86 protein-coding genes, 3 tRNA genes and 1 other RNA gene (1 of these 90 cut by a window edge) are annotated in these 92,355 nt (G+C 68.9%); 55 read left to right on the forward strand and 35 right to left on the reverse strand.

The features are described from left to right. From recO to FHR84_RS15195, 4 genes are all read left to right on the forward strand, one after another. A protein-coding gene (gene recO, locus FHR84_RS15180) for a DNA repair protein RecO (protein WP_179536159.1) crosses the window boundary here: on the forward strand, positions 1-787 show its 3' portion. It extends 107 nt beyond the left edge of the window; 787 of the gene's 894 nt are visible here — the last part of the coding sequence; its start codon lies beyond the left edge, outside the window; it ends in the stop codon at positions 785-787. Further along, positions 784-1,410, forward strand: a complete 627-nt coding sequence (locus tag FHR84_RS15185; RefSeq protein ID WP_179536160.1) for a GNAT family N-acetyltransferase — start codon at positions 784-786, stop codon at positions 1,408-1,410. Before recO ends, FHR84_RS15185 begins: the two co-directional genes overlap by 4 nt. A gap of 70 nt (positions 1,411-1,480) precedes the next feature. After that, positions 1,481-2,326 carry an isoprenyl transferase gene (locus FHR84_RS15190; protein ID WP_179536161.1) on the forward strand — a complete coding sequence of 282 codons (846 nt, stop codon included), beginning with the start codon at positions 1,481-1,483 and terminating at the stop codon, positions 2,324-2,326. Beyond that, complete coding sequence (locus FHR84_RS15195) at positions 2,326-2,787, forward strand: hypothetical protein (protein WP_179536162.1); 462 nt, start codon at positions 2,326-2,328, stop codon at positions 2,785-2,787. Before FHR84_RS15190 ends, FHR84_RS15195 begins: the two co-directional genes overlap by 1 nt. Before the next feature lie 180 nt (positions 2,788-2,967). Here the strand turns inward: FHR84_RS15195 and FHR84_RS15200 are convergent, their stop codons facing one another. Beyond that, positions 2,968-3,387, reverse strand: a complete 420-nt coding sequence (locus tag FHR84_RS15200; protein WP_179536163.1) for a transcriptional repressor — start codon at positions 3,385-3,387, stop codon at positions 2,968-2,970. Further along, complete coding sequence (locus tag FHR84_RS15205; protein WP_246300584.1) at positions 3,384-3,821, reverse strand: ArsR/SmtB family transcription factor; 438 nt, start codon at positions 3,819-3,821, stop codon at positions 3,384-3,386. Before FHR84_RS15205 ends, FHR84_RS15200 begins: the two co-directional genes overlap by 4 nt. 346 nt (positions 3,822-4,167) lie before the next feature. Between FHR84_RS15205 and FHR84_RS15210 the strand changes: the two genes are divergently transcribed. The 5 genes from FHR84_RS15210 (at position 4,168) to FHR84_RS15230 (ending at position 9,236) form a co-directional block, all read left to right on the forward strand. Further along, positions 4,168-5,553 carry a glycine--tRNA ligase gene (locus FHR84_RS15210; protein ID WP_179536164.1) on the forward strand — a complete coding sequence of 462 codons (1,386 nt, stop codon included), beginning with the start codon at positions 4,168-4,170 and terminating at the stop codon, positions 5,551-5,553. 45 nt (positions 5,554-5,598) lie between these two features. Next, positions 5,599-6,255, forward strand: coding sequence for a YdcF family protein (locus tag FHR84_RS15215; RefSeq protein WP_343075295.1), 657 nt, complete (start codon positions 5,599-5,601; stop codon positions 6,253-6,255). A 90-nt stretch (positions 6,256-6,345) separates the two neighbouring features. Further along, positions 6,346-7,638: a deoxyguanosinetriphosphate triphosphohydrolase gene (locus FHR84_RS15220; protein WP_179536165.1), complete on the forward strand. Its 1,293-nt coding sequence runs from the start codon at positions 6,346-6,348 to the stop codon at positions 7,636-7,638. A 129-nt stretch (positions 7,639-7,767) separates the two neighbouring features. Next, on the forward strand, positions 7,768-7,974 hold the full coding sequence (locus tag FHR84_RS15225; protein WP_179536166.1) for a hypothetical protein: 207 nt from the start codon (positions 7,768-7,770) through the stop codon (positions 7,972-7,974). Positions 7,975-8,132: 158 nt separating this feature from the next. Next, positions 8,133-9,236, forward strand: a complete 1,104-nt coding sequence (locus FHR84_RS15230) for a serpin family protein (RefSeq protein WP_179536167.1) — start codon at positions 8,133-8,135, stop codon at positions 9,234-9,236. Positions 9,237-9,413: 177 nt separating this feature from the next. Here the strand turns inward: FHR84_RS15230 and sigJ are convergent, their stop codons facing one another. Then, positions 9,414-10,343, reverse strand: coding sequence for an RNA polymerase sigma factor SigJ (gene sigJ, locus FHR84_RS15235; RefSeq protein ID WP_343075296.1), 930 nt, complete (start codon positions 10,341-10,343; stop codon positions 9,414-9,416). A gap of 205 nt (positions 10,344-10,548) precedes the next feature. On the opposite strand from sigJ, the gene dnaG reads away from it, so the two are divergent. From dnaG to FHR84_RS15255, 4 genes are all read left to right on the forward strand, one after another. After that, entirely contained in the window at positions 10,549-12,453 is a 1,905-nt protein-coding gene (gene dnaG, locus FHR84_RS22505) for a DNA primase (RefSeq protein WP_179536169.1), read from the forward strand. Further along, positions 12,450-12,995, forward strand: a complete 546-nt coding sequence (locus FHR84_RS15245; RefSeq protein WP_179536170.1) for a hypothetical protein — start codon at positions 12,450-12,452, stop codon at positions 12,993-12,995. Before dnaG ends, FHR84_RS15245 begins: the two co-directional genes overlap by 4 nt. Positions 12,996-13,085: 90 nt before the next feature. Then, positions 13,086-13,847 carry a trans-aconitate 2-methyltransferase gene (locus FHR84_RS15250; protein ID WP_179536171.1) on the forward strand — a complete coding sequence of 254 codons (762 nt, stop codon included), beginning with the start codon at positions 13,086-13,088 and terminating at the stop codon, positions 13,845-13,847. 205 nt (positions 13,848-14,052) lie between these two features. Further along, a tRNA-Asn gene (locus FHR84_RS15255) sits at positions 14,053-14,124 on the forward strand. 72 nt (positions 14,125-14,196) lie between these two features. On the opposite strand, the gene FHR84_RS15260 is transcribed toward FHR84_RS15255, so the two are convergent. Both FHR84_RS15260 and FHR84_RS15265 read right to left on the reverse strand, forming a co-directional pair. Then, entirely contained in the window at positions 14,197-14,691 is a 495-nt protein-coding gene (locus tag FHR84_RS15260; RefSeq protein WP_179536172.1) for a tyrosine-type recombinase/integrase, read from the reverse strand. After that, positions 14,688-15,035, reverse strand: a complete 348-nt coding sequence (locus FHR84_RS15265; RefSeq protein ID WP_179536173.1) for a hypothetical protein — start codon at positions 15,033-15,035, stop codon at positions 14,688-14,690. Before FHR84_RS15265 ends, FHR84_RS15260 begins: the two co-directional genes overlap by 4 nt. On the opposite strand from FHR84_RS15265, the gene FHR84_RS15270 reads away from it, so the two are divergent. The 3 genes from FHR84_RS15270 (at position 15,034) to FHR84_RS15280 (ending at position 18,139) form a co-directional block, all read left to right on the forward strand. Next, on the forward strand, positions 15,034-15,378 hold the full coding sequence (locus FHR84_RS15270; RefSeq protein ID WP_179536174.1) for a hypothetical protein: 345 nt from the start codon (positions 15,034-15,036) through the stop codon (positions 15,376-15,378). The two genes, FHR84_RS15265 and FHR84_RS15270, sit on opposite strands and share 2 nt — an antisense overlap. A gap of 308 nt (positions 15,379-15,686) precedes the next feature. After that, positions 15,687-15,917 (forward strand): hypothetical protein, encoded by a 231-nt coding sequence (locus FHR84_RS15275; RefSeq protein WP_179536175.1) that lies wholly within the window; start codon positions 15,687-15,689, stop codon positions 15,915-15,917. Between the two features lie 1,442 nt (positions 15,918-17,359). Then, positions 17,360-18,139 carry a hypothetical protein gene (locus tag FHR84_RS15280; protein ID WP_218862915.1) on the forward strand — a complete coding sequence of 260 codons (780 nt, stop codon included), beginning with the start codon at positions 17,360-17,362 and terminating at the stop codon, positions 18,137-18,139. A 316-nt stretch (positions 18,140-18,455) separates the two neighbouring features. Here the strand turns inward: FHR84_RS15280 and FHR84_RS15285 are convergent, their stop codons facing one another. The 4 genes from FHR84_RS15285 to FHR84_RS15300 all read right to left on the reverse strand — a co-directional run bounded on the left by FHR84_RS15285 (position 18,456) and on the right by FHR84_RS15300 (position 19,641). Next, positions 18,456-18,695 carry a type II toxin-antitoxin system RelE family toxin gene (locus FHR84_RS15285; RefSeq protein ID WP_179536177.1) on the reverse strand — a complete coding sequence of 80 codons (240 nt, stop codon included), beginning with the start codon at positions 18,693-18,695 and terminating at the stop codon, positions 18,456-18,458. Then, on the reverse strand, positions 18,695-19,096 hold the full coding sequence (locus FHR84_RS15290; RefSeq protein ID WP_179536178.1) for a DUF6247 family protein: 402 nt from the start codon (positions 19,094-19,096) through the stop codon (positions 18,695-18,697). The genes FHR84_RS15285 and FHR84_RS15290 overlap by 1 nt, the downstream gene beginning before the upstream one ends. A gap of 63 nt (positions 19,097-19,159) precedes the next feature. Next, the gene (locus FHR84_RS15295) at positions 19,160-19,384 is read right to left on the reverse strand and encodes a hypothetical protein (protein ID WP_179536179.1); all 225 of its coding nucleotides are present in this window, start codon (positions 19,382-19,384) and stop codon (positions 19,160-19,162) included. A 5-nt stretch (positions 19,385-19,389) separates the two neighbouring features. After that, on the reverse strand, positions 19,390-19,641 hold the full coding sequence (locus tag FHR84_RS15300) for a hypothetical protein (protein ID WP_246300586.1): 252 nt from the start codon (positions 19,639-19,641) through the stop codon (positions 19,390-19,392). 186 nt (positions 19,642-19,827) lie between these two features. Here FHR84_RS15300 and FHR84_RS15305 point away from each other — a divergent pair, with 186 nt between their 5' ends. Together FHR84_RS15305 and FHR84_RS15310 are read left to right on the forward strand one after the other, a co-directional pair. Continuing rightward, positions 19,828-20,676 (forward strand): helix-turn-helix domain-containing protein, encoded by an 849-nt coding sequence (locus tag FHR84_RS15305; protein WP_179536180.1) that lies wholly within the window; start codon positions 19,828-19,830, stop codon positions 20,674-20,676. Positions 20,677-20,761: 85 nt separating this feature from the next. Further along, on the forward strand, positions 20,762-20,956 hold the full coding sequence (locus tag FHR84_RS15310; RefSeq protein WP_179536181.1) for a DUF397 domain-containing protein: 195 nt from the start codon (positions 20,762-20,764) through the stop codon (positions 20,954-20,956). A gap of 109 nt (positions 20,957-21,065) precedes the next feature. Here the strand turns inward: FHR84_RS15310 and FHR84_RS15315 are convergent, their stop codons facing one another. Continuing rightward, positions 21,066-21,428, reverse strand: a complete 363-nt coding sequence (locus tag FHR84_RS15315) for a hypothetical protein (protein WP_179536182.1) — start codon at positions 21,426-21,428, stop codon at positions 21,066-21,068. A 33-nt stretch (positions 21,429-21,461) separates the two neighbouring features. Beyond that, positions 21,462-21,671 carry a hypothetical protein gene (locus FHR84_RS15320; RefSeq protein ID WP_179536183.1) on the reverse strand — a complete coding sequence of 70 codons (210 nt, stop codon included), beginning with the start codon at positions 21,669-21,671 and terminating at the stop codon, positions 21,462-21,464. Between the two features lie 799 nt (positions 21,672-22,470). Between FHR84_RS15320 and FHR84_RS15325 the strand changes: the two genes are divergently transcribed. The 3 genes from FHR84_RS15325 to FHR84_RS15335 all read left to right on the forward strand — a co-directional run bounded on the left by FHR84_RS15325 (position 22,471) and on the right by FHR84_RS15335 (position 23,919). Then, complete coding sequence (locus FHR84_RS15325) at positions 22,471-22,683, forward strand: hypothetical protein (RefSeq protein ID WP_179536184.1); 213 nt, start codon at positions 22,471-22,473, stop codon at positions 22,681-22,683. Positions 22,684-22,816: 133 nt separating this feature from the next. Continuing rightward, positions 22,817-22,891 (forward strand) — tRNA-Ile (locus FHR84_RS15330). 632 nt (positions 22,892-23,523) lie between these two features. Then, the gene (locus FHR84_RS15335; protein ID WP_246300587.1) at positions 23,524-23,919 is read left to right on the forward strand and encodes a hypothetical protein; all 396 of its coding nucleotides are present in this window, start codon (positions 23,524-23,526) and stop codon (positions 23,917-23,919) included. Between the two features lie 427 nt (positions 23,920-24,346). On the opposite strand, the gene pobA is transcribed toward FHR84_RS15335, so the two are convergent. Further along, positions 24,347-25,522: a 4-hydroxybenzoate 3-monooxygenase gene (gene pobA / locus FHR84_RS15340; RefSeq protein ID WP_179536186.1), complete on the reverse strand. Its 1,176-nt coding sequence runs from the start codon at positions 25,520-25,522 to the stop codon at positions 24,347-24,349. A gap of 453 nt (positions 25,523-25,975) precedes the next feature. Further along, positions 25,976-26,800, reverse strand: coding sequence for an LLM class F420-dependent oxidoreductase (locus tag FHR84_RS15345; protein WP_179536187.1), 825 nt, complete (start codon positions 26,798-26,800; stop codon positions 25,976-25,978). A 451-nt stretch (positions 26,801-27,251) separates the two neighbouring features. On the opposite strand from FHR84_RS15345, the gene FHR84_RS15350 reads away from it, so the two are divergent. From FHR84_RS15350 to FHR84_RS15370, 5 genes are all read left to right on the forward strand, one after another. Next, positions 27,252-27,743 (forward strand): SigE family RNA polymerase sigma factor, encoded by a 492-nt coding sequence (locus FHR84_RS15350; RefSeq protein ID WP_179536188.1) that lies wholly within the window; start codon positions 27,252-27,254, stop codon positions 27,741-27,743. After that, on the forward strand, positions 27,740-28,783 hold the full coding sequence (locus FHR84_RS15355; RefSeq protein ID WP_179536189.1) for an NHL repeat-containing protein: 1,044 nt from the start codon (positions 27,740-27,742) through the stop codon (positions 28,781-28,783). Before FHR84_RS15350 ends, FHR84_RS15355 begins: the two co-directional genes overlap by 4 nt. A 182-nt stretch (positions 28,784-28,965) precedes the next feature. Further along, positions 28,966-29,610 carry a hypothetical protein gene (locus FHR84_RS15360; RefSeq protein ID WP_218862916.1) on the forward strand — a complete coding sequence of 215 codons (645 nt, stop codon included), beginning with the start codon at positions 28,966-28,968 and terminating at the stop codon, positions 29,608-29,610. A 433-nt stretch (positions 29,611-30,043) separates the two neighbouring features. After that, positions 30,044-30,547: a DUF3145 family protein gene (locus FHR84_RS15365; RefSeq protein WP_179536191.1), complete on the forward strand. Its 504-nt coding sequence runs from the start codon at positions 30,044-30,046 to the stop codon at positions 30,545-30,547. A 190-nt stretch (positions 30,548-30,737) separates the two neighbouring features. Then, positions 30,738-31,148, forward strand: coding sequence for a VOC family protein (locus FHR84_RS15370; protein ID WP_179536192.1), 411 nt, complete (start codon positions 30,738-30,740; stop codon positions 31,146-31,148). Between the two features lie 74 nt (positions 31,149-31,222). On the opposite strand, the gene FHR84_RS15375 is transcribed toward FHR84_RS15370, so the two are convergent. Then, positions 31,223-31,924: an ABC transporter ATP-binding protein gene (locus tag FHR84_RS15375; RefSeq protein ID WP_179536193.1), complete on the reverse strand. Its 702-nt coding sequence runs from the start codon at positions 31,922-31,924 to the stop codon at positions 31,223-31,225. Further along, a complete protein-coding gene (locus FHR84_RS15380) occupies positions 31,921-33,009 on the reverse strand; it encodes an FtsX-like permease family protein (RefSeq protein ID WP_179536194.1) in 1,089 nt (362 codons plus the stop codon). Before FHR84_RS15380 ends, FHR84_RS15375 begins: the two co-directional genes overlap by 4 nt. A gap of 240 nt (positions 33,010-33,249) precedes the next feature. Between FHR84_RS15380 and FHR84_RS15385 the strand changes: the two genes are divergently transcribed. From FHR84_RS15385 to FHR84_RS15395, 3 genes are all read left to right on the forward strand, one after another. Continuing rightward, positions 33,250-34,455 (forward strand): sensor histidine kinase, encoded by a 1,206-nt coding sequence (locus tag FHR84_RS15385; protein ID WP_179536195.1) that lies wholly within the window; start codon positions 33,250-33,252, stop codon positions 34,453-34,455. Further along, positions 34,452-35,087 (forward strand): response regulator, encoded by a 636-nt coding sequence (locus FHR84_RS15390; protein WP_179536196.1) that lies wholly within the window; start codon positions 34,452-34,454, stop codon positions 35,085-35,087. The genes FHR84_RS15385 and FHR84_RS15390 overlap by 4 nt, the downstream gene beginning before the upstream one ends. Before the next feature lie 144 nt (positions 35,088-35,231). Further along, positions 35,232-35,831, forward strand: a complete 600-nt coding sequence (locus tag FHR84_RS15395; protein ID WP_179536197.1) for a hypothetical protein — start codon at positions 35,232-35,234, stop codon at positions 35,829-35,831. An 86-nt stretch (positions 35,832-35,917) separates the two neighbouring features. On the opposite strand, the gene FHR84_RS15400 is transcribed toward FHR84_RS15395, so the two are convergent. The 8 genes from FHR84_RS15400 to aceE all read right to left on the reverse strand — a co-directional run bounded on the left by FHR84_RS15400 (position 35,918) and on the right by aceE (position 46,150). Further along, a complete protein-coding gene (locus tag FHR84_RS15400) occupies positions 35,918-37,354 on the reverse strand; it encodes a carboxyl transferase domain-containing protein (RefSeq protein ID WP_179536198.1) in 1,437 nt (478 codons plus the stop codon). A 118-nt stretch (positions 37,355-37,472) separates the two neighbouring features. Beyond that, on the reverse strand, positions 37,473-38,720 hold the full coding sequence (locus FHR84_RS15405; RefSeq protein ID WP_179536199.1) for a beta-ketoacyl-[acyl-carrier-protein] synthase family protein: 1,248 nt from the start codon (positions 38,718-38,720) through the stop codon (positions 37,473-37,475). Continuing rightward, positions 38,717-38,956: an acyl carrier protein gene (locus FHR84_RS15410; protein WP_017973905.1), complete on the reverse strand. Its 240-nt coding sequence runs from the start codon at positions 38,954-38,956 to the stop codon at positions 38,717-38,719. The genes FHR84_RS15405 and FHR84_RS15410 overlap by 4 nt, the downstream gene beginning before the upstream one ends. Before the next feature lie 65 nt (positions 38,957-39,021). Continuing rightward, on the reverse strand, positions 39,022-40,005 hold the full coding sequence (locus tag FHR84_RS15415; RefSeq protein WP_179536200.1) for a beta-ketoacyl-ACP synthase 3: 984 nt from the start codon (positions 40,003-40,005) through the stop codon (positions 39,022-39,024). Next, a complete protein-coding gene (locus FHR84_RS15420) occupies positions 40,002-40,949 on the reverse strand; it encodes an acyltransferase domain-containing protein (protein ID WP_179536201.1) in 948 nt (315 codons plus the stop codon). The genes FHR84_RS15415 and FHR84_RS15420 overlap by 4 nt, the downstream gene beginning before the upstream one ends. 252 nt (positions 40,950-41,201) lie before the next feature. After that, on the reverse strand, positions 41,202-42,419 hold the full coding sequence (locus tag FHR84_RS15425; RefSeq protein ID WP_179536274.1) for a PucR family transcriptional regulator: 1,218 nt from the start codon (positions 42,417-42,419) through the stop codon (positions 41,202-41,204). A gap of 74 nt (positions 42,420-42,493) precedes the next feature. Continuing rightward, positions 42,494-42,766 (reverse strand): DUF3263 domain-containing protein, encoded by a 273-nt coding sequence (locus FHR84_RS23325; protein ID WP_179536202.1) that lies wholly within the window; start codon positions 42,764-42,766, stop codon positions 42,494-42,496. A 606-nt stretch (positions 42,767-43,372) separates the two neighbouring features. Continuing rightward, positions 43,373-46,150 (reverse strand): pyruvate dehydrogenase (acetyl-transferring), homodimeric type, encoded by a 2,778-nt coding sequence (gene aceE, locus FHR84_RS15435; protein ID WP_179536203.1) that lies wholly within the window; start codon positions 46,148-46,150, stop codon positions 43,373-43,375. A gap of 456 nt (positions 46,151-46,606) precedes the next feature. Between aceE and FHR84_RS22955 the strand changes: the two genes are divergently transcribed. The 3 genes from FHR84_RS22955 (at position 46,607) to FHR84_RS15450 (ending at position 47,735) form a co-directional block, all read left to right on the forward strand. Further along, positions 46,607-47,044, forward strand: a complete 438-nt coding sequence (locus tag FHR84_RS22955) for a DUF3052 domain-containing protein (protein ID WP_017973912.1) — start codon at positions 46,607-46,609, stop codon at positions 47,042-47,044. A 105-nt stretch (positions 47,045-47,149) separates the two neighbouring features. Continuing rightward, a complete protein-coding gene (locus FHR84_RS15445; protein ID WP_142075751.1) occupies positions 47,150-47,614 on the forward strand; it encodes a peroxiredoxin in 465 nt (154 codons plus the stop codon). A gap of 46 nt (positions 47,615-47,660) precedes the next feature. Then, positions 47,661-47,735 (forward strand) — tRNA-Val (locus FHR84_RS15450). 242 nt (positions 47,736-47,977) lie between these two features. Here FHR84_RS15450 and FHR84_RS15455 read toward each other — a convergent pair. Together FHR84_RS15455 and FHR84_RS15460 are read right to left on the reverse strand one after the other, a co-directional pair. Next, positions 47,978-48,589 (reverse strand): hypothetical protein, encoded by a 612-nt coding sequence (locus FHR84_RS15455; protein WP_179536204.1) that lies wholly within the window; start codon positions 48,587-48,589, stop codon positions 47,978-47,980. Between the two features lie 308 nt (positions 48,590-48,897). Continuing rightward, the gene (locus tag FHR84_RS15460) at positions 48,898-49,359 is read right to left on the reverse strand and encodes an MmpS family transport accessory protein (protein ID WP_246300589.1); all 462 of its coding nucleotides are present in this window, start codon (positions 49,357-49,359) and stop codon (positions 48,898-48,900) included. Positions 49,360-49,740: 381 nt separating this feature from the next. On the opposite strand from FHR84_RS15460, the gene FHR84_RS15465 reads away from it, so the two are divergent. The 4 genes from FHR84_RS15465 (at position 49,741) to FHR84_RS15480 (ending at position 53,146) form a co-directional block, all read left to right on the forward strand. After that, on the forward strand, positions 49,741-50,199 hold the full coding sequence (locus FHR84_RS15465; protein WP_179536205.1) for a nuclear transport factor 2 family protein: 459 nt from the start codon (positions 49,741-49,743) through the stop codon (positions 50,197-50,199). Between the two features lie 378 nt (positions 50,200-50,577). Further along, the gene (locus FHR84_RS15470; protein WP_179536206.1) at positions 50,578-51,156 is read left to right on the forward strand and encodes a TMEM165/GDT1 family protein; all 579 of its coding nucleotides are present in this window, start codon (positions 50,578-50,580) and stop codon (positions 51,154-51,156) included. A gap of 1 nt (position 51,157) precedes the next feature. Beyond that, positions 51,158-52,315: a saccharopine dehydrogenase family protein gene (locus FHR84_RS15475; RefSeq protein ID WP_246300590.1), complete on the forward strand. Its 1,158-nt coding sequence runs from the start codon at positions 51,158-51,160 to the stop codon at positions 52,313-52,315. 429 nt (positions 52,316-52,744) lie between these two features. Then, complete coding sequence (locus FHR84_RS15480; protein WP_179536207.1) at positions 52,745-53,146, forward strand: hypothetical protein; 402 nt, start codon at positions 52,745-52,747, stop codon at positions 53,144-53,146. A 138-nt stretch (positions 53,147-53,284) separates the two neighbouring features. On the opposite strand, the gene FHR84_RS15485 is transcribed toward FHR84_RS15480, so the two are convergent. The 4 genes from FHR84_RS15485 to FHR84_RS15500 are packed head-to-tail and all read right to left on the reverse strand — an operon-like array spanning position 53,285 to position 61,753. Then, positions 53,285-54,550: a TIGR02679 family protein gene (locus FHR84_RS15485; protein ID WP_179536208.1), complete on the reverse strand. Its 1,266-nt coding sequence runs from the start codon at positions 54,548-54,550 to the stop codon at positions 53,285-53,287. Beyond that, on the reverse strand, positions 54,547-58,755 hold the full coding sequence (locus tag FHR84_RS15490) for a TIGR02680 family protein (RefSeq protein WP_179536209.1): 4,209 nt from the start codon (positions 58,753-58,755) through the stop codon (positions 54,547-54,549). Before FHR84_RS15490 ends, FHR84_RS15485 begins: the two co-directional genes overlap by 4 nt. Then, positions 58,752-60,005: a TIGR02678 family protein gene (locus FHR84_RS15495; protein ID WP_179536210.1), complete on the reverse strand. Its 1,254-nt coding sequence runs from the start codon at positions 60,003-60,005 to the stop codon at positions 58,752-58,754. The genes FHR84_RS15490 and FHR84_RS15495 overlap by 4 nt, the downstream gene beginning before the upstream one ends. Further along, the gene (locus tag FHR84_RS15500) at positions 60,002-61,753 is read right to left on the reverse strand and encodes a DUF2397 family protein (RefSeq protein WP_179536211.1); all 1,752 of its coding nucleotides are present in this window, start codon (positions 61,751-61,753) and stop codon (positions 60,002-60,004) included. The genes FHR84_RS15495 and FHR84_RS15500 overlap by 4 nt, the downstream gene beginning before the upstream one ends. Before the next feature lie 137 nt (positions 61,754-61,890). Here FHR84_RS15500 and FHR84_RS15505 point away from each other — a divergent pair, with 137 nt between their 5' ends. Then, entirely contained in the window at positions 61,891-62,847 is a 957-nt protein-coding gene (locus FHR84_RS15505) for a cobalamin biosynthesis protein (protein WP_179536212.1), read from the forward strand. A 277-nt stretch (positions 62,848-63,124) separates the two neighbouring features. Here the strand turns inward: FHR84_RS15505 and FHR84_RS15510 are convergent, their stop codons facing one another. From FHR84_RS15510 to FHR84_RS15520, 3 genes are all read right to left on the reverse strand, one after another. Further along, entirely contained in the window at positions 63,125-63,964 is an 840-nt protein-coding gene (locus tag FHR84_RS15510; protein ID WP_179536213.1) for an SURF1 family cytochrome oxidase biogenesis protein, read from the reverse strand. A 127-nt stretch (positions 63,965-64,091) separates the two neighbouring features. Continuing rightward, positions 64,092-64,994, reverse strand: coding sequence for a fructosamine kinase family protein (locus tag FHR84_RS15515; protein WP_179536214.1), 903 nt, complete (start codon positions 64,992-64,994; stop codon positions 64,092-64,094). Positions 64,995-65,142: 148 nt separating this feature from the next. After that, entirely contained in the window at positions 65,143-65,667 is a 525-nt protein-coding gene (locus tag FHR84_RS15520; RefSeq protein WP_179536215.1) for an arsenate reductase/protein-tyrosine-phosphatase family protein, read from the reverse strand. 119 nt (positions 65,668-65,786) lie between these two features. On the opposite strand from FHR84_RS15520, the gene cobC reads away from it, so the two are divergent. The 15 genes from cobC (at position 65,787) to npdG (ending at position 81,661) form a co-directional block, all read left to right on the forward strand. After that, a complete protein-coding gene (cobC, locus tag FHR84_RS15525) occupies positions 65,787-66,881 on the forward strand; it encodes an Rv2231c family histidinol phosphate aminotransferase CobC (RefSeq protein WP_179536216.1) in 1,095 nt (364 codons plus the stop codon). After that, complete coding sequence (locus FHR84_RS15530; protein ID WP_179536217.1) at positions 66,878-67,741, forward strand: Nif3-like dinuclear metal center hexameric protein; 864 nt, start codon at positions 66,878-66,880, stop codon at positions 67,739-67,741. Before cobC ends, FHR84_RS15530 begins: the two co-directional genes overlap by 4 nt. After that, positions 67,738-68,472, forward strand: coding sequence for a CT398-like coiled coil hairpin domain-containing protein (locus FHR84_RS15535; protein ID WP_179536218.1), 735 nt, complete (start codon positions 67,738-67,740; stop codon positions 68,470-68,472). The genes FHR84_RS15530 and FHR84_RS15535 overlap by 4 nt, the downstream gene beginning before the upstream one ends. Beyond that, positions 68,469-69,623 carry a bifunctional RNase H/acid phosphatase gene (locus FHR84_RS15540; RefSeq protein WP_179536219.1) on the forward strand — a complete coding sequence of 385 codons (1,155 nt, stop codon included), beginning with the start codon at positions 68,469-68,471 and terminating at the stop codon, positions 69,621-69,623. Before FHR84_RS15535 ends, FHR84_RS15540 begins: the two co-directional genes overlap by 4 nt. Positions 69,624-69,770: 147 nt before the next feature. Then, an RNA gene (gene rnpB / locus FHR84_RS15545) (RNase P RNA component class A) lies at positions 69,771-70,167 on the forward strand. A gap of 786 nt (positions 70,168-70,953) precedes the next feature. Further along, the gene (locus FHR84_RS15550) at positions 70,954-71,274 is read left to right on the forward strand and encodes a hypothetical protein (protein WP_179536220.1); all 321 of its coding nucleotides are present in this window, start codon (positions 70,954-70,956) and stop codon (positions 71,272-71,274) included. 36 nt (positions 71,275-71,310) lie between these two features. After that, positions 71,311-71,952, forward strand: a complete 642-nt coding sequence (locus FHR84_RS23520) for a hypothetical protein (RefSeq protein ID WP_179536221.1) — start codon at positions 71,311-71,313, stop codon at positions 71,950-71,952. Beyond that, positions 71,927-74,857, forward strand: a complete 2,931-nt coding sequence (locus tag FHR84_RS23335; protein ID WP_179536222.1) for an ATP-binding protein — start codon at positions 71,927-71,929, stop codon at positions 74,855-74,857. Before FHR84_RS23520 ends, FHR84_RS23335 begins: the two co-directional genes overlap by 26 nt. 2 nt (positions 74,858-74,859) lie before the next feature. Next, on the forward strand, positions 74,860-76,848 hold the full coding sequence (locus FHR84_RS15565) for a hypothetical protein (protein ID WP_179536223.1): 1,989 nt from the start codon (positions 74,860-74,862) through the stop codon (positions 76,846-76,848). 27 nt (positions 76,849-76,875) lie between these two features. Further along, positions 76,876-77,499: a hypothetical protein gene (locus FHR84_RS15570; protein ID WP_179536224.1), complete on the forward strand. Its 624-nt coding sequence runs from the start codon at positions 76,876-76,878 to the stop codon at positions 77,497-77,499. Between the two features lies 1 nt (position 77,500). Then, positions 77,501-78,484, forward strand: coding sequence for a C40 family peptidase (locus tag FHR84_RS15575; protein WP_179536225.1), 984 nt, complete (start codon positions 77,501-77,503; stop codon positions 78,482-78,484). 122 nt (positions 78,485-78,606) lie between these two features. Further along, positions 78,607-79,062, forward strand: coding sequence for a hypothetical protein (locus FHR84_RS15580; protein ID WP_179536226.1), 456 nt, complete (start codon positions 78,607-78,609; stop codon positions 79,060-79,062). Positions 79,063-79,199: 137 nt separating this feature from the next. Further along, a complete protein-coding gene (locus FHR84_RS15585) occupies positions 79,200-79,403 on the forward strand; it encodes a hypothetical protein (RefSeq protein ID WP_179536227.1) in 204 nt (67 codons plus the stop codon). Positions 79,404-79,410: 7 nt separating this feature from the next. Further along, the gene (locus FHR84_RS15590) at positions 79,411-80,940 is read left to right on the forward strand and encodes an RNB domain-containing ribonuclease (RefSeq protein ID WP_179536228.1); all 1,530 of its coding nucleotides are present in this window, start codon (positions 79,411-79,413) and stop codon (positions 80,938-80,940) included. Between the two features lie 55 nt (positions 80,941-80,995). Continuing rightward, positions 80,996-81,661, forward strand: coding sequence for an NADPH-dependent F420 reductase (npdG, locus tag FHR84_RS15595; protein WP_179536229.1), 666 nt, complete (start codon positions 80,996-80,998; stop codon positions 81,659-81,661). Positions 81,662-81,866: 205 nt separating this feature from the next. Here npdG and panB read toward each other — a convergent pair whose 3' ends face one another. Beyond that, positions 81,867-82,751, reverse strand: coding sequence for a 3-methyl-2-oxobutanoate hydroxymethyltransferase (gene panB, locus FHR84_RS15600; RefSeq protein ID WP_179536276.1), 885 nt, complete (start codon positions 82,749-82,751; stop codon positions 81,867-81,869). Between the two features lie 192 nt (positions 82,752-82,943). Here panB and FHR84_RS15605 point away from each other — a divergent pair, with 192 nt between their 5' ends. After that, a complete protein-coding gene (locus FHR84_RS15605) occupies positions 82,944-83,777 on the forward strand; it encodes an arylamine N-acetyltransferase family protein (protein ID WP_179536230.1) in 834 nt (277 codons plus the stop codon). A gap of 98 nt (positions 83,778-83,875) precedes the next feature. Here FHR84_RS15605 and FHR84_RS15610 read toward each other — a convergent pair whose 3' ends face one another. Both FHR84_RS15610 and FHR84_RS15615 read right to left on the reverse strand, forming a co-directional pair. Beyond that, a complete protein-coding gene (locus FHR84_RS15610; protein WP_179536231.1) occupies positions 83,876-84,496 on the reverse strand; it encodes a hypothetical protein in 621 nt (206 codons plus the stop codon). A 111-nt stretch (positions 84,497-84,607) separates the two neighbouring features. Continuing rightward, a complete protein-coding gene (locus FHR84_RS15615; protein WP_179536232.1) occupies positions 84,608-86,383 on the reverse strand; it encodes an NAD+ synthase in 1,776 nt (591 codons plus the stop codon). A 297-nt stretch (positions 86,384-86,680) separates the two neighbouring features. Between FHR84_RS15615 and glnA the strand changes: the two genes are divergently transcribed. Together glnA and FHR84_RS15625 are read left to right on the forward strand one after the other, a co-directional pair. After that, positions 86,681-88,024, forward strand: a complete 1,344-nt coding sequence (gene glnA / locus FHR84_RS15620; RefSeq protein ID WP_179536233.1) for a type I glutamate--ammonia ligase — start codon at positions 86,681-86,683, stop codon at positions 88,022-88,024. A 50-nt stretch (positions 88,025-88,074) separates the two neighbouring features. Beyond that, the gene (locus tag FHR84_RS15625) at positions 88,075-91,896 is read left to right on the forward strand and encodes an FkbM family methyltransferase (RefSeq protein ID WP_179536234.1); all 3,822 of its coding nucleotides are present in this window, start codon (positions 88,075-88,077) and stop codon (positions 91,894-91,896) included. Positions 91,897-92,355: the final 459 nt, after the last annotated feature.

Below are 92,355 nucleotides of genomic sequence, written 5' to 3' on the forward strand. Positions count from 1 at the left end.
GGCGAAGGGGGTCCGCCGCACGAGTTCCAGGTTCGGAGCCCGGCTCGAGCCGTTCGCGCACGTGGACGTGCAACTGCACACCGGAAGAACCCTCGACGTGATCACCCAGGTTCAGACCCTGGACGCCTTCGGTGCGGGCATCGTCGGTGACTACCGGCGCTACACGACCGCGTGCGCCGTGCTGGAGACGGTGGACCGGATCGCGGCCGAGGAGGGGGAGCCGGTGCTGCGCATGTACCTGCTCGTCGTCGGGGCCCTGAGAGCGCTGGCCGGTGGTCGCAGAGATGCCTCCCTGGTGCTGGACGCCTTCGTGCTGCGGGCGATGGCCTTCGCGGGATGGTCTCCCGCCCTCGGGGAGTGCGCCCGTTGCGGCCTCGCAGGCCCCCACGTCGCTTTCAGCGTCCACATCGGCGGGACGGTGTGCCCCGAGTGCCGCCCCGCGGGGGCCGCCAGGCCGGCCGCGGCCACGCTCGCCCTGCTGCGGGCGTTGCTCGACGGTGACTGGGACGTGGCCGAGACCTCCGAGGAGACGGTGCGCCGGGAAGGCAGTGGTCTGGTCGCGGCGCACCTGCAGTGGCACCTGGAACGCCAGCTGCGCTCGCTGCCGCTGGTGGAGCGCGATTCGGCCGAGCGGGGCGGGGACGAACGAGTGCCCGCGGCGGAGGCGCAGGCGGAGGAATCCTCCGTCCCTCCGGAGAAGCGGGTCCCCGAGCTGATCCGTGAACGGGCGAGCGGCGTGGGGGCGACCGCGGGACCGGGTCCGAGCGGCCCGCCGGAACGACCGTGATCGTCCGAGGGTGCCGTCCCGGGGACGAGGTGGACGTGCGGCGGATCTGCGTGGCCACCGGGGACGCCGGTGAGCACTCGCGCAACATCCTGCGGGAGCCGGAGCTGATGGCGCACGTGTTCGCCTCGCCGTATCTGGCCCTGCACCCGGAACTGTGCTTCGTCGCGGAGAGCTCCGGGCAAACGCTCGGCTACGTGGTCGCCGCGCTGGACTCCGTGGAGTTCTACCGTCGCTGGGAGCAGGAGTTCTCGCCCCGCTTCGCGCGCAGCCACCCAGCCCCTCCTGCCGGTGGCGGTCGGGGTGAATCCGAGCGGGTGGAGGACGCGGACGGGCAGCTGCGCGTGCTGCTGCACCGTCCCCGGACGATGTTGCTGCCCGACACCGACGTCTACCCCTCGCACCTGCACATCAACGTGCTGTCCGGAGCCCGTCGCATGGGGGTGGGGAAAGCTCTGCTGCGGGTGCTCTTCGAGACCCTGGCCGCGGCGGGGTCGCCCGGGGTGCAGCTCGGGGTGCGCGCGACGAACGCCTCGGCGCACGCCTTCTACCGCGCCGTGGGGATGACCAGGTTGCCGTTGGACGAGGGGCCCGCGATCCGTTTCGGACGCCCGCTGGGCCGGTGAGTGGTGGGCGTCCGCGAGAATGGGAACCGGCCCGGAATCGAATCGGCTGTTGATCGCGAAGGGGAGCTCAATGCTGCGACGCCGTGGGCGGGGTAGGGACGCTTCGGACGTACGAGCGCCGGACCCCCATCCTTCCGGTGCGGAACCACCCGCGTTGCCTCCGGAACTGGTGCCCAACCACGTCGCCGTCGTCATGGACGGAAACGGCAGGTGGGCCAACGAACGTGGTCTCCCCCGCATCGAGGGGCACAAGCAGGGGGAGGCCGTTGTACTCGAACTGGCCCGCGGCGCCATCGAACTGGGTGTGCAGTGGCTCTCGCTGTACGCGTTCTCCACGGAGAACTGGAAGCGCAGCCCCGAGGAGGTCAAGTTCCTCATGGGGTTCAACCGCGACGTGATCCGTCGCCGGGTGGACGAGCTCGACGAACTGGGCGTGCGGGTTCGGTGGGCCGGACGCAGGCCCAAGTTGTGGCGCAGCGTGGTCGACGAGCTGCGGTCGGCCGAGGAGCGAACCGCGAACAACAAGGTCATGAACCTGACGATGTGCGTCAACTACGGAGGGCGTGCCGAGGTGGGCGACTCCGCGCGTGAGATCGCCAGGCTGGCCGCTGCGGGGAAGATAAACCCGGAGAAGGTGGACCAGCGCACGGTCGCCCGGCACCTGTACCAACCCCAGATGCCCGATGTGGACCTGTTCATCCGCCCGTCCGGGGAGCGGCGCACCTCCAACTTCATGCTCTGGCAGTCCGCCTACGCGGAGATGGTCTTCCAGGACACGTTGTTCCCCGACGTGGACCGCAGACACCTGTGGGACGCCTGCGCGTCCTACGCGCGCCGCGACCGCCGGTTCGGGGGCGCCGTCGACAGGGCGGAACGGGATTCGGACGCGGACGATTCCGGGCAGGGGGGCGAGTGATGACCGGGGAAGCGGCGAGCACGGCCGACCTGCTGACGGCGGCGAAACGTGCGCTGGAGACCTACTACGAGGTGCGGGTCGATGACGACGGCGCGCTGACCTTCCTGCACTCCGAGGTGCCCTGCGCCGTGCAGGCGATGCGGCTGGCGGACGGGTTGACGGTGCTGAGCCTGACCTGCGTCGTGGCGTGGGACCTCCCGGTGGACGGGAGCATCTCCCGGTGGGCGGCCGAACGTGCCGGTGAGGGGATGTTCGGAACTCTCGGGGTGGTGCGCACCGCCAGGGGGATGGATCTGACGCTGCGCTACGCCTTCCCGGCCGACGGGCTCACGGGGACTCCGCTGACCACCCTGTTGATGTTGATCGTTTCCACCGCTTCGCAGCTGCGCGGCGAGTTCGGCCAGGAAGTCGATCGGGGATCCGGGGACCGGACCGCGGGAGGCTCCGCCGAGGAGTCCTGATGATCCGGGCGACCCGTCCGCCGGAGCCGCGCGGCGCCGGCGGACGGGTCGCCCGGATGGGCCCCACCCGGGAGGTCCGGGCACCCGCGGCCTCGAGTGCCCGCACTCCTCGATCGGCCGGCGGTTCTCGGTGAACCCGAGGCGCGCGCCGAACCGGGGGGACCGCTTCCGGACGACGCTTCAGCCGCCGCGACAGTCCGCGCACGTCCCGATGATCTCCACGGTGTGGTGCACCTCGGAGAAGCCGTGCTCGTTCGCGATGCGTTCGGTCCAGTCCTCCACCGGGGGGTCGGCCACCTCGACGGTCCTGCCGCAGTGCCTGCAGACCAGATGATGGTGATGGTGGTCGGAGCACTTGCGGTAGACCGACTCCCCGGAGTCGCTGCGGAGGACGTCGACCTCCCCGGCCTCGGCGAGCGACTGCAGGGTCCGGTAAACGGTGGTCAGGCCGATGCCCTCGCCCCGGTGCCGCAGCTGCTCGTACAGCTCCTGCGCGGAGCGGAAGTCGTCGATCTCGTTGAGCAGCCGCGATACCGCCGCTCGCTGTTTGGTGGCCCGCAGGCCCGGAATCGCGGCCGCGGGACGCTCGCTGGAGGTCACGCTGTCTCCGTCTCCTGTCGGTTTCTTCGGGGGGTGTGTGCCGTGCCGTCGACAGCCCCGGGATCGCGCGAGTCCTCTTCCGCGTGCGCCACGGCGTCCACGACGATGTGCGCCAGGTGGTCGTCCACCAGCCGGTAGACCACCTCGCGCCCGTTCCGGCTGCCGTAGACGACCCCCGCCGCCTTCAGCACCCGAAGGTGCTGGCTGATCAACGGCTGCGTCACGCCGAGGACGTCCACCAGGTCGTGGACGCAACGTTCCGCGACACGCAGCTGCAGCACGATCGCGATCCGCACCGGGGCGGCCAGGGCCCTCAGCAGGTCTCCGGCTTCGGAGAGGGTGGCCGGATCGGCGGGGGGTGCCGGTGCGGGGGAGGTTCGTTCGCTGGAGTGCCCGTCGTCGCTGTTCATGAGGGGATCCGGGGGCGTGGCCATGCGGTGATCATCCACTTGGTCCCGACGGCGCACAAAATCCGCCGTCGGACGAGACCGGACATCCTTTCGGCGCTTCGTCGCGGTTTCGGTGTCGACGGTCACCATTCTACGGGCGGGGGAACCGGGCCGGATCGCACGTGGAATCGTCCCTCCGGAACGGCCGCACCACGGGTGACGACCCGGTGTCCGGTACGAACCGGGTGGGGCGCGCTGAGTCGTGGGCCAGCTGGGTACGCTGGGAAACTCACCTGCGAGAATCCGTATCAGCTCGGTCGGAACGCCGTCCTCGGTTTCCCGGGAAGCGCCGACCTGAGCCCGAGTAACCAGCGACAAGCGTGGAGTGAAGGTGCCCACCGACCAGATCGAAACGATCGTGAACCTGTGCAAGCGCCGTGGCTTCGTCTACCCGAGCGGCGAGATTTACGGCGGTACCCGGTCGGCATGGGACTACGGGCCGCTCGGGGTGGAGCTCAAGGACAACATCAAGCGTCAGTGGTGGCGCAATATTGTCCAGGGGCGTGACGACGTCGTCGGCCTGGACTCCTCGGTGATCCTGCCGAGGCAGGTCTGGGAGGCCTCCGGCCACGTCCAGGAGTTCGTCGACCCGTTGGTCGAGTGCACGGCCTGCCACCACAGGCACCGCTCCGACCAGCTCGCCGAGGACTACGCGGCACGCACCGGAAAGGACGTCGACGAGAACGACCTCTCCGACGTCCCCTGCCCGAACTGCGGCAACCGTGGTCAGTTCACCGAGCCGAGGATGTTCAACGGGCTGCTCAAGACCTTCCTCGGACCGGTGGACTCGGAGGAGGGGCTGCACTACCTGCGTCCGGAGACGGCCCAGGGGATCTTCGTCAACTTCCTGAACGTGATGACCACCGCGCGGAAGAAGCCCCCGTTCGGTATCGGCCAGGTGGGCAAGTCCTTCCGCAACGAGGTGACGCCGGGCAACTTCATCTTCCGCACCCGCGAGTTCGAGCAGATGGAGATGGAGTTCTTCGTGGAGCCGGGCGAGGACGAGTCCTGGCACGAGTACTGGATCTCCAAGCGGAGCGAGTGGTACACCGACCTCGGGATCAATCCGGACAACCTGCGGCACTACGAGCACCCGAGGGAGAAGCTCTCGCACTACTCGAAGCGGACCGTGGACATCGAGTACCGATTCGGCTTCAGCGGCAGTGAGTGGGGCGAACTGGAGGGGGTCGCCAACAGGACCGACTTCGACCTCACCACGCACTCCAACCACTCCGGCGTGGACCTCTCGTACTTCGACCAGACGAGCAACTCCCGCTATCGTCCGTACGTGATCGAGCCCGCAGCCGGGCTGGGGCGTCCGCTGATGGCGTTTCTGATCGACGCCTACCGGGAGGACGAGGCGCCGAACGCCAAGGGCGGAGTGGACAAGCGCGTCGTGCTCAAGTTGGACCGCAGGCTGGCCCCGGTAAAGGTCGCGGTGCTTCCGCTGTCCCGCAACTCCGATCTGTCGCCGAAGGCGCGCGACGTGGCCGCCACGTTGCGGCGCAACTGGAACATCGACTTCGACGACGCGGGAGCGATCGGACGTCGGTACCGCAGGCACGACGAGATCGGCACCCCGTTCTGCGTGACCGTGGACTTCGACTCGCTGTCCGATCACGCCGTGACCGTCCGCGAGCGGGACACGATGGAGCAGGAGCGCGTGTCCATCGACAAGCTGGAGAGCTACCTGGCGGCCCGGCTGGTCGGCTGCTGAACGGGTGCCCGCCGGGCGGCTCGGTGGATCTGCAACGATGCGGGTGTGACCGATCACCCCGATTCCACGCGGATTTCGGGCCGCCGGTGGGTGGCCTCCTGGGTATGTAGGGCCTTTTTCGGTGCGCTGCTGGTCGCCCTGCTGGTGTTCGGCGGGACGGCGCTCCGGGTCTGGCAGGTCGCCCAGGTCGACCAGCGGGGCGAGGCCGACATGATCGTGGTGCTGGGGGCAGCGCAGTACAACGGGGATCCCTCCCCCGTGCTGCGCGCGCGGCTCGAGCACGCGCTGGACCTCTACCAGCAGGGGCGCGCGGACCACGTCGTCACCGTGGGCGGTGGCCAGGCCGGGGACAACTACACGGAGGCCGCGGCCAGCCGTATGTGGCTGGTCGAGCAGGGAGTCCCGGCCGAGGCAATGACGGAGCTCGAGGTGGGCAACGACACGCTGCGCAGCATCCGTGCGGTCTCCGGGGTGGCGGAACGGCGTTCGTGGGACTCGGCCATCATCGTCAGCGACCCGTGGCACTCCTGGCGCTCGCGTTCCATGGCCGAGGCACAGGGGATCCGGACGATGGTTTCGCCCACACGCAGCGGACCCACCGGTGAGGTGCGCACCCACTACATCCTGCGTGAGGCGGCCGCGGTGCTTTACTACCGCCTGACCCACGCCTCGGCCGAGATCGCCGGCCACGGTCTGGGGTGACGCCTCCCGGCACCGGAACAGCTCGCTCCGCGCTGGCCGAGCGCTCCAGCCGGGGCGAACCACGGTGGAAGAACCCCTAAGCTGGGGGCGATGTCCCTGGGTGACACTCCCGGCTACACCGAGCACGACCGGCAGCGACCGATCGACGAGCCTCCGAAGGCGGCCGAGCCGACCGGTGGGGCCGCGTCCTCCCGGTCGCCTTTCGCGCGCGACCGGGCCAGAGTGCTGCACTCGGCGGCACTGCGTCGTCTCGCGGGGAAAACGCAGGTTCTCGGCCCGGAGGAGGGGGACGTCCCCCGGACGAGGCTGACTCATTCCCTGGAGGTCGCCCAGATCGGACGCGGCATCGCGGTCGAGCTCGGCGCCGACCCCGATGTGGTCGACACGGCCGGACTCGCGCACGACATCGGTCATCCTCCGTTCGGGCACAACGGGGAGCAGGCTCTCGCCGCGCTGGCGACCGACTGCGGTGGTTTCGAGGGCAACGCCCAGACGCTGCGGATACTCACCCGGCTCGAGCCCAAGTCGGTCGGCCCCGACGGCGTGGGACGCGGTCTGAATCTGACCAGGGCCTGCCTGGACGCGGCGACGAAGTATCCGTGGTCGCTGCCGCGGGAGGGGGACGGGAAGTTCGGTGTCTACGAGTCGGATCTGAGCGTTTTCCGGTGGCTGCGCAGCGGGGCTCCGGGCGAGCGGCGGTGTCTGGAGGCGCAGGTCATGGACTGGGCCGATGACGTCGCCTACTCGGTGCACGATCTGGAGGACGGGGTGCACGGAGGGCGGATATCACCGCGGGCCCTGCTGGACCCCGAGGAGCGCGGTGAGATCGTGCGGATCGCGTCCAAGCGTTTCCGGCAGCGGCCACCGCTGGACACGGGGTTGTTGGAGTCCTCGGTCGTCGAACTGCTCACCATGCCCGCCCTGAGGGACGTCCTCGGCTACGACGGTTCGGCACGTGCTCAGGTCGCGCTCAAGCGGCTGACCAGTGAACTCGTGGGGCGGTTCGCCAGCGCCGCCGTGCGGGAAACGCGACTTGCCTTCGGCGGGGGGCCTTTGACCAGGTACGGAGCGGACCTGGTTGTTCCCGACGAGGTGACGGCCGAGGTGGCCGTGCTCAAGGCGATGGCCCTGCGCTACGTGATGAGCGATTCGGAGCGGCTGCGTCTTCAGCAGCGACAGCGTCGGATGCTGACCGGTTTGGTGCGTGCTCTGGCGGACGCGGCCCCCGAGTCGCTGGACCCGACGGCGCGGGCCGCGTGGGCGTCCGCCGCGGACGACGCCGCGCGGTTGCGTGCCGTGCTGGACCAGGTCGCCTCGTTCACGGACGCGCAGGCCGTGTCTTGGCATGAGCATTGGGTAACCAAAGACGACGATTTCTTGTGACCTATGTCAGACGGGGCAGCGTTTTTCGGTTTTTGTGCGGCAGTCTGACACGTAGCGTGATTTTCGCTGGTCATGATTCACCTTTTCGTGTTAGCAGAGCGGCTTCCCGAAGGCCGCGAGGAGACCCCGATGTTCGACGAAGCCAATCGGCACCACATTCAGAAGGTCGTCGTCGACGGAGAGCCCTACATCAACTCCGACGACCTCGCCGACTGGGTGAAGGATCTGCGGTGGCAGGACCCGGCCGCCGAGCGCGCGGCGGGCTACATCGCCCAGGAACTGCGCCTGATGGGGCTGGCCGACATCGACGAGGAATCGCTGTCCGAGAACTCGTGACCGAATCCCGCCCGGCTCGGGCCCCCGGTCCGCCCGGGAACCGGTAGGGCACCGCGGACACCGGCTCGTCGATCATCGCCTCGGGAGCGCGAACCTGGCACACTCGCGCGGGACCGGAGTGAAGCGGTTCCCGTGGTGGATCGGAGCGTTGCGACATCGTGGACGCACAACTCGAATTCCCGTTGCGCCTGCACCGGCGGCTCGCGCCGAACACGGGGGAGAACTTCTGCTGGTCCCCCTTCTCCGTGATGAGCACCCTCGGGTTGCTCGCGTCCGCCGCACGCGGGAACACCCGCGAGGAGATGGCGCACGCCCTGCGGGCCGAGCCGGGCGAGGACTTCGCCGAACGGCTGGGGGAACTGGCCGGGCGGACCGTCACTCCCACGGACGAGGTCGATTTCGCGGTGGCCAACCGGCTGTGGGCGGACGAACGGCTTCCGCTGCGGGAGGCGTACCGGCGTCGGATCGCCGAACTGCCGGGCAGCGAGGTGCGCACCACCGCGTTTCGCGAGGCCCCCGAACGGGCGCGGCAGGAGATCAACGCCGATGTCGCGGAGGTCACGCGGGGGTTGATCCCCGAACTGGTCGAGGAAGGCACGATCGACTCGGACACGGTCGCGGCCCTGGTCAACGCGCTTTACCTGAAAACCCCCTGGAACAGGGCGTTCGAGGAACGCGACACCGCTCCGAAACCGTTCCACGGCCCCGCGGGGACCGGGCCGGTCCCCACCATGCGCGTGAACGGTCTGCTGGGGTACGCCCGTCCGGACGGTTGGCAGGTGGTGCGGCTGCAGGCGCGGGGTGCGGTGGAGGCGCTCGTGCTGCTGCCCGACGAGGAGCTGAGCAGGGCCGAACCCGCGCTCGATCACGCGCGGCTGCGCCGCCTGGTCGATTCCCCCGAGCCGAACCAGGTGGAGCTGCTGCTGCCGAAGTTCGAGGTGACGGGCTCGGCCGAGCTCAACGACCCGCTCGCCGCCCTCGGAGTGCGCGAGGCGTTCACCCCGGCGGCCGACTTCACCGAGCTGACGGACGAACCCCTCCGGATCTCCACCGCGTTGCACGAGGCCGTGCTGCGGGTGGACGAGCACGGCCTGGAGGGGGCGGCGGCCACGGCGGCGATGATGCGGCTGACGGCTCTGACGGAGGAGCCGGAACCGATCCGGGTGGAGGTGGATCGCCCGTTCTGGTTCCTGGTCCGGCACGCCGACAGCGGGGCAGTCTATTTCCTGACCAGGGTGGTCGAGCCGCACGCACGGGAGTGAGCGGGTCGGCGGCTCGGTTCGCGTGGCGGAACCCCTCGGGGCTCTCGATCAGGGGAGGCCCGGCGCCGAGCAGCCGCCCACGCCGCGTCGGTGCCGGTTGCGCAGGTGGAGGAAAGCGGCTGCGCCGCTTGCGGGCCGAGCGGGCCCCCGCCGGGAACGGGCTTCCGTCGGAAGTTCTCAGAGCGGTACGCGCCGGAGCTTGTCGGGATTGACGATGTCGTGAATCTCGGCAGCACGTCCGTCCCGTACCGCGAAGCCCACCACGCGCCGCGCCACGGCGCGTTCGGAAGGAGTGCCCTCCGGGGAGCCCGGCAGCAGCAGCCCCGGGTCGCCGTTGACGAGAACCGGGCGCGTGTTCGTCAGGGTGGAGGGCGCGTACTTGCGCATCAGGCCGAGCAGGAAGCGCGCCACTCGCTCCCTGCCGCTGACCGGGCGCAGCGCGGTACGTGCCTTGCCGTCGCTGTCGCCGTACACGCCGGCGCGCGGGTGCAGTGCGCGGGCGACGGCCCACTGGTCCTCGGCCGAGAGCGCCGCGATCAGCGCCTGGATCACCTCGTGCTGCTGTGGAGCGGGTACCCGCCTGGGAGGGTCGGCCTGTTGGACGGTGCGTCTGGCGCGGGCCGCGTTGCGCCGCGCCGCGTCCGCGGAGCAGCCGAGTATTCCGGCGATCTCGTCGAAGTCGGTCCCGAACACGTCGTGCAGCACCAGCGCCGTTCGGCGTTCCGGGCCGAGCTGCTGGACCAGTCGAAGCGCGGCCATGCGCACGTCCTCGGCGCGTGCCACGACCTCGAAGGGGTCGGCGCCGTCCCGGCAGCCGTGCTCGAGCACGATGGGTTCGGGAAGCCAGGGGCCGACGTAGTGCTTCCTGCGGACGGAGGCGGTGCGGGCCCGTTCGACGGCCAGTGCTCCCGCGGTCCTGTTCAACCAGGATCCGAGGTCGTCGATCCCGGCACGTTCGGCCCGGTCGAGTCCGGACAGCCGCAGCCAGGTCTCCCGCACCACGTCCTCGGAGTCCGCGATGCTTCCGGTGAGTCGGTAGGCCAACCCGGTCAGCCGCGTACGCCGGCCGTCGAATTCCGTAGCGAGAACCTCTTCCGCGGATCGCACACCGCGATTGTGCCCGAATAACCCCATTGTGCCCGGTTGAGTGCCTCGGTCGGGTGGTTTTCGCGTCCGCTCGTCCGCAGGAGCCCTCCCCGGAGAGGGGACGTCGGCACGGCCGTCGCCTCACCGGAAGGTTCTCGGGGAGCGAGTGGGAAATCACCGGGACCGTGTGCTCGGTCGGCGGGGGCGGGCCATCTAGACTGGCCGCGTGGCGGGACGAATCCGGGAAAGCGACATCGCCGAAGTCCGCGAACGCAACCGGATCGACGACGTGGTCGGTGAGTACGTCGCGTTGCGTCGCGCCGGTGGCGGGGCTCTGAAGGGACTGTGCCCCTTCCACGACGAGAAGACCCCTTCGTTGAACGTGCGCCCCAACCACGGGACTTTCCACTGCTTCGGCTGCGGCGAGGGCGGGGACGTCATCGCCTTCCTGATGAAGACCGAGCACCTCGGCTTCGTCGAGTCCGTGGAGCGGCTGGCGGATCAGAGCGGTGTGCGGCTGCGCTACGAGGGCGGGGAGCCCACGAACAGCCGTGAGCCGGGAACCAGGAGCAGGTTGGTCGAGGCGAACCGGCTCGCGGCCGAGTTCTACGCCGAACAGCTGCGCTCCAACGAGGCACGGCAGGCGAGGGAGTTCCTGACGGCGCGTGGTTTCGACGAGTCGGCCGCGACGAAGTTCGGATGCGGTTTCGCGCCCAGCGGATGGGATCGGCTGACCAAGCATCTGCTCAACAAGGGATTCGAGCTGGAGGAGCTCTACAAGGCGGGGCTGTCGCGGGAAGGCAGGCGCGGCCCGATCGACCGGTTCCACCGGCGGCTGCTGTGGCCGCTCAAGGACCTCGGGGGCGATGTGGTCGGTTTCGGCGCCCGTCGCGTCTTCGACGAGGACCCGATCGAGGCGAAGTACGTCAACACCCCCGCGACGCCGATCTTCAACAAGTCCCAGGTGCTGTTCGGCGTCGATCTGGCCAAGCGCGAGATCGCCAAGCGTCACCAGGCCGTGGTGGTCGAGGGCTACACCGACGTGATGGCGATGCACCTCGCCGGCGTCCCCACCGCCGTCGCCTCCTGCGGGACCGCCTTCGGTGACGAGCACCTCGGGGTGCTGCGCAGGCTGATGATGGACGACGACACCTTCAGGGGTGAGGTCATCTACACCTTCGACGGGGACGAGGCCGGGCAGAACGCCGCGCTGAAGGCCTTCGACGGGGAGCAGCAGTTCGCCGCGCAGACCTACGTGGCCATCACCCCGGACGGCAGCGACCCCTGTGAGCTGAGGCAGCGGAAGGGGGACGGCGCCGTCCGCGATCTGGTGGCCCGGCGGCGTCCGCTGTTCGAGTTCGCCGTCCGGAGCCTGCTGGACGGTTACGATCTCGACTCGGTGGACGGAAGGGTTGCCGCCCTGCGCCGGACGGTACCGCTGGTCGCGCGGATCAAGGACCACGCGAGCCGGGACGGCTACGCCGTGCAGCTCGCCCACTGGAGCGGCTGGAACGACGAGAACCAGGTTGTTCGGCGGGTGCAGGAGTCGGCCGGGGAACCGGTCGAGGACGGCCCGCGGCGGAAACGCGACCGGCGCGCGGCGGAGCAGCGGAACAACTCCGCGGAGCAGGACGCGCTCCCGGGGCGTCCGTCCAGGGACGACCCCCGCTGGTCCCAGCGGGAGGCGCTGAAGACGGCTCTGCAGGCGCCGGGGCTGGCCGGGCCGGTCTACGACTCCCTGCCCGAGGAAGCTTTCACCGAGCAGGCTTACAGGGCGCTGCACGAGGCCCTGCTGAAGGCCGGTGGTACGCAGGCGGGCCTTTCGGGTGCCGCGCTGGTGGACGCCGTCCGCGCGCAGTGCCCCGACGAGACGAGCACCCGGTTGTTGTCGCGGCTGGCGGTCGAGACGCCGGACACCAGGTCCGAGCAGGACCACCGCTACGTCAGTGGTGTGCTCGCCAGGGTGCGTGAGCGGCTGGTCGCGCGTCAGATCGACGACATCAAGTCGCGGGTGCAGCGGCTCTCGCCGATCGAGGACCCCGAGGAGTACCACGCGCTGTTCGGTGATCTGGTCGCGCTGGAGCACTACCACAAGTCGCTGCTGCAACAGGCTGTGGAAGGTGTGGCATGATCTCCTGGCTCAAGCGCGTGCTCGCGCGGTTCGGCGGCGGCGTCGCGTTGCCGGAGGGGTTCGACGGTGCGTTGGAGTCGGAGGAGCGGGTACTTGCCTCGGCCGTGTCCGCGGAGGGGGCGCTGGTCGCCACGGACCGCGGTCTGTGGGTGCCCGAGAGTTCCGGGCCGCGCAGGATCGGTTGGCACCTGTTGAACAGGGCCGTCTGGCGTGACGGGGTGCTGGCGCTGACCGAGGCGGGGGAGTACCGCAGGGTCGGCGGGGCGGTGTTGCTGCGTGACCTGCCGCGACGCCGTTTCCGGTTGCACGAGTCCGGAAGGTTGCCCGATGTGGTGCACGCACGGGTGACCGGTTCGATCAAATCCACCCAGTACCGCGAGCTGTCGGTGGGTGGCGCCCGTTTCGTGCGGCGCAAGGTCCCCGGGCTCGACGGCACGGTGCTGCAGGTTCGGCCCGACCGGGACGCCGAAGAGGAAGCGTTGGCCGAGTACGCCCGTGAGGTCGCCCGGCGGTTGGAGCAGGACGAGCACGGCGCCGGGTGATCCGGAAGCGCTCTTTCGGACGGCGGAGTCCACGAATACAGTACAGCTGTACTGTTCGTTGTTTCTCGTCGTTTCGGGGAGTGGTCCGCCGTGTGGGATCCGGAAACCTACCTCGCTTTTTCCGAGCACCGGGAGCGTCCCGCCCGGGACTTGCTGGCCAGGATGAACCCGTCCGCGGTCGGAAACGTGGTTGACCTGGGGTGCGGCGCAGGCGATCTCACTCCGCTGCTGACGCGGCGGTGGCCCGCGGCGCGCCTTGAGGCACTGGACTCCTCCCCGGAGATGGTGCGCGCGGCTGTGGAGGCCGGAGTGCCCGCGTACGTGCGGGACGTGCGGGACTGGACCCCCGGGGCGGACACCGCCGTGGTGTTCTGCAACGCGGTGCTGCATTGGGTTCCCGATCACGTCGAACTGGTTCGCGGGTGGCTGGATGCGCTGCCTGCCGGTGCGGTGTTCGGGATGCAGCTGCCCGGCAACTTCCACGCGCCCGCCCACCGGGCCGTTTACGAGCTGGCCTCGCGGGCGGAGTGGGACGAGGAGCTGGGGGACGCGCTCCGGGCGCCGGACCGGGTCGCCACTCCGCTGGAGTACGCTCGGGCCCTCTCCGGGCCGAACGTGCTGATCGACGCGTGGGAGAGCACCTACGTGCATCGGTTGCACGGTCGCGATCCGGTGCTGAACTGGCTGCGGGGAACCGCGTTGCGTCCCGCTCGTGCCTTGCTGGACGACCGGAGCTGGGGACGCTTCCTGGAGGAACTGGCTCCGATGCTGCGGAGCGCGTACCCGGAGGAGGCGGACGGTTCCACGTGGTTCCCGTTTCGTCGGGTGTTCGCCGTGGCGTGGTGCGAGTAGCAGGTGTCCGCCCGAGGTGCCGGAGCCCGCGGCGAGTCCCCGTCCGGGGTTCTCCCGCCCGGATCGCCGGGAAAGCCGGGTCACCGGCCTCCGTTGCAGGCTCTGACCAGGTGGTTTCCCGAATGGGGAGGGGGGTGTTCGAGGCGGTCGCGGAGTGCGCTACAGTAGATGTTGTCAGCGCGAGGCGCTGGGGAGAACGGAACATTCCTCCGTAGCTCAATGGCAGAGCATTCGGCTGTTAACCGAAAGGTTGCTGGTTCGAGTCCAGCCGGAGGAGCTCAAGCCCGGGTCAGGCACCCGGGCTTTTTGTTTGAGCAAGTCAACCCCTACGTTTCCCCTACGGTTTCCCCTACGAAACGTCTTCGTCATCGTCGACGAACATGGCCTTGTCCAGCAGCGCCGCTGTCGTGGGGTGGGCCATACGGGACCGTCCGAAATACACGTCCTGGGTGATCGACACCCGATCATGGCCGAACAGGTCGGCGACCTTCCGGGCCGACAACCCCGACTCGTCCCAGACCGTGGCGGCCGTCTTCCGGAAAACGTGTGACGTAACCCAATCGAAGCCACCGTTGTCGAGGACTTCCCGGAGAGCGTTGCCCACATTGGTGGGATCGCGCCATCCCACGTTCCGTCGTACTCTACGCAGCGCCGGAAACACGGGAATCGTGAGGTTGCTCACCTGAATCCGCCGTGCCTGCAACACCACCGCCAGGAAATCCGGCAGCGGCACCGGCCGGTGGGAATGCGGAGTCTTGCCGGAACTCCGCGTCAGCCCGCTGCATGGGACACGCACGATGTTCGGCCCGGTGACGACCGTGGCAGGCGAGCTGTCCAGGTTCACCGACGCCCAATCCGTGGGAGCGCTTCGCTGATGCGCGTGCCCGTGCCGAGCATGAACCGGCACAGATCCGGCAGGTCGCGATTGTGGGGGCGTTGCTGCTCGTCGGCGTCGAGGTGACGCAGCAGCGCCAACCGTTCCTCCGAGATCAACGCCCTGAGCATGGCTGCTCGTGCCGGACACACGAACCGTGTGGTGGACGGGGGTGTCCGCCAGCGCGTCTGGGGCTGGTGCACGTGGCTGTCGCAGCCACGTCGCTGACCAACTCCGACATCACTGACGAACGCACCCGCTACGGCGACGCGTCCCTCGTGGCGCGTGCCCATGCTGACCGAAGGAACCGGCATGACCCCCGACCAGGACTTCAAACTCCACAAAATCAAGTACCACTTCACCGGCAGTCCCAAAACGGGCGAGTTCCCCGGGCACGAAAGCTGGGTGGACGGCAGCGAAGCCCACTTCACCGTGGTCGACTTCAGTCGCCACAACCACCTGAAAGCGGTCCACGCCCGTAACCGGGCTGCCCGCCGCAAGGCCCAGCTGGACCAGCTCGCCGAGGCCGTGGCCCGTCGGCACCAGCTCGACGTGGACGAGTTGAAGGCCGCCGTGGCCGAGGCCGTCGCCGACGGCATCGATGAGGCCACCGCGCAACTGAGCGTGACCGTGCGCGGGCAGGTGCTCGGTGGCTGAGGAGAGCTCGCTTCAGCGTGACCTCGACATCGCGGTGCGCGAGCTGCGCAAGCTTCGCGCCGAGAACGCCGAGCTGGGCAAACAGCTCGAAACCGAGCAGTCCCGCCTGGCGGTGGAGCGCGGCAAAATCGCAGGTCTTCAAACCATCGTGGACGAGCAGGTCGCCCGGCCGGAGCAGGCCGAAACGTGGGAGGCCACGATGCTCGACGACCTCACCGCCGTGCGTGCCGAACGCGACCAGCTGCGCGAGCGCCTCAACGACCGCCGCGCCGCCGTCGACGCGGCACCACCCCAACGGAGCACCCGACATGTGGGCATGGCTGTGGGCCGGGTGGATCGGCTACTTCCTCGTGGTCGAAGGTATCGCACTGGTCAACACCCGGCACGGCGACACCCTCTCGGAGCAGATGTGGCGCTACGTCACCCAGCCCGACCGGCGACGCGGAGCCAGGAAACCCGCATGGTGGGTTTGGCCCGGCCGGGCCGGTGTCGTCGGACTCGGCGCGTGGCTGATGTGGCACTTCCTCACCGGCTTATAAGGCAATCGTAGTTAAGTGCTGGTTGGGTCTACACCAGCGAGTTGAATTAGAGTGATTTTTTTGTCCGGTTCCACATAGGCGAGATACAGTGTGTAAAATCCATCTTTTGGAGTGTTGTCACGGACCCATTCGATCGCTTGGTGAACGTCACATTCAGTCAACTCGTAACTATCGTTTGACCAAGCTATTCGGTCTGGGTCAACGCCTTCCGGGATAGGAGGTCGTGACCAGAGATAAGCCCAGAAAACTGGATGGTAATCTTCTTGAGAAGATTTTCGCTCGTCCACGACGCGTATCCGCATGGTCACGACCTCCGTGCTAGCTAATGTGCATGTACGAGGTCTATTTTAACTAACGTGGGTACACGAACACTCGTTGAGTGGCAACAGACCCAATATTAGACCGGAGTCCCGGGGTGACAATCTGGCCTGTGCTGCTTTCCTCGAACCATTGATTGGCGGGTAATTTGGCGCCATTTTCCACGGGTGTGTAATATGGTTTAGATTTTCCAGTTGTTGATATTGTCTGTACCAGGTGTGATTCAGCATCAGGTAACGCGGGTCCGCTGGGAGGTGGGCCGTCGGGGCCTTCCCAGTAACCAAAACCGGTGATAGCTCCGTCTATGCGAACATCAACCGCTGGCACCTCCCCAAGACAGCTCACGCGTGTTTTATAAATGACGCCCCCAGTTCCTCTTGAATAGTGGGGCCTATCCGCTTTTATTCTGCAAGTTACTGTTGCGTTTGTCCCAAGAGTCACACTCTTGTCTTTAAGTTGCCCTTCTGAGTTGTACATCCGGAGCACGATGCGACCGTCGTTTTTTGCGATGATTTTTCAGCAGGAGAGGCCGCTTCGGCAATACCTGATGATATGAACAGTGAAGCTATTTCCAGAATTGCCCCGGAAAATTTTTTGGCCGCCAAAACAAACCTTTCTCGTTTCTTGATTTCCAGCGGAGTTCGATGAAGTTTCCTCTATCGACCCCTGAGGCATTCAACATCACTGAAACAGGCTTTGCTAAGGTCCATTAGCACCAAATCTGTTTGGCGTGAAAGTTGCACTGTTTAGCACAAAAAGGGTGGAATAATATATTCTTATTTGGGGATTAATTTTATGTACTCTCGGGATTTCTCGAAAGACCTGCTCGAACGCGCTTTCGGTGCCGCCGCTGCCGCCGCGCTGTCGTTGCTGGGGGGGGCGAGGTGGTCAACGTGTGGACGGTGGACTGGCATCTCGTGTCGGGGGTGGCGCTGGAGCGATGGTGTTGTCGGTGGCCAAGTCGTTGGCCGCGCGCCGGGTGGGTGACCGAGAGTCGGCCAGCTTGCGACGGGTGAGATACGGCGCGGATAACCGGTTCACTCGTCCTCATGGCTAAATTCTGTCTCGTAAGGCATCGAAGTCACGATCACCCGGGTAACATGGTCATGTGCGGTGACGATCACATGTATGTGACCGATAAGCACCCGCAATCTGACATGTACCCCGAGTTGGCGTTCACTGATGCTCCCGCACACGGTGGCGAACCCTGCCGGGTCTGTACCCAAGTCATCCCCTCGAAGGCACATCCAGTTCATCGGACGCGGCATGTGTGCAGCCCCGAGCGCAACGAGCGGTTAAAGCGCTGGCACAAACGGCGTACTGCTGAGAACCATGAATCCGCAGCTAAGGCGGAGAATCAGCCGGATCCGGCCAATCCGCAGGTGCATCTGTACTCCCCGCACGCGGAGTGGACTTCATCCGGCGGTCGGGGATATGCGGAGAACCTGTGGAAGGGAATCAGGGGTGGATATGTCCTCAGTCTCAGTACCGGAATAACTAAAGTGGGACGTGCGAGTTCCGTCGCAGCCCGGTTAAAGGAACACTTCAAACACTGTGAAAACTATGGTGTCGATGTCATCGACGTCGCGGTGCTCTCGACAGCAGGTGACTTGCTGCTGATGGAACAGTCTTTAAAGCGCTTCGTTAAGGGGCACCCCAACGCTCGTGTTGCTTCGTCAGCGACAGAGTCCGCTTTTGGCGTCCCGTTCACGGATATCGCCGACTTCTTGGTCCGTGAACAGCTCGGAGATCTCTGGATTCCCACTACTGCGGCTGAATCAGTGGCCAACTACGTGTTCGATTCTTCTTCGGCCGAGGCTATGATTGAATCCGCGCTTAATGATCTGCGGGAGCAAGATAAAATACCAGAAATTCCAACCAACGGTCTACAGGACGCTACCTAACCACGGTCGTGCATGGCGAGCCAGCTGGGGCTGTCGTTGCGTGGCTGGCACGAACCGCTGTGATCTCGGGGGAGTCGACAGCGTTGCTTGCTGCGGAGGATCTTCGGGCACAGGTTCTCGTTCGGTCTGGGTGGCTGGGGGCCGGACATATAGTGCTCTCTGAGGTCTTTCCGTGAAGGGGAGTCGGGGAAGGCTGCCCGACCGGCGCGAGTGGGAGTCGACTACCGGTCGGGGGGAGGGGGGCGAGAATCGGGGCAGCTCACGGCCGCTCGGCTGAGTGGACGGGTTCGGATACGCTGGAGCCGGAGCCGGGGTGTCAGAACAGGCGCAAGATGGTGATGCGCAGTGTCTCGTTGTGGAGCGCGAACACGATCATGATGGTGCCGTTGTCGGCGGTGGTGGTCCACCGGTCCGTGGTCTTGTCGTAGTTGCTGCCGTCCCGAGGGTTTTCCGCGATCTGGTCCATGCGTTTGTCGACGGCTTTTTGCTGCTTGGGTGGCAGCTTGTAGTAGGCGTCTTCGGCGACGTCGACCCAGCGGATGAAGTAGCGAGCCATCAGCTCTCCTCGCTCGTGTTCGTGCGTGCCTGGATCTTTTCCCGCTTGCCTTCGGGGCTCTGCCGCCACAGGTCGCCGTTCTCGTCGGTGCGCCAGAGGTTGCCGTGTTCGTCCTCGCGCCACGAGTTCCGGTTCTCGTCGATGTGGATCAGCCCGGAGAAGTCTCCTCGGTCGGCGCGGGCTTTGATCTCCTCTTCCTGCTCGGTGGGCGGGTATTCGGCCAGGATGGCCGCGCCCCACCAGTCGTCGAGCACCGTGTCGATGTGTCCGGTGTCGTAGTCCTCGGCGACCTTTTTCAATGCCTCCTGGAAGTCGCGGTCGAACTCGGCGCGACGTTGCGGGTCGGTGCGATCCAGGGCCTCGCGGATGCACCGCGCTTCACGCGGGAACGGGGGAGCCAATGGAGTCCTCTCCTTTCACGAGTCGGTCGGTGGGTGCCCAGCGTGGAGCGGCAACGGCCGGGCTCAGGGAGTCTGCTCGTCCAGCAGGATGCTGGTGCAGTCCTGGCTGGTGGGGTCCTGGAACCAGTCCAGTTCGCTGGGCCGGGCCATGGGGCACTGGACGTTGCACACCGAGGTGTCGGCGGTGCGGCCGCCCCACCGCCTGCTGCGGAAGGCGTGGCGCTTCCACGCGAAGCCGGTTCTGTCCGGGACCGGCAACCAGTAGTGGTGAGTTTCTACAGCTGGCATCGGGATCATTCCGTGCGTCGCCATCGTGGCGTGGGGGTGGTCAGGTTCAAGTAGGCGTCGAAGCAGTCCGGGCAGAACTGCTGGGTGTGCCGCATCCGGTCACCGGAGTTCGGCGGAGCCTCGGGGGGGGGCGTGCCCGCCGAGCGTGTCGACCGGGCCGCCTTCCTCTGGGGCTGGGACAGCGTCGCGTGCTGTGTCCACTCCCCCTCGGGAGTGAACCAGTAGACGGTGTGCCTGTTCAGACGGGTCTTGGTCAAGCATGTCGCGATTCACCGTTTCCAGCACGGACCGGGCGAGTCCCCGCCCGGTGCAAGCCGCTGCCGCACTCATTGATCAAGCACTGTAGACGACCAAAATCTTTGATACAAGATTTGGTTCTCCCATTGGGTTAGTCTTTTTAGGTAGTCGATATTGATAAGCCTCGTCAACTACAGTGTTGGTTCATGGCACTCGGACCAACAGCACGCAGGCGACGATTGGGCGCGCATCTCGCCGAGCTGCGGGAGAACGCGAAGCTGACCTTCGCCGGGGTGGGCGAGCACATGGGCGCGTCGCCGCAGACCATCCGCAACTGGGAAAAAGGCCAGGCCAGCATGAAGAAGATGGAGCTGGCCGCCCTGCTGGAGCTCTACGACGCTCCGCAAGAGGTGCGGGAGACGTTGGAGGACGCGCGTCGCGAAGGGTCCAAGCGCAGTTGGTGGTCGACCTATCGCCTGCCGGAGTGGTTCAAGCCGTTCGTCGGGCTCGAAAGCGACGCCTCGCTGGTATGCAACTTTGAACAAGAGGTCGTCCCCGGTTTGCTGCAAACCGAGGACTACGCCCGAGCGATCCACACCTCCGGCGGCCACATCACCGTCCCCGAGGACGTCGAGAAGCGGGTGGCCGCGCGCATGGAACGGCAGCGCCGACTGCTGGACAAGGATATTCCGCTGGAGCTTCGTGCCGTGGTCAGCGAGGCGGCCCTGCACCGCAAGGTTGGTGGCAGGAAGGTGTGGAGCGAGCAGCTGGAACACCTATTGGCCCTGGCCGAGCGGCCGAACGTGATGTTCCAGGTCGTGCCCTACGACGCGGGTGCTCACGCATCGATGGCCTGTGGCTTTGTCGTGTTGAGCTTCGCGGAACAAACCGACCCGGATGTGGCCTACATGGATGGGCCGCTGGGCGGGCACGTGATCGAGGACAACACGGACGTGACGCTGCTGCGGAACCTGTTCGACGAGCTGCGTTCCTCGGCGATACCGCAGCGCGACTCCATCGACATGGTGCGTGAACTGGCCCCCGGGACTCCCTAGCCGTATGGGTTGCCCTGCCCGGTCTCGCTAGCCTTGGTACGTACCATCAACTTCGGCTGAGATCGAGACTTTGAAAGGGGCGGCAATGGCAGACTTGTCGCGCGCGACGTGGCGGACAAGTTCGCGTAGCGCAAACGGCGGCAACTGTGTCGAGGTCGCGGTGACCTCGGACATCGTTGGTGTGCGTGACAGCAAAGATCGCACGGCCGGTCACTTCACAGCGGCCTCGGCGCAGTGGCAGGCGTTCCTCAACGCCGTCAGGGCTGACTGCTTCGAGTGACTTAGATCAAACCCCCGGCATGACGTGGTCGGGGGTTTGATGTATGTGCAGGACTGTCCTCCCCAAAATTTCCGATGATCTCAGAATCCAACGTACGTGGCATGGGCGTTTACAGGGTCAACTCTTCTCCGGCGGGGCAGCGGGGGTTGCCGTGGGCCAGCCACTTCGCGGTAGCGCGCACGGTGTAGCCGCAGTGCGGGCAGTGCAGCCGCATCATCCGGGTGCCCTGCTTGCTCGGGCCCGAATGGGGTTTGCCGGGGGCCAGGGTGCCGTCGGGGCCGACGGGGTTCTTGCTGCGGGCCTGGGCGGTGTCGAGCTTGCCGTGCGGGTACTCGCCCCACGTCTTCACGATCGGTGCCGTGCTGGTCGCGGACTTGGACTGCTGGTCCGGCGAGGAGGAGCTACAGCCTGCGGAGATTAATACACCGGCGGCGATGAGGCTGATGGCGCTACTGAGGAGGCCGCGTTTCATGACTACCCCCGAACGGGGTAAGAATGGTGATGTTTACCACTGTATGGCTCCTCGGTTGGGCGGTGTAAGAGTTTGACCGATGTCGGTCATGGAGGCCATGCGCTCGGCGGCCCTACACCACGCCGTGGCTTCCTCGTGGAAACCCTGCCTGCCGCATTCGGCGGCCGTCCTGGAGTAGTCAACGGTGAGCTCGTGGAAGTACTGGGCCGTGGGAGCGGCGGGCTGCGGGTGTGCTCGTGTCATGATCGACCCCTACGTTTCCCCCTACGAAACCGTGCGAAACGTCCGGAAGTGTCCCGATACGCTCCAAGGCTCGATCAAGGGTTTGACCAGGTGAGAAGGGATATTTCCCCGGGTGGACCCTTTGATCGACATCTCCGGTTCAGTTAACCGAAAGGTTGCTGGTTCGAGTCCAGCCGGAGGAGCTCAAGCCCGGGTCAGGCACCCGGGCTTTTTGCTTTTCGGGAGTGGTCCCCCGATGGCCGTTGTCGCCGCGTCGGCCGCGGCCTCGGCGGGCGACACCGAGCCGTGAAGTGCGACACGGCGCCGTCCGGCGGTCGATGTTCCACCGATCGGGCGAGATGAGTCCGCCTGGAGCCCCGAGGGCGATTCGGTCCACTGTGGTGGGGTCCGGGAACCGTTCCGCTGTTGCCTCGCGGACGGGACGCGGGGTTCGGCGTGCGGGAAGTACTGTCCGAAGTGCGCGTGGCGGTGATCGGCCGCTCGAGGCGGGGAGAACGAAGCACTGTATCGGACACGCGACACCCCAACTATCCCCCGATCGGCCGTATTGGTGTCGGAAAGGTCAGTCTCGGGTAACGATCCGTGGTCCATTGACGATCTTACGGGTGTAGTTGAAATGTTGTCCGGGAAATCTGTGCAGCGCACAGCTTGATCGCGCTTTCGGGGGTGGGATCGCCCCTGGAGTAAGCTCGTAGTCGCGATCGATTCGTTGCCGTTGATGCACAACGCGGCTTCCGTCGCTCTTCGTCCCCGGAGCGACGGAACAGTACAGGGGATCGCAGAGAACGGGGGAGATATCATGTCCGCACCTGGTATCGGCAGGAGCCCTCGGCAGTTTTCGTTGCCCGACATCTCGTCGGTGACCCAGCTGCCCAAACCGCTGAAGGCGTTGGTCTACCTGGTCATGCTGGCTTTGCTGACGGTGGCCGGCGTCGGAGCACTGCTGGCGACGGTCGTGATCATCGGCCAGTTGACCGGTTCGTTCGACATCGCGATGTTCGTCGGTCGCTGATGACACGCCGGATTCGGTACCCGAGATCGACGCACCGCCGGGTGCGTCGATCTTTTTTCGGGGTCGGTATCATGGAAGCGACCCCGGTGCCGTGCAGCGGGCAGGACCCGATACGATCAGTTCGATCGGTCCAGGGGCGGTAGCTCAGCAGGTCAGAGCAGCGAACTCATAATTCGTCTTGTCGTGGGTTCAAGTCCCACCCGTCCCACCGAAACAGCAGGACAGCGCAGGTGTGGGGGCGATCTCTCCGAGATCGTCCCCACACTTTTGCCATACGAATCCCCGCGTTCGAGCGCTGTGAGCGACGCGGACCGCTCGGACGGGCGCGCGGGGCCGCTGTCGTGTGAGCGTCGATGTCGATGCCGGGTGAGCAGTACCGCCTTCGGGTGCGGTACTCGCCGGTCCCGGTGTGGAGTGGGCGGTCGAATCATCGCTTCGTGAATGTCTTCCCGATTTCGGTCCTGATTCGTTCCCGAAGTGTCGCTGCCCGGGGAATGGTCCAGCGAGAAAAGCTTCCGCGAAAGAAAAAAGGCCGGTGTAGGCGCTCCGGGAAGATCGTGGAACAGTTGATCAATGTGCTGTTCCGGAGTGCCGAGTCCATCGGCGTAGTGGTTTCGCGGCTCCCGCGGTCGGTTCCGATTCCCGTGAACTCGTGCCCCGGGGCGAAGTGCGCGGCGACCTCCGCGGGAAAGCCGGGGGACGCACCCGTTGTTCGGTTGTGAACCACGATGCTGTATCGATTCAATGGGGGTCGAACCCGATTTTCGGGACCGACCGCCGCCAGTGCGCCTTCCGGTGGAGGGGAGGTGGTGTGCCGGCGATCGAATGGGAGCGACACCGATGCACGATTTCGACCAGTGGCACCGGCTCGGCAAACATTGGCACGCCTATGTCGAGCAGCGTGGCGGGAACGTGCCGTCCACACGCGCGGACCGGCTGCGTCGGGTCCCGGACCACGTGCTGTCCAGCCCGCGTGCCGTGGCCGAATGGCTGTATCGGATGAAGCGCGTGTACCTGCCCGCCGAACCGGTGAAACTGCTCGGTGCCGGTGCGGGATGGGGGACGGTCGGTGACGACCGCCATCTCGAGCGGGACCTGTTCGAGGACGAGCTGGTGGCCTCGTACGGCGACAGCATCTACCTCTCGTTCGCCTGTGAGCACGACCGGTTGGACCTCTGGGTTGAGGCGGTTACCGCCGAGGACTGCTCGGAGGTGCTGCACCAGGAACAGGAGTAGTGCCGTCGATGTGCCCGAAATGTGGTGGCCCGACGATTCCCCCGCAAGGGGATGGCCCACCGAAGTGTCCCAAGTGCGGGTGACGCGTGACCACGCGGAAGGCCCGCCGCAGTGGCGACGGCCCCCGAACGGGAACCCGCCGAGGAACGGTAACCGCGGAGCAGACCACACGTTCGCTTTCCGCGGTTACCGCGTGAGGAGCTCCACGTCCCGGGGCCGGTGGTGCCCGACACCGGGTGGCGGCCCGCACGACGTCGGGCCTTCCTCGCGGGAGCGCAACGGGAGAACCCGCGGCGGTACCGATGGGCGGTGTCGAACGGGCACACCGGGACTCGGCGAACTCCTCCTGATCCGCCGGGCAGCTGTGCGCGCCGGATCCCGGTGCGCGGTGACCGCGCTCGGCAGGACGGGCCCCGGAAACAGCGGATCAGACCGCGGCCAGTCCCACGTAGTTCTCGGCGAGGGTCGTGGCGGCCGCGTCCGAGGAGCACAGGTAGTCGAACTGGGATCGTTGCAACCGCCGGTCGTAGGCGGAGTCCGGTCCGTCGAAGCGGTGCGTCATCGAAGTCATCCACCAGGAGAAGTGCTGTACCCGCCACACGCGGCGCAGGCACTCCTGGGAATAGGTCTCCAGCCCCGTGGTGCTGCCGTTGTGGTACCGGTCGGTGAGCGCGCGTGCCAGCCGGTCCACATCGGCCACGGCGAGATTGAGCCCCTTCGCTCCGGTGGGCGGAACGATGTGCGCCGAATCCCCGGCCAGGAACAGCCTGCCGTAACTCATCGGTTCGGTGACGAAGCTGCGTAGCGCCGTGATGTTCTTGTCGATCACGGGGCCCTCGCGCAGTTTCCAGTCCGGTGTGCCCAACCTGGTCTGCAGCTCTTCCCAGATTCGTTCGTCCGGCCACTGCTCGATCGGGTCCCGCGGATCGCACTGCAGATACAGTCTGCTCAATTCGGAGGAACGAAGACTGTGCAAGGCGAACCCGTTGGGATGGTTCGAATAGATCAATTCCTCACTGGACGGTGCCACTTCGGCGAGTATTCCGAGCCAGCCGAACGGATAAACTCGCTCATAGGTGGTGCGGACCGAATCGGGAACAGCATTCCGGCACACTCCGTGGAAACCGTCGCAACCGGCCACGTAGTCGCAGCGCAGTTCCCGCGTGCTCCCGTCGGAGGTGAAACGCACGACCGGTTGCTCGGTGTCGATCCCGTCGACGGAGACGTCCGAGACCTCGTAGTAGACCCGGCCGCCGTCCCTCTCCCTGCGGTCCGCGAGGTCCTTGACCACTTCCTGCTGGCCGTAAACGGTGATGGTACGGCCACCTGTGAGCTCGCTGAGCGGGATGCGCAGGCGCTCCCCGTCGAACTGAACGTTCACCCCGTGATGCGGGTGCCCCTGCTTCTCCAGGCGCTCGGCCACGTCGGCGTCCCGCAGCACGTCGACGGTGCCCTGCTCGAGAACCCCCGCCCGCACTCGTTGCTGCACGTACTCGCGACTGCGGCGCTCGAGCACGACGGAATCGATTCCCTGCAGGTGCAGCAACTGGGACAGCAGCATGCCCGCCGGTCCCGCTCCCACGATCGCGACCTGGGTGCGCATTCCATACTCCCCTCTTCGGATGCGGCCGATTCAGCCTCTCAGTTACGAATGCGAATTCAGCCACAATGCTTCCGCTCAGCGGAAGCCGACGGGTGGTTCGTGCCGAAGCGTTTCGTGTTCGAAAGGAAACCTCGAGTGGCCGAAACGTCGTGTGCGGCACAACCGTGCGCGGATCGGAGAATTAACGTGCGGCCGTGTGTTCGCGCGCGGCATTCCGCGTGGGGCAGGGGTATTTCGGGGGTTTCCCGGGTGAGGCACGCCGCGGCGCCGGGCGGATGCGAATTGTGGTGCTATGTCTTTTTCCTGCGCGGAGGGGCGAAAACTGTTCCGGTGCCGTGTTCGTCGTCGCGGAGGAGCCCCGCGTGCGGGAAAGCCCCGTATCCGCCGGAGACGGTTCGGATGCGGGGCCCGCCCGGCGGGGGCAGTCGGAGGGCCGGCTGCTTTCCCGGAGCTTCAGAGGGACTTCCGGGCCAGTTCGGCGAACCGGTCGAGGTGACGCAGCGTCGAGTCCCTGTCGACGGTGGGCAGGTAGAACAGCACGCGGTCCACTCCGGCACGCGCGTACTCCTCGACGGAGGAGGCGTCGTCGCCCGCCGCGTAGAGGGACACCGGAACACGCCACCCCGCCCGGTCACGCACCCGCGCGATGTTTCCGGCCAGGTCCTCGGTTCCGGCGCGCGGCAGCCACCCACCGCCGTACTCGGCGACACGCTCCACCGAGCGCTCGCTCTCACCGCCGACGTAAATCGGTGGATGCGGCTGCTGAACCGGCTTCGGCCAGCAGTACGAAGCCTCGATGTCCACGTGGTCGCCGTGGAACTCGGCGACCTCCTCGGTCCACAGCGACCGGATGGCCCTGATGCGCTCGTCCATGAGGGCGCCGCGGTGTCCCGGATCGGTGCCGTGATTGCGCATCTCCTCGCGGTTCCAGCCCGCGCCGACGCCGAGGATCGCCCTTCCGCCCGAAACGCGGTCCAGGCTCGCGACCTCCTTGGCGGTGATGATCGGATCCCGCTGGATCATCAGCGCGATCCCCGTTGCCACGAGCAGGTGGTCGGTGGCCACGGCTGCCGCCGTCAGACCGACGAAGGGATCCAGCGTCCGGTAGTAGTGCCGCGGCAGATCGGTTCCGCCCGGGTAGGGGGTCTGCCTGCTGCTGGGGATGTGCGTGTGCTCGGCCAGAAACATCGCGTCGAAACCGCGCTGCTCGGCGGCGACGCCCAGCTCGGCCGGGTCTATTCCCTCGTCGGTGACGAACGTGGATATACCGAACTTCATGGGTGCTCGGCGCCGGAGCCGGCGCCTCCCTCCTAACGAGTGCTTCGTTTTCCGGCACGTGATCGGTGGTGTCCGTGGACGAGGACACGGCGGACCTCCCCGCAAGGGAGACGAGCGTGTCCACGGGCCGGGGTACCCGGTGCGACGGTTCACCATGCGTTGTCGAAGTTGCTTCGCTCGCGGTGTCGCGGGTGTCCGCCCGGCACCACGACAGGCGAGCACCGGGAACAACGGTGATTCGCCTGGTCTATTCCCGCACCGGGTAAGATCACAGTTCCATTCCGGGATGTCGCCGGTTCGACTCGTCGGCGTGCCGACGCGCTGTGACGCGGGGCGACCGACCGTGACGTGCCGCCGTCGGAGGAGCGGGGGCGCGTCGGTGTCGTTTCGGAGTGTGCCGGTCGAGACGTTGCTGCCCCGCCCGGCGTAGTCGGACGACGGACTGACGGACATGGATGAGCTGACGGCCGAACTCGTAGAGCTTTACCACGAGCACTACCGCGAACTGTTGCGGACGGCCCTGCTGCTCGTCGACGACAGGTCCGCGGCCGAGGACGTGGTGCAGGACGCGTTCACGCGCGTGTTCGATTCGAGGGCCCGCCTGCGCGATCGGGAGAAAGCGTTGGCCTACCTGAGGCAGACCGTGCTCAACAGGGCACGGTCGCTGCTGCGCAGGCGGCAGGTCTCCAAGCGCTACCAGCACCGGCTGGTACAGCGTGAACCGGCTCCCGACGAGAGCGTCCGAGGAGTGGACCGGACCGTTCTCGCCGAGGCGCTCGCCCGGTTGCCCCGTCGTCAGCGCGAGGCCGTGGTGCTGCGTTACTACGCCGACTTCAGCGAGGCTTACACGGCGGAAATAATGAAGGTGACTCCGGGGGCGGTGAAGTCCTACTGCTCGCGCGGAGTCGCGCGGTTGTCGAGTTTGCTGAGGGAGCGTGTGTGAAGGAACGAGACACCGCCCCCGATGAGAGTTCGGACGAGCTCCTGCTGCGCGCGGGGCTGCACGCCCTCGTCGAGGACGTCGAACCGGAACGGGACTCGCTGGCGAGGTTGCTTTCCCGGCGACGTCGTCGGTCGGTTTTCCGGTCGGTGGTCGTCACCACCGGGGCTGCCGTGGCGACGACGGCCGTGCTGCTGTTCGTGCTGGTGGTTCCGAGCGGCACGAAAACGGCGGGCACCGACCCGGTAGGTCTCGCCCCGGACAGCTATGTCACTCAGTTGCGTGATGGCGTACTGGCTTCGGTCTCGATCGAATCGGACCGGGTGCTTCGGCGGCTCGGAAGGCTCGACGGTGCCGTCACCGAGATCGTCACCGACCGCGAGCGGGTCTACGCGGCCCGCGAAGAGGGGGGAGTCGTGGTCGCCACCCCCGAGGGGACGATTCGTCCGCTGGAACGACTCGACGGGGGGATCACCGTGGACGCGCTGGCCGCGTCCGACGGTCGGGTAGCGGTGGCCAGTGGGAATCGCGTGCTCGTGCTCTCCGAACGGGGTGTGCGACGGCTCGTGCTGCCCGCGGAGCTGATCGCGCGGGACGTGGCCGTCGATGCTTCGGGGCGGCTCGCGCTGGCCGTGGCGCGGCGTGGAGCGGAGAGCACCACCGAACTGCGGCTGGCCGGCGTCGAGGGCGGTACGACACGTCCGGTCGACGTGCCCGGGGTCTCCTGCGCTCCGCTGAGGGTGGCGTGGACCTCGGCGGGGCTCGCAGTCCTGCGCCGCGTCTCCTGCTCCGGAGGCGGGGACGTGCGGGTAACCACGCTGGATCCGGGGAGCGGCGCCACGATCGGAGGCGGGGCGCGCTTCGATCCGGGAGTCGCACCGGACGCGGTGGACCGGCTGCGGATGACCGGTGACTCGGCCGATCGGTTGCTGGTGTCCGGTCCCGAACGACGCAACCGGTTGGTGGATGGCGGCGAGGTCCGCTCCCTGCCCGCCGTGTGCACGCCGGAGGAGGGATGTCCCCGGGTCGCCGCCGCCATGTGAGCCGATGCTCCGCCGCGGCCGGAACGTGCCGGCCACCGAACGTGTTCGGAACACGCCGCTGATCGGGCAATGGACCCGCGGGCGTTCCTCCGGTGAAGATCATCGTGGTACAGCGATTCCCGATCGGCGGAGGGGTGCTTCACGTGCGCGCACATTGGTGGGAGGTTCTCAGGCTGTGTCGTGTGGCGGGGCGGCGTCCGTACTGGCAGCACGCGGCGGCCTTCGTCGTCTCGGTGTGGACCCTGTGGTGGATAGGGGGGCAGTTCCTGGTCCCGGAAACCGCTCCCTCCGCGTTGGAGATCTGGACGAGTCTGCTCGAACGCGCGGGGCTGCCGGACGTCTCCTGGAGCGACCGGGTCGTGCGGGCCTGGGGACAGGCCGGGAGCGTGCTGGCCGTTTTCGGCGGGTTGTTCTGGGCGGCCACCACGGAACGCGGGCAGACCCCGGCGCTGGTCGGTTGGGTGGCGGTGATGCTCTCCTCCCAGTACCTCGGTTATCAGTCCTCCGTGGTCACCGCTCTGCTCGCCATGGTCGGGTTCGTGTTCGTGCTCTGGGTGATGTCCTTGGCCAACGGCCGGTTCGTGGACAGGTATCCCAGGTTGTTGCCCGCCGACGTCTTCCGCGCGGGAGTCACCGCTGCCACGCTCTCGGCCGTCGTTCCGCTGTACGCCCCGGCGATCGTGCTGTTCAGGCTGTTCCGCCCCTACTTCACCCGCGCACCGCGGATGCTGTCCGCCGTGCCCGGTGACGGGCGGCAGCCCGCCGTGGGCGGCTGGAGCAGGGTGGCGAAGGACTCCGCGGAAACCGAGGTGGACGAGCCCGCGTAGCGTTGAGGCGGCGACGCTGTGCCCACCGGGCGGAGTTCCCGGTCGTCGGAAGCCCCGCGGCGCGTCGCACCCGTCCCGTGGCCGATGCGGGGCGGGGAGTCCCGGGAGGGGACACGCAGTGGATATGTCACCTTTCGTGTGTTGTTGATTCGCGGGCAGCGCTGCGGTTTCTGTCCTTTGTGGTTTGAGCGAGGAACGGTCGTCGCGCGGCGAGGAGCGTCCCGAACTGCTGTTTTCCGGTAATCGGATGGCGGATGCCGGGGCACGATCCGTGTGATTCGTCCCGGGGTTCGTCCTTTGAGGACTTGTTTCCGCCCGTTCGGGCCGTGAGAGGGGCGTGCGGAAGCACGCTTGTTGTGATCGACTGGGATGTGACGAACTTCGCTTCGAGGTCGTGGTGAGACGTCCCTCGTGGCACAGGCGGAGGTCCACAGTGAGCACGTCCGAGCTTACGAGCGGTGTGGTCTACATCCACTCCGCACCCGGCGCGGTCTGTCCGCACGTCGAACGGGCGATCGCGGGCGTGCTCGACACCCGCTGCGCGCTGCGTTGGACGGCTCAGCCCGCCGCTCCGGGGCAGCTGCGGGCCGAGTACGTCTGGTCGGGCGCGCCGGGAACGGGAGCCCGACTGGCCGCGGCGCTGCTGGCGTGGCCGATACTGCGGTTCGAGATCACCGAGGACCCCAGCGCGGGCGTCGACGGGGAGCGCTTCAGCCACGTCCCGGATCTCGGGCTGTGGCGGGCCCGAACCGGAGCCAACGGCGACATCGTGGTGGGGGAGGACCAGCTACGAACCCTCGTCGGCGAGTGCCGGGACGCCGAGTCCTTCCGGCACCGGGCCACGGAACTGCTGGGCGGTTCGTGGGACGAGGCGCTGGAGCCCTTCCGGAGCTCCGGGGAAGGTCCTCCGATCGAACGGCTGCACAGCGTCGGTTAGCGCCCGCGGGGCGTTCCGCCCGGTGCGCTCGCTTTCCGGCGGCGAGCGTCGGGCCTTTCTGTCAGCATCCTTGCATCGGCGTTCTCCGAAGCCGGAAGCAGCGTGGGGTGAGCTCTACCCGCCGGCGGGCGTTTCGGCAGGCCTGCGCTGTCGGTGACGGGGCGGCGCAGCACTCGAACGGGGGATACCCATGAGTACGAAACTTTTTCTGAACCTTCCGGTGAAGGACCTGAACAGATCGGTCGGCTTCTTCGAGCGGCTCGGCTTCTCGTTCGACCCGAACTTCACCGACGAGTCGGCCACCTGCATGATCGTCGGCGACGGCATCTTCGTGATGTTGCTTACCGAACCCTTCTTCGAGACCTTCACGCGGAAGAGCGTCGCCGACGCGAACAGCACGACCGAGGCCATCACCTGCCTGGGTCTGGAAAGCAGGCAACGGGTGGACGAACTCGTGGACGAGGCGTTCGAGGCCGGAGCCGGAACGGCCAACGAGGTCATGGACGAGGGATTCATGTACCTGCGCAGTTTCCAGGACCTCGACGGCCACATCTGGGAGGTCGCGTGGATGGACCCCGAGCAGGTGGTTCCGGGAGGGTGAGGGGCCGTGCGGTGGTTCCCCGCCGTGGAGCGGGAAACCACCGGCGTCAGGGCCCCGAGCTCCGGGGACGCCGGTCATCCGGACGTCGCGGGGTTCGCCCCCGCGTCGCCTCCGGTGAGCTTTCCGTCCCTGATCGAGACGTGCCGGTCCACCCGGTCCAGGTACTCCGTGTCGTGCGTGACCAGGACGGTGGCCACCTCGTACCGCCCGGTGACATCGGCCAGCAGCTCCACGACGTTCGTCCCGCTGACGTGGTCCAGCGCAGCCGTCGGTTCGTCGACCAGCAGCACCTTCGGCCGGGACATCAGAGCGCGGGCTATGTTGACCCGCTGCCGCTCTCCCCCGGAGAGCCGGTGCGGTCTCCGGTGCTGTTTACCGGCCAGGCCCACCGCGGTGAGCAGCTGTACGGCGGTGTCCCGCGTCTTTCGCGGGGGTCGCCCGCGCATGTGCTGGGTGACCTGCAACTGCTCGGTGGCCGTCAGTGAGCCGATCAGGTTCGGCTGCTGGAAGACGACTCCGATGCGCTCCAGGCGCAGCCGGGTCGCGGCGGAGCGGGGCAGGCGCGCGATGTCGGTGTCCCCTACGGACACCGATCCCGTGGTCGGACGCAGCAGTCCGGCGGCCACGGCGAGCAGGCTCGACTTGCCGGATCCGGAGGGGCCGGTGACCGCGAGCAGTTCGCCCGGCCGGACGTCCAGGGAGACGTCGTCCAGTGCGGTCGTGCTCAGGTCCCCGTCCGGGTAGGTCAGGTTGATCTCGTTCATGGTCAGGCTCATCGGCCGGCTCCCAACGCTGTGAGCGGGTCCACGGAGGTGATCCGCCGCACCGCCAGCGCGGCACCGACCGTGCCGAGCAGGATCATCGCCAGTACGGGGAGCAACGTGGTGGAAAGGGTCAGGTTGAACGGAACGGTTCCCGAGGCGAGGGCGCCAAGTGCGACCCCGGCCGCGCCCCCGGACCCCGCGCCGAGCAGCAGCACGACCAACGACTGGGCGAGCGCGTCGCGCAGCAGGTAGCCGGTCGATCCGCCGAGTGCTTTCAGCACGGCCACGTCCCCGCTGCGCTGGATGGTCCAGACCGTGATGAAGGCTCCCACCACGAGTGCCGAGATCGCGTAGAGCAGCCCCTGCATCATCAACAGCGACCCGTTCTCCGAGGAGAACGACCCGATAGCCGTGAGGCTGCCACCGACGGTGGCGGAGACGGTGCGCGCGGCGGAGTCCACCGCGGGCAGGTCGGCGGCGTCGTTCGCGTTCACCGCGAGCACGGTGCCCAGCGGTGCCCGCGTCCCCGCCGTCCGGTCGGGGCGCAGCTCGTGCCAGGTGTCCAGTGTGGTCCAAACCACCGGGGTGTGACTGTAGAAGGCGTCCGCGGTGACGCGTTCGACCGTGAGTTCGCCGGCCCCGGTCGACACGTGGTCCCCGGCGGAGAGGTCCCGTTCCGCGGCGAGAGAGCGGCTCAGCACGACCCCTCCCGCGGAGATCGTTCCGGGGGCGGCCGGTGCGCCGGGTGGGACTCCGAAGACGGTCGCCGCGGCCTCTCCACCGTCCGGTGTGCCCAACCGGGTCGTGCTGATGCCGAGCGGGGTGACATCACCGACTCCCCGCGCGTCGCTCCAGACCGCGCGCTGTCGCTCGGTCACGGAGCTCTCCGCGAAGGACCTCTCGGGCCGTTCCGAGCCCGTTCCGCCGAACACCAGGTGCGTGGCGGGGAGGTCCTTGATAGCCGAGGTGGATCGATCCGCCAGTCCCGAGGTCAGCCCGGAAAGCAGCACGATCAACAGGGTCATCAGCAGGACGACCGACCCCATCAGGGTGAAGCGCCCCTTGGCGAAGCGGATGTCTCGGATGGCGACGAACACGGATCACTTCTCTCCTCGTGCTGTGGATTACCGTTCCACTGTCGCCCGGGAACCCGGCGTCGCCATCGCGCCGGAGTTCGAGATCCGCGTGCCGTGAGGTTGAGTCGCGAGTCAATCGAACGATTGATGCGTGAGACGTGCCCGTCCGTGGAACCTGGTGGTGGCGAGTGCCCGAGGCCTGTGACGTCACCGGGACGCTGTTCGGATACCCAGTCCGCCCGCTCGAGAGGTGACACGCTGTTGACCGGAGACGATCCGGCGGAGTCGATGGTGCTGCGGGGCCTGAGAGCCGCCCTGCACGCGGGGTTCTACCTGCTGCTCGGTATCGCCGCCACACGGTTGTTCGAGACGCGCGACGCCGGGACGCTGACTGCTGTGGCCCTGTGCGGTGCGGTGGTGCTGGCCGTGCTCTACGCGGCGGGGGCGTTGCCCCCGCACCGGACGTACCCTCGGTGGGTCGCTCTGCTCTGGCTGGCGGGCGTGACGGTGCTGTGGGCGCTGTTGCTGGCGGCCAGCCCGGATTTCTCCTGGGTGGCCTTCCCGCTGTTCTTCCTGCACCTTCACCTGCTGCGGTGGACGCACGCGGTGGTGGCCGTCGCGGTCGTCACCGGGCTGGTGATCTCCACGCAGCTGTTCCACGCGGACGGTTTCAGCGTGGCCATGGTGCTCGGACCGACCCTGGGGGCGGTGTTCGCCGTGGTCGTGGCCTGGGGATACGCGGCCATCCACGCGGAGAGCCAACAACGCCGCGATCTCATCGCGGATCTGCGCGAGACCAGGGCCCAGCTGGCCACCTCGCAGCACGAGGCCGGGGTCGCGGCCGAGCGCGAGCGGCTGGCCCGGGAGATCCACGACACCATCGCGCAGGGGCTGTCCAGCGTGGTGCTGCTGCTGCGCGCCGCGGAGTCCGCCCTCCCCGAGGAGGAGACGGCGCGTTCCCGGATCGCCGAAGCACGGCGTACGGCTTCGGAGAACCTGGAGGAGGCACGCGGGTTCGTCCGTGAGCTCAGGCCACCGGCCCTGCACGAGGCCGGGCTCGCCGAAGCGCTGAGCAGGCTGTGCGAACGAACCGAGCGGGAGTCCGGCCTGCGCTGTGACCTCAGGCTGGACGGCACGCCGGTTCCGCTTCCCGCCGAATACGAGGTGGCGTTGTTGCGGGCGGCCCAGGCCAGCCTGTCCAACGTCGTTCGACACGCGCGGGCCGACACGGCGATGGTGACCCTGGGATATCTGGCGACCCGGGTGACCATGGACGTCTACGACGACGGGGTGGGATTCGACCCGGACACCCTCGGGAAGTCGCGCGTGGACGGCACCGGCTTCGGGATGCCCGCGTTGCGGGAGCGGATCACCCTGCTCGGTGGTGAACTGGACGTGGAGAGCTCAGAGGGGGACGGCACCGTGGTCGCGGTGCGACTGCCTCTCGGTGAGGAGGTGTACCGGTGAGCGAACCCCTGCGCCTGCTGCTCGTCGACGATCACCCCGTGGTGCGCCGGGGACTCCGCGCCATGTTCGAGGACCGGTCCGACATGCTGGTCGTGGACGAGGCCTCCGACGGGCGGGCCGCGCTGGACATCCTGCGGAACACGGTCGTGCAAGTGGTGCTGATGGACCTGCGGATGAAGTCCGGGATGGACGGTGTCACCGCGACGAGGGAAATCACCGCGCTGCCCGAGCCCCCCGCCGTGCTGGTGCTGACGGTCTACGACACCGATGCGGACATCCTCGCCGCAGTGGAGGCCGGAGCGACCGGCTACATGCTCAAGGACTCCCCGCCGGAGCAGCTCTGCGAAGCGGTCAGATCGGCGGCGTTGGGGGAAACGGCGCTGGGCCCCGACGTCGCTGCTCGTCTGTTCGACCGGTTGCGCGCTCCCACCGAAGCACTGAGCCCGCGCGAGGCGGAGATTCTGCGGTTGCTCTCGCAGGGGTTGTCCAATCGGGCGCTGTCGCGGGAGCTGTTCATCAGCGAGGCCACGGTCAAGACGCATCTGGTGCACATTTTCGACAAACTGGGGGTGGACAACCGCACGGCCGCGATCAGCACCGCCCTGCAGCGCGGGATCATCCGCACCGAATGACTCCTGTTGACGTTATCCGCCCCGGACGGGGCCCTCGCTCGGCGAGACCTCCCGCGGTCTCGTGAGCGGGTGCCCGACATCGGGTTCGGCGACCGGGAGATCCGTCCCGTCGGACTCCGGAGGGGCGTATGGCACGCTCGTCACGTGCCACCGAAAACCGGGTTCCGCCGCTGGGGCCGGCTGCTCTGGGTCGTTGCCCTCACCGCCGTGGTTTTGCTGTCCGCAGTGGGGGTCGGGTTGTGGGCCCGCACGCTCTACGGGACTCCCACGCCCTCCCACGCCCGGGTTCCGGAGATTCCGTCGTTCCCGAACGCCGCACAGGACGCTCCCGGCTCGAAGCGAGTGTCGCTCGAGGAGGGGGCGCGGAGCCATCCGGACAGCGGTGCGGTGCGGGACCTGCTGCAGCAGCACTTCGACGCCATCAACAAGCGCAATTACCAGCAGTGGCGCACCACCGTCGTGCGCGCCAAAAGGCTCAACCAGCCCTACGAGCAGTGGATCGACGAGTACGGCACCACCCAGGACGGCACGGTAACCGTGCACCGGATCGTCCGGGGCCCGGAGGGGACGCTGCGCCTGGTCATGTCCCTGGTCAGCACCCAGAGCGAGGAAGCCGCTCCGGAGGAGATGCCGCTGACCTGTCTGCGCTGGCGCGTGGTGTACCGGGTCGTGCCCGAGGACGGGGAGTTGAAACTCGGACAGGGGTTGCCGGACAGCTCGCTGACCAACCGCTGTGAAAGCTGACCGAGGTCGGAGGGTCGCCCGCGGAAGGTCGGCCCGCAGTCGAGCCGGGGCCCCGTCGAGCCCCGACCACGCGATCCCTTCCGGGGTTACAGCGGGATGTTTCCGTGGTCGCCGCGCTTGTCCGGCACGGCGTCCAGTGCCTGCGCGAGCCGCTCACGGGTGCTCGACGGGTCGATGACCTCGTCGACGACCCCGATCGAACGGGCCCGGTCGACGCCCCCGGCCACCCGCTGGTGCTCCTCGGCCAGCCGGTCCTGAAGAGCCTCGCGCTCCTCCTCCGGAGCGGCGGCGATCTCCTTGCGGTGCAGGATCCCCACGGCGGCACGAGCTCCCATGACGGCCAGCTCGGCTTCCGGCCAGGCGAAGACCGCGCTGGCGCCGAGCGAGCGGGCGTTCATGGCTATGTAGGCACCGCCGTAGGACTTGCGGGTGACGAGAGTGACGCGGGGGACCACGGCTTCCCCGAAGGCGTGGAGCAGTTTCGCGCCGCGGCGGACCACACCGCCCCACTCCTGGTCCACACCGGGCAGATAGCCCGGAACATCGACCAGCACCACGAGGGGGATGCCGAAGGCGTCGCACATCCGCACGAACCGGGCGGCCTTCTCGGCGGACAGCGAGTCCAGACAACCGCCCTTGCGAATCGGGTTGTTGGCCAGCACCCCCACGGTCCTGCCGCCGAGCCTGCCCAGTCCGGTGACCATGTTCGGGGCCCACTTGGCCTGGAGTTCCTCGAAGACGCTCGCCCCGGTCTCGTCGGTGTCCAGGATCCCCCGGACCACGGGTTTGACGTCGTAGGCACGTCGCGCCGTCTCGGGAAGCAGCGCACGCAGGTCCTGCCGGTCACCCGTGGTCCCGTGGTCGAAGCCGCCCTGGTCGGCGACCAGCCCGGTCACCCGGCGGGCACGCAGGTAGGCGTCCGGTTCGTCGGAGGCGACCACGTGCACCACGCCGGACTTGGAGCCGTGCGCCTCGGCGCCGCCGAGTCCCTCCTGGTCGATCTCCTCCCCGGTCACGCTGCGCACCACGTCGGGACCGGTGATGAACACCCTGCCGGCGGGGGCCATGACGACCACATCGGTCAGTGCGGGACCGTAGGCGGCTCCGCCCGCGGCCGGCCCGAGTACCACCGATATCTGGGGCACCCGACCGGAGGCCCGGATCATCGCCGCGAACACCTGGCCGACGGCGTCCAGGGCCTGGACCCCTTCGGGGAGCCGTGCACCACCCGAGTGCCACACCCCGAGCACCGGGCAGCCCTCCTCCAGCGCGGTGTCGATGGCTCCCACGATGCGTGAACACCCCGCGGAGCCCATGGCGCCGCCCTTCACCGTTCCGTCGGTGCAGTAGGCGACCACCGGAGAACCGTCGATACGGCCGCGCACGGCCAGTACGCCGCTGCTGTCCCGCTCGTACAGCGGGACCGCCGAATCGGCGTCCAGCAGCTGGGAAAGCCGCAGCTCGGGATCGCGAGGGTCCCAGTCGACGTCCGAGGTCTCGTGGTGGGAGGCAAGCGCTGTCACGGGTGCTCCGATGCTGACTGACGATGGGTGATGTCGGTTGCTCGTCGGGAGGGGTGTGCGGATTCCGCCCGTTGTGGCGACGAAACCCGCACACCGGCGTTTCGGATCCCGGTCGTCCTCACGCCCGGGTGAAGGCCAGCGCCACGTTGTGACCACCGAAGCCGAAGGAATCGTTGACCGCAGCGTTCAGCGTCTTCTTCCTCGGCTCGCCCGACACGACTTCGAGCTCGACCTTCGGATCGGGGTTGTCCAGGTTCCGCGTGGCCGGGATCACCCCGTTGTACAGCGAAAGCACCGTGGCGATGCTTTCCACCGCGCCGGCTCCGCCGACGATGTGTCCCAGTGCCCCCTTGGGGGCCGTGAGCAGCACGTGATCCCCGAGCGCCTTGCGGATGGCCGTGGCCTCTCCCACGTCCCCCACCACCGTGGCGGTGGCGTGCGCGTTGACGTGCTCGATGTCCGTGGTGGACAGCCCGGCCGTGCCCACGGCCGTGTTGATCGCGTTGATCTGCCCGAGACCCTCCGGGTGGGCACCCGTTATGTGATAGGCGTCGGCGGTGATGCCCGCTCCGGCGAGCCGGGCGTACACCCTGGCCCCCCTGGCCGCGGCGTGTTCGGCGCTTTCCAGCACCAGCACGCCCGAGCCCTCGCCCATCACGAAGCCGTCCCGATCGGCGTCGAACGGCCGCGAGGCGCCCTGGGGGTCGTCGTTTCGGGTGCTCAACGTGCGCGACTGCGAGAACCCGGCCACGGTGATCGGCCGGATGCAGGCCTCGGCCCCACCGGCGACCACGACGTCGGCACGACCAGCACGGATCATGTCGAGCGCGTTGGCCAGCCCCTCGGCTCCGGAGGCGCAGGCCGATGCGGGAGTGTGCACACCCGCCCTGGCCTTGAGCTCGAGGCTCACGTGCGCGGCGGGGCCGTTGGGCATCAGCATCGGCACCGTCAGCGGGGAGACCTTGCGCAGGCCCTGCGACTTCAGGACCTCGTGCTGGTCGAGCAGCGTGCTGGGCCCACCCACTCCGGTGCCGATGGAGACCCCGAGCCGGTCGGGGTCGACCGGTTGGTTCTCCTCGTCCGGCAGTTCGAACCCGGCGTCCGACCACGCCTGCCGCGCGGCGATGAGCGCGACCTGCTCACAGCGGTCCATGCGCCGCAGGCGAACCCGGGGGAGCACCTCGGAGGGCTCCACAGCGAGCGGCGCCGCGATCTTGGCGGGCAGCTCGTAGGTGTCGACCCAGTCCTCGGTGATCGTGCGGCCGCCGCTGGCACCGTTCAACAAACCGTCCCAGGTGGACGCGACGTCCCCGCCGAGCGGAGTCGTCGCGCCCATCCCGGTGATCACAACGTCCTTGGTCGTCATGCGTTCTTGACGATGTAGTCCACCGCATCGCCCACGGTCTTGAGGTTGGCCAGTTCGTCATCGGGGATCTTGACCCCGAACTTGTCCTCGGCCTGGACGGCGATCTCCACCATGGAAAGCGAGTCGATGTCCAGGTCGTCGACGAACGACTTGTCGACGGAGACCTCCTCGGCGTCGACACCGGCGACCTCTTCCACGATGGTTGCCAGGCCCTGGGTGATTTCCTCGTTCGCCACGTTCGGTCCTTCCTTTTCGAGTAGCTCGGTGCTCCGTGCCGGGGACCACCCCGGGGAGTCGGTGTTCACGGACAGATGATCACTTGGCCCGCGTAGGACAACCCTGCCCCGAAGCCGACCAGCAGCAGCACGTCACCGCTGTTCACCTCTCCGGCCGACCGCATGTGGTCGATCGCCAGCGGGATGGACGCGGCCGACGTGTTGCCGGAATGCACGATGTCACGGGCGACCACGAGGTCGTCACGGGCTCCCTGGTTCTGCAGTTTCCTGGCGATGGCCTCGACGATGCGCAGGTTGGCCTGATGGGCGACCAGGACATCCACGTCGGACAGCCGCAGACCGGCCCGTTCCACCGCACGGGTGGCCACGGGAGCCACTTCCGAGGTCGCCCAGCGGAAGACGGTCTGCCCCTCCTGGTAGATGTAGCGGTTCTCCCGCAGGTAGATGGTGTCCACCATGTCGCCCGCGCTGCCGAGCGTGGCCGGCCCGATGGACGGCTGCTCGGCGGGGGAGACCACGGCCGCGCCCGCTCCGTCGGCGAAGATGATGCAGTTCGCCCTGTCCTGCCAGTCGAGCCATTCCTGGAAACGCTCTGCCCCGATCACCAGGACGTTGCGCGCCGAACCGGCACGTATGAAGTCCGAGGCCGTGTTCAGGGCGTAGCAGAACCCCGCGCAGGCCGCGTTGAGGTCGAACGCCCCGGAGGCCTTGATGCCGATCCGGTCGGCCACCTGGGCGGCGGCGTTCGGGATCGGTCCCGGCATCGTGCAGGTGGCGATGATCACCTGGTCCACTTCGGCGGGGGACAGCCCCGCGTCGGCGAGCGCCTTGGAGCCGGCCTCGACGGCCATGCTCACCACGGTCTGGTCGTCCTCACCGAGCCTGCGGCTGACGATGCCGACACGCTGCTGGATCCACTCGTCGTTGGTGTCCACGATGCGTGCCAGGTCGTCGTTGGTGACGACCCGGTTGCCCTGCGCGCTACCGAAACCCACGACCCGCGTGGCGTTGGGGCCTTCGGTGAGGCTCAATGTCGACGTTTTGCTCACGAGTCGTTCTCCGAATCGGTCTGGCCGTGGGAGGCCAGCGCGTTCGCGGCCTTGTCCAGGTCGGCGGGTGTCTTCACGGCGACCGCCTGGGTGCCCTTGAGCTCCCGACGGACCATGCCCGACAGGGTTCCCGCGGGGGGGAGCTCGACCACGGACGTCACGCCGCGTTCGTCGAGCGTGGCCATGCAGGAGTCCCAGCGAACGGGCTGGGTGACCTGCTCGACCAACCTGCGCAGTATCTCCGTCCCGTCGGTCAGCGCGGCGCCGTCCGCGTTGGACAGCATCGGGCGCCGTGCGTTCTCCGGGGAGAGCTTGTCCGCGTGGATCGAGAGGGCCTCCCGCGCGGGGGACATGAACGCCGTGTGGAAGGCGCCCGCGACCGCCAGCGGACGCACCCTGCTGCCTTCGGGCGGGTCCGCGGCGAGTTCCTCGAGGGCGTCCGCACGCCCCGCCGCCACGATCTGTCCGGCTCCGTTGCGGTTGGCCGGCTGCAGACCGAGCTCGGACAGGCGGGGGAGCACGTCCTCCGGAGAACCTCCGAGCACCGCCGACATGCCGGTCGGTTCGAGAGCGCACGCCGCGGCCATTTCCCTGCCGCGCACCGCCGCGAGGGACATCGCGTCGGAGAAGCCGAGCACTCCGGCGAGCGCGGCGGCGGCCAGCTCGCCGATGGAGTGACCCGCCACGGGAAGGTCCCGCGGGAGGTCTCCCAGCTGCTTCTCCAGCCGTTCGGCCGCGAGCAGGGCGTTGGCCACCACCAGGGGTTGGGTTACCGAGGTGTCCTTGATCTCTTCGGCGTCCGCGGTGGTACCGAGCCGGACCAGGTCGAGACCGGTGATCTCGGACCACTCGGTCAGACGTTGCTCTGTTCCGTCCAGTTCCAGCCACGGTTGGAGCATGCCGGGCGTTTGGGCGCCCTGGCCGGGAGCTAGCAGCGCGATCACACTCAACACTGAACACGTTCGGGTCGGGTGCACGTGATGCCGACACCAACGAAGTCAGCCCGAAAAATTTGTGGAGATCCTACAAAACAGGCCTGTGATGCAACCGTTATTCAGGCGTGTGCGGTCGTTGACCACGACGAACGCGTGTGAAATGGGACAACAGCCTGTCCGATTCTCCGTTGCGTGAGCGAGCCTACACACCTCATGACGAGCGTTCCAAAACTCCGGTGGGGTTCCGTGTCGAACGCTCGTTCACCAGAGTCCGCGCGACTTGGCGAGCCTGCCCACCCCGAGCGCCACCCGCAGCGTGTGCGCTCCGCGGGGCGTCGAAGGGGTGCGGCCCGTGATCTCGGAGATCCGCCGCAGCCGGTAGCGGACCGTGTTCGGGTGCACGTACAGCTTGCGCGCACAGCTCTCCAGCACGCCGCCGACCTCGAGGTAGGTGTCCAGGGTCTCCATGAGAGCTCCCCCCGAATCGGTCAGCGGGAGCACGATCCCCTCGACCAGCAGCCGCTCGGCCTCCGGGTCCCCGGCCAACGCGCGCTCCGGAAGCAGGTCCTCGGAAGCCACGGGCCGCGGGGCGTCGGGCCAGGCCACCACCGCGCGCAGCCCCGACATGGCGTCCCCGGCCGAGCGGTGCGCCTCGGCCAGACTGGGAACCGTGGGGCCGACGACGACGGGCCCCTCCCCGAACGCCTCCGCGAGCGTGCCGGCCGGGTCCCGGACCGCGCGTCCGTCCGAGGCCTCGCCGAACACCACGACCAGCCTGGTTCCCTGCACACCGAGCAGCACCGACCTGCCGGCGCGGGCGGCCCTGCTGCGCACCTGGTAGACGATGCTCGGGGGGTCGTCGGAAGGAGCGCTGCCCACGAGCGCGGTGGCCTCCGAAGAGGGTTCCCACCCGAGCGCGGCGGCGCGGGAGAGCAGGGACTCCTCCGTGTCACCCCGGACGATCCCGTCGACGACGAGGGCTTCCAGCCGCGCGTCCCAGGCGCCCCTGGCCTCGGCCGCCGCCGCGTAGGAGGTGGCGGCGGCGAAAGCTATCTCGCGCGTGTAGCGCAGGATCGACTCCGTGAGCAGCACCCGTTCGGACTCGTCCTTGGCGAGGTCGGGAAGCTGCTGTTCGAACACGTCGATGGCCGTGCGGACCATCTCGAGCGTCTGGCGCAGGCTCACCCAGCGCGAGAGGTCCCGCGGGGCCGCGCGGAAGGCCTCGGCGGTGAGCCTGATGGCCTCGGTGGGGTCCTGCAACCAGGAGACGAAGTTGGAGACCCCGGTCTGGGTGACCAGCAGCACGTTGGAGCGCTGATCGGCGGGGAGTCTGGAGAACCACGGAAGCCGCTGTTCCATGGCGGTGATGCTCGCGGTGGCCAGGCCACCGGAGGCGCGTTCCAACCTGCGTAGGGTGCTGGCCGACAGCTCGGCTCTCGCCGAGCCCGAAGCGCCGCTCCCCTCGTCCCCGCCCTGCATGGTCACCAGGCTCGCACGCCCTGCCGAGGCCGGTTGTGGTGGTACGACGGGAGCGCTGCGGCGCGGGGGCTCGGTCAGCCCCGCGGTTCGCCGCGCTCGTCCTCCACGGGAGCGCGCGCGGGCTCGCTCGGGTCCCGCACCGCCTTGCTGTCCCGCACCCGCAGCAGCCTGTTGACGAGGGCGGGCGCCCGCTCGAGCGCCTCCGGATCGTCCAGCAGGCGGTTCAGCCGCTGGTAGTACCTGGTGGAGGATAAGCCGAACCGCTCCTGGACGAGCCGTTCCTTGGTCCCGGAGTGCCGCCACCACTCGTTCTCGAAGTCGAGGATGGCCCGGTCGGTGTCGTTCACCTGAGTTCTCCCTGGGAGGCGAGACGCGATCGGTCGGTGCCCGCGCCGCACGTCGCTCGGCTGCCCGCTGGACGGGCGGGACCGCTCGACACGGAACCGTGCACGGCGTCGATCGGGCCGGACGAGCCCACTCGTAGCGTGCGAATCGGGCTGTGCGCGGCCTTGGCCGTGAGAGGAAACCTCCGTCGTCCGGCGAGGCCGTCGGCCCCGGCTCTCGGACGTGCCGAGGAGCTTTTCGGCCGTTTCGCGGCCGGCCGGTCGTTTCGGCGGTCGTCCCGGATGTCCGGAAAACCGCTCACCGCGGCGCGGCACCGGGTTCCGGTCCGGAAGCGGACGCGCGGAACCCGAACACTGGGTACCACACCGCGAGCGGAGGACCACGTTCTTCTCGCACGAACGTGTTCGGTCACACAACCGGTGCGTGGAACGGGCCGGTGCCTGCTCGACACGCCCCGCGCCGCCGTGATGCCGGCGCGGGGCGCCCGGAGGCCACGGCCGCCGCGGTCCCGGCGGCGCGGCCGTCGGCGCGGACGGCGAGCGCCCCGGCCCCTTCTCCGCTCGCGCGGGCGCGGAGCGCGCCCCGACGACCGGGAGGGGAGATCGCTGTCAGGCGTCCCCGGACTCGGAGAGCTGCGGTCCCGCGGCCCGCGGGTCGGTTATGCGGTACCGCTCGGCCGCTTCGGTTACCCGGGACTGCTCGACCTCGCCCCGCCGGGCCAGTGCGGCCAGCGTGGCCACCACCGTCGACTCCGCGTCGACCAGGAATACCCGTCGTGCGGCCGGCCTGGTGTCGGAGAACCCGAATCCGTCCGCGCCCAGGGTGGTCATGTCCGTGGGGACCCACGGCCGGATGAGGTCCGGCACCGCGCGCATCCAGTCGCTGACCGCGACCACGGGCCCGGGCTCGTCGCTCAGCGCGCGGGTGACGTGCGGTCGGCGGGCCCGGCCCTCGGTGGAGAGCAGGTTGTCCTGGTCGGCGCGTTCGGCCTCGCGCCGAAGCTCGGTCCAGGAGGTCGCCGACCAGACGTCGGCGGCCACCCCCCACTCGTCGCTCAGCATCTCCTGGGCGCGCAGCGCCTCGGGCATGGCCACCCCCGAGACCAGGATCTGCGCCCGCGGCCCGGAGTCCCGATCCGCCCGCCGGTAGCGGTACAGCCCGCGCAGCAGCCCCTCCACGTCGAGACCGTCCGGTTCCGGGGGCTGCTGGTACGGCTCGTTGTAGACGGTGAGGTAGTAGAAGACGTTCTCGGGGGCCTCGCCGTACATCCTGCGCAGGCCGTCCTTGACGATGTGGGCCAGCTCGAAAGCCCAGGCGGGGTCGTAGGAGATCACGGCCGGGTTGGTCGCCGCGATCAGCAGCGAGTGCCCGTCCGCGTGCTGCAGGCCCTCACCCACGAGCGTGGTGCGGCCCGCCGTGGCCCCGAGCAGGAAACCCCGCGTCATCTGGTCTCCCGCCGCCCAGAGCCCGTCCCCGGTGCGCTGGAAGCCGAACATCGAGTAGAAGACGTAGACCGGGATCATGGGCTCGCCGTGCGTGGCGTAGCTCGTCCCGGCCGCGGTGAACGAGGCCACCGAGCCCGCCTCGTTGATTCCCTCGTGCAGGATCTGCCCCTGGTCGCTCTCCCGGTAGGCGAGCATCAGCTGGTAATCCACCGGTGTGTAGTTCTGGCCGGCGGGGTTGTAGATCTTCTGGGACGGGAACATCGAGTCCATCCCGAAGGTGCGCGCCTCGTCCGGGATGATCGGGACCAGCCGGGGCCCCACCTCGGAGTCCTTGGCGAGCTCCTTCAGCAGGCGGACGAACGCCATGGTCGTGGCGACTTCCTGCTTTCCGGAGCCCTGCCGCACGACGTCGTAGACCTTGTCGCCGGGAAGCACCAGGGGTTTGGCCCGGGTGCGGCGTTCCGGGAGGTAACCGCCGAGCTTCTCGCGGCGTTGCCGCAGGTACTGGATCTCGGGGGCTTCCGATCCGGGGTGGTAGTAGGGCGGCAGGTAGGGATTCTCGTCCAGCTGGGCGTCCGGGATCGGGATGCGCAGGCTGTCGCGGAACAGCTTGAGGTCGTCCAGCGCGAGCTTCTTCATCTGGTGGGTGGCGTTGCGGCCCTCGAAGTGCGCCCCGAGCCCGTAGCCCTTGATGGTCTTGGCCAGGATGACCGTCGGCTGGCCGTGGTGCTCCATCGCGGCCTTGTAGGCGGCGTAGATCTTGCGGTAGTCGTGTCCGCCCCTGCGCAGCCCCCAGATCTGGTCGTCGGTGTAGTCCTTGACCATGTCCTTGGTGCGCGGGTCCCGCCCGAAGAAGTGCTCGCGCACGAACGCGCCGTCGTTGGCCTTGTAGGTCTGGTAGTCCCCGTCCGGGGTGCTGTTCATCAGGTTGATCAGCGCGCCGTCCCGGTCCGCGTGCAGCAGCGGGTCCCACTCACGTCCCCAGACGGTCTTGATCACGTTCCAGCCCGCTCCGCGGAAGAACGCCTCCAGTTCCTGGATGATCTTCCCGTTGCCCCGGACGGGGCCGTCCAGCTGCTGCAGGTTGCAGTTGATCACGAAGGTGAGGTTGTCCAGTCCCTCGTTCGCGGCCACCTGGAGCATGCCGCGGGACTCCGGCTCGTTCATCTCCCCGTCGCCCAGGAACGCCCAGACGTGCTGCCTGCTGGTGTCCTTGATCCCCCGGTCCCGCAGGTACCGGTTGAACCGGGCCTGGGCGATCGCGTTCATCGGGGAGAGCCCCATCGAAACGGTGGGGAACTCCCAGAACTCCGGCATCGACCTGGGATGCGGGTAGGAGGGAAGCCCGCCGCCCGGTCCCGCGTGCGAGTACTCCTGGCGGAAACCGTCGAGCTGCTCCTCCGAGAGCCGGCCCTCGAGGAAGGCGCGGGCGTATATGCCGGGGGAGGCGTGCCCCTGGATGTAGAGGTGGTCCCCGCCCCCCGGATCGTCCTTCCCCCGGAAGAACCAGTTGAATCCGACCTCGTAGAGGCTGGCCGAGGAGGCGAAGGAGGATATGTGCCCGCCCACGCCGATGCCGGGGCGCTGTGCCCGGTGCACCATCACGGCGGCGTTCCACCGCATCCAGGCCCGGTAGCGACGTTCGGTCTCCTCGTCTCCGGGGAACCAAGGTTCGAGCTCGGTGGGGATGGTGTTGACGTAGTCGGTGCTGGTCAGCGAGGGAACTCCGACCCCCTGCTCACCGGCTCGCTGGAGCAGCCTCAGCATCAGGTAGCGGGCGCGTTGCTTGCCTGCCGCGGACAACGCCGAGTCGAAGGATTCGAGCCACTCCTCGGTCTCCTCCGGGTCGATGTCCGGAAGTTGCGTCGCCAGCCCGTTGCGGATGACCCGCACTCGCTGGGGGGAGTTCGCGCCACCGTTGTCACTGCCGTGCGGGGACAAAGGAATCTCCTCGAGGACGTCGTGCGCGTTTTCGGTCGAGGGTGCGGCCTCGTCGGTTCATCGTCTCCCATACTGCGTGCCAGGCGCGAACCGTCACAGTTACCACCCGGTATGTCCCGGACCGGGTTGTGTGTTTCCCGGACTGCCGTCAGTCTCGTGGCGTGAGCCGTGACCAGCAGTGTGGTGTCACCCCGGGGTCGGGGGAGGGCCCGCATAACCTCCGTGGGGTGATCCTCGGTCCCCCGATGGTGGGGAGCTCGGCCCGTACACCCGCCCATGAAGGGGGTGGGTGTCGGGTTCTCGCGGTTCACTGGGAATGTTGGCGTGCGATGTCATGCGATCCTCAGTTGCGCTCACGGGCGTTTACGGTGTTCGCTGTCGACGAGATCGTGCAAACTTGTCTCGTGCGTGGGGCGTCCGTTCCACGCACATGGGAATTGGAGGAGTGAGAAAGCCGTGGTCGCCGCGGAAGACGCCGGCAGGAACGAAACCGACGTCGCCGAAAAGCTCGATATCGAGCCAGACATGGTGGTACAGGAAATCGGCTGGGACGAGGATGTCGATGACACCGTCCGAGAAGCGATCGAGCAGCGTTGCGGAGGCGAGCTGCTCGATGAGGATGCCGACGAAGTGGTCGATGTCGTCTTGCTGTGGTGGCGTGACGAAGACGGCGACCTGACGGACACACTTCTCGACATCATGACGCCGCTGGCCGAGGAGGGTGTCATCTGGGTGTTTACTCCCAAGACGGGGCGTGAGGGACACGTGGAACCCAGTGACATCGCCGAGGCAGCGTCCACGTCCAATCTTGCCCAGACTTCCAACCTCAGCCTCGGCGAGGAGTGGACCGCAACCAGGCTGGCCTACCGCAAACCGGCGAAGACCAAGAAGTGACGGGGGCGGACGTGCCGGTGGTCGTTCGACTGTCGGTGCGTCCTGCCCCTCGATCGGTGTAGGTTCGACGGCGGAAACGCCGCCGTCGAATGGAAGGATGGGCGCATGACGCTAGAGGTCGGTGCTACAGCGCCGGACTTCACGTTGCCGGATTACAACAAGGAGAAGGTGTCGCTGTCCGACTTCCGGGGTGACAAGAACGTTCTCCTGGTCTTCTACCCGTTCGCCTTCAGCGGTGTCTGCCAGGGCGAGCTCTGCCAGGTCCGCGACGAGCTCAGCGATTTCCAGAACGACCGGGTGCAGGTCATCGGGGTTTCGGTGGACTCATCGTTCGCGCTCAAGGCGTGGGCGGAGCAGGAGGGCTACACCTTCCCGCTGCTCTCCGACTTCTGGCCGCACGGCGAGGTCTCCAAGGCCTACGGTGTGTTCAACGAGCAGGCCGGAATGGCCAACCGGGGGACCTTCCTCGTCGACACCGAGGGCAAGGTCCGGTTCGCCGAGATGAATCAGCCCGGTGAGCCTCGTGACCAGGATGCTTGGAAGAAGGCGCTCGCGGAGCTGTCCGCGTGAAGCCACGCGGTGGCCGACCTGTACGATGTTGGTCGGCCACCGCCGAGGGCGCATAGCTCAGCGGAAGAGCACCTGCCTTACAAGCAGGGGGTCGCTGGTTCGAGCCCAGCTGCGCCCACCACACCCACTCTGAAAAGCGAAAAAGACCGCCGGATCAGAGTCCGTGTCGATTGCACGGCGCGCAGCGAGACGATAACTTCGCCCACACTCGGGAACCCATCGGGTTCGTCGTGGACGAAGGAATCCGCTGCCCGACCGGCGTCACCCGAGGCTAGCCACCGCAGACCTTGGCCTTCTTGCGCGGGTCGGTGGTGCGCAACTTCGCGCCTATACGCTCGGCCTGCCGCTCGGCGGGTTCCTTCCTCACGGGAAACCGCATGCGGAACTGGGTGTATTCCGGGGGAAATCGCCGTGCGTCCGCAGGTGGTCCCTGACGACATCCCGGGATGGCGAGGTGAACATCATCTCAACCCGGTTGGGAGTCCGGATCGAGGACCCGGTTCGGCCCAGGCTGCTGTTCCACTGGCCCAGTGCAGTCGGTTCCGCGCGAAGCCGGGTACGTAACAGCCGCGCCACGGTTCGTCCGGGCCACTCCCAGGAGCGCTCGGCGTGAGCACGGGCGAGTTCGGCTTCGTACTGCTCCGAGTCGAACCGGACCTCCGCCAAGGAGAAGTCGTCATCGTCGGGGTTGTGCCACCGGTCCCGGACGACCTGGTCCCCGTCGCGGCGAACACGGACGTAGACCGCGCCGCAGCAGCCCCACGCGCACTCGGCTTCGGCGAGCATGACTTCCCGGGGTTGTTTGGCGGGCAGCAGCGGACTGTCCGATCCCAACAGCATGTCGGGGTCCAGGCACGGTCCGGTGTCGAACTCGGGGTCGATCACGTCCCGCCCGTCGATCAGGAACTTGGTCTCGACCTCGTTCCAGGTGGAGTCCTCCGGCAGGACCACGGAGACGTTCAGGTGGCTCGGCACGTTGCCAGGTCAGCCACGGCGTCCACGGGATTTCGCCCGACATCCGGATGCCGCGCAGCGTGTCGTCCGGTGTCCCGATCCGGTTCGCGGCGGCGAGTGCCCGACGTGGTCGGCCGCGTTCGGCGTGCTGGCCTCGGACATCGGGATTCCCCATTCGTGGGTGGCGAGTACGTGGGGCGTGCGGATGCCGGTGATGGTGCAGTCCGCCGTCTCGCCGCTCCTCCACATCCGCGGCGTGTGCTCGCGGACACGGAAGTCACCGCCGTCGCGTCCCACTCGAACCCGGTCCGCAATGAACCACGCTCCGGTCAGAGGCCGGTGTCTCCGTTGCAGGTGACCATCGTGTGCGGGCCGTCGGCGGTGTTCCTGGCGAGGACCTCGCCATCGAGCGTGATCTCGCAGGTCACCTCTCCGCCGTTCTGGCCGTTCCGGACACTCAGGCTGTACGACTCGGCTCCGCCGGTGATCCGCTGCTCCTCGGACCAGGGGAGCTCCGTGCCCGTGGCCCGGTTCGTCGCACCATCCCTGCCGTAGGTGATCGTGTTCACCCCCTCCGAGCCCGTGACCTCGTAGACCACTCTGCCTGTGGCGGATTCCCGGCCGTCCTCGGGAGACGTGCTCGTCGGTCGCGCAGGTTGCACCGATCCGGACGTCGTCCCCGTGGACTGCTCGGTCGTTGCGATGGTGAACAGTCCGAACACGAGCGTGGGAACGACGAGCGCGAGCACTCCGAGCCCGATGCCGACGTCCGATGGCTCTCCCCGTGACATCGGCTCGTCGACCGGTCCCGTCCGTGGACCCGCGCTCGGAGTCGTACCCGTCTCGACCCCTTCCGTGCCGCACCAGGTACTCCGCCGGCGCGCCGCGCCGGCGTTCGTCGCGGCGGCGCGGGCACGCTTCGACCAGCTCCTCCTCGGGCGGGAAGCACACCGGTGGAGGAGCTTCAGCGACGCGCCCGCCGCTGAGCGGATCTCGTCCATGCCGACGGCGCGGATCCCGCGCGTAGCAGAGCTCCTCGGCCGCGTCCAGCACCCGGAAGTGCGCCTCGTCCTGCCGCACCGCGCCTGCCCGTGAGTCGAGGGATCGTTGTCCGACATACCGATGCGCGGAGAACGGCCGTTCTCCGCGTGCACAGGAGAGGAGACGCAGCGATGTCCGAACCACCTCCCCGCCCGCCGTTCGACGGGCAAGCGGCGCTGCGGAAAGTCCGGGCCGCAGAGGACGCCTGGAACACCCGCGACCCCGAGCGGGTGGCGCGGGCATACACCGCGGACTCGGTGTGGCGCAATCGGGACCGGTTCCTCGTCGGCCGGGAGCAGATCGTGCGGTTCCTGCGCGAGAAATGGAACCGGGAGCTGGACTACGCCCTGCGAAAGGAATTGTGGACGTACTGTGAGAACAGGATCGCGGTGCGTTTCCAGTACGAGTGCCGGGACCACTCGGGGCGGTGGTGGCGCAGCTACGGCAACGAGATGTGGGAATTCGCCGGCGACGGGCTCATGAGCCGCCGCGAGGCCAGCATCAACGATGTCCCGATCGAGTTCGGGCAGCGTCGCGTGTTCGGCGCGCGCGGTGAGGACGAGCCGGAGGACGTGCTGCCCCTTCGGTGAATCCCCCGCGCGGGTGTGGCCGGGTGATCGCGCGTCCCCCGGCCACACGTGGGCACGGAACGGATCGGGGCGAATTCCTTTTGTGCTCGCCTCCGCTCGACGCGTTTCGGGGTTCCCTTTCGGGAAAAACGGGTTTCGCCGGGACGAAAAAATTTTTTGGCTCCGCGTCCCGGATGATTTTGCCGCGCCTTTTTCGCGGGTTCTGTTTGTCTTTTCTGCGTGAATAGGTAATCTCCGTGGGGCGGTGGATTCCGGATTCGATTTTTTCGGGGCGCCGCCCGGGCCGATCCAGGAGTATTCGGAGCGCAGAGGGGGCGGAGCCCCCGGTGCGCTCTTGTTTTCGGGCCCCACCCGTGAGCGCGGAAAGGTGGACAAGACGTGTTGGCGAGCTTCGCGGTGAGCTCGGTGGCCATTTTCCTGGCCGAATTGGGCGACAAGTCGCAGTTACTGGCGATGAGTTTCGCCACGCGTTACCGGACCTGGCACGTGCTGCTGGGAATCACGCTGGCCACCGCGGCGGTGCACGCGGTGTCGGTGGCCCTGGGATTCGGTCTCGGTTCCGCGCTGCCCACGGACTGGATCGGGGTGTTCGTCGGTGTGGCGTTCCTCGGCTTCGCCGCCTGGACACTGCGCGGGGACGAACTCGGCGAGTCGGACCAAAGCAGGGTCCGGCGTGCCAAGGGATCGGCACTGATCACGGTTTCCCTGGCCTTCATGCTCGCCGAGCTGGGCGACAAAACCATGCTGGCCACGGTCACCCTGGCCACGCAGCACGAGTGGTTCGGCACCTGGGTCGGCTCGACAGTGGGCATGGTGCTGGCCGACGCGCTCGCGGTCGTGGCCGGTCTGGCGATGGGCAGGTACCTCCCGCAGCACGTCGTCCGCTACGGCGCCGCGGCCCTGTTCGCGATCTTCGGAGCCTGGTTGATCGTTTCCGGTCTCACCAACGTGGGATAGGTTGGGCACCGCTCGGGACGATCTCGAGGCGGAGCTTCGTGATGTCCGCGCCCCGCCCGCCGGGGCGATGTCCCGGGGACCACGTCGTTCGGAAGGGTGCCTCATGGTCTGGATGCTCTACGGAGCCACCGGTTACACCGGCAGGCTGATCGCCGAGCTGGCTGTTCGGCGCGGACACGAACCCGTGCTGGCCGGGCGCGACGCGCGGAAGCTGGCCGACATCGCGATCCCGCTCGGTCTGGAGTACCGGACGCTCGACCTGCGGGACTCCGGCGGTCTCGAGCGCGGACTGCGCGACGTCGACGCCGTGGCGCACTGCGCGGGGCCCTTCTCCCGCACCGCCGCTCCCGTGGTGGAGGCCTGCCTGCGCACCGGAACCCACTATCTGGACATCACGGGCGAGATCGAGGTGTTCGAGGCGATCTTCGGTCGCGACGAGCGGGCCACGGCCGAGGGGGTGACCCTGCTTCCCGGGGCCGGTTTCGACGTGGTGCCCACCGACTGCCTGGCGGCCATGGTGGCCGCCGAGCTGCCCGGCGCCACCGATCTGGACCTGGCCTTCCGCCCCGTGGGCGGGGTGAGCCCCGGGACGGTCAAGAGCGCTCTGGAAGGCGTCGGACTGGGAGGCCGGGTGCGTGTGGACGGCAGGCTGCGCACCGTGCCGGTGGGATGGCGCAGGCGCAGCGTCGAATTCCCCTCGGGAACGCGAACGGTGGCCTCGCTGCCCTGGGGCGATGTGGCGACGGCCTACCGCAGCACCGGCATAGGAACGATCACCACTTTCGCCGCGCTGCCCGGGCTGAACCGGATGGGCCGGCGTTCGGAAGGCCTGATCGGCCGTCTTCTCGGCACTCCCGCCGTGCGCCGCAGCGCCGAGACCGCGATTGACCTGCTCGTGCGCGGTCCGGCCAGCAGCACCCGGGCCAACGGCAGAGTCGAGGTCTACGCCGAGGCCGGTGATCAGCAGGGCAACGGTGTCCGTGCCGCGCTCGTCGGCCCGGACACCTACGAGCTGACCGCGGAATCCGTGCTGCGGATCGTCCGAGCGCTGGAACAGGGTCAGCCGGCGGCCGGAGTGCGGACGCCGGCCACCGCGTTCGGAGCCGATTTCGTGCGGGAGCTGCCCGGAGTGCGGGTGGTGGAGCCCGAGCACTTCTGACCGGTGGCCTTCGGCCGGTCCGGTTCGCTCGGGTGGCCACTCGGCGGAAGCCCGGGCGACCCCGGCCTCCGGGACGCTCGTCTCGCCGCCACCGCGCCGAGGAACCGGGATCCGGCACCCGAACGAACCACGCTGGCAGGAGTGCTCGGGGCGTTTCGCGCGAAACGTTTTTTCCGGAAGCGCTCCAGGGGGACAGTTCCGCGCGGAACGCCCCCGCCGCGCGGGAGGGAACCGGCAGGGAAGTCGAACGCGGTGTTCCGCCGGGGGAGCGTCCGGAGGGGCGCGGTGGGCTCGTGACCGGCCGATGCTCCGAACGGATGATCTTTGTGCGCTTTCCACCAGCGGTGCGTTCGGATTCAGTACTCTCGAGTTCGATGTCGTCACGACACGTGACGTGAATTCGAACAGTCGAGCGTAGCTGGAAATCCCATGACCGAGTACGCCGCCGATTCGATCGAGCTCACGCTGGTCCCGGTCGACGGTACCGACAGTGTGGCGCTGGATCGCCTCACCGGTGCGTTGGCGTGCGAACTCCGCTGTCTGCGTCTCGACTCGGTGGAGCAGCGGTTCCCGTCGCGAAGTGGGCCGGATTCCGAAGGAGGCTCCGCGGTCCTGACCGGCGTCGGGAAGCTCTCCGTCGGAGGTTTGCTGTCCGGCTCGGGAGTCAAGGCGATGGTGGGGTTGGTTCAGTCGTGGCTGCGCCGGAACGAACAGGACAGCGTGATCCTCCGGCTGGGGGAGGACCACGTGGAGATCACCGGTTCGCCGACGCGCCGCTCCCACCAGCTGCTGAAGGACTTCTACCGCAGACACGGCGAAGGTGGATGTTAGAAGTTTCCGCTCCTGCTGGCAGGGTGGGGTGTTTCGGTGCCGGGAACGCCGAAGGGGAGAACCCCGGTCCGGCCGGAGAACATCAGCGAGCCGTCCCGCCCGTCCTCCGGCGGAGGCTCTCCCGTGCGGAAGTGGCGTTCAGAGCCCGGCGCGCAGTTCGGCGAGCAGCTCGGCGAGCACCGTCTCCTCCTCGACCGCCCGACCGGCCGTCGACATGAGCTCGGCCAGGTCCGGATCCCACGGAGTGTCCACGGGAGTTCCGTCCAGGATGGGCAGATCGATCCGTTCCGCGGAGGCTCGGTCCACCGCGGTGCGGTAGTCGGAGGCCGACATGCGCCACGGCGTGATCGTCCGGTGCGTCCACAGGGAGCGCATGGTCGACATCCCGGCCCAGTCGAAGTCCCCGTGGTAGCGCAGCACGGCCCCGTCCGCGTTCAAACGGTCGAGCAGCTCCGCGGCCGTGGTGGAAGGCCTTCCGGAGAGGCAGACCAGCGGATGCCGGATCCCGCTGTCGACGGCTGCCTCCAGTACGCGCGGGTTCTCGCAGACCGCCACCACGGTCCCCGGCTCCACCAGCCTCTCCGGTGCGGCGCGCAGGTCGAGCCCGGTCAGGTGCGCGGGCAGGCCCAGCTCCGTGCGCTCCCGCACCGCCGAGGCCCAGCCGCCCCCGTCGACCAGCGGAAGTGCCCAGCACAGCACGGTGGCCGAAACGGCGTCCGGCGAAACCCCGCAGGCCTCCCACAACGCGCGCCGGTCGCGCTCGTTGTTCGGGGGCTCCACCTCGTGCGCGATGGCGACGGCCCGCAGCACCACCCGGCTCAGCGTGGTGCCGTTGTCCAGCAGGTGAGCCCCACCGGCCGCCGTGGCCAGCTCCGCGCGGGAGCGCCACTTCCGCGGAGAGACGCCCGCCGTGAGCACCAGCCGGGAGAGCACGGCGGCGGCTCCACCGGCCACCGGCTCCAGGTCCTGCTCGGCAACCCTGCCGTAGTGGCGGACCCACCGGATCCAGGGGTCGGCCCAGGGGCTGTCGGCCAGGCCCCGCTCGGCCAACGCGGAGGTGAACACCTCGGTGAGCCGGTCGTGGCTCTCGGCACGCGTTCCCGAGGAGGACTCGCGCGAGTTCACCGGCCTGCCGTGCAGGATCTCGAGCACCTCCTCCAGGCCGACCCCGAACCGGCTCCCACGCAACGCGTTGTCCAGTTTGGACACATTGATCCTGGTGCCCTGCCCCCACATCGGACGCCCGTAGAGCTCGCCCACGGCCCCGCGCGTCTCCTCGTCGGGCAGTTCCAGCCGGAAGGTGGGCGGGCGCCCGGACGCCTCCAGCGCCTGCCTCGCCTGTTCCCACAGTCCGCGCAGCTCCGGAACGTCCCAGGCCGCGCGTATCTCCTCGACGTCGCTCAATGTTCCGCCCGTTCCAGGCCGCGACCGTTCCACATCGTGTGGGTGCAGGCGATCCCGTGCCCGCTTCGCGGTCGCAGCACGTCGTAGATGTGCATCGTCGGAATCTTGGGGGAGACGCCCCAACCGCTCGGCCAGGTGATCACCCAGTCCATGTCCAGGTCCACGAGCAGGCCGAGCATGCGCGCCACCGTCGGATCGTCGAGCCGTTCGAACGCCTCGTCCAGCAGCACCAGGCGCAGTGGCTCGTGCCGGTGGGCCGCCGACTCGATCGCATCGTAGAACGAAGCCGCCGCGGCGAACAGCGTCACGTAGGACACGAGTCGTGTCTCACCGGAGGAGAGCTGCCGCAGCCGCCGGACCCGCGCGGCGCCGTCCGGGCCGGTGTCGCGCACCCGGACGGTGAACTCGTACCACTGCCGGTAGTCCAGCGCGTCGGCGAGGATCTCGGCGTAACCGCCGGAAACGCTCTCCCGCTGCGACTCGATCAGATCGGTGAACACCCTGCGCAGCAACGCGTCCTGCTCCTCGGTCCGGTCGGCGAACGGGGTGCGGATCACCTCGATGGCCTGCCGCATGTCCTCGCCGAGCGCGGTGGCCGGTTGCCAGTCCAGCTGCACGTGGACCCCCTGGCTCGAGCGCGCTCCCTCCAGCACGCGGTTCATCCGCGCGCACAGGTCCCCGGCCGTGGCCATCTGGTCGCGCAGCCGTTCCGCCAGGTCGCGGATCAGGTAGTCGGCGAAGATCGTTCGGTACCGCTCGTTGAGGTACTCGCGCTGCTCGGCGAGCCGCTCGGCGATCTGCCGGGCGGCCTCGGCGACGGGCAGCGGCCCCTCCTCGCCGATCACCGTCACGGTCAGCGCACCGGCACGTTCCTCGGTGGTGATGTCGTAGTGGCCGCTCAGCGACTGCTTCAACGGGTGCAGCTTGTCGTGCACCGCCTTCGCCCCCGGCGTGGCCGAACCGCCGGCCGGAACGGACAGCAGCGCCTCGGCCGCCTCCTCGGAGTCGGCGGGGCTGCCGGGCAGCTCGTCCTCGGCGGCTTCCGCCGCGGCGGCCCAGAAAGCGGGCAGCTCCAGCAGCTGCCGGAAGGAGGACACGGCCTCGTCCGCCTCGGAGTCCCTCCGGGAGAGCCGCTCCCGCGCGGAGGTCAGCTTCTCGGTGAGCTTGCCCGCCTCCTCCCGCGCGGCCGAGGCCCTCTCCCGGAGGGCGGGCAGCTCGGCCCGCAGCTGTTCGCGCTGCCCCTCGAGCTCGGCGACCTGCTCGGCCACCTGCCGTCCCTCGTCCCCGACCGAGGCGGTCAGCTCGGACAGGGCGGCGGCCTGCTCCGCGTGGTGCTCGCAGTGCTGCTCGGCCACCGACTCGGCCGCCATCCGGTCGGCCACCGTGGCGTCGTGGTGCAGCGCGGTCGCGCGGAGCTGCTCGAGAGTTCCCAGACAGCGTTTCTCGATGGCCTCGCGCAGCGATTCCAGCGCGTCGCGCGCCTCGGTGGCGGCGGTGTTGGCGGCTCGGAGCGCCTCGCTGCCTGCCTGCAAGCCGGCCTGGCCCGCCGCCCTCGTCAACTCGGCGTGGACCGCCTGCCAGCGTTGCTCGGCCTGCTCGTAGGCGCCGCGCAGCTTCGTCGCGGTCCGGTGGGAGTCGTCGGCGTCGTCCACCGCGCTGGCCAGCCTGGCGTGCGCGCTGAACAGCTCCCCGTCGTCCGGGTAGGACTCCAGCTCCCGCTCCAGCGTCTCCGCGTGCCGCACCGCCTCGGCGTGGTGACGCTCGGCCCCGTCGAGCTCCGAGCGCAGCTCGGCCAGCTCGTTCTCCAGCTCGGAGACGCGCCTGTCCCGCGCGGCCCGCCGCGCCCCAGCGCCGACGTACTCCGCCGTCTCCTTGACCCACGTTCCGGACAGCACACCGCAGCGCCAGCGCCCGGTGGTGTCGACGCTCGGGGAGCCGTCGTCCGACCCCACGGCCACGGCGCGAAGCAGCGCAGCGACGCGCTCCGGTGAGACGGGGCAGTCGGGTTCCGGAGCGGGAACCAGCAGCTCCTGCAGGTTCCGCCCCCGGACCGGTTCGCCGGGGGTGGCGAACAACTCGGCCGTCTCCGGGGACACGGCCGTCCCGTCGGCGGTCACCCACGCGTTCAGCAGGCCGCTCGCCTGCAACGCCCCTTCCAGCCGGGCGCACTCCCCGGCGGAGAGCGACTCCGCGAAGTCGACCGTCCTGTGGAACGCCGCCCCCTCGGAAGGGGACCGTTCCGCCGTGGCCCAGAAAGGCCCGGCCGGTTCGGGCTCCACCCCGGAACGCGTCTCGTCTAGTTCGGCATCGCGGTCCGCGATCCTCGACCGGGTCTCGGAAACGGTCCGTTCGGCCTCGGCCGCCCGTGCCCGCGCGCGGTGCAGCAGCGGCTGGGCCCACTCGCGGACCCGTTCCCGCCCGCCCCTGGCGGCGAACCTGTCCGCCACGAGCTCTTCGACGGTGGGAAAGGCCGGTGGTTCGCCGGACTCCGCCGCCCCGGCAGCGAGCGCGCTCCCGTGCCACCAGGCGTCGACCCGGCGCACCAGGTCCGTGGCCGTGTCCGTCAGATCCTGGCGCACCTGGTTGCGTCGCGCGGCCGCCTCGGTGGCCGTGACCCTGGCCTGCTCGGCCTGCCTGCGCGCGTCCTCGACCTCGGCCTGCTGCCGATCGGAATCCGTCGCCCGCTGATGCAGCGCCAGCGTCAGCGCGGCGCGTTCCCGCGCGGTCTCGGCCGCGTGCTCGGCCCGCTCGTCCACCTCGCGCAGCTGTGCGGCGAACTCCTCGGTGTCCGGCTGCGGCGGCGTGCGCCGCTCGACGGTCAGCCACTCGGAGTCCGAGTCGGTGGTGGCACGCACGTACTCCGAGTGCACGGCCGCTTCCGCCGGAGGAACGGTGGGGACGGCGGGGACCAGTGATCGGTCCAGGCCGGAGGCGGCCAGCCGCTCGGCGGCCCGTTCGCAGTGCTGCCCCACCGCGTCGACGTCCGAACTCAGCCTCCCCAGCATGCCGAGCACCGTGGAAACGGAGCGCTGCTCCTGGTCACGGTGGTTCCCGGCCGTGCTCAGCGCGTTCTCGGCCGCCGAGCGCGCGCTTTCGACAAGGGCCCTGCGGTCGTGCAGGTTCTGCAGCTGGGTGTAGGCCGGGCTCTGCTGCAGTGCCTGCAGCGCGGACTCCAGCTCCCGGTCCCTGCGCTCCAGCGCGGAGATCCGTTCCTCGGAGTCGGCCCGCGCGGACTGCTCGGAGGCGCGTCGCTCGTCCAGCTCCTCGATGGTGGAACGCAGCTCCCGGCACTGCTGCCGCGTCGTGCGCACCGCCGCGGCCCCGGAGCGCAGCAGCCCGAAGGCGTACTCGGAATAGGTCGACATGAACGTGGTCAGCGCGGTGTCGGCCGTGGTGAGCCGCAGGATGTTCTCCCGGATCGACTCCAGGTCCTCGAAGGACGTGGCCAGCCGCTGCACCAGCGTCGAGTCCAGCGGGGGCAGCGCGTCGGACAGGATCTGCTCCAGCTGTCCCTCCTGGACCTTCAGCCCCACGTCCGGATTGCGCAGCGTGCGTTGCAGATGCAGCAGATCGCCGTAACGCTCGGCGCTTATCCCGTAGACGAGTTCGGCGATCCTGCTCCGGAAGGACTGCTCGTCGAGAACGTGCTCGGCCCCGAGCTCGTCACGCAGCTGGGTGGGCCCGAGCGGAACCTCGCCCGGCCCGATCAGCCGCAGATCGTGTTCCACACGACGGTCGGTGATGAACCGCCACGAGTCGCTGATCTGGTTCGAGGCAGCGGCGGCCTTGACCCCGACCCCGCAGGTCAGGAACTGCTCGGTTCCGTCGTCGAGCCGCCTGCTCAACTCGATCCAGGCGTAGCCGACGCGATTGCCGCCGCCCTCGCGCTCCTCCAGCATGAGCCTTCTCATGCTGACCGTGTCGAAGCCCTTCGAACCGATCTGCCGCAGATCCCCGTCCAGGCAGAGCGGCAGCAGCAGCTCCAGGGTGCGGGACTTCCCCGAACCGTTGGTCCCCTGGAAGATCGCGCGACCGCCGTGCAGGTCGAACGTCTGGTTCGTGTACTGCCAGATGTTGATCACACCGCCGCGGCGCAGCCGCCAGCGGTCCCCGTGGCCGGAGTGCTCGGCGCCGTCGACACCGGAAGCGGCGCGGCGGTGCCTGCTGCCCGCGCCGTCGAGCCGTGTCACCGCTTCGGTGCTCAATGCGGGGGTTCTCCTTCCAGAAGGTCGAACAGGCCCGGGGCGGGTGGCTCCGGGGCGGGGAGCGTTTCCGGTTCGGCGGCGGGACCGGGATCCCCCTCGGGAATCGGAAGCCAACGATGCGCGCTCGGGCTGAGGAGCCAGCCGTTCGGTTCACCGGGATCGTCCGGCGCCAGCACCCCCACCCGGCGAAGCAGATCCACCACCATCCGAATCAGCGAGTCCGGGTCCTCGGTGGCGCGCCGCGACCACGTCGAGGGATGGTTCTCCAACAGCTCGGTGCAGACCCGCGTGAAATCCTGCCATGTCACCGGGTGCCGGTGGTCCCCGGCGCGGGGGGTCGTCGAGTCCAGCAGTTCCGGCAGGGCGAGCTGGGCGATGCGGGCGACCGTCGACGTGCCGGGGAACGGAGTGTCGGTGAGGTAGTCCTGCGGATCCGCGGTGGCGATCCCCTCCGAACGGGACTCGGCGACGACGCCGAAGTACCGCTCCAGCATCCGCGCCTCCCTGGCGCGGTGCCTGCGCAGCCAGTTCGCCTGGCTCACCGGCAGATCCTCGTAGTGCACCACGGGGTCCTCGACGAGCCTGCGACGCACCGCCTGCTCGACCGTGGCCACGTGCGAGCCCGCCGTGCCGGAGGACAGCGCCACCAGGTGCTCGGGCCCGGTCGCCTCGGCCAGCGGGCCGCTGAGCAGTTGACCGAGCAGGTCGGTGTCGACCGTGATCAACGCTTCGGCCGTGGAGTCGTTCGCCGACGGCGCGACCGTGCCCTCCGTCTCGGTCAGCACCCCGAGGGCAACCAGATGGCGCAGCGCGGCGGTGAGCGCACGACGGTCGGTGGGACCGTCGTCGACCACCATCCCCGCCTCGGAGGCGTCCGAGTGGACGTCCGCGATCAGCCGGGAGAGCAGCACCTGCTTTCCGCTGCCGGTGAGCGTCGCGAGCGTCAGTGCCACGTACGCGTAACCCCGGGGGGACAGCGTGGGAACCGCCCTGGTCGGATCCGCACCGGGGCCGGACTTGTACAGCCGCGCGTAGCGCCGGTGGATCACCAGCCGGTACCCGAGCAGCGTGCTGAACATCTCCTGCAGCACGGCACGGTGCCGGTAGATCATCCCGAGCAGCTCGCCGTCCTGGCTCTCGGTGTGCAGCAGCGGTCTGCGCAGCAACGACCGCGCGCATCGAACCACGTTAGCCGCGTCGATGTCGCCGAGCCGGTCGAAGCTCTCGACGCCGTGTTCCCTTCCGCTCAACGGGCCGCTCCACTGATCCTGTCCGAGGTTCCGCCGCGTTCGGCCGGGTGCTCGTGCCCGGCGGTGACGTCCAGTTCCACCACGGTGTCCTCCAGGACCAGGTCGCCCGTGGTCCCCGTCACGCGCGTCGTCCGCGCGGAATCGTGCCGGACGATCAACCGCAGTCCGTGCACGGGCTCCGTGGCCGTGCCCGCCTCCTCCGGGGAGTCGCGCCCGGCCATCGCCAGGCTCAGCAGCTCGCACAGCATCTCCAGGGCGTCGGAGGAGACCCGGAGCTCGTCCGGCTCCGCCCGGGAGGCGGCCAGCTCGGCAGCGGCCGCGGCACGGCGCTGCTGGTTGGCGCGCTCCTCGTCCAGCAGCTGCTGCTCGGTCATCGGGTCGTGCAGCACCCTGGACGTTCCCCCGCGCGCGCTCCGGTCGGAGCGGTTCCGCACGTTCACGGGGATCGTCGTGCGCCTGCCGTCCCGCCAGCTGGTGGTGTGCTCGTCCGCGTCGTGCTCGGGAGCGGGTTGCACGCAGCGCGCCGAGTACAGCCCGAAAGCCGCGGCGTGCAGCTCGTGGGCCTCGTCCGGAGTGGAACGGTCGAACCAACGTGCCAGTTTCAGCAGATCACCGCGATGCCCCGGCACCGGGCCGCCCCCGGACGTGGCGTGTTTGACGCTGGCGAGCAGCGAACCGATGGCACGAGCGGTGGCCTCCCGCAACGCCGACACCTGGCTCGGCCGCCCCGGGGAGTCCAGGAACCACTCGGTGAGCTCCTGCCAGTCGGCGGCGGTGCGCCCGCGCGCCCGCTCCACCTCCGCGCCGAGTTCCTCCTCGGTGCCCAGCGCGGCGAGCAGCTCCTCCCTGCGGGCCGCGAGAGTCCGCAACGAGGCCGCCACGGGTTCGGTGTAGCGGATCACGTCCTCGACGACCGCTTGGATGTACTCGACCAGCAGGTTGCGGAAACCGGAGATCTCCTTCGGATCGAGCTGGTGCCTGGTGACGACCTGTCCCAGATAGGCGTAGAAGTCCCGGACCGTGGCCGCGAGCTCGGAGTGCTGCAGGAACACCGTTGTGACCTGCTCCGCGAGCCGTTCGCGGGCTCCTTCCGGGGCGGCCTCGGCGGAAAGCGCCGTGGGCAGGAGTTCGACGATCTCCTGGAGCCCCCGTTCGACGGCGGGCAGCAGCTCCCGCGAGACCTCCCGCGCTCCCTCGGGGACGCGCAGCAACGCGTCCACGTCCCGCTGCACTCGCACACCCAGTTTGCTGACCTGGAAACGAGCGCTGCCGTGCTGGAACTCGGAGATGCTGGAAGCGACCGTCTCGCGCCGCCCGAAGGTCAGGTTACCCCATTCGCGGAGCTTCCGGAGCCGTTCGACCACGGTCGGCAGTTCGGACTCGCCCGCGGCGATCCGCCCCTCCCGCTCCGCCACGGCCAGCGCCCCGGACACCTCGGAGGCGGACAGGTCGGCGAGCAGCGTCGAGGTGAACAACCGCATGATCGTCAGATAGGTGCGGTGCCCGCTCACCTGGAGGTGGCGGTAGAGCAGCAGCCGCCGCTCGTCCGACCGGTCGTCGGAGACCAGTTCGTCCTCCCCGGCCTCCGGTGCGACCCGTTCCCCCACCGGGAGCGGAGTCTCGGGGGACTCGTCCTCCGGAGCGGAATGCCCGGCGGAGTTCCGTTGTGTGACGGAAAGTTCGTCCGGGTGGGGTGTGTCGGTCACGGTCTCGGTGCGCGGCTCCACGGCTTCGCGATCGACGGTCACAGTCGGCCACCATAAACCCGCGCCGTCGGCGGGCCGAAAACACTCCGTTACCGGTGCCGGGGGAATGCCGAGGGCCTTCGTCGGGACGGTAGCGTTCCGCGGCGGAGCGGCGTCGAACTTTCCGAGGAGGGAACGCGGTGAACGCGGGGCGGGCGGTCGGACTGTTACTCGGGGTGGCCGCCGACGCGGTGCTGGGGGACCCCGAGCGTGGGCATCCGGTGGCAGCTTTCGGGCGGTTGGCCGAACGTGCTGAGCGGGTGGTTTACCGGCCGAGCCGCTCGGCCGGGGTGCTCTACACGGGTGCCCTGGTGGGGGGGAGTGTCGCGCTCGGCTCGGTGCTGGAGCGCTCCGCCCGCCGTGGTCCGGCGACCCAGGCGGCCTTGACGGCCGTGACCACCTGGACGGTGCTCGGAGGGGCGTCGCTCGGGCGGGAGGGGGCCGCGCTGGCCCGTCACCTCGAGTCAGGGGAGCTGGAGCAGGCGCGTGCCCGGTTGCGCGGCCTGTGCGGCAGGCGTGCGGAGGAACTCGATCGACAGGGCTTGGCGCGCGCGACGGTGGAGTCCGTGGCGGAGAACACCTCCGACGCCGTGGTAGCGCCCCTGTTCTGGGGAGCGGTCGGTGGGATTCCCGGCCTGCTCGGGTATCGGGCGGTCAACACCCTGGACGCCATGGTCGGGAACCCGAGCAGTCGTTACAGGGAATTCGGCTGGGCCGCCGCGCGGTCGGACGACGTGGCGAACCTGCTCCCGGCGCGTACCACGGCCGTGCTGGCGGCGCTCTGCGCTCCCGTGGTCGGTGGTTCGGCAGCGGGGGGCTGGCACACCAGGCGCAGGGACGCCGCGGCCCATCCCAGCCCGAACGCCGGGCAGGTGGAGTCCGCTTTCGCCGGGGCGCTGCGCATCCGGTTGGGCGGGCGCATCGACTACGGACACACGGTGCAGACCCGTCCCGTGCTGGGGGAGGGTCGTACGGCCGACGGCGGTGACGTCACCCGCAGCGTCGAGCTGTCCAGAGTGATCGGAACGGTCGGCGGGGTGCTGGCGGCCGGGGTCGCGTTGTTCGCGGGGAAGTCCCCACTGAAACCCCGGCGGTGACACCCCTGCGGTGACCCGCCGTTCAGCGGGTTCCGCCGGGTGAACAGTCACGGCAGCCGAGCCGGAGAATTCTCGTCGGGACTTCCGGCGGAAGCGCCGTTCGACGCGAGCGCTCTGAGCCTGAGCAACCCGATCGACCGCGGGTTCTCTCGTGGTGCTCTCGCGAGGAAGGCCCGACGTGGCGTAGTGGCTACTCGATGTCGGGCACCCGGAGCGAGAGCCCGCGAGAGGTTCCGCCACGCAACCACCTACGCAGAGAGAACCCACAACCCTGACATCATCCGGTGCTCTCGCGCTCCTGCCGCTCCTCGGCGGCTATGGCCTCCGAGACGGAGGGCCTGGACTTCTTCGGGGCGGTCCTCCCGCCGCGGGGTTCCCCGGACCCGTCGCGTGGGGAGCGGATCTCGCTGTAGATCAGGTACACGACCGCGAGCGGGGCCATGGTCCCGAAGATGATCCACTGCATGGCGTAGGAGAAGTAGGGGCCGGACTCCAGGCGGGGCAGCGGGACGGCCTGGAGACCGCCCGGCTGGTTGTCGACGAGGGTGAAGTAGCCGGGGCGCATCGGAATGTCGACACCGTTGCCCACGGTGTTCGAGTCGATCGCGTAGGTCCAGCGGTGCCCGTCGTGCCGGAAGAGGGAGCGGTTCTCGCTGTCGTGCTCGTTCAGCCGGATCCGCGCGGTCAGGCGCACCGTGCCCGAGGGGGGTGCGGAGTAGTCGGGGGCCCTGGTCGACTGCACCGGGCGGATGAAGCCGCGATCGACCAGCAGAGTTTGCCCGTTGCGCAGCCGGAACGGTGTCAGCACCTCGAAAGCGGGTTCCCCGCGCACGTTGCGCTGCCAGGCGAGCGTCTCCCCGTCGGGCAGGTAGTGGCCGGTGAAGCTGACCCGCGTCCACTCGTCGGACTTCTCCGGGGGACTCCCGCGCTCGAGCACCCGGTTCAACGGCTGCGGGTCAGCCCGCATCGAAGCCCGAACGGCCTCGTTGCGCGCCTGGGTCTCGGCGTGCCTGCTGAACTGCCACGGGGCGAGCACCGTGAAACAGATCGTGGAGAAGACGCCGACGAGCAGGATCAGCCCGATCCAGCCGGGGCGCAGCAGAAACCCGAAACGCACGTGTCCACGGTAGGCCGTGTGCCGACTCGCGCCGCACCGGGCCGGTCGATCGTGTGACGAAGAACCGAACAGGGACTCCGGACGAGCGGAGTCGAGCGGGAGAGCGGTCCGCCGCGGTCCGGAACCGTCAGAGGGTCCGCAACGCCTCCTGCGCGGCCGTGACGGCCCGTGCGGCGAAGCCTCTGCCGAAGAGCACGCCGTGCACCAGCAGCGGGAACAGCTGGTGCAGCCCCACGCGCGAGCGCCACCCCTCGGCGAGGGGCGCCTCGCCCTCGTAGGCGTCGAGCACGGTGTCCAGCTGTGGGCAACCGAACAGCCGCAGCATGGCCAGATCCGTTTCGCGGTGCCCTCCGTGGGCGGCCGGATCGATCGTCCACACCCGCGTGCCACCGTCTCGCGGGTCGCTTCCCCAGTGCACGTTTCCGCTCCACAGGTCCCCGTGGAGCCGGGAAGGGGGTTCGTCGGCCCCGGGAAGGTCGTCGAGCCGCTCGCAGACCTCCGTGATCGTCCCGGACTCGGACGGGCGCAGCGTCCCGGAGTCCACCAGGCTGCGCACGTACGGCTCGACTCGGAGGGAGCGGTAGAACTCCGGCCAGTCGTGGCTCGCCTCGTTGCGCATCGGAGCGAGGCCGATCCACGCGTCCCGAGGTCCTCCCGGAGGAGGGCAGCCGTGTGCCTCGGCGCCGGAGGAGTGCAACCGGGCGAGCTCGCGACCGAAGTCGGCGGCCGCCTCGCGGGTCGGGGCGGCCGATTCGACGTGTTCGGTGATCAACCACCGCTCGTCGGCTCCGTGCACCAGCGGGACCCGTACCGTGCGGGACTCGGCCAACCAGCGCAGCGAGGCCGCCTCGGCGTCCAGCGCCCTCGGCATGTTCTCGGGAGCGGCCTTGGCGAAGACGTTCTCGCCGTTGTCGAGGGTGACCTCGTAGGCGGCCGAGGCGTCCCCACCACCCAGTGGTCGCACCGTTTCCGGGCGGGCACCGGTGAATCCCGCTACCGCTTCCGCCAGTCCCTCGGGTACGCGCTTCAACGCTCACCTCCCGGCAGTGCCGTGCTCGTCGTTCGGTGCTTCGCTGACATCGTGCCCGGAGCCGTGCCCTCGCGGGCGAGAGGGCCACGCCTGTCCCGAGCGATGTTTCCCGGACCGGGTTGACGGTTGAGCCCGGGTGTGCGGCGGATCAGGTGGTGATCCCGGAGGAATCCGGGGAGCGGCGCTCGCCCAGGTGCGTCCGCAGCCAGTCCAGCACGCCGGGAACGGAGGCCTCGATCATCTCCATGACCCTGTCGAAACCGCGTTCCCCGCCGAAGTAGGGGTCCGGGACCTCGGCCCACTCGTCGGCCTTCGGGTCGAAGGAACGCAGCAGTCGGACCCGGTTCGGATCGGCGACGGCGTCGCGGACCACGCGCAGGTGACCGGCGTCCATGGCGAGCAGCAGATCGGCGCTCAGATGGTGCTCGTCGAGCTGGGCGGCGGTGTGCTCGGTCGGGTATCCGTGGTCGGCGAGCACGGCGCCGGTGCGCGGATCGGCCGACTCGCCGACGTGCCACGGTCCGGTCCCCGCGCTGGAGACCTCCACCCGGTCCGACAGACCCGCGCTCCGCAGGTGCTCGCCGAACACGAGCGCGGCCATCGGTGAGCGGCAGATGTTGCCGGTGCACACGAACGACACGTGGAAGGGCTTCGTGGTGGAGTCGAATGTCACGTGCTCCAGTGTCCCGTTCCGCGGCGGACCGGAAAGCGCGGGTCCCACCGTGTTCCGGCCGGTCCCCCGGCCACCCGTGTGTGTCCGGAGCACGGTCGCGGACGGCTAGACTGCCGGGGATGACTAGCCGGGACGACCGAGACGTGCTGCGCCACCACGGTGACGTGGACGCCGTCTCCGGTCTGCTCGATTTCGCCGTCAACGTCAGGCTGCGCAGGCCCCCCGACTGGTTGCACAAGCGTCTGGTCGCGGCGCTGGACCGCCTCGGCAGCTATCCGACCGCCGAGGACGATCTGGCCGCGCGCCGAGCGGCCGCCGAACGGCACGGACGTACCGAGGACGAGGTCCTGCCACTGGCCGGAGTCGCCGAGGGGTTCGCGCTGCTGCCCGCGCTGCGGCCCCGCTCGGCGGCTCTGATCCATCCCTCCTTCACCGAGCCCGAGCTCGCGTTGCGCAACGCGGGGGTCGAGGTGACCAGGGTTCCGCTGGACCCTGCCGACGGGTATCGACTCCGTCCCGAAGCGGTTCCCGAGGAAGCCGATCTCGTGGTCCTGGGAAACCCCACCAACCCGACCTCGGTGCTGCATTCCGCGGAGACGATCCGCTCCCTGGCCCGTCCCGGACGGGTGCTCGTGGTCGACGAGGCGTTCGCCGACGCGGTGCCGGGGGAGCGGGAATCGCTGGCCGCGGAACGAGTTCCGGGGCTGCTCGTGCTGCGCTCCCTGACCAAGATGTGGGGGCTTCCCGGGCTGCGGGCCGGTTACGCGTTGGGGTCGCCGGACCTGCTGGGCCGACTCACCCTGCTTCGTCCGCACTGGCCCGTGGGTACGCTGGGGCTGGAAGCCCTGATCGGGTGCTGTGCCTCCGAGGCGCTGCTGGAGTCCGAACAGGCAGCCGAGGAGATCGCCGGCCACCGCGACGAGCTGATCACGGCCCTCGAGACGGTCTCCGGGGTGGAGGTGCTCCGCCCGGCGGCGGCCCCCTTCCTGCTGCTGCGGGTCCCCGGGGGAGAACGGGTGCGTGAGCTGCTGCGTGAACGGGGCATAGCCGTCCGGCGGGCCGACACCTTTCCCGGACTCGACGGGCGGCACCTTCGCGTGGCGGTCCGGCAGCCGGAGGACAACGCCGAGTTGGTCGCCGCCCTGCGGGGGATTCTCGGTTCTCGGGGGGCGACCGCAAGTGCAGCGACGACACGGGAAGCGAATACGGGATGACCGCACGGATCGAGGACGTCGTTGGCGCGTTGGAGGCCTCGTACCCGCCGGGGCGGGCCGAGTCGTGGGACGCGGTCGGCCTGGTGTGCGGTGATCCGGCCGCCGAGGTGCGGCGGGTCGCGTTCTGCGTCGACCCCGTGGAGGAGACGGTCGAGGAGGCCCTCGACTTCGGGGCCCAGCTGCTCGTGGCGCACCACCCGCTGCTGTTGAGCGGCGTGCACGGTGTGCCCGCCGACGACCACAAGGGCAGGCTCGTGCACCGGATGATCCGTTCCGGTCTCGGGCTGTACTGCGCGCACACCAACGCGGACACCGCCAACCCCGGGGTCTCCGACGCCCTCGCGGCCGCGCTCGGAATCACCGTCACGGGGCCGTTGTGCCCGCACCGGGAGGGGGCCGACACCGGTCTGGGCCGGATCGGCGCGCTCGCCGAGCCCGAGCCGTTCGAGCGGTTCGTGCGGCGTGTCGCCGAACGACTGCCCGGCACGGCATGGGGAGTCCGGGGAGCGGGTGACCCCCGACGTCCGATCGAGCGCGTGGCCGTGTGCGGTGGTTCGGGTGACTCCAATCTGGACACGGCCGCCGCGGCCGGAGTGGACGCCTACGTCACGGCGGATCTGCGGCACCATCCCGCTGCCGAGCACCTGGCGCGCCGGGAGGTGCCGGGGAATCGGGTCCCCAATCTCGTCGACGTGGCCCACTGGGCGAGTGAATGGCCGTGGTGCCGCCAGGCGGCCGATATCGTCACGAGTGCACTGCCCGACAGTGTCGAAGTGCTCGTCTCCGCACGCCGCACCGACCCGTGGACGGTGCACGCGCACGGCACCGCCACCACCGAAACTGGGAGGATGCCCGAGTGAAAGCCGATCCCGCAGCACAGCGCAAACTGCTCGAACTCGCCAAGGTCGACGCCGAGCTCAACCGGATCAACCACCGCAGGCGGACGCTTCCGGAACTGGAACGGATCGGGACCGCCGAGCGCGAGGTGCGGGAGAAGCGTGACGCCCTGGTCTCAGCGCAGACCTCGCTGGACGATCTGCAGCGCGAGGTCGATCGCCTGGAGAGCGAGGTGGACCAGGTGCGCTCACGACAGCAGCGGGACCGCCAGATGATGGATTCCACGGGGTCCTCCAAGCAGCTCGAGGACCTCGAGCACGAGATGCAGTCGCTCAGCAGGCGGGAAGCCGAGCTGGAGGACGACATGCTGGAGGTCATGGAGCGCCGTGAGGCGCAGGAGACCGATGTCTCCCACGCGCGTGAAGCCGTGAACGCGGCGGAGTCGGAGCTCGCGGACGCCCAGCACAGCCGGGACGAGGCCGTCGCCGATCTGGACAGTGACGAGGCCAAGCGCTCCGCCGAGCGCGAGGCGCTGGTTTCGGGGCTGCCCGAGGACCTGTTGAACCTGTACGAGCGGATCAGGGCCCAGCGGGGAACGGGAGCCGGGTTCTTCCAGGGCAGCCGATGCGGAGCCTGCAGGCTCGAGGTGGACCGTGCCGCGCTCGCATCCATCCGGGAGGCGGCCGAGGACGAGGTGATCCGTTGCGAGGAGTGCGGCGCGATCATGGTGCGTACTAAGGAATCGGGGCTGTGAGCACGCGAGTGATCATCGAGGCGGACGGTGGTTCGCGCGGGAACCCGGGGCCTGCCGGCTTCGGCGCCGTCGTGCGCGAGGCGGACGACGGGCGGGTGCTGGCCGAGCGTTCCGGTGGGCTCGGTCGGGCCACCAACAACTTCGCCGAGTACCGGGGGCTGATCGCCGGCCTGCGGGCGGCCAGGGAACTGGGGGCGAGCGAGGCCGAGATACGCTTGGACTCCAAGCTGGTCGTCGAGCAGATGTCCGGCAGGTGGAAGATCAAGCACCCGGATCTGCAGCCGCTGGCCCGCGAGGCCACTCAGCTCTTGTTCGGGTTCGTGTCCGCGAACTTCCGGTGGATCGCTCGGGAGTACAACAAGCACGCCGACAGGCTGGCCAACGAGGCGATGGACGCGCAGGAGCGCGGTGACGAGCCCGATCCCGAGGCGGAGAGGGCCGTCAACGAGGAGCTCTTCCCGGCCGAATCCGCTTCCGGGCGGAGCGAACCGGCGGCGCGCAGCTGGACCGGAGCCGTCGGTACCCCCACGCGGCTGCTGTTGCTCCGGCACGGCCAGTCGGCGCTGTCGGTGGACAAGCGCTATTCCGGCCGCGGGGACGTGGCTCTGACCGAGCTGGGGCAGCAGCAGGCCCACGCCGCGGCCAAGCGGCTGGTTTCGATGGAGGGCGTGGCCACTCCGGAGGGCTCGGCCGTGGTGCTGAGTTCGCCGCTGGCGCGTGCTCGCGGTACGGCCGAGGCGGTGGTCTCGGCCACGGGCGGGGAGCTCGTCGTGCACGAGGGCCTCGTCGAGACCGATTTCGGCTCCTGGGAGGGGCTGACCTTCACGGAGGCGTCCGAGCAGTACCCGGAGCTGCATCGCTCCTGGCTGGGGGACCCTTCCGTCGAACCCCCGGAGGGGGAGAGCCTGAACGCCGTGTTCGAACGGGTGCGGCGCACGCTGGACGAGATACTGCGCGATTACGCGGGCAGGACCGTCGTTCTCGTCACCCACGTGACCCCGATCAAGGCGGTGCTGCGTACGGCTCTCGCGGCGGGGCCGGAGCTTTTCTACCGGTTGCACCTGGATCTGGCCTCGCTGTCCGCGACCGAGTTCTACCCCGACGGCAACGCCTCGGTGCGGTTGGTCAACGACACCTCGTACCTGGGTTGATCCCGCGGGGCCCCGGTCGCGGCGGCCGTGGTGCCGGAACCGCGAGGTCGCCGGCCGCGGGTCAGGGCGGTTCGGTGCCGGGTGCGCCCGTTTTCCGGGGACGGGAACGTGGGCGGCGCACCGCGTGCTCTAAGCTGGGGGAGCGGGCGAGTCGACCGGGCGGCCGCGGCGGATTCGTCCGCCGAGGAAAGTCCGGACTCCACAGGGCAGGGTGGTTGCTAACGGCAACCAGGGGTGACCCTCGGGAAAGTGCCACAGAAAGCAGACCGCCCGGCCGATTCGGCCGGGTAAGGGTGAAAGGGTGGTGTAAGAGACCACCAGCGTCCCCGGTGACGGGGACGGCTCGGTAAACCCCACCCGGAGCAAGGTCAAGAGGACGCCTTCGGCGTCTGCGCAGGTGTTCGAGGGCGGCCCGTCCGATACCTGCGGGTAGACCGCTTGAGTCTGCCGGTGACGGCAGGCCCAGATGGATGGTCGCCACGCGGAAGGTTGCCGCGAGGTTCCCTTCCGCGAACAGGATCCGGCTTACAGGTCGGCTCGTCCGCTTCCCGCCTCCTCGCGCTCCGCGCCGACGCGCGAGGAGCTTCTTCGAAAGTGCCACGCCAGGACGGACCGGACCGCCGGCGCGTGAGAAGCGAAGCTTTTTTCACTCAATTGCCTGATCGTGCTCCGCTCGGTGGGCGTGTCAATCTGTTCGATCGGCGGTGCTTCGTCGCCGCGGTCGGCGGAGGCGTCGTGCCGAGCCGGTTTCCTCGTGGTCGGCGGAGGCGTCGTGCCGAGCCGGTTTCCTCGTGGTCGGCGGTGCGTCCCGCGGAGCGTGCAACGGCGAACGACGAGGACGCGGTCGGGCCGCTGCTCACCGATGTCGCGTCCGCTGCGGAACCGGTTCTCGAAGCCGTGACCGGTGTGTTCGCCCGGGTGCGTGAACGGAGTTCTCGATCATGGGAAGGTTTCACGAAAGTGTGATACCGGATCGGGCATCATGGATGATGAAGGACACGTGTCGACGGATGTCGAGCGAACCGTGACGAGTCGTGAAAGGACGGTCCTCGGTTGGTGAATCGGACGGCCCGGCTCAACTCGACCCTCCGGACACACCGGACGGCCTCGGCGGAGTCGCTCTTACTGCGGAGGACCCGGAGAGCGGCTACTCCGCACGAGTGTTCCGCACCGTCGACAGGCATGCTGTGGGTGTGACACGTTCCGCGCCACACCCGGTGGACGCTACCACTACCGCAGCTGGACGTGTCATGTTCTACACGACATCGTGTGCCGGGCTACCCGGCCAGCCGAGTAAAGCCGACACCCGCTCGTACACAGAGGTAATCCAATGACCGCCGTGCCACAGCAAGCACTCGAACAACTGGGTGCGTTCGCGGGAACGCAACCACTGGTCGCAGTGCTGGCCCAGACCAACCTGGACACCGAGGGCATCCGGGGGTGGATCCTGAACAACCTGCTTCCGCTGCTGCTGCTGACAGTGGCTTTGCTGCTGCTGTGGCTGGGCGGAGGCAAAGGGGACAACGCGGGAGTGATGCGCCGCGTGGGCGGCGTCTTCGTGGCCCTGGCCGTGATAGGCCTCGCCGTCAGCGGTACCGGTGTGGACATCGGAACCTTCATAGCCGGCCTGTTCAGCACCAGCAGCGGGTGACAACCGGCGCGCGGTCGATGGGCAGGTGGCAAGGATATGCAGGTACGTACCGACGACGAGGTCTACCGTGTGGACGCGGTATGGCTCGGTCCGCCGAAGGCGACGTTTCCCTGGCGCGCGCGTTACGTCGCGTGGGGCGTGGGCATTCTGGTGTTCCTGCTGGTGCTCGCGGCCGAACGCAGGATGAACATCGGTTTCGGATTCTTCTCCACGGCTTGGGCACTGGTCATCACGATCGCGCTTACACGTCTGATCTGTTCCCGAATAAGCCACGAACGACCGCTGAGCGCGGTGCTCGTCATGTGGTTGCGTGAACTCACGGCTCCCCGCAGGGCGGCGTCCGGGAGAGGAGGCGCGGCCAGTGCCGCGAAACTCAGGGTGAGAGCACAACGTCCGCGTCCCAAGCAGTCCAAGCGCTCCGCGCGGAAGCGCCCCCCTTCTCCCGGCGCGCAGACACAGCCCGACAGGACGGGCGGGCCCGGACGGGCGCAGGCCCGTTCCGGGCGTCCGTCCCCCGAGCGGGCGGGGCGTTCCGGCGACCCGCCGCCCCAGGGGCGGGAACCCGCTCCGGCACGACGCAGGCAGCGCTCCGGAGCCTCCGCGGGACGGAACAGGAATTCCAACAGACGTGTGCACAGCAAGGAGGTTCGCGGTGTTCGGTCGCGGACGAGGTCGTGAGCGCGATTCCCAGCAGGCCTCTGGCCAGCAGTACCGTGCCACGTCGAAAAAGGCGTCGAAGACCGCGCGCTCCGGGAGGAACAAGGACCGCAAGCTGAGCGGTGAGCAGTCGCTGCCGAGCTACACACCGTCGATAGCGGCACGTTCCATCGACGGGCACCTGCTGCGGACGGGCCAGGACGTGTTCGCCTGGTACCGCCTCTCCCCGCAGCGTTGGTCCTTCCGCTCCGACTCGCAGCGCCAGGACCTCATAGCCGCGATCGCGGGACAGTACGCCGAGCTCCAGGGGCGCTGGCTGCACCTGCGCGTGACGAACCGGCCCTACCCGATCCGGATGTGGGCCGAGGCCCACGTGCGGAACGCGCAGAACGCGCTGCCCGACGTACCCGGTGCGCTGAGCTTCGACGACTACATGGTCGGCGAGCAGCAGCAGCTCATGGGGCGTTCGATGGCCGAGAAGGAGGTCTACCTCGGGGTCCAGGTGCAGACCCGCAACGTGGTCGACCGGGCCGTCGAACGGGCCGCACCCTTGCTGCGCAAGGTGTTCCCCGAGGCCGTCGACGCGGAACTGGTGGCTCTGGACAGTGAGATCGAGCACCTCGACCAGGTGGTCGGCTCGGCCGGACTGGACGGACGCCCGGTCACGGCCGAAGAGATCTCCTGGCTGATGCACCGGTCGTGTTCCTTGGGACTTCCGGCCCCGCGCAACATGCCCGCGACGCCGAGCAACACCTGGCAGCCGGAGGACCTGGCCTCGTTCACCGACGCCGCGGACATGCACCAGGAGCCGTACTCGCCGACCGTGACCGTGCGTGGTCGGACCGGCTCCAACGCCGGAGTGAGCCGGAACGTGGCCGTGCTGACGCTCGGGCAGACGCACGGACTGCAGATCCCCGAGGTCGACGATCCGTGGTTGCAGCACTCCGACAGGCTGCCCGCCCCCGTGGAACTGTCGGCGCGTATCTACGTGCGCCGACCGGAGGACGTCGGCGGTGAGCTGCAACGCCAGATGAACAAGGTGCGTTCGCAGGTTCGCCACTACACCGAGGAACACGAGCTGGAACCGCCCACCTCGCTGGCGCGGCAGGCCGGACGTGTCCTGGAGATCGACGACGAGATGACCTCGGGGTTCACCGCGCTGGCCACCCGAGTCCGCTCGTGGTGGCGCATGGCGGTCTCCGGACCGACCGAACGGGACGCGCTGCGCCTGGCTCAGCAGCTGCTCGATCTGTACAAGCCCAAGATCGCGATCGAGCACCCCGAGGCGCAGTACGCCATGGCCCGCGAGTTCATCCCCGGTGAGCAGCTGGCCTCCGGCGCCTATCTGCGCCGCGGTTCGGTGGTGTGGGCGGCCTCCGCTGTTCCACAGGCCACCGCGGAGGTGGGCGACCGGAGAGGGGCGCTGCTGGGGGAGACCTGCACCGCCACCCGGCGTCCCGTGGCCTGGGACCCGTGGATGGCCCAGGAGATCAGGGACGCCTCGGGGCTGACGGCGATGGTCGCGGGACTCGGCGGCGGCAAGTCCTTCCTCGGCGGTGGACTCGTCTACAAGACGCTGCGTTCGGGGGCCTACTGGACCCTGCTGGATCCCTCCGGGCCGCTGGCCGAGCTGTGCGAGCTCCCCGAACTCCGTCCCTACGCGCGACCGATCAACCTGCTGAACGCGCAGCCCGGCATTCTCAATCCGTACCGGGTGGTCGCCGAACCGGAACTCGAACACTTCGTGGACGAGGACGATCCGGAACGGAGCTGGCGCCGGGAGCGCGCGCTGGCCGCCGCGACCAGGCGCCGCCTCGTGCTCGACGTGCTCACCGGACTGCTGCCCTACGACATCGCGCGGATGCCGCAGACGCGCATCGTGCTGTTGCGGGCGGTGCGCGCGGTCGGCGGGAGACCGGACGCGCACCCGGGGATGGTGTTCGAGGCGCTCCGCCGGGACGCCAGCGAGCACCACGAGCACGCCGTGGTGGTGGCCGACTTCCTCGACGAGATCCGCGAACGCATGTCGTTGCTGATCCCCGAGGCCGATGCCGATCCCTACTCGCAGCGCAGGGAGGACCGGCTGACGGTGCTGACCATGGCCGGGCTGACCCTGCCCAAGGACGGTGTCGGCCGGGAGCACTGGACGGACAGCGAGGCCCTGGGAGTCCAGCTGCTCAACCTGGCCGCCTGGTTGACGCAGCGCACCGTCTACGAACGCCCGAAGGAGGAGCGCAAGGGCGTGTGGATCGACGAGGCGTTCTTCCTCTCCGAGGTGCCCACCGGCCGCGTGCTGATGAACCGGTTCGCCAGGGACTCCCGCAAGTGGAACGTCCGCGTGCTGCTGTCCAGCCAGATACCGGCGGACTTCCTGCGCATCCAGGGTTTCGTCTCCCTGCTGGACTCGGTGTTCATCGGCAGGCTGGACGACGAGCAGGCGCAGGCGGACGCGTTGCGACTGCTGAAAGTTCCGGTCGACGCGGGCTACGAGCAGGTGGTGTCCGCACTCGGCCGGCGTCCCGGGCCGTCACGGAACAACACCGAACGGGACCGTTCCCCGCGCCAGTTCATCTTCGGCGACGGCGCGGGCGGGGTCGAACGCATCCGGATCGACTTCAGCGGGCCCCACCTGCAGCATCTGCGCGAATCCCTGGACACGACTCCGGCCGCGGGCGGTTCGGAGCAGGAGGACCCCGGGGAGGGGACGAACCCGACCACGCCCAACTCGGACTCGATCTCCGAGATCGGAGGAGCACAGCCCGAAGGCGCTTTGGAAGAGGACCCCGAGATGCTCGAGGAGTTCGCCGAATGGGAGCTCACGGCGGCCGGCGTCGGCGGCAACGAGCATTCGAACGCCGAGTCCGATGAGCAGCAGACGGGCGGCAACGGCCATCGGGACGGGGAGCGGACGCGAGGAGTCTCCTGATCGTGTGGGTGCTGTTGATTTCGGGAGTGATCACCGCTTGGGTGATCCTCCGACGCCGTCGCTCCCGGCGGGAGACGGATCGTCCGAACGGGAACCGCAGGGCACGTCGCGGGGCCCTGGTCACGGTGGCGGCCCTGCTGGGATTGCAGGCCCTGGCCGGTGCTCCCGCCTACGCCCAGCCGTTCGACTGCACCGAACCACCGAATCCGGAACGCCCGGGGACCGGCATGGTCGGAGCGGTCGACCCCGCCCACATCGGCGTGGGGCAGTCCGGCAGCGCCTACGACGAGTACGCCTATGCCGGGCAGGTCTGGCACACCTACGACCTGGGTTGCGGTCCGCAGGGGGTCAACAACCCCAACGCGATGGTCGACACCTGGATCGGCAACCAACTGTTCAACGTGGCCAAGAACCTGGTCGGGATGACCAACGGGTTGCACTACTCGCTGCTCTCGGGCGACCTGATGGCCCCGCTGGACGAGATGATCACCACCGGAACGGTCGCGCTGTACGACAGCGTGTTCACCCCGTGGTTCGGGGTGGTGGCCGTGATACTGGCCGTGCTGCTCTTCCGCTACATATGGCAGGGCGACCTGGCCACGATCGGGAAACGGACGACGTGGGCACTGGCCGCCCTGTGGTTCGCCTCGGCCACCTACCTGACACCGCTGGTCTACACGCACGCCCTGGACGACGTCGTCATCACGGGGACTTCGGCGGTGCAGGGCGGTTTCCTGCGGGAGGTCGGCGTCGACGAGCGTGACGCCCTGCCCACGCTGCTGCACAACGAGGTCGTCTACCGCGGTTGGTTGCGCGGGGAGTTCGGCTCGCCGGACTCGCCCAAGGCCGAGGAGCTCGGCATGCGCTTGCTGGACGCGCAGGCCTGGAGCAAGCGCGAGGTGCTCTCCGGGGAAGCCGACGGTTCGGTGGACGAGAAGAAGCAGGCCTTCGAGGAAGTCGCCGCGCAGATGGGCGGCGCCTACGGTTACTTCCAGGGAGTGGACGGAAGCAGGATAGGCGCGGGCATGCTCAGCATGCTCCAGGCGCTCTCCTACACCACCTTCCAACTGCTCGCCAAGGCCGCGATCCTGCTGGCCCAGGTGCTGTTGCGCGTGCTGATACTCGCGGGACCGCTGATAGGCCTCGTCGCGCTGCTCTACCACGAGGTGCTGCGCAGTGTCGGGCGCATAGCGGGTGCCGCGCTGCTCAACGTGGTGCTCATCTCGGCGATGGCCGGACTGCACACCCTGGTGCTGAACTGGGTGTTCGATCCGACCCGCGGTTTCGAGCTGCTCACCCAGATGTTGCTCGCCGCGCTGCTGACGGTCGTTTTCCTGATGATCGGCAAACCCCTGCGGCGGATGGGGCAGATGGTCGAGCTGTCGGCCGGTGCCGCGGGGGGCGCGGTTCCACGGGTTCCTCCCGGGTTCTTCGCCCGCGCTCGGCGCGGCTCCTCCGGCGGCGGGAACGGTCCCCAGGACGACTTCTGGGACCAGGTGCGTGCCTCGGGATCCGGGGACGAATCCGGTCAGGGGCCGTCCGGTGGCGGTCTCGGACGCGGCCGCCCCGAGAACGAGGGGCCGACCGTGGCAGCCACCGCGGAACGGACGGACCGCCCCGCGAGCTCCTCGCCGGGAGGGAACGCCGGTCCGCGTACCGAGATACCGGCGGCCGGTGCCGCGGGAAGCGGCTCCCGGTCGGGCGCGAGCGCGATCGAACAGCAGCGTCCGGGAACCAGGCGGACAGCAGGCTCCCTCCCGGAAGGGGAGGGGCGAAGCAGTCGCACGGTCGACACCGCCCCGATCACGGAGGGGTTCTGGAACGAACGCGACGACGACCCCGTTGTGGTGCCTTCCCGCGTCGGGGACTCGAATCCGTTGCGCGGCACGGAGGACGGTTCCCGGCGTCCGTCCGAATCGGAGACGCTGGCGGGGCGCCCGGTCAACGTGGTGTATCGACCGTCGCGCGGGTTGGAGGTCTCCGATGAATGATCCATCGGTCGAAGGGGGCCGGTTCTGATGCCGATTCGGACGCACCGGGGCCGCACCGCGGTGTACCGGAGGTTGTGGGGATGGCCACTGCGGTCGCCTAAGCATCTCGCGGGAGCGGTCGTACTCCTCGTGGCCGTGGCGAGCGGGATCGGACTCCTGCTGCCGAACGTGCCTTCGGCCACGTCTTCGGGGGGTGCGAGCCGGGAAACCGACAGTGGCTACGAGACCGACCCGCGGGAGGGTCTCTCGGGAGGGGACACCGGAGCCCGGTCCGACGACACGCGAGAGGGATCCCCTCCGTCCATCTCGGTGCCGAACGTCGAGCCCAGTTCCGTGGAGCCCGATCCGGCGGGGCTGGACGTGGTGCGCGAGTGGGTGTCGGAGTGGACGCGGCCTTCCGAGGGGACGACGCGTGAGCAGTGGATCGAGGGGCTGCGCCCCCACACCACCCCGGAGTTCATCGGCGTGATGAACACCGTCGACCCGGCGAACGTGCCCGCCACCGAGATAACCGGCCGGCTGCGGGTCGACGAGTCCACGAAGACTTCGATGCGGGTACGAGTTCCCACGGACGGCCCCACCGTGCGGGTGCACGTGGTCCGTTCTTCCGCGGAGGGTTGGCGCGTGTCCGGCTACGACAGGGTGGACTGAGATGCGAAAGATCGCCGTTGTACTGGTTCTGCTCACGGGGTTCGGTGGACTGATCGGTGTGGGCGCGGTAACCGGCCTGTTGGCCGGTATGGGTGGTGGAGAGCGGACGAGCGGAGCTGAATGCGGTGCCGCGCTGGGCGCCTCCGGAACGGCCGATTCGCGGGGCAGGCGAATGGCGCGGGGCCTCGGCAGCGAACAGCGGCGGGTCGTCGAGCGGATCATCGAGGTGGGCAAGCGACGCGAGTTACCGCCGCGGGCGTGGCAGGTGGCGATCCAGGCGGGCAAGACCGAGTCGAACCTGCGCAATCTGAACTACGGTCATGCGGACTCGCTTGGGGTGTTCCAGATGCGTCCGTCGATGAACTGGGGGACGCCTCAACAGGTGACCGACCTGGGGTACGCGATCAACAAGTTCTACGACGAGCTGTTGGAGGTCGACGGCTGGAAGGACATGCGCCCCGGAACGGCCGCACAGGCCGTGGAACGCTCGGCCTTTCCCACCCGTTACCACGAGGTCGAGTCGATGGCCGCGCACCTGGTCGGCGACGAGGGCGATGCGCTGGTGTCGAACGACTGCTCCGGGACTCCGGACGCCGGTGAGCTCACCGCGAAGGTGACCGACTACGCCAGGGACCAGCTCGGTTCCCCCTACGTCTGGGGGGCGGAGGGCCCGGACCGGTTCGACTGCTCGGGGCTGACGCAACGCGCGTGGGCGGCAGCGGGGGTGGAGATCCCCCGGGTGTCGCAGGACCAGTACCACGCAGGTGGAGCCATGGTTCCGCTGAGCAAGGCCCGCAGCGGCGATCTGGTTTTCTGGGGGCACGGGCGCGACTCCGACTCGGTGCACCACGTGGCGCTCTACATCGGGGACAACAAGGTGCTGCACGCGCCGCAGCCCGGTGAGAAGGTGGAGATCACCGAGCTCTGGGACGGAGGGGAGCTGCTCCCCACAGCGGTACGCCCGTCCACGGCCCGGGCGAGTTGAACGGCCCGGGGCGACGCGTGAAGGACGTGGGAACACCGGTGTTCACCGCTTACGCGTGTGAGTGTCCCGGTCGCTCGAACGGTGGTCCGACGGTTCTGCCGTCTTCTCCTAGGAGGACGAACATGTTCACCCCTGATCCGATTCCCCGGCCGAGCGGTTCACCTGCGTCGAGCACCCCGCTCGCCGACTACCTCTCGTGGACGCGGTACGGAACCGACGACGACTACACCGTCCTGCCGCGGTCCTTGGCCGAGTCCATGCCGTTGCCGTGGCAGCAGCACATGCGGGACCTGCTCGCGGAGTTCCACCGGGCGTTCGGGCATCTACAGTGGCCGGTTTACCGCGTCGTCCCGAGTGGCTACGAACGACTGACCGAGCTCGACGAGCAGCAGCTCTCCGAGATCGGCTGCACCATGGAGCTCGGCGACAACGGAGAACCGGAGTACCGGCTGCGTGACGGAAGCAGGGTCGAGAGCCCGGAGGAGCGGCGGTTCCTCGTCCCCCGCCCGGACCCGATCCCGAGTCGGCACGCGGGTTCCGAGGGGCCTTCCGCGTCTCCCGCCCCGCCGAACTGGTGAGCGGGAAACGACGAGCGGGGAGTGCTCGTGGTGACGCTCGACCCGGTGCGCGCTCCGGCACCACGAGACAGGGGCGGTGGAGTGCTCGGCGGGACGCGGAACGTGACATCACGGCCCGCACGTGCGAGGCTCGGGTCATGGCCCCGAACGGCTGGTACTTCTGCTTGAAGCACCGACGAGTCGAAGCGCCGGGTGAAGTGTGCCGGGCGCTCAATCGCCTCGGACCGTACAGCGATCGTGCTTCGGCCGAGAACGCGCTGGAGCTCGCCCATCGGCGGACCGAGCAGGCCGACGAGTCCGATCGACGCTGGAACGAGCCTTCGGAGGGCGAGGAGCTCTGACTTTCCGATGGCGGCGCGAGATCCGAGACGGGTGGACTCCGACTCCCTCTCCGCTGCCCGCGCGGACGTCGCCGCCGACCAAGGACCGGTCGAGGCGGACCCCGTTCCCTCCGGGGGGACGGACTTCACGGGCATCCGCCGTGAGTTCGGCTTGCCGGTCGAATTCCCCGTTCCCGCGTTGACGGAGGCCGAGCAGGCCGCCGTCACCTCCGAGTCGTGCCCCGCGCGAAGCGAGGCCACCGGGCTTCCGCTGGTGACCGTCGATCCGCCCGGCGCTAAGGACCTGGACCAGGCGGTGCTGCTCGAGAGGACCGAGCGGGGTGGGTTCCGCGTCCGCTACGCCGTCGCGGACATGGCCGCGTTCGTGCCGCCCGGTGGTGAACTGGAGCGGGAAACCCTGCGCCGAGGGCAGAGTCTCTACCTGCCGGACGGAACGGTGCCGTTGCACCCCACCCTGCTCTCCGAGAGCGCCGCGAGCCTGCTGCCCGAGCAGGTGCGCCCCGCGGTGCTCTGGACGATCGAGCTGGACGACACGGGCACCGTGGTCGGAGTGGATCTGCGTCGCGCCACCGTCAGATCGGTGGCCGCGCTCGACTACGAGAGCGTGCTCCGCTCCTTCGAAGCGGACGCCCCGCACCCCTCCCTGGCCCCGCTGCCCGAGGTGGGGGAACTCCTCCGGGAGCGGACGATGCACCGCGGGGCGATCGAGCTCGGGCTGCCGGAGCAACGGGTCGAGCTCTCCCGCGAGCAGGGGTGGCGGCTCGGACTGCGCAGCCGGACCTGGCCGGAGGTGTTCAACGCGGAGATCTCGCTGCTGACCGGCATGTGCGCGGCAGAGATCATGCTCTCCGCCGGGGTCGGTGTGCTGCGCACCGTTCCGGAACCGGAGGAAGCGGCCGTGGCCCGGCTGCGCCGGACGGCGGAGCGGCTGGGAATCCCCTGGCCCGCCGAACAGGGTCCGGCCGAGTTCCTGGCGGGCCTCGACCCGCGGCGTTCCGAATCGCTGGCGCTGCACGTGGCCGGCACCGGACTGCTGCGCGGGGCCGGATACACCGCTTTCAGCGGCAGCACCCCCACGAGTCCCTCCCACGCCGGCATCGGAGCCGCCTACGCCCACGTGACGGCACCGCTGAGGCGGCTGGTGGACAGGTTCTGCGCGGAGATATGCCTGGCCGTCGTCACGGGGAGCCCGATCCCCGGCTGGGTGAGCGAGCGCATCGAGGAGCTCCCCTCGGTGATGGGGAACTCGGACAGGCTGGCCTCCAGGGTGGAGCGGGCTTGCGTCGCGCAGGTCCAGTCCTGGGAACTGGCCGGACGCGTCGGCGAGTCGTTCACGGCCACGGTGCTGCGCACGGAGCCAACCGGGCAGGCCGGGGAGGTGTTCGTCGGGGAACCACCGGTGATCGCGCGTTGCGTCGGCGCGGGATCGGTGGAGGGGCGAAGTCTCCCCGTGCGGCTCGCGGAGGTCGACCCCGCGCGGCGCCGGGTTCTGTTCGAAGTCGCCAACCACACACCCGTCCTGTCTGGCGCGCGCTGATCGTGGGCGTGACAGTGGGGACGACAGGTGATCCGGTTTACGAGAAGGAGCCACGGTGGTTGATGTTCGGAACCTGACCGTCGGGGTGCTGGGTGGCACGGGCGCTCAGGGCAAGGGACTGGCGATCCGCTGGGCCCAGGCGGGGCTGAGTGTGCTGATCGGTTCGCGTTCCGCGGAACGCGCCGAGCAGGCCGCGGAGGAGATCGCCGAAGCCGGTGGTGGCTCTGTCCGGGGGTGCGACAACTCGGAGTGCGCGGCTCGGGCTGACGTGGTGTTGGCCGCGTTGCCCTGGGAGGCGCACGCGGACACGCTGCGCGAGCTGCGTTCGGAGTTGGCGGAAAAGATCGTGATCGACTGCGTCAATCCGCTCGGCTTCGACAAGAAGGGGCCGTACGCGCTCGAGGTCGAGGAGGGCAGTGCCGCCCAGCAGGCGGAGGCTCTGTTGCCGGACTCCAGGGTGACGGCGGCGTTCCACCACGTCTCGGCCGTCAAGCTGGCGGACACGTCCGTGCGGCACGTGGATCTGGACGTGCTGGTGCTCGGGGACGACAGGGAGGCCACTGACCTGGTCAGGGCGCTGGCCGACGTCATACCCGGGGTGCGGGGCATCTACGGGGGCAGGTTGCGCAACGCCCACCAGGTGGAGGCGCTCACGGCGAACGTCATCGCGATCAACCGGCGCTACAAGGCCCACGCCGGGCTCCGCATCACCGACGTGTGACGGCTTCTCCGCCGCGGAGAGGTCCGCGCAGCGGGAGTGCCGCCGGAGCGACTCGCGTGGCTGTCCGTCGAACGGAGGTCCGGAGTTCTCCCGGGCACGGGAGCGGAGGCTTCCCGGCTCCGCTCCCGTGAGCCCGTGGACGAGCTCCGGACGCCCGGAAGCGAGGTGCCGGGTTCCGGCAGCGAGCCGGAACCCGGCACACCGCTCAGTCGAAGCTGTGCTCGGGAGCGGGGAACTTGCCGTCGCGCACCTCCGTGGCGAAGCTGTCCGCAGCTCGGGCCAGGATGTCGCCCAGCTCGGCGTAGCGCTTGACGAAGCGCGCCGTGTGACCGGTGTTGAGCCCGGCCATATCGGTCCAGACCAGCACCTGCCCGTCGCAGTCCGGGCCGGCGCCGATCCCGACGGTGGGGATGGCGAGTTCCGCGGTCACCCGTTTCGCCGCCGCCGCGGAAACCATCTCGAGCACCACCGCGAAGGCCCCCGCGTCCTGCAACGCCCGGGCGTCGGCGAGCAGTTCCTCGGCGCGGTCCCCGCGGGCCTGTACCCGGTACCCTCCCAAGCCGTGCTCGCTCTGCGGAGTGAACCCGATGTGGCCCATCACGGGGATTCCGGCGGCCACCAGTGCGTCCACGTGTGCCGCGTAGCGAGCGCCGCCCTCCAGCTTGACGGCGTGCGCACCCGCCTTCATGAACCGGACGGCGGTGTGCACGGCCTCCTCGGGGGAGGCCTGGTACGACCCGAACGGCAGGTCGACCACGACGAGCGCGTGCTCGACCGCTCCGACCACGGCACGCACCAGCGGGAGCATCTCCTCCACCGTGATCGGCAGCGAGGACTCGTAGCCGTACACGTTGTTCGCGGCCGAATCGCCGACCAGCAGCACCGGTATCCCGGCCTGGTCGAATATGCGTGCCGTGTACGTGTCGTAGGAGGTCAGCATCGGCCACGGTTCGCCGCGCTGCTTGTACTCCCTCAGATGGTGGGTTCGTACCCTGCGACGCTGCGGCGTCGAACCGTAGGGTGCCCCGGTTTCGGCAGCGCTGGAGCCGTTCGGCGTGCCCCGCGTGCCCTCGTTCTCGGTTCCGGACATGTTCATCCTCTTCCTCGCGGCCCGTCCAAGCGGGTCCACGGGCTTCGTCGCGGATGTCTGCACCCCAAGACTGGCACCGGGACGAGCAGAACTCGACACTTTCCGGCCTACGTCACAGGGAATCCGCGCGGGAGTCCCGCCGTCCCGGCTTCGGTTGACTTCGAGCGCGCTGGAAGTGGGAGCTTGTCCGACATGACCAAGCTCGAAGAGCGACAGCACGCGGCGACCGACGAGTGGAAGACCGATTCCGTCGACGTCGTGAAATACCTGGAACGAATCGGGGTCCCGTGGATGTCCCCGTCGGTGGAGGCCCTGCACAGGCTCCACCGCGCCCACGTCGGCACGATCCCCTTCGAGAACATCGACGTGGTTCTCGAAGCACATCCCGGGCTGGGGCTGAACACCGTCGAGTCGAAGTTGGTCGGCAGCAGCAGGGGAGGGTACTGCTACGAGCACGCGCTGCTGTTCGCCGCCGTTCTCGAACGACTCGGTTTCACGGTGTCCAGGCACATGGCCCGGGTTCAGCCCGATCACCCCGGTCCGTACAGCCACATGATGCTGGTGGTCTCGGTCGAAGGGGGCGACTACCTGGCCGACGTGGGATTCGGCGCCGGGGTGCTGGATCCGATCCCCCTGCGTGACGGTGCGGTGGTCGACCAGGCCGGTTGGCCGCACCGGGTCCGCTGGGACGGTTCCGGCTGGATACTGGAAAAGCACACCCGGGAGGGCTGGGAGGCGTTGCACGCCTTCGACAGGACTCCGTCGCGACCGGTGGACTACGAGGTGGCGCACCACTACACGGCCACCCACCCGGACTCGCCGTTCGTCGGAAAACCGGTGGTCATGCGCATAGAACAGGGCAGGATACGCAAACTGGTCGGCACGGAGCTCATCGTCGAGTCCCCGGAGGGCGAGCTCGCGCGGGAGACGGTTTCCGGTGCTCGGCTGGGCGAGGTGCTGCGCGAGCTCGGCGTCGAGCTCACGGAGGAGGAGCTGCGGTCGGTGCGCACCAGGACCGGGATGTGACGGCGAACGCGTGCGGAGCACGCGCGGATCGCGCGCGGCCGTGCGCGCGGGGCGGCCTCCTTCACGGGGGCACCGACCTCACGAGCGTGCCGGGGCGCTCAGATCAGGTGGGTCTTGCCGGCTTCGCGGATGCCACCGTGGACCCGCGGGTGGAAGCGCCGAACCGCTTCGTCCAGCAGCGGCGCCGCGTTCTTGTCCGCTCCGACCGGGAGCCGGTACCCACCACGCACCTTCTCCCGCTCCCAGAGATGCTCCATCTCCGGGTGGCGCGGCCGGAAGTCCCCGTCGGCGGGGAACAGGTCGATCCGGACCACGGCCGCGGGGCGTCCGAAGCTGCGAGTGACCCACTTCCGGGAGATCTCGACGGTCGCCAGCTCCTCCCAGCGGACCGCGAACGGCTTCCCGCGCGGATCGTGCCAGCGAACACCGGACGGTTCGAGGAAGAGCTGCTGGGGGCGGGAGAACACCGGCCAGAAGAGGAGGACGAGCAGCGCCGCGCCGAGCAGGACACCGCCGAACAGGACGGTGAGCACGCGCGCTCCCGTACCACCGCCCACGCCGCCCCGGAACGCTCCGATCAGCAGGAGCACCCCGAACGGGCCGAGAACCACTCCACCGACCAGGACGTTGCGCCGGAGTCTTCTGCCCACGTCGTAGACGACCGGTTGCGCGGTGTTCGGGTTCGGCGGGCCCGCCTGCGGGGGCTGTGGGAGCGTCACGGGCGGCGACCGTAGCGCATCCGCGCCGGTTCCATCAGGCGTTCGGGCTGAACACTCGGACCGAGCGGGCGACTCCGTCCGGAACCCGGTGAGGGGAGAGGAGGGCTCCGGTCAGGGACGCGCCTCGTGCCAACGGTTGGTCACCGGGAGCCTGCGGTCCCTGCCGAAGGCCTTCAGGGTGATCTTGGTGCCCGGCGGGTACTGCCTGCGCTTGTGCTCCGCCCGGTCCACCATCCGCAGCACCCGTTCGACGAGCCGGGAGTCGAAACCCTGTCCGATGAGTTCCGCGTAGCTTCGATCGCTCTCCACGTAGCCGTCGAGGATCTCGTCGAGTACCTCGTACGGCGGCAGCGAGTCGGTGTCCACCTGGCCGGGGCGCAGTTCTGCCGAGGGAGCCTTCGTGATCGAACCCTCCGGGATGGGCGGGGTCTTCCCGCGCTTCTCCGCCTCGTCGTTGCGCCAGCGGGCCAAGCGCCACACCAGGGTCTTGGGCACGTCCTTGATCGGGGCGAAGCCTCCGACGGCGTCGCCGTAGAGGGTCGAGTAGCCCACCGCGAGCTCGGTCTTGTTCCCCGGGGCCAGCACCAGCCGTCCGTGCTGGTTGGACAACGCCATCAGGGTCATGCCCCTGCAACGTGCCTGTATGTTCTCCTCGGCCAGCCCGGACAGCCCCAGCTGATCGACGAAGACCCGCACCATGTCCTCGATCGCGTGGGTCTCGAAGTGGCAGCCGAGTCGTTCCGCCAGTTCGGCGGCGTCGGACCGGGAGTGCTCCGAGGAGTAGTGCGAAGGCAGCGACACCCCGTACAGCGCCTCCGGACCCAGCGCGTCGACGGCCAGGGCCGCGCACACCGAGGAGTCGATCCCTCCCGAGAACCCGAAGGTCACCGCCTCGAAGTCGTTCTTGCGTACGTAGTCCCGCAGCCCGGTGACCAGAGCCCACCAGATCTCGGCCTCCTCCGACAGCGGCTCGGCGACCGGGCCGTCCTGCTGCAGCGGTTCGTACTCCGGCACCGGATCGGGGGACAGGGTGAGCCGCTCCACGTGGAAGGCGGGCAGCGCCTTCGGCCGGAAGTGCAGCGGTACCTCCTGCTCCACGGGCTCCGGAGCGACCTCGGTCGAGGTGTGGCCACCCGCGGCCAGGTCCAGATCGTGCAGCAGCAGGCACTCGGAGAAACGCGGAGCACGCGCCAGGATCTCGCCGTGGTTCGTCGCGATCATCGAATCGCCGTCGAAGACGAGCTCGTCCTGCGCACCGACGAGATTGACATAGGCCATCGGAGCGTCCGCCTCGGCCGCCCGGCGTACCACGAGAGAGGTGCGTTCCTCGTTCTTGGAGCGCTGGTAGGGGGAACCGTTGACGCAGACCACGGCGTCCACCCCGACCCTGCCGAGCGCCGCGATCGGACCGCCGTTCTGCCAGATGTCCTCGCAGATGACCACCCCGATGTCCAGCCCGTGCATCCGCACGATCGGCAGGTCGTACCCGGGGGCGAAGTAGCGCGCCTCGTCGAAGACGCCGTAGTTGGGCAGGTGGTGCTTGTGGTAGGTGTCGACCACCTCGCCGCCGTACAGCAGCGAAGCCGCGTTGCGGATCCCCTCGTCCTCGTGGTCCAGGTGTCCCACGATCACGAGCGAGTCGCCGCACCCCTCGTCCCGGAGCCGTTCCGCCAGCGACTCGATCCCGGCACGGTTGGCCGCGGCGAACGACTTCCGCAGCGCCAGGTCCTCCACGGGATATCCGGCCAGCGCCATCTCGGGAAACGCCACGACGTGGGCCCCCTGTCCGACGGCCTCCTTGGTGCGTTCCACGATCATCGAGCTGTTACCGGTGATGTCGCCGACGCGGGCGTTTACCTGAGCCAGGGCGATGCGCAACTGCGGCATGGTCCCATCTTCGCGCGGCCCGGCCGTGCGCGTTCGCCGGGGAGGCTCGTGTCGGCGTGTCGGCGAGGAGCGCCGGGTTCGGCACGGATCCGGGGCAGTGCCCCACCCGGTGTGGGCGGGTCCCGCGACGAGACCCCGGCTGAGGTTCCCGACGACCCGCCGAGCAAACCGACCCGCGCGACCTCCGAGGGCGAACGAGCGTTCCCGAGCGGTTCGGAAGGCCGGGCACGCTGCCGTAGCGCACCCGTAACGGAGCGGGTGCGGCACGCGTGCGGGACGAGGACTTAGGCTGCGGGTATGGACCGTCAGCAGGAGTTCGTGCTCCGCACTCTGGAAGAACGCGACATCCGCTTCGTGCGGCTGTGGTTCACCGATGTCCTGGGCATCCTGAAATCGGTGGCCATCTCACCCGCCGAACTCGAGGGTGCCTTCGCGGAGGGAATCGGTTTCGACGGCTCGGCCATTGAAGGATTCTCACGCATCTACGAGTCGGACATGGTCGCCAAACCCGATCCGACAACCTTCCAAGTGCTGCCCTGGGAGACCGCCGACGGGCAGCACTACTCCGCGCGGATGTACTGCGACATCACCATGCCGGACGGTTCGCCCTGCTGGGCCGACCCGCGGCACGTCCTGCGCCGGACCCTCTCCAGAGCGACGGAGGCGGGGTTCACCTGCTACGTGCACCCCGAGATCGAGTTCTTCCTCCTCAAGGACCTCCCCACCGACGGGAGCGAACCCACCCCCGCCGACTCCGGGGGGTATTTCGACCAGGCCAGTCACGACACCGCCCCGCACTTCCGGCGCAACGCCATCGAAGCGCTGGAGGCGATGGGAATATCCGTGGAGTTCAGCCACCACGAGGGAGCGCCGGGGCAGCAGGAGATCGACCTGCGCTACGCCGACGCGCTCACCATGGCCGACAACGTGATGACCTTCAGGTACGTGGTCAAGGAGGTCGCGCTTCCCCAGAACGTGCGGGCCTCGTTCATGCCCAAACCGTTCAGCACCCAGCCGGGTTCCGGGATGCACACCCACGTGAGCCTGTTCGAAGGTGACCAGAACGCCTTCTACCACCCGGAGAACCCCTACGAGCTCTCGGACACCGGACGTGCGTTCGTGGCGGGCCTGCTGTACCACGCCCGTGAGATCAGCGCGGTGACCAACCAGTGGGTGAACTCCTACAAGCGACTCGTCGTCGGCGGTGAGGCCCCCACCGCGGTCTGCTGGGGACACGCCAATCGGTCAGCACTGGTGCGGGTCCCGATGTATTCCCCCGGGAAGTCCTCCTCCCGCCGGGTCGAAGTGCGCAATCTGGACTCGGCCTGCAACCCGTACCTGGCCTACGCCGCGATCCTCGCGGCCGGGCTGCGCGGGGTGGAACGCGGCTACGAGCTCCCACCGGCGGCGGAGGACGACGTCTGGTCCCTGACCGAGAGCGAGCGCAAGGCGGCGGGGTACCCGAACCTGCCGCAGAACCTCAACGAGGCACTGTCCGAGATGGAGAACTCCGAACTGATGGCGGAGACGCTCGGGGAGCACGTCTTCGACTTCTTCCTGCGCAACAAGCGCGACGAGTGGAACTCCTACCGCAGTCACGTGACACCGTACGAGCTGCGCACGCTGATGCCGATGCTGTGAACCGATCGGGGCGTGTGGGCACGTGAGCGTCGACGGTAAGTTCAGGACTCGTGAGTGATCCCCTGGACCATGCCGAATCGACCCGATGGCCGTCCTCCGGTCCGGAGGGAACCGATTCGCCGGATGAACTCGTCGACGAACCGGCGTGGCCCGTGGAACTCCCCGAGGAGTCCGAGCAGCAAGTGATCGGACGGGAGCAGGAGTCCACGGGCCCCACGCCGCACGGCTGCACGATCGCGCGGCACGGACAACTCGCGGGAGCGCGTGTGCTGCGTGACTCGTTCCTGCGCAACCATCCGGACGGGCGCTTCACGATCCTGCTGCTGGACTTCGGGGAGGAACTCGACGAAGCGCTGCGCGCCGAAGTGCGCACCCCCGCCGACATCGGCATCGACGACGCCGAGTTCGCACGACTGGCCATGGCGTGCGGGGAGGAATCACTCAACGCGGTGGTACTTCCCCGGCTGCTGGCGTACCTGCTGCGCTCCGAACCGCTCCTGCTCTACCTCTCCCCCGTCGTTCAGGTGTTCGGTCCGTTCGGCGACTCGCTCGCCGCGCTGGGCAGGGCGGAACCGCTCGGACTGGCTCCCAGGGTGTTGCGTCCGCTACCGGCGGACGGCTTGCGGCCCGGTCCGAAGGACCTGGCCAGGGCGGGTTCCTTCGACACGAATCTGCTCGCCGTGCACAGCGGGGCCGAGGAGGTCCTCGAGGAGTGGGCCGCTCAGGCGCGTGCCGATCCGAGCTCCGCGGAGGGGCTGCTCGAGGGACTGCCCGCCATGGTCGACCACCGGGTGTTGCGGGATCCGGGGATCGGGGTCTCCGTGTTCAACGCGAGTCAGCGGAGACTCGAGGCGGCGTACGGGCACCACACCGTGGACGGCGAACCGCTGCGCAGCGTCCACTTCGAGGGCTTCGAAGCGCAACGTCCCTGGCTCCTCTCGGCGGAGTACGCGGACCGTCCGCGTGTGCTGCTGTCGGACTTCACCGAACTGGCCGGGTTGTGCGCGGGGTACCGCAACGCTCTCGTGTCCGGGGGACTGCCCGCCGAACGGGCGCATCCCTTCGAGCACCTGCCCGACGGAACCCTGGTCACCCCGAGCATGCGCGCCGCGTACAGCGCGCGGTGGCTGAGCGGGGAACAGGGCGGTGGGGACCCGCTTCCCAGCCCGTTCGAACGGGAGAGCTCCGGGAAGGATCCGCTGGCCGAGTTCCTCGAGTGGGCGGCGGAACCGGAGGACGAGCGACAGCGGGCCGCGGGGTGCTCGCGATGGGCGATCGCCGTGTGGCGGGACGACCCGCAGCTGCGGCGGGACTACCCCGAGCCGCTCGGGAAGGACGCCGCGGCCTTCGGGGAGTGGTGCGCCGGGGTCGGCGTCGCCAGCGGCAGGATCCCCCCGCGGTCGGTGCGCGGACACGGCCCCGAACGGTCCGACATGACGGACCAGTTCGGAGTGGCCGTCATCGGGTCGGGACTACTGGCGGAACTGGTGCGGCTGGCCGTGCGTTCCTCCGGCGTACCGAGCTCGGACGAGCCGCAGTACCCCGTCGTGCTCCGCTGCGACCCCGCGGTCCCGGTTCCGGCAGGGCACCACCTCATCGACGTGCGACCGGACGGCGGAGCCGATCCGGTGGACGCGGGAGCGGCCGGCGGGGAACCGGCCGAGGTGTGGGCTCTCTCCCAGGCGGGCAGACACGCGGCGCGGCACGCGGGAGTGCAGGCTCGGGTGCTGGCGCTTCCCTTCCCCGAAAGCGAGCCCCCCGGGGAAGAGGAGCGCAAGGAGGCGCGCGCCGGTCTCGGGGTGTCCGAGGAGTTCGTGTTCGTCGCCTTCGCCGATCACGCCGACGAGTACCGCGCCAATGTGCTCGGTCTGGTGACGGCTTTCGGAGCGACCTTCGGGAAACGCACGGACGTACGCCTGTTCGTGGCGGTCAGCGGTGCCGCCGAGCACCCGGAGGCGGCCGAGCGGCTGAGACTGGCCACGGCCACCGATCCCCGCATCGTTCTCCGGGAGGAGCGGGACGCCGCGGAACTCGGCATCGCGATCGCCGACTGCGTCGTTTCACTGCACCGCGCGGAAAGCGGGGTCGGCGGCGATCGGTACTCGCTGCGGCTGCTGGACGCGGTGGCCCGTGGAACACCCGTGATCACGGTGGAGCACGGTTCGGTCGCGGAACTGCTCGGCTCCTCCGGGGCCGTGCTCGTGCGCTGCCAGGGCAGCGGTGACCCCGATCCGGAGGCCGCCGCGGCAGCGCTGACCGAGGCCGTCGAGGACCCGGAGGCAACGGCCCGCTCCGGAGCAGCCGCTCGTGAGTTCCTGTCCCGGCACCACGCCGCGGGCAGGGCCGGGGAGCAGCTGCGCGAGCGGGTGGAGGCCGCCTACCGCAACTGGCGGGCCAAGTGGTCCCGGGACCAGCAGGATCCCGAGGAGGACCCGTTGCGTCCGCTGCTGGTGGCGCGGCACGCACTGCACCGCCCTCCCGAAGTGGGGATGGGCGGCCGGAACGCGGTCACCCCCGCGCTGCGCAAGGCCGTGCTCAAGGCACTCGGCCACTATGACGAGCACATCCGCGACATCATCCGCTCCCTGCTCGACGGCGTGGAGAAGACGGCCGCGGAGCTGCTGCGCCGTCAGGAAGGACGGGTGGACGACCTCGACGTCAACGCCGTGCGCGCGGAGCTGACCCAGCTCTTCCAGCGTCAGGAGCAGTTGGGGTCCCGGGTGGCCGGGGCGGACGACGGAGCCGTGCAGGCCCGTTCCGATCTGGCCGAGCACGATCGCAGGCTGCGCGCCCTCGAGGAGCGGGGGCAGGTCGCGAGCGAGAACCAGCTCTCCGAACTGGCCGAACGCGTCGACAGCCTCACCGGCGCCGTGGAACGGACCCTGGACCGGGTGGACCGGCTGGAACAGCGGGTCGAGAACTCGGAGAGGCAGCAGCAGGAACAGCTGGATTCGGGGCTGCGCCGAACGGCCCTCGACGTCGACAACGCCCTGCGCGGGACGGACGCGCTACGGCGGATCGTGTTGCGCGAGCACGAGCGCAACGGAGGAACCGATCACGTTCCCGGTACTCCCGTGGTGTGCGAGGCGGGGCTGCTGAGGCTGCCCGCGGAGGACACGGCCATGCTTCCCTGGCTGTCCTCCCACCACCGGTGGGACACCGAGGTTTCGGCGTTGATCGACTCGTTGTTGGAGCCGGGTGGTGTTTTCCTCGACATCGGTGCCTACGTCGGCTACCAAACCGTGCGTGTCCTGGGAAGGCTGAACCACACCGGTCGAGTGATCGCGGTCGAGCCCGACCCGGCGGCACGCCAGCTGCTGGAGCACAACGCCGAGGTCAACGTGGCCGAGCGTGTGCGCGAGCGGCTGACGGTGCTGGGGGAGGCGGCGTGGGACTCCGACCGGGAGCTGGTCGGGGAACCGGTGGACACCGGGGGTGTACAGGTTCGGGATCCCGTGGAATCCCCGCAGCGATCCGGTCAGGACGCCCGGTCCCAGGAGGTCTCGCTGCGCGGGGTGCGCCTGGAGCGCGAGCTGGACAGCACGCACGGGGTCGGGGAGCGGAACCTCTCGGTGATCCACGTGGATGTGGGGGGCGGGTTGTACCGGGCCCTCGCCGGACTCGGTGAGTTGTTGCGTGGTCATCGCCCCTCGGTGGTCTGTTCGTTCACCCCGTCGGCCGTCGAGTCGCTCGGTGACGATCCGGAGGCCGTGCTGCGGGCGTTCGCCGAATGGGAGTACGAGATCGTGCTGGTCGGCAGGAACGACCCCGTGTCCGCCGAGCAGTTGATGCAGGCGATGGGGGCCTCGGAGACGAGCACGGTGAAGCTGTGGTTGAGGCCCCGCGCGGAAGCCGCGGGCGACGAGGAGTGATCAGTGGAGCGGCTCGGCGGTGTGCTGTCCGGGGAGTTTGGATTCCGGACCCCCGGTTCGCGGGGCTCCGGCGCGGTGTGTAGACTGTGTGATGAACAGAGACCGAACGGGTCTTGAACGGACCGAGACGAGCGGTTGACGCCGCGAACCGGATCGGGTAAGTTTGTTAAAGCTCAGGGTGGTTTGGCCGCCTGGGTGTTTGATAAGTTCATTCTGGTGCCTTTCTGGTGCTGCTGTGTGGTGGCGTGGTTGTGCGTTGCTGTGTGGTGGTGCTGGGCGGTGCCCCCGGGTGTGGGGGTGCTGTGGTGGGGTGCTAGGGTGGATGTGCATTGGCTGCGGGGTCCGCACGGTTTTGTGTGGGTTTTGTGGTTGGTGTGCCTGCCGGTTGGTGGGTGTGTTCTTTGAGAATTCAACAGTGCCTTGACGCGTGTGTGGCTCTTGTTTTTTGTTTTTTTGTGT

Source organism: Actinopolyspora biskrensis (genome assembly GCF_013408175.1).
GTDB classification, from domain to species: Bacteria; Actinomycetota; Actinomycetes; order Mycobacteriales; family Pseudonocardiaceae; genus Actinopolyspora; species Actinopolyspora biskrensis.

Coding starts and splice junctions, on each gene's coding strand:
- FHR84_RS15190 (WP_179536161.1), top strand. CDS start 1,481: ATGCTGCGACGCCGTGGGCGGGGTAGGGACGCTTCGGACGTACGAGCG.
- FHR84_RS15195 (WP_179536162.1), top strand. CDS start 2,326: ATGACCGGGGAAGCGGCGAGCACGGCCGACCTGCTGACGGCGGCGAAA.
- FHR84_RS15205 (WP_246300584.1), bottom strand. CDS start 3,821: ATGGCCACGCCCCCGGATCCCCTCATGAACAGCGACGACGGGCACTCC.
- FHR84_RS15220 (WP_179536165.1), top strand. CDS start 6,346: ATGTCCCTGGGTGACACTCCCGGCTACACCGAGCACGACCGGCAGCGA.
- FHR84_RS15225 (WP_179536166.1), top strand. CDS start 7,768: ATGTTCGACGAAGCCAATCGGCACCACATTCAGAAGGTCGTCGTCGAC.
- FHR84_RS15245 (WP_179536170.1), top strand. CDS start 12,450: ATGATCTCCTGGCTCAAGCGCGTGCTCGCGCGGTTCGGCGGCGGCGTC.
- FHR84_RS15270 (WP_179536174.1), top strand. CDS start 15,034: ATGACCCCCGACCAGGACTTCAAACTCCACAAAATCAAGTACCACTTC.
- FHR84_RS15265 (WP_179536173.1), bottom strand. CDS start 15,035: ATGCCGGTTCCTTCGGTCAGCATGGGCACGCGCCACGAGGGACGCGTC.
- FHR84_RS15275 (WP_179536175.1), top strand. CDS start 15,687: ATGTGGGCATGGCTGTGGGCCGGGTGGATCGGCTACTTCCTCGTGGTC.
- FHR84_RS15280 (WP_218862915.1), top strand. CDS start 17,360: ATGTATGTGACCGATAAGCACCCGCAATCTGACATGTACCCCGAGTTG.
- FHR84_RS15285 (WP_179536177.1), bottom strand. CDS start 18,695: ATGGCTCGCTACTTCATCCGCTGGGTCGACGTCGCCGAAGACGCCTAC.
- FHR84_RS15295 (WP_179536179.1), bottom strand. CDS start 19,384: ATGCCAGCTGTAGAAACTCACCACTACTGGTTGCCGGTCCCGGACAGA.
- FHR84_RS15305 (WP_179536180.1), top strand. CDS start 19,828: ATGGCACTCGGACCAACAGCACGCAGGCGACGATTGGGCGCGCATCTC.
- FHR84_RS15310 (WP_179536181.1), top strand. CDS start 20,762: ATGGCAGACTTGTCGCGCGCGACGTGGCGGACAAGTTCGCGTAGCGCA.
- FHR84_RS15315 (WP_179536182.1), bottom strand. CDS start 21,428: ATGAAACGCGGCCTCCTCAGTAGCGCCATCAGCCTCATCGCCGCCGGT.
- FHR84_RS15320 (WP_179536183.1), bottom strand. CDS start 21,671: ATGACACGAGCACACCCGCAGCCCGCCGCTCCCACGGCCCAGTACTTC.
- FHR84_RS15325 (WP_179536184.1), top strand. CDS start 22,471: ATGTCCGCACCTGGTATCGGCAGGAGCCCTCGGCAGTTTTCGTTGCCC.
- FHR84_RS15335 (WP_246300587.1), top strand. CDS start 23,524: ATGCACGATTTCGACCAGTGGCACCGGCTCGGCAAACATTGGCACGCC.
- pobA (WP_179536186.1), bottom strand. CDS start 25,522: ATGCGCACCCAGGTCGCGATCGTGGGAGCGGGACCGGCGGGCATGCTG.
- FHR84_RS15345 (WP_179536187.1), bottom strand. CDS start 26,800: ATGAAGTTCGGTATATCCACGTTCGTCACCGACGAGGGAATAGACCCG.
- FHR84_RS15350 (WP_179536188.1), top strand. CDS start 27,252: ATGGATGAGCTGACGGCCGAACTCGTAGAGCTTTACCACGAGCACTAC.
- FHR84_RS15370 (WP_179536192.1), top strand. CDS start 30,738: ATGAGTACGAAACTTTTTCTGAACCTTCCGGTGAAGGACCTGAACAGA.
- FHR84_RS15375 (WP_179536193.1), bottom strand. CDS start 31,924: ATGAGCCTGACCATGAACGAGATCAACCTGACCTACCCGGACGGGGAC.
- FHR84_RS15405 (WP_179536199.1), bottom strand. CDS start 38,720: ATGACGACCAAGGACGTTGTGATCACCGGGATGGGCGCGACGACTCCG.
- FHR84_RS15425 (WP_179536274.1), bottom strand. CDS start 42,419: ATGCAGGGCGGGGACGAGGGGAGCGGCGCTTCGGGCTCGGCGAGAGCC.
- FHR84_RS15445 (WP_142075751.1), top strand. CDS start 47,150: ATGACGCTAGAGGTCGGTGCTACAGCGCCGGACTTCACGTTGCCGGAT.
- FHR84_RS15460 (WP_246300589.1), bottom strand. CDS start 49,359: ATGTCACGGGGAGAGCCATCGGACGTCGGCATCGGGCTCGGAGTGCTC.
- FHR84_RS15465 (WP_179536205.1), top strand. CDS start 49,741: ATGTCCGAACCACCTCCCCGCCCGCCGTTCGACGGGCAAGCGGCGCTG.
- FHR84_RS15480 (WP_179536207.1), top strand. CDS start 52,745: ATGACCGAGTACGCCGCCGATTCGATCGAGCTCACGCTGGTCCCGGTC.
- cobC (WP_179536216.1), top strand. CDS start 65,787: ATGACTAGCCGGGACGACCGAGACGTGCTGCGCCACCACGGTGACGTG.
- FHR84_RS15530 (WP_179536217.1), top strand. CDS start 66,878: ATGACCGCACGGATCGAGGACGTCGTTGGCGCGTTGGAGGCCTCGTAC.
- FHR84_RS15550 (WP_179536220.1), top strand. CDS start 70,954: ATGACCGCCGTGCCACAGCAAGCACTCGAACAACTGGGTGCGTTCGCG.
- FHR84_RS23520 (WP_179536221.1), top strand. CDS start 71,311: ATGCAGGTACGTACCGACGACGAGGTCTACCGTGTGGACGCGGTATGG.
- FHR84_RS15570 (WP_179536224.1), top strand. CDS start 76,876: ATGCCGATTCGGACGCACCGGGGCCGCACCGCGGTGTACCGGAGGTTG.
- FHR84_RS15575 (WP_179536225.1), top strand. CDS start 77,501: ATGCGAAAGATCGCCGTTGTACTGGTTCTGCTCACGGGGTTCGGTGGA.
- FHR84_RS15580 (WP_179536226.1), top strand. CDS start 78,607: ATGTTCACCCCTGATCCGATTCCCCGGCCGAGCGGTTCACCTGCGTCG.
- FHR84_RS15585 (WP_179536227.1), top strand. CDS start 79,200: ATGGCCCCGAACGGCTGGTACTTCTGCTTGAAGCACCGACGAGTCGAA.
- FHR84_RS15590 (WP_179536228.1), top strand. CDS start 79,411: ATGGCGGCGCGAGATCCGAGACGGGTGGACTCCGACTCCCTCTCCGCT.
- panB (WP_179536276.1), bottom strand. CDS start 82,751: ATGTCCGGAACCGAGAACGAGGGCACGCGGGGCACGCCGAACGGCTCC.
- FHR84_RS15605 (WP_179536230.1), top strand. CDS start 82,944: ATGACCAAGCTCGAAGAGCGACAGCACGCGGCGACCGACGAGTGGAAG.
- FHR84_RS15615 (WP_179536232.1), bottom strand. CDS start 86,383: ATGCCGCAGTTGCGCATCGCCCTGGCTCAGGTAAACGCCCGCGTCGGC.
- glnA (WP_179536233.1), top strand. CDS start 86,681: ATGGACCGTCAGCAGGAGTTCGTGCTCCGCACTCTGGAAGAACGCGAC.